Here is an 81,179-nt window from a genome sequence, read left to right as displayed (position 1 = left end):
GGGGTGGCGGCGCATACCGCACTGGAGCAACTGTTTGCGGGGGAGGTGCCAGCCTTCATGCAGCAAGAAGCCCCGACTCAGCCAACCGGTGCTGAATAGTTACGATTGAGAATGCTCGTTTTCGAAAAATAAACATCTGCGTCTTCAAATGTCCATTAGCGAAACGCACGCTGATCGCAACACCACCTTGCAGCGATGGTGGGCATCACGCAACAACAATAACGCACATAAGAGGCTTCTCATGAAAACGCCATCCTGGCCCAAGCGTCCGCTGGCTCTGCTCACTGCGGTCTCGCTTCTCCCCATGGCACTGCTTGCCAGCCATGCCCAGGCCGACTGCGAACGCGGCGCCCTGGACGCACTCTACTGCGACGAGAATGGCGACATGGTCGCCGACCGCCCGGCCGATGAATCGAACTGGGCCAACCCCAGCACGCTGATCTTCGCCTACACGCCGGTGGAGGACCCTGCCATTTACTCCGACATCTGGCAGCCGTTCGTCGACCACCTTTCCGAGGTCACGGGCCGTGACGTGCGCTTCTTTGCAGTGCAGTCCAACGCTGCCCAGGTGGAAGCCATGCGCAGCGGCCGACTGCACATTGCCGGGTTCTCGACCGGCCCGACGCCCTTTGCCGTGAACCTGGCCGGAGCCGTACCCTTCGCCCTGATGGGCTCTGACGATGGCCAGTTCGGCTACACGCTGCAAATGTTCACCCATGTCGACTCGGACATCGAGTCCCTGGAAGACCTGAAGGGCAAACGCGTCGCGCATACCTCCCCCACGTCCAACTCCGGCAACCTGGCACCGCGGGCACTGCTGCCCGAGCTGGGCATCACCCCGGATGAAGATTATGAGGTGGTCTACTCCGGCAGCCATGACCAATCCATGCTGGGCGTGGTGGCCCGCGACTATGACGCCGCGCCGGTGGCCTCCGAAGTGGTCGAGCGCATGGCCGCGCGTGGCCTGTACGACGAAGAGGACGTACGGCTGATCTATGAGTCCGACCGCTTCCCGACCACCTCCTACAACTACGCCCACAACCTGCACCCGGACCTGGTCGAGAAGATCGAAGAGGCGTTCTTTACCTTTGACTTCGTCGGCACCGAGCTGGGCGAGGAGTTCGAAGGGGTCGAGAAATTCATCCCCATCAACTACCAGGAACACTGGCAGGTGATTCGCACCATTCAGGCCGCCAATGACGTGCGCTACACGCGGGAAAACCTGGAGTAGCCTGGTCGCGCCGCCCTGGCGGCGCGCTTTTATCGAGCGAATGGATGTGCACCCATGCTGGAAATTACCAATCTGGTCAAACGTTATGGCCACAGTGAGCCCGTTCTCAAGGGCCTGGACCTCAAGGTAGAAGGCGCCAGCGTCGTGTCGATCGTGGGCGCATCGGGGGCGGGAAAGAGCACCATGCTGCGCTGTATCAACCGTCTGGTGGAGCCCTCGTCCGGCTCCATCAAGCTCAATGGTACGGAGCTGGTGAATATCAGAGGCGCCGAGCTGCGCCGTGCTCGCCGCAAGATCGGCATGGTCTTTCAAGGGTTCAACCTGCTCGATCGGCTGACGGTCATGGAGAACGTGCTGGCGGGCCGCCTCGGCTATGTGAGCCTTTATCAGGCCATTTCGAGGCGCTACCCCCAAGCGGACATCGAACGTGCATTCATGCTGATGGAGCGCGTGGGGATTGCCCATTACGCCAACAAACGCGCCGATGAACTGTCTGGCGGCGAGCGCCAGCGGGTAGGCGTGGTGCGTGCTCTGATGCAGGAGCCCGACCTGCTGCTGGCGGATGAGCCCACCGCTTCGCTGGACCCGAGAACATCCGAGCAGATCATGATGCTGCTGCAGAGCCTGGCCAGCGAGCTGTCGCTGCCGGTGCTCATCAACATCCACAACGTCGCCCAGGCCAAGACCTACACCGAACGCATCGTGGGGCTGCGGCATGGCAAGATGATTTTCGATGGCTTGCCGAGCGACTTCAACAAGGAGGCACTGGACGCCATTTATGGGGGCATCGAGGCGCCGGACGAATCCGTCAGTGAACAGCCCGACCCTGCAGCGCAAGGGGCCTGACATGACGACTCCCCCTACTCCACGCACCTGGAAAAAGCCGCCTTTCATCGCCAACCCCGTCCTGCGTTACGGGCTCATTCTGATCGCCCTGGCGTATCTGGTCTGGGCGTTTGGATCGCTGCCCTTCAACTGGGCCCGGATCTCCGAAGGCCTGCCGCGGGCGGCGCGTATTTTCAGCGGCGGCTTTCCGCCCAGCTTCGAACGTTTCGGGCTGCTGCTGACCGGCTTTAAAGAGAGCTTCCAGATCGCCATTCTGGCCACCTTGCTGGGCGTGCTGCTCTCCATCCCTTTTGCGGTCATGGCCGCCCGCAATATCGCGCCCCTACCGATCTACCTGATCGGTCGCAGCGTCATCATCGTGTCACGCAGCTTTCATCCGGTCATCGTGGCCATCCTGTTCGTTGCTGCGGTGGGCTTTGGCCCGCTGGCGGGTATCCTGACCCTGACCCTTTACTCCATCGGCTTTGTCGGCAAGCTGCTTGCCGAAGAGATCGAGGAGATCGACTGGGGCCAGGTGGAAGCCATGCGTGCCGCTGGCGCCGGGTATCTGGCCACGCTGTTCTATGCGGTGTTTCCGCAAATATTGCCTCGCCAGGTGGGGCTCTCCATGTATCAGCTGGACAGCAATCTGCGCGCGTCGGCCGTGGTGGGCATCGTCGGTGCTGGCGGGATTGGCGGCACGTTGATGAACGCCTTCGGGCGCTATGACTACGACTTTGCGTTCGCCATTCTGCTGATCATCATTGCGGTGATTCTGCTTAGCGAAGGCGTCAGCGGCTGGGTGAGGAAAAAAATATGGTAGATCACGCACAGCAACTCGCCGACCGAGTCTGGCAACGTTACGACCGGAAAGAGCGGCTGATCCGCTATGCCGTCCTGCTGGCCACCTTGATGCTGGTGTTCTGGGCCGTTCGCGATATCGATATTTTCTGGCCCTGGGTGTGGGACGCGCCGAACCAGATCTCGGGGCTGGGCGCACGCATGTGGCCACCCAGCAGCGCCGGGCTGGGCAACATCTTGAATGCCCTGCTGGAAACCGTGCATATCGCTACACTGGCCACGTTCATCACCATCTTTCTGGCGCTGCCGGTGGCCTACATCGCTGCCCAGAACACCACCCCGAACCGGGCCTGCCTGTGGCTGGGGCGCTTCATTCTGGTCTCCAGCCGGTCGGTGAACACCATCATCTGGGCGCTGCTGTTCGTGGCCATTTTCGGCCCTGGCGTTCTGGCCGGTATTCTGGCCATCGTGTTTCGCTCCATCGGCTTCATCGGCAAGCTGATGGGCGAGGCCATCGAAGAGATCGACCGCCGTCCCGTCGAGGCCATGGAAGCCACCGGTGCTTCCAAAGCCAAGGTGGTCGCTTACGCCATCGTCCCTCAGGTGATGCCCGCCTTTTTCGCCATCGTGATTCTGCGATGGGATATCAATATCCGCGAATCGACCGTATTGGGCCTGGTAGGGGCCGGTGGGATTGGCGTGATCCTGCAGGGTGCCATCGATACGTTCGCCTGGCCGACCGTCGCAACCATCCTGATGGCGATCATCGTGCTGGTGCTGATCGGTGAAGCCATCACCAGCGTGCTGCGCCGCAAAGTGCTGTAAGGCCACCAGGCAAGCGTTTGACCTAACCCCAAACGCTTGCCATGGTTAAAGGGCAATCAACGACATGGAGGACGTATGACGATGACCACCTATATCGTGGTAGCCGATGCGGCACGCGCCAGAATCTTTACCCGTGACGCCCTGGAACTCGCCGAGCAGGAAAGCATGGTGCATGCGGCAGGAAGGCTGCATGAAGGCGACCTGATCACCGACCGCCGAGGGGCCGACGTGCATGAGTCCACGTCCACCACGTCACGCTCGTCAGGTGAAGAAGGCGCCGCTTCCCGGCATGAAAACGAGCTGTTTGCCAAGGAAGTCGCCCAACGGCTCTATGCTGCCCGCGTCGATAACAGCATGGAAAAGCTGATCATGGTGGCCCCACCCAAGTTCCTCGGGCTGCTGCGTGAGAAACTCGACAACCCCACCCAGAAGCTGGTGATCCATACCCTATCCAAAGACCTCAGCAAGGCCTCGCTACCGGATATTCAGGCAGCGGTCAGCGATTTGCGCTAGCCCAAGACAAAGGGCTATTAGACTAAAGAAGTGGTCACTCTCGCCGATAGTCGTTACTTACCCTGACGATAAAGAGAGTGACCATGCTCGCCACCCTACGCTTTCGAATACTGTTAGCCGCACTAACTGCCATCGTCCTCGCGTTGGTGATCAACGGCATTGCCAGCTACTCCACTGTGAAACGCCATAATAGTGAAGAGGTAAGTCGCAACCTCAGTGCCGTTGTGAATGGAAACACACAGGCTATCGATGAGTGGTTCAATGCCCGCTACACCATGATGGAAAGCATGGAGCACACTGCTGGCGGCGAAGAGCCACTGTCAGCTTTGCGCCAGTTGGCCGACTCTGGCGACTTCATGACGGCATATCTGGCTTATCCACATACCTCAACCGCCATTTTTTCAGATGGTTGGCAGCCACCCAGTGATTACGACCCTAGAGGACGGCCGTGGTATCAGGCAGCCGTTAGCGCAGCGAACACGGTCGTTACCGCGCCCTATGTCGATGCGCAAACCGGCGGATTGATCATCACGTTCGCCCGCCCCTTTTACCGTAATGGCGAGCTGATGGCCGTCATTGGGGCAGACATTACCATAGCGGACGTCATCGATATCGTGGGCAATATTTCCCCCACGCCTTCCAGTTTCGGCTTTCTGACCACTCAGGATGGCACCCTGGTTGCCCACCCGGACGCCGCCCTGACCCTGGAGCCCTCGACCGCCCTGAGTGCGAACTTGAACCCTCAGGAGCTCACGCGCATTATCCAATCCGACACGCCCCAGCCCATGGCCCTGCAGGAAAGCAGCAAGCTGCTCATGGGCAGCCAGGTGGGCGGCAATAGCGGCTGGCAGCTGGTGGTCGCGCTGGACGAAGCAGAAGCCACGGCCGGGCTGCGCGCCATTGCCACCACGTCCATCATCACCCTGCTGATCGTCGCCGCCATCACCGCCGTGGTGTTCGGCCTGCTGCTCTCGCTGCTGCTGCGTCGCCTGCTGGGTGTGCGTAACGCCATGGATAACATTGCCTCCGGTGAAGGCGACCTGACGCAGCGCTTGCCGGAAGAGGGCAACGACGAGGTCACGCAGATCGCCCGCGCCTTCAACCGCTTCGTGGGCAAAATGGAAGAAGTGCTGATCGAGGTGCGTACCAGCAGCGAAGCCGTGCACCACGCCGCCAACGAGATTGCCGTAGGCGGGCAGGATCTGTCGCGCCGCACCGACAATGCCGCGTCCAGCCTGCAGCAGACGTCTGCATCGGTGGAGCAGATCACCAGCACCGTCGCCCACACCGCCGCATCGGCCCAGGAGGCCAACAAGCTCTCCCACGCTGCCTCTGAAGTAGCGAAAAACGGCGGTCAGGTGGTCTCGAACGTGGTGACGACCATGGAAGACATCTCCCAGGCCTCCAACAAGATTGGCGAGATCGTCACGCTGATGAACAGCATTGCCTTCCAGACCAACCTGCTGGCGCTCAACGCCTCGGTAGAAGCCGCCAGAGCGGGCGAGCATGGCCGCGGCTTTGCCGTGGTGGCCGACGAAGTGCGTAAACTGGCCGGCCGCAGCAGCGACGCTGCCAGCGACATCCAGAAGCTGATCGAAGACTCCCAGGCACGAGTCAACAATGGCACGACTCTGGTGCGTGATGCAGGCAGCACCATGCACGATATCGTCGAGCACATCACCCGCGTCACCGACGTACTCGAAGAGATCAACGCCGCCACCAGCGAACAGAGTGATGGCATCAAGCAGGTCAACATCGCAGTGGCCGAGCTGGACCGGATGACCCAGGAAAACGCTGCCATGGTGGAAGAGTCCACCACCGCCGCCGAGCACCTCAAGGAGCAGGCAAACCACCTGACCGGCACCATCAGCAGCTTCAAGCTATCCGGTGCCAGCGCGCTTGCCCTGGGGTCACCTTCGCTGCGCGATTACTGACACCCAAGACGAACACTCAAGGAATGGGCGGCAGCGGGATGTCGTCGCTGCGCTGGGCACCGGCGGTCATTTCGCGGCAGAGACGCAAGAACTCGCGCACGCCGGTGGTCAGGTATTTGTGGCGATGCCAGATGAAGGTGAACTGACGCTTCAGGTCCAGCTCCGGCGTGGGTAGCGGCACCAGACTACCCCGCCGGAAGGCGTCTCGCAGCGCCAGCCGGGAGACGCAGCCGATCCCCAGGCCTGACTCCACCGCCCGCTTGATCCCTTCGGTATGCTCCAGTTCCAGCAGCGTATTGAAGCGGCTGCGCCGATGGCGCGCCGCATGCTCCAGTGTCATGCGGGTGCCGGAGCCCTCCTCGCGCATGATCCAGTCTTCCCGCAGCAGTTGATCCAACTCCAGGTGAGCACGCCCGGCCAGCGGGTGCCGAGGCGAGCAGAACACGCACAGCTCATCTTCTACCCAGGGCTGGCTGATGATCATATCGTCATCGCACTGCCCTTCGATCAGCCCCAGGTCCAGCGAATGCTGGCGCACCCCCTCGATGATATGCCGCGTATTGCGCACCGCCAGCCGCACGCGACTACCGGGGTAACGCTGCATGAAATCACTGATCAACAGGGTGGCCAGATAGTTGCCGATGGTCAGGGTGGCACCTACGTCCAGAGCCCCGACCCCCTGCTGGCCGCGCAGCAGCTCCTCCACTTCTTCGGCTCGGTCCAGCAGCGCCACGGCCTTGGGGAGCAGCTGGAACCCCAGCGCGTTGAGTTTCAGCCGTTTGCCAATGCGGTCCAATAGCTGGCAGTCGAACTGGCGTTCCAGCTCGGCCAGCGCCGTACTGGTCGCCGACTGAGACATGGCCAGCGCCCTCGCCGCCTGGGAAACGCTTTCGTGCTGGGCAACGGCGACGAAGACTTCCAGCTGGCGCAACGTGTAATGCATGACCAGGCCCCTCCAGAAAAAGTGCTGCTCAACGAATGATATATCGATTTTAAAGATATACGTTATCAAGATAATTTGCTTAACAGATATACCACCCTTTATCTAGAATGAGCGCATCCTATAAAGCTATTTTTTATTCTTTTTTAGAATATGGCGAGCAAGGCTTAGGCCACGCAGCCACAGAGGAGTCAGCATGAGCAAGTTTGCCCTGGAAGAAGTGCTAAGCGTTCACCACTGGAACGACACGCTGTTCAGCTTCCGCACGACACGTGAGCGCAGCCTGCGCTTCAAGAACGGCCAATTCGTGATGATCGGCCTGGAAGTGGCGGGCAAACCCCTGATGCGTGCCTACTCCATCGCCAGCCCCAACTACGAAGATCATCTCGAGTTCTTCAGTATCAAGGTGCCCGATGGCCCGCTGACCTCACGCTTGCAGCACCTGAAGGTGGGCGACCAGATCATGGTCAGCCGCAAGCCGACCGGTACGCTGGTATGCGACGACCTGCTGCCCGGACGCAATCTCTATATGCTCTCCACCGGCACGGGCCTGGCGCCGTTCATGAGCCTGATCCAGGACCCAGAAGTCTACGAGCGTTTCGAGAAGGTCGTGCTCATTCACGGCGTGCGTGAAGTCTCCGAGCTGGCCTACGCCGACTTCATCACCAAGGAGCTGCCCGCCCACGAGTACCTGGGTGAAGAAGTCGCCGAAAAGCTGGTGTACTACCCCACGGTCACCCGTGAAGAGTTCCACACCATGGGCCGCCTGACCGACCACATTCGCAGCGGCAAGCTGTTTGCCGACACTGGCCTGCCGCCCATCGACCCGCGCCAGGACCGCGCCATGATCTGCGGTAGCCCCGCCATGCTGGACGACACCAGCGCGCTGCTGGATGAGCTGGGGCTGAACATCTCCCCGCGCATGGGTGAACCAGGCGACTACGTCATCGAACGTGCTTTCGTGGAGAAGTAAGTCTAGCGGTGAAGGGTGAAGGGTGAAGGGTGAAGAATAGACCGTAGCCTTTGTCACCCCTCATCTTATGCGCAAAGCCCTGCAAAAAGCCCCTGTGGACGTTATCCACAGGGGCTTTTTGCGACTTACGCCTTACACTTCACCATTCACAAAATTAAACCGCGTCTTTGCCGGTTTCGCCGGTACGGATACGAATGACCTGCTCCAACGGCATCACAAAGATCTTGCCATCGCCGATCTTGCCCGTATTGGCCACCTGGGTGATCGCATCGATGACCTGCTCGGCCATATCGTCGTCCACGGCCACTTCCAGCTTCACCTTGGGCAGGAAATCCACCACGTATTCCGCCCCACGATACAGCTCTGTGTGGCCTTTCTGGCGACCAAAGCCTTTCACTTCCGTCACCGTAATACCCTGCACGCCGATATCGGAAAGCGACTCACGTACGTCATCAAGCTTGAACGGCTTGATAATGGCTGAGATTAATTTCATGACCACATCCTCTGGTTATGCAACGGTTGTCTTGACCGGAAACACGGCGGCGCGATGTCGATGTCCCTCACGCCCAATGCACCTAGCATACACCCGCCAGCCCAGAGAATAAAAAGCCCTTGTGCCTGGCACGTACATGCGGGCAAGCCTGACCCGTTCCCTACGGCAAAAGGCCTCCCACGAGGGAGGCCTTGAGTAGCAGTGCCGCTTGCTATGGCACGGCGCTTATTTCTTGACGCCAAACTCGGGGTAGGCTTCCAGGCCACACTCTGCGATATCGACGCCTTCGTACTCTTCTTCTTCGCTGACACGGATACCCATGACCGCTTTCAGCACCAGCCATACCACCAGGCTCGCCAGGAACACCCAGCCGAAGATGCCCACGATACCGATCAGCTGTGCACCGAAGGACGCATCGCCATTGTTCAGCGGCACGGCCAGCACACCCCAGATACCCACGACACCGTGAACCGAGATAGCACCCACAGGGTCATCCAGCTTCAGCTTGTCCAGCGTGACGATGGCAGCGACCACGATCAGGCCACCGATGGCACCAATCAAGGCGGCACCCAGCGCAGAAGGCGACAGCGGGTCTGCGGTAATGGCGACCAGGCCTGCCAGCGCACCGTTCAGCGCCATGGTCAGGTCCGCCTTGCGGAACCACAGTTTGGCCAGCACCAGGGCTGCAATCACGCCACCCGCGGCCGCCGCATTGGTATTCACGAACACTTGAGCAACGTTGTTGGCCGACACGGCATCCGACATTTTCAGCTCGGAACCACCGTTGAAACCGAACCAGCCCATCCACAGGATGAAGGTACCCAGCGTGGCCAGCGGCATGTTGGCGCCCGGAATAGCGTGGATAGAACCGTCCTTGCCATACTTGCCCTTACGGGGGCCCAGTACCAGCACACCCGCCAACGCTGCTGCTGCACCGGCCATGTGGACGATACCCGAGCCCGCATAGTCAGAGTAGCCCACGCCATCCAGCCAGCCACCGCCCCAGGTCCAGTAGCCAGACACCGGGTAGATGAAGGCGGTCATGACCACCGCGAAGGCCAGGAAGGCCCACAGCTTCATACGCTCGGCCACGGCACCCGACACGATCGACATCGCCGTTGCGACGAACACGACCTGGAAGAAGAAGTCCGAACGCATGGAGTAGTAAGGTGCATCTTCACCACCGGCCAGCACCGCATCGACGCTGTTCTCGGTACCGATCAGGAACCCGAGGCTAGGCAGGAAACCGCCTTCGCCGCTGGAGTACATGATGTAGTAGCCCACCAGCAGGTACATGGTGCAGGCAATGGCAAACAGCGCAATGTTCTTGGTCAGAATTTCAGCGGTGTTCTTGGAACGTACCATACCGGCCTCGAGCATCGAGAAGCCGGCGGCCATCCACATGACCAGTACGCCGCAAATCAGGAAGTAAAACGTATCGAGCGCATAGCTCAATTCTGTAAGCTCGTTCATCAGGTGTTCCCCGTGATCCAAGAGAAGTTATACGTAGTGGGTCGTCGTTGTGTGGGCAGGCCTATACCGCGTCGGCGCCGCGCTCTCCGGTACGAATACGAATGACATCTTCCAGCGGCGTCACGAACACTTTGCCGTCACCGATCTTGCCGCTGTTGGCAGCGCTGCAGATGGCATCCAGCACGCTCTCCAGACGCGCATCGTCCACGGCCACTTCCACTTTCACCTTGGGCAGAAAGTCCACTACGTACTCGGCACCGCGATACAGCTCGGTGTGGCCTTTCTGGCGACCAAATCCCTTGACCTCAGTAACCGTAATCCCCTGCACGCCGTTGTCGGCGAGTGCTTCACGAACGTCGTCAAGCTTGAAAGGCTTGATGATAGCGGTGATGAGTTTCATCCCGGATCTCCCCTGCTGGTTCAGTCCCACTCGGTGGAGAGCGGCGTGGCCGCCCGAATTTAGTGCTTGCCCTGCTAATGCTCATACCGTGCCACTGGATTTTTTCTCATTGAAATTCATACCCTTAAGGTTTCAAAAGTGCGCTTTACAGCCACTAGCAAGGCGACTACGCATCCATTCACACCCACCCATGCACTAAAAACGATCACCAATAAAAGCGGCGCGCTCTTTTTTGATGCATGCGCGCATTGCAGGAGAAAACGCACGCGGGGCATGCGGTTTGGCAAAGGGTTGCGTATCCTTACAGGTAAGCAATCCACATTTATGCGCCACCGTTTAAGGAGAGAGCCATGACGCCCCAGGATCGCATCAGCCGTTTAGCCCAGCAGATAGGCGACCGTTTACAGAATGCTTCCCAGGCCCCGGAAGACATTCAGAAAGGCGTGCAGCAAGTGGTACGAGGCGCCTTCGACCGCCTGGAGCTGGTATCACGAGAAGACTTTGATATCTTGATGGATGTGCTTCAGCACACGCGCGCGCGCGTCGAAGCGCTGGAGCGTCAGGTGGCCAGCCTGGAAGCCACGGTGGAAGCGGCCAGCGCCGCGCAGTCCACCCCCATGGAAGCCGAAGTACCGCCAGCCCCCGTAGAGCCTGCCGAGCAAGGCAAGCCCACCCCCGGCAACCCAAGCTGAGGCAACGCTGGGTGGCCTTGGATAGGCACCCAGCGCGCTTATCCGCCTGACCCCTTACGGCTCACTTTGTGACGCATCAAACCCGCGAAGGCATGGCGAAAGCCACCTCATGCACCATGTTGGAGCAGTTACGCCCCTGGGGCGTCTCGCGCTGACGTCTTGTGCGACCTCCGCTGTTTCCATTTGCAATTGATAAACAGAATCGTTTAAATAAAGCGCTTATTGTCAGGTGCCCACTTCATGCGCTGCATCCCCCGACTCCCGACCCTGGCCCGCAGCTGCTTGCTCGCGGCAGCCCTGCTGTTCAGCACCGCCAGCCACGCCCAGTGGGCCACCATCGACTGGACCATCGCCGAAACGCTGCTGGCGATTGGCGCTCCGGTCAGCGGTATCGCGCAACAGCCGGGATATCACGATTGGGTAGGCGAGCCGCGTATCCCGGAGCACGTCAGCGACCTTGGCCTACGCACCCAGCCCAACTTCGAGCTGCTGGCCCAATCGCCCCCTGAGCAAACCCTGCTCTCGCCCATGTTTACCGGGCTGATTCCTCGGTTGGAGCGCATCGCGCCGGTGGGCACTTTCGCTCTTTACTCGCCAGGCACCGATACGTGGCAGGAAATGCAGACACTCACCCGCCAGTTGGGCGAGTTGACCGGACGCAACGCAGAAGCCGACGCGCTGATCGAGAACACCCAGCAGCTGATGCGCGAGCTGCGCTACCCGCCCGGCAACGCATCTCCATTGCTGATGGTGCAGTTCATGGATGCTCGGCATGTGCGGGTTTTTGGCGAGAACAGCCTCTACAACGCCGTATTGGAACAGCTGGCGCTGCCCAACGCCTGGGATGAGCCCACCAACGCCTGGGGCTTCGCCTTGGTCGGTATCGAAGCGCTGGCACGCTACCCCGACGCCACCCTGGTCATCGTTGACCCGCTCCCCGCAGGGGTGGAAGCGCAGTTGGAAAAGAGCGGCCTGTGGCAGCAATTGCCGAGCGTTCAACATGGCCATCTGCTGCGCCTGCCGCCAGTCTGGAGCTTTGGCGCCCTGCCCTCCGCCCAGCGCTTTGCCCGCGAACTGACCAGCGCATTGAACGCCCAGGGGGCACATTAGCGCTTTACTCGCTGGCCACTCAGTAGCGCTCAACGCTTGAAATAAAGTAGGCTTAGCCAACGAGCAGGCTCATTAAACTGAGTGAGCCGATTGAGAGACGTTGCGAGGGAGCGCCATGACATTAGCGATTGTGGCCACGCGGGCGGGCGTGGGGTTGGAAGCACCTGCGGTGCATGTCGAAGTACATCTGGCAAATGGCTTGCCGGGCCTGACACTGGTGGGCCTGCCGGAAACCGCCGTAAAGGAGAGCCGCGAGCGGGTGCGCAGCGCCTTGATCAACGCGGGCTTCGATTTCCCCATAAAAATTTTATTGCCACCAAATCCAAATATTTATTTGTCTCAGCTCTACAATTTATGGCATTGTCGAATCAAATATTTTTTCTTTCAATGTAAATCGCCAAGCATATCAAACCATGATAGAAAATTATTAAAAATTTCTACTCAGTGGTTTTTATAGAACTCTTCAGAAAGTCGAACAGACGCATTGTGAAGCTTTGCTCTTTCTTCCCAATCTCATTTTTATTAAAAAGCCCTTCTAACAACCTTGCATTGAGGTCATTTCTAGAAGTATTTATTTTTTCAAATACCACCTTGGCAAGGTCTTCGTCGGCTTGTAGTTCGGGAGTTGCAAACCTACGCAGCGAGACTTCATTAGCAGTATGTATAATATAGTTGTTTTCTTTCGGTGAATAGGATCCGAATTTGGCACCAAAATTTTCTTCCTCATTAGCTGTGGATGAAAATTTATTTATCATATGCTCGATAAAATCGAGATCGCTACTTAGATTGAAACCTTGACCAGGATCCAACCTCCACCTTATAAACCCTTGATCAATATTTTTTGTACTTAGCGTTTCTCCGGAAAGGATTCTTTCTGCAGTAGCAGTATCCACTTCAGTAAAACTCACGGTTTGCTTTCGACCTTGTGAATCGTATGAGTTTCCATTAAAACTATATCTCATTGAGCCGTCGTCATATTTACGATAAAGGCCTAAATCCTTAGCAAACTGATCTACATATCGAAGGTCTGTACCTTCTTCATTTGCTTGTTCATACATTTTTGAAACAAGTGATCGATCACTTTCTGTTAAAAAATACTGGGAAAGCATGCCATTATGTTCGCCATTCGTGCGAATGCTCGGCAGCACTGGCAGGTCTCCGTTGCCTGATGAGAATAATCGAGAAGCCAAAATAGCCTGACCGCTTAGAGTAACAGTGCTTTTTTCCTGTAAATTATTGCCGCCTTTCACATCAGCTGCTGTGCTTTGAGAGGTGCTGGCATTTTTGCCAGCTTCATTTTTTACAGAAGCCAGTGTGGCACTTGAGTTATAGCTATTACCCACACCATGAATGTCCATTTTCTCACCATTTAACATATGAAATTGAAAGTTACACTAACATTAACAGCATTAGCCATTTGCATAGATAGCACTCCATTAGCGCTGCCTTCCTCATAAAAACCAAACTTTACCTCCGACACCAAAGAGCTAACTACTAAAGGCAATCGTGATGCCTGAATAGTTTGGGTTGACAAGCAAACATCCTATTGCACTAAGAGTATTGGGCCGAAAATAACACAGTTCAACTCTTAGGCCAATGGCATCAGGATACCATGTGGTTTGCCATTCGATATCTGTAAGAGTTTTGCCTGGCGCCGCAGCCCCCACGCATAAATCGGACCTATTAGCATGCAGAAATAATGGTTTAACACCTCCTCCGCCATTAAGAACCTGCATTCCTCTGATTGAGCCTAAGCGCCATTGCCCACGATCAGAAGCAAGCAATCAGTATCGATGGACATTTCCACCTTCTTCACTATTACAGCGCCCATTTGTTAAATTAAGTAATCATAATGTAACTCAATCAGTTTTATGCTAACTCTGATTGATGCTGGCTGAGGATAGATGCTCCCCTGTAAAAATCACAATATTTATTTTAGTTATCTAACTATCCTACATGTTAGTTTTGTTTAGCATGTGGAAGCATTGACGTCAACCAATATTTAGCAGCACCCGAGTTTAGAGCATGCAGTAACCTTATGATTTTTAATACCAATTGCTCGGCTAGGCGAAAGGCGATAATTCTCCCAGACCTTTCTTCGGTCCTTGCTCATTGTTTTCCAGTCACCACGCCTCGATGATGGCTCTCGCGTGATGCAAGTTGGTGAACCAGTGCCCATTTAGACATTTGTCTCTAAACCGCCCATTGAACGATTCGATGTAGGCGTTTTGATTGGTTTTTCTATGTTTGATTAAAAACAGGGCAACACCATGCTGATGAGCCCACGCCAGCATGGCACGTCCGCAGAACTCCTTGCCATTATCTATACGAATGGCGCTGGGTAGGTCACGTTGTATAGATAGACGATCCAGAATCCGTGTTATCGAAAGCCCGTCAGTAGCACTGATCAGGCACGATAGCTCCGGCTGTATGGATGGTGTCATCGATAACGGCGGGGTTCTTGATCTCGCGACATTCCGCCGTACGATCATAAAAAATCCATCGACCAGACCTAGTTGGCGGCGACGCCCCCCCCCCGATAAGTAGCACCCAGAGGTTAAAGTAAAGTAGGCTTAGCCAACGAGCAGGCTCATTAAACTGAATGAACCGATTGAGAGACGTTGCGAGGGAGCTCCATGGCATTAGCGATTGTGGCCACGCGGGCGGGCGTGGGGCTGGAAGCCCCGGCTGATCTGCCCAAACAGATCTAGTGTGATTTAGTTATCGTTGTTATCTGCCGCTAAAAGTAAATGAATTCGTTCCACCTCGCTCATTGAGGCTTTCTGTAAGGCTGTCCAACTATCCGGTGGGTTGCCACTGCTGAGCATTTTCTGAAAGACAGAGTAAGCATCATGCTTACTGCCATAAGCGCGTTTTGTAGCGTCATCATTGACCCATGCATAAATAATGATTTTGCTCGCAGCATCGTAGCGAAAGAACAGCCGGTACTGCTGGTAAAACTTTGCTCGTTGCCAATGAGTGTGCTCTGTGCCAAGCGCGCTCCCTTGGCGGTATTGAGTGCCTGATGGATCCTGCGGAATATCATTCAAGGCTAGCTTCATGATCGCTGCTAGGCGCTTGGTGACCGCCTTGTTGCGATAACCGGCAGGATCTTTCGATTGAAGATGTCTCACCTTCAAGGTGAGTGCTTCGACTTGTTCAAAGAACAACGGATGGGCATAAATCGTCCATCCATTAACCTCCAGAGGCTTCATTCGTCGTCATCATCCTCTTCCAGCGCCTCTTCGAGGTCTACCTCAATACCTGCGGTAAGCCGTTCGGCCTCGGCAAAGCTACTGGCAGTCACCGGGCGAATATTTTCTGGATGCGCCAGAAGATCGCGCTCTAGAAAATTGAGGAAGTTGACCATCACAGGGTCGTGCTTGGCCTCATCACTCGCCTTGGAAAGCACCACTTCACCATCAGGACGAACGGTATAATGAATACGGTCTCGGCGCTTCAGCTTTAGTGCCCGGCGAATCGATGCAGGAACAGTCGTTTGATAGCGATCCGTCAGAGTTGAGTCGTCTTCGATAAGCGTGCTCACTGTCGCTCTCCGCTCGATAGCAATGCAAAGGTAATGCAAAGGTAATGCAAGCGCATTACTTCGTCAAGCTGTCTCTGCTACTTGAACCGGTTGCTTAATCGCTACCAAAGCCTTCTTAATTACGTTAGGTTAAATACTTAAGCTAATGTAGCTTTATCCTACATTGGAGTAAGTGATAACTACAGAGGAAAGGCGATGACGCTAGCCATTGTGGCCACGCGGGCGGGCGTGGGGTTGGAAGCACCGGCGGTGCATGTCGAAGTACATCTGGCGAATGGCTTGCCGGGCCTGACACTGGTGGGCCTGCCGGAAACCGCCGTGAAGGAGAGCCGCGAGCGGGTGCGCAGCGCCTTGATCAACGCGGGCTTCGATTTCCCCAACACCAAGCGCATTACCCTCAACCTCGCCCCGGCGGACCTGCCCAAAGAGGGTGGCCGTTTCGATTTGCCGATTGCGCTGGGCATTCTCGCGGCGTCGGGCCAAATCCCGGTGGATGCGCTGGAAGGCATGGAGTGCGCAGGTGAGCTGGCCCTGGATGGCAAGCTGCGGGCGGTACCCGGCGTGCTGCCCTTTGCACTGGCCACTCGCCGTACCAACAAGGCGTTGATCGTGCCCCGCGCCTGCGCCGATGAAGCTGCCCTGGCGGGCGATCTACCGGTGCTGCCCGCCGACTCTCTCTGGCAAGTCGTCGCCCACCTGCTAGGCCAGGAAAAGATCCCACCCCACCAGCTCTCGGCATCGGCCAAATCGACCACGCCCATGGCCGATCTGGCCGATGTGCGCGGCCAGCACCAGGCCCGCCGGGCGCTGGAAGTGGCCGCCGCCGGGGGCCACAACCTGCTGTTTGCAGGCCCGCCCGGCACCGGCAAGACCATGCTGGCCAGCCGCTTGCCCGGCATTCTGCCGCCGCTTTCCGAGGACGACGCCCTGGAGGTGGCAGCGGTGCGCTCGGTATGCGGCTTGGCGCTGGAAGCCGACTGGGGCCAGCGGCCCTTCCGCCAGCCCCACCACAGCGCCAGCGCTGCCGCGCTGGTTGGCGGCGGCTCGAAGCCCAAGCCGGGGGAAATCTCGCTGGCGCACCACGGCGTGCTGTTTCTGGATGAGCTGCCGGAGTTCTCGCGCCACGTGCTGGAAGTGTTGCGTCAGCCGCTGGAGACCGGCGAAATTCACCTCTCCCGCGCCAGCCATGAGCGCCGCTACCCTGCTCAATTTCAGCTCGTTGCCGCCATGAATCCCTGCCCCTGCGGGCACCTGGGCGACCCGCGAAGCCGCTGCCAGTGCAGCGCCAGCCAAATTCAGCGCTACCAGGCGCGGCTTTCTGGCCCGCTGCTGGACCGTATCGACCTGCAGGTGGAAGTGCCCGCGCTGCCACCGGAGCAGCTCACCGCACAAACCCAGGGCGAGCCCTCCAGCGCGGTGCGCGAACGGGTGATGGCCGCCCGGGAGCGGCAGATGGCAAGAGGTGCGCTCAACAGCCAGCTCAGCGGTAAAGCGCTGGAAGCCGCCTGCGCCCTCAACGATGAAGAGCGCGCCTGGCTGGCAGGCGTACTGGAAAAACTCAAGCTCTCCGCCCGCGCCTACCATCGCGTGCTGCGCGTGGCGCTGACGCTGGCCGACCTGCAGGGCGAGCCCAAGCCCTCTCAGCCCCATTTCATCGAAGCCATCGGCTACCGGCAGCTGGATCGTCTGCTGAAGGGGGCATAAGCCCCCTGTGATCAGTGCGTTGCCGCGAGGGAATCCACCAGGCGCTGGCACAGCGCATCCAGCTTTTGGCCCGTGGCATCATCGCTGAGCGCACCACTGTCGTCGAACGCGCTGCCCGCCTTGGGGAGCGAGAGCGGCTGAGGCAGCACGGTGAGGCTTAAGTTTGCCAATAGCTGCTGGCCCAGCGGCAACGCGCGAATGCCGCCTAAACCACCGGGGGAGGCAGCCACCAGGGCGGCCCATTTACCGGCAAACAGACCCAAGCCGGGGGTATCGCCATAGGGGCGAGACAGCCAGTCCAGAGTGTTCTTCAAAAGTGGCGTGATAAAGCCGTTGTACTCTGGCGAGGCGATCAAAAGCGCCTGGTGCTCTGCCAGAATCTCGCGCAGCTTCTGTACGTTCTCCGGCATGCCCTGGGCTTCGATGTCTTCATCGAACAGCGGGCAGGGGTACTCTTTCAAATCGATGAACGTGGCCTGACCGCCCAGCGCTTCGATGCGCTGGGCAGCCAGTTTGGCGAGCTGTTTATTCAGCGAGCCTTCACGGGCGCTGCCCGCAAAAACCAGTACTTTGGGTGATTGAGTGGCGGTCATGGCTGCTCCTTGGTGGGGGCTTCAGGTACGTTCTCGATAAAGCGATCGAGCGCTTCAAACAGCACTTGGCGAATGGGCTCGGCTTCGTTCACCAAATGGTGACGCGCTTCCGGGTGGCGGTGTATCTCGGCCTTGGGAAACTTCTCCGCCAGAATGGCCAGATTCCACTCCCAATCGACCGTGAGGTCCTGCTCGCCTTGAAGAATCAAGGTGGGTAGCGGGCTGGGCTCCAGCGCCAGCAGCCGGGGCATCCAGCGGCGCATGGCGGTAATCCACGCCACGCTCAGCCGCTCAGGCTGCAACGGATCCTGGTCGCGCAGGAATTCGGTGAACTGCTCATCGGTGGAGTTGGGCCGATACTTGCGCGGCAGCTCCTTGACGAACGGGCTGGCAATCAAGTGAAGCCAGCTGGATTGGCTCCAGCGCCAGGGCCGTACCAGGGGGGCCAGCAGCACGATGCCTGCCCAGCCTGCCTCGTCTTGGCGCGTCAACGCATCCGTGGCCAGAATGGCCGCGCCGGTACTCTGCCCGACGCCCAACCACGGCGTAGGCGCCATGCCATATACCTGCAGCGCCTCTTGCAGGTAAGTCAGGCAGTGCTGGTAGTCGTCGAAGTCTTCGATCTCGGCCCGGGGGCCGCTGGAAAGCCCGTGGCCCGGCAAGTCCCACAGCACCACGCGCCAGCCCTTGGCCAGCAAGCAGCCCAGCAAATGGCGATACAGCCCCAGGTGGTCGAAATAGCCGTGAATCACAAACGCCGTGCCCACCGGTGAGGGCGGGCTCCATACCTGGCACCAGAGCGCAAACCGACCGGTATCGATGAAACCAGCGTGCACCTCATGGGTATCGCTCAGCAAGGCCGCCAAACCGTAATGGCAGAAGTAGTCGTGCATGGCGTCCGTGAGGGCCTCGCCCGGCCTCAAGAGAGAGAGCGGCGAATCGCCTGATGCCTGGCGAAACAGGCCTTCCAAATGCTGGAAATTATGCATCAACGTCTCTCCGTGAACACGACACATCCATGGGCTGCCGAAACAGCGCTTGATCGCAGCGGCAGCGGGGCCACTCTCATCATTTGGTCGAGCATTTTACCGCTTTCGGGTCTACCCTGTTTACATGCCACCGCAGGTGTGGAAGTATTTTCCATAAATCACCTTTCACCCGAACCGTGGCACTAGAACAATCCACGGGCACCTTCACAGGAGATCCCCATGAGCGAGCGTATCACGCGCCACCGTTTACAGGTGGCAGCCGACCTGGACCGTTTCATCAACGAGCAGGCTCTGCCGGGCACCGGCGTCGACGAAAGCGCCTTCTGGGCCGGTGTCGATGCCCTATTCCACGATTTGACCCCAAAAAACCGCCAACTGCTCGAAGAGCGCGACACGCTGCAAGAGAAGCTGGACGCCTGGCACCGGGAAAACCCCGGCCCGGTCAGCGACATGCCCGCCTACCGTCGCTTCCTGAAAGAAGTGGGTTACCTGGTAGAGGCACCGAACAGCGTGAAGGCCACCACCGCCAACGTCGACCGTGAAGTGGCCATTCAAGCGGGCCCACAGCTGGTCGTACCGGTGAGCAACGCTCGCTACGCCCTGAACGCGGCCAACGCCCGCTGGGGCAGCCTGTACGATGCGCTGTACGGCACCGACGCCATCTCTGAAGAAGACGGCGCGGAAAAAGGCACCAGCTTCAACCCGAAGCGCGGCGAAAAAGTCATCGCTTACGCCCGTGGCGTGCTGGACCGTGCCGCCCCGCTGGCCACCGGTTCCCACCGGGATGCAGTGAAATACGTCATTCGCGATGGCCACCTGGTGGTCAGCCTGGAGGGCGGTCGTGAAACCGGCCTGCAAGATGCAGGCAAGCTGATCGGCTTCAACGGCGACGCTTCTGCCCCCGAGTCGATTCTACTGGCCAACAACGGCCTGCACCTGGAAATCCAGATCGACGCCAGCCACCCCATCGGCAAGACCGACCCGGCACACGTCAAGGACGTGGTCGTCGAAGCCGCGCTGACCGCCATCATGGACTGCGAAGACTCCGTGGCAGCGGTAGACTCCGAAGACAAGGTCGGCGTGTACAGCAACTGGCTCGGCCTGATGAAGGGCGACCTGGAAGAGAACATCGAGAAAGGCGGCAAAACCTTCACCCGCAAGCTGCACGCCGACCGCACCTGGCAAACCACCGACGGCAACAGCGTCACGCTACCGGGCCGTTCGCTGATGTTCGTGCGCAACGTAGGCCACCTGATGACCACGCCTGCGGTGCTGGACGAAAACGGCAACGAACTGCCGGAAGGCATCCTGGATGCGGTCGTGACCTCGCTGCTGGCGCTGCACGACCTGAAGAAAGACGCCGACCAGCCGCGCAACTCCCGCGCGGGTTCGGTGTACATCGTCAAGCCGAAGATGCACGGGCCAAAAGAAGTCGCGTTTGCCAACGAACTGTTTGGCCGCGTGGAAGACATTCTGGGCATGAGCCGTGACACCCTGAAAATGGGCATCATGGACGAGGAGCGCCGCACCACGGTCAACCTCAAGGCATGTATCGCCGAAGCCACCTCGCGCGTGGTATTCATCAACACCGGCTTCCTGGACCGCACCGGCGATGAAATGCACACCGCCATGGAAGCCGGCCCGATGGTTCGCAAGGGCGACATGAAGAGCGCCGCCTGGATCACCGCCTACGAGAAGAACAACGTGCAGGTCGGTTTGGCCTGTGGCCTGCGTGGCCGCGCCCAGATCGGTAAAGGCATGTGGGCCATGCCCGACCTGATGCACAGCATGCTGGAGCAGAAGATCGGCCATCCGAAAGCCGGTGCCAACACGGCGTGGGTACCGTCACCCACGGCGGCTGCCCTGCACGCCCTGCACTACCATCAGGTCAATGTCGCCGATATTCAGCGCGACCTGGAAGCCCAGGGCGAGCCGGATCTGCTCGACGACCTGCTCACCGTGCCGGTAGCAGAAAACGCCAACTGGTCGGATGACGAGATTCAGCAGGAGCTGGATAACAACTGCCAGGGCATTCTGGGTTACGTGGTGCGCTGGGTAGAGCACGGCGTAGGCTGCTCGAAGGTGCCGGACATTCACAACGTGGGCCTGATGGAAGACCGCGCCACGCTGCGTATCTCCAGCCAGCACATTGCCAACTGGCTGCACCATGGCATCGTCGATGCGCCACGTGTCGAGGAAACCCTCAAGCGCATGGCGAAAGTGGTCGATGAGCAGAACGCTGGCGACCCGACGTACACCGCCATGAGCGCCGACTTTGAAGGCTCCACAGCGTTCAAAGCCGCCTCCGACCTGATCTTCAAGGGCCGCGTACAGCCCTCTGGCTACACCGAACCGCTGTTGCACGAATGGCGCCAGGTACACAAGGCCAAGTAAGCACCCGCTGAATGGCCTGCCAAGCCCCAAGGCTCGCGCCTTGGGGCTTTTTTATTTATGCTGGCTTACGTTAACGTCAAGGAGAACAACAACAATGACCGTCATGACCGTCGAGCAGATCGAGCATTTTCTGGATGAGGTCTTTCCCCAGCGCATGGGCAAGATAGAGAGCGTGGGAGAGATGTGCGCCACCATGCGTTTAACTATTGGCCATGAGCACTTGCGCCCTGGCCCTCGCGTATCGGGCCCCACCATGATGGGCTTTGCGGATGTGGCGCTCTACGTGGCGATACTGGCCCAGATAGGCCCTGAAGCGATGGCTGTGACCAGCGATCTGAACTGCCACTTTCTACGCGCGGCCTCCGGCGATCACGACATCATCGCCCACGCCAGGCTGATCAAGCTGGGCCGCCGCCTCGCGGTGGGCGAAGTGCAAATCTTTTCGGTCAGCGATGCGTCGCGCCCCGTGGTGCATGTCACTGCCAGCTATGCGCTGCCGGACAGCGCGCGCAACGTTTAATCAAGACCACGATAAATCAGGCGAATTCTTAACAATAGTTATAAAGTAGGCGCTGCCTGCCCTATCGATACGGCGATTCGTCAATGATGCTGCCCAACCTGCTACTCGACCCTCAGGCGCTCGATGCGCTGCAGGGAAAACATGATACCGCGCTGGTGATGCTGTCGTGGCTCATTGCGCTAGCGGCCTCCTATGCCAGTCTCGAGATCATTCGACTGGTGGGCAGCACCGACAACCCCTTATGGCGGCGTTCATGGCTGCTGGCCGGGGCCAGCGTCATGGGAGCAGGCGTCTGGAGCATGCACTTTGTCGGCATGCACGCCTACCAGCTGAGCTTTCCGGTCACCCATGCGCCTCTGCTGACGCTGCTCTCCGTGGTACCTGCAATCGTCGGCAGCCTGGTGGCCATGAACCTGCTCTGCCGCGATACCCTCTCCCATCGCCAGACGCTGCTGGCAGGCACGAGCCTCGGCCTGGGGATTGGCGTGATGCACTATAGCGGCATGGCAGCCATGCGCATGCCAGCAACGCTCTATTATGCACTCGACCTGTTTCTGGCCTCCCTGGTGGTGGCCGTGGGCCTGGGCATCGTCAGTGCCTATGCCTATCGGCTTTGTCGGCGGGACGAGGGCATGCGCCATTACCAGCGCTACGCTTTGTTATCGGCGCTATGCATTTCGGTGGCCGTCAGCGGCATGCACTATGTCGCCATGCAGGCAGCATGGCTAGTGCCAGACTTTCCGTTTGCCGCACACGAACAGGCGACCCTCCACGCCCACGCGTCCCACTGGATCATCTACCTGATCAGCGGAACTGCCGTGACAGCCACCCTGCTGACGCTGATCGCCATTCAGGTGCAGCATCGTTTTCAGGCCAGTCAGCGCCATGGCCACATGACCCAACGGCGTTTGTCGGAGGTCATTGCGGCTTTGCAAGACGGCGTGGTGCTGTTCGACCATTCTGCCCGCATCCGGCTGTGCAACGCCGCATTCGAGCGTCTCACCGGACTCAGCGCAGAGCAGTTGCTCGACACCTCGGTGGCCAAGGTAGTCTATGCCAAAGACCAACACACCCTGAACGGCCAGATTCAAAAGGCGCTGATAGAAGAAGATAAATGGAGCGGCATGATCACCGCGCTGCGCGCCGACGGCGAAGAGTATCCAGCCTGGCTCAGCGTGAGCCGAGTACGCTATGCGGGCCGCCAACAGCAGGATTACGTGGCACTGTTGAGTGACAGGTCCGAAGAGCATCAGGCCCAGCAGCGCGTTCACTACGCAGCCTACCACGACCGTCTGACCGGCTTGCCCAACCGCCTGGCGCTTCAGGAGCACTTGACCGCACGCCTGGAAAGCCAGCTGGAGCAGCGCCATTTTGCCTATCTGGTGCTGATCGACATCAATCGCTTCAAGGTCTTGAACGACAGCCTGGGCCAGGAAGTCGGCGATGAACTGTTGAAACAGTTGGGCAAACGCCTCCATCAGCAGGCGGACCAAAAGGCCTACACGGCACGCCTGGATGGCAATGAGTTCGCGCTTTACGGTGAGCTGGCCGCCTCTTCCCAGGCTGCCGCCGAACGTCACGTACAGCAGCGTGCGACGAGCCTGCTGGCCAGCTTGTCGTCACCCTATCAGTTGCATGGCCACACCTACCCCTGCAAATTGAACGTAGGCCTGCTGGTCTGCTCATTGAGTGATGTTGCCCATATCGGCCAGCTGTTCAAGCGTGCCGGATTGGCGTTACTGGAAGCCAAACGCCAGCGGGACGGCCGACCACAGCGCTTCTGCTCGGCCATGGAGCAAGCGCTGGAAGAGCACCTGACGCTGGAGCGCGAGCTGCGCCTGGCCATTGAAAACGGCGCATTGAGCTTGCACCTTCAGCCACAGGTCGATGCGCAGCACCAGGTCAAGGGGGCCGAGGCGCTGGTGCGCTGGCATCACCCAGAGCAAGGCATGATCTCGCCTGGACGCTTTATCCCCGTGGCCGAACAGACCGGGCTGATCCTGCCGCTGGGCACCTGGGTCTTGCAGGAAGGCTGCCGCCTGCTGGGCCGTTGGCAACACGTGCCGCACCTGCGTGCCATGAAGCTCTCACTCAACGTCAGCGTACGCCAGTTCCAGCAGCCCGACTTCGTCGAGCAGGTGGTGACGGCCCTGAGCAGCACCAAAGCGCCCCCGGAACGTTTGACGCTGGAACTCACCGAATCGCTGCTGCTCAGTGACCCGGAAGGCACCATCGACAAAATGCGTCGGCTGCGCAAGCTGGGCATCCAGTTTGCCCTGGATGATTTTGGCACCGGTTACTCGTCGCTGGCCTATCTGAAATCACTGCCGCTGGACACTCTCAAGATCGACATCGCCTTCGTCAGAGACCTGACGCTGGACATGCAGACGACACCTATCGCCGGCACCATTATCGCGCTGGCCGAAAGCTTGGGCTTGGAGGTCGTCGCCGAAGGCGTGGAAACCGCCGAGCAGCGTACCGTGCTGGAGCAGTTAGGCTGCCATGTCTATCAGGGCTACTACTTCGGCAAGCCAGTGCCCGTGGACGCTTTCATGGAAAGCGCCCCAGTAGCGTAACCGCACCTAGCGTCAGCCACCCGCCGATCAGCAGCACACCGCCGATGGGGGTGACGATACCCACGTTCAGGCCGGCCAGCACCATCAGGTAGAGCGAGCCGCTGAATGCCGCCACCCCCGTGGCCCACAGAGCCAGTACCCAGTGCTGGCCAGGGTGTGGGCATTGGCTACGCCAAGCCAGCAGCACCATCATGGCCAGCGTATGCCACGCCTGATAGCGCACGCCGGTTTCCACCACCTCGACCATGGCCGCGCTGGTGCGTGCAGAAAGCCCGTGGGCCGCGTAAGCGCCCAGCATGACCATCATCGCCCCCGAAAGCGCCGCCACTCCCCACCACCACCGATCTCCTTGCTGCACACCCTGCTCCTTTTACTCAGGTTAGCGGCTTGCCGCCGCACCGTTAATCGTCGAGATATTGCGTGCTGCGCATACCTAGCCGAGGCTGAAACCGCTACAATAAGGCCCGTTTCGCTTCACCCACTGGGACGCTCACTGTTTATGTCTACCCCCAATGAGTCGATACAGCTTACGCTCAATGGCGAAGCCTACGCCATTGCCCCAGGCCTGACCGCCGCTGACCTGGTCGCCCAACTGGGCTTGAGCGGGCGGCGGATCGCCGTCGAGATCAATGAACAGATCGTGCCCAAAAGCCAGCTGGCCACCACTCCGCTCGCCGAAGGCGACCAGATCGAAGTCGTTCACGCCATTGGTGGCGGCTAACGGCCATCGAGCTTTTTCAAGGAATCGCTATGACGCAACTGACCGACACACCGTTCACCATTGCCGGACGTGATTTTACTTCCCGCCTGCTGGTAGGCACCGGCAAGTACAAAGACTTTACCGAAACCGGTGCTGCGATTGCCCAGAGCGGTGCCGAGATCGTCACCTTTGCCGTGCGCCGCACCAACCTTGGCCAGGACGCCGATGCGCCGAACCTGCTCGACGTCATCTCGCCCAAGCAGTACACCCTGCTGCCCAATACCGCGGGCTGCTACAACGCCAAGGATGCGATCCGCACCTGCCGCCTGGCCCGCGAGCTGCTGGATGGCCACAACCTCGTGAAGCTGGAAGTGCTGGGCGATGATCACACGCTCTACCCCAACGTGGTCGAGACGCTAAAAGCCGCAGAAACCCTGCTGGCCGACGGCTTCGACGTCATGGTGTACACCAGTGATGACCCCATCGTGGCACGTGAGCTGGAAGCCATGGGCTGCTGTGCCATCATGCCGCTGGGCTCGCTGATTGGTTCGGGCCACGGCATTCAGAACCCGCACAACGTGCGCCTGATCGTCGAGCAGAGCAAGGTCCCCGTATTGGTAGACGCCGGTATCGGGACGGCCTCGGATGCCGCCATGGCCATGGAGCTGGGATGCGACGGGGTACTGCTGAATACCGCGATTGCCCACGCACGCGACCCGCTGCGCATGGCCAACGCCATGAAGCTGGCCGTGGAAGCTGGCCGCGACGCCTTTTTGGCCGGGCGCATGCCGCGCCGCCAGAGCGCCGACCCCTCTTCGCCATTTGCAGGCCGAATCAACGGCTGATACAGAGACATCATGACCGACACCAACGACACTGTGCCGAACGGCAACACCACTGGCCCGGAGAGCGCCGATGCGCCATTGCATCGTCGCGGCATCAAAAGCTACGTGATCCGTGCCGGGCGCATGACCCAGGCCCAGCAGCGCGGCCTGGAAGAAGTATGGCCACGCCTGGGCTTGACCATTGCCGATGGCCGCCAGGATCTGGATGCCCTGTTTGGCCGCCAAGCCCCCCGCGTGGTGGAAATCGGCTTTGGCATGGGCAATTCGCTGATCGAACAGGCAGAAACCCATCCGGATACCGACTTCATCGGCATCGAAGTACACGCCCCTGGCGTGGGCAAGCTGCTGGACGAGGTCGACAAGCGCGGTTTGACCAACCTGCGGGTGTACCGTGAAGATGCGCTGGCCGTCCTCGAGCAGTGCTTGCCGGAAGCCTCGCTGACGACCCTGCAACTGTTCTTCCCCGACCCATGGCCGAAGAAAAAGCACCACAAGCGGCGCATCGTCCAGCCGGCCTTCGTCGAGCTCATTCGCACACGCCTCATGCCCGGCGGCACCTTCCATATGGCCACCGACTGGGAAGCCTATGCCGAATGGATGGCCGACGTGATGGAGGCCGCCCCTGGCTACGCCAACACCGCCGATCAAGACACGGCCCCCTACGTACCGCGCCCGGAATTCCGCCCGCTCACCAAGTTCGAAGCGCGCGGCGAGAAGCTCGGCCACGGAGTGTGGGATTTGATCTACCGTCGAGAAGCCTGACGTTCGATTGGCAGCGGGCCACCCGCGGCCCTGCATCTGCCGCGACGAACTTGCCAAAAGACCTACCCACCAAAAAAAGAAAGCCGCTCCAAGGGAGCGGCAAAAGACCGTGACTAGCAATGAGAGGGAGAAACCATGACAGGAAACTGGCGGTTTCTGTCTTGGTCTGTGGCGTCTCATCAAACGCCACACCCACAATGTAATAGTTCTCATTTACTACGTCAACACAAATGCGAATACTTTTTATTTATTTTTATCCTCCTACCCATTGCAGCCACATCGGCAGCGTCAGCATCGCCAATAGCGTCTGTCCAGTGATGATCGCCGCCATGAGCTCGGCATCGCCGCCCAACTGTCGCGCCAGGATATAGGCCGATGTGGCCGTGGGCAGCGCCGCAAAGAGCAGCGCCACATCTCGGCTGACGGGGTCCAGTCTCAACGCCCAGGCCAACACCAGCACCAATACAGGCATCAGCACCAGCTTGATGGTATTGGTGGCCAGCACACCGCGGTCGAAGCGCAGCAACGCACGCGGGCGCAGCGCCACCCCGACCGCCACCAGTCCCAGCGGCAAGGCAGCCCCCCCCAGCAGCGAGACGGTGTCTTCGCTCCAGCCGGGCAGGCCGATGCCGCTCATGTTCAAGGCAATCCCCACCAGACAGCCCAGAATCAGCGGATTCTTGATCAGCGCCAGGGCGCTTTTGCCCACGCTGGCGCTGCCTAGGGTGCCCGCTGCCACAAAGCTGGCGACGCACATCACGTTGACGATAGGCACCATCAGCGCCACGGCCACGGCAGCCGTCGTGGCTCCTAGGCTGCCATGCAGCGCGGCGGCACCCGCGACACCCACGTAGGTATTGAAACGGACGGCCCCCTGGAAGACGGACGTGAACGCCGCTGGCTCCAGTGCCAACCAGCCCCGAAAATGCCAGAGCGCCATACCGAACAGGGCCATCGCCCCCAGCAGCACCAGCGCCAGCCGCCCGACAGGAACCTGACTGACGTCCGCGGTAGCCAACGTGCCCACCAGCATGGCGGGGAACAGCACAAAGTAGATCAAGCGCTCCATCTGTACCCAGAACTCACTGCTGGGCCAGCGGCGGTTGCCTAGTAGAACGCCCAGCAGAATCAGTAGAAACAGGGGGCCAAGCGCGCCCGTAATACTCTCCATTTGTTTTCCTTATCAAGTGCGACATCCCAGCACAGCGACATCCGCTGGATAGCTGTTACCATGAATCCAACTTCCCCGCCTCACGGCTTGCGTAGCGACTATTCTGCCATGAAGAAATTGCCTAAACCCGTCGAGCTGACGGGTTTTCCAGCGCTGAAAGTGTTGATACTGGTCACGGGCCTCGCGCTGGCGGCCTGCACCTGGTATGCCTTTGCCAACTGGCTGAAGGGCGACAGCGATGTGGTCTGGTTCTCGCCCAGCGGTGAGTGCAACTTGCATACTAGCCAATGTTCGGCAACGCTGGGAGACAAGGGTCACCTATCCCTCTCCATCGATGCCCATGGGCGTATCCAGGCGCTGGAAGTGCTGCCTCTGGACGTCGAAGTGGACGGCGTCAGCGCCAGTCAGGTGACCGTCGACTTCGTGGGCCGAGACATGGACATGGGCTTGCACCGTTTCACGCTCACCGAAACGGCGCCCGGCCATTTCCATGGCCAGGGTCAGGTGGGCATTTGCACCCAGGACGTCATGCCCTGGCGAGCACGGGTCATTCTCGATACGCCCGAGGGCAAACTGGGTAGCTGGTTCGATTTCGATGTCACAAGGAGCTGAAGGCATGGCCGCAGCAAATAAACGTAAACCGCTGGTGTGGGGATTGGCACTGCTGGGGGTCCTGTTGACGGTCAGCGCCGTCGGGATGTACCAGCTGGCCACCCCGTCGAACGACGGCGAGCCGCAAGGCGGTCCCATCGCCATGCCCTCCACCCATGGCGACTTTACGCTGACCCAACTGGATGACGACGAGATCGCCGTGGTCTCTTTCGGTTACACCTACTGCCCAGACGTCTGCCCCATGAACCAGGCCGTGAAGCGCCAAGTGCTGTCACAGCTGGACGAACAGCAGCGTGAGCGTGTGGTGCCGGTGATGATCACCGTGGACCCGGAACGCGATACGCTGGAGCGCATGAATGAATACATGCAGTTTTTCGGCGAGGAGTTCGTGGGGCTGGTGGGCAGCCAGGAGCAGTTGAGCGATGTTGCCGAGCGCTATGGCGTCATCTGGCGCCGTGTCGAGGCGCCGGATTCGGCCATGGCCTATACCATTGACCATAGTGCGTCACTGTTTCTGGTGAACCGCGAGGGAACCATCCTGCAGCGGGTGCTCTACTCGCCCACCCCCCATGGGTTGAAATCTGCCTTGGAGAGCGAGCTGGGCGGCTAGTCCGCCTCCTGCGCGCTTTCCTCTGCGGGAGCGTCGGGCGCCTCTTGGAGTCGCTCGACCATGGCCATCAGGGCTTTGGCCTGCGTGCCTTCTCGGGTGTCATGCAAAGGGTTGATTTGCCATGTGCTTTCGGCAAACCCCCACCAGTCCCAACAGGCTTGCGGGTTGGCCATGCTGCTTTCGGTCTGGGGGTAGAGGATGATCTGCCCGTGCTCCTCGGCCCAGCGGTTCAGGCCGCTGTAGCGAGCAAAGGTGTCGCCAATCGCTTCGTCATTCATCTGGCAGCCATGCAACGCCACGGTGACGGGGCAGCCTCCCGCGTCACACGCCTCGGGTACGAAGACATAGCCCGTATCGGCCAAGCCCTTGACGGCAAACTCGGACTGATCGAAGCGCCGTAACTCGCCTTCACTCTCCTGCACTGGCCGCTCGGGGTAGAGCCAGTCCAGCATATCGGCGGCCACATTGTCGCCACAGGCCAGTACGTGACTACCACCGCCCAGGTGGCAGTCGCCCAGGGATTGCGGGTCGATGGGAGCATCCTTGGGCATGGCCACCGGCCAGCCGTGCCCGGTGTTTTCACGCTGCACATAGCGCAGCTGCTCGTCGGGCTCTGCCAGCCAACCTTGCCACTGTTTGGCTAACACATCACCCAACGCGGGTGAAACCGTTGCATCGGCATCGCCATGCCACACGTAGGTTCTGAGCTGGCGCAGCGCCTCGCGGCTGCCTACTTGCTCCAGCGCCATATAGCGCTCATGGCGCTGTTCCAGCGTGTCCAGTGAAGGCAAGCCTCGGCGGGTCATCATGCACTGGTTGAGCGCCAGGCTCAGCGCCCCCTGGGCACAGCCCCAAGGGCCTGCGCCCAGCACCCCAACGCCGCTGAAACGCTCCGGCCAGGCAACGGCCAGCTGCGTGGCCATGTAGCCCCCCGACGAAACGCCCACCACTGAAGCAGCCTCGGGCATCGCACCCAACGCAGGCAGGTCAGTTGGCGGCGTTTCCGCCTGAGCATGGGCAGCACTGCCGCCCATGAGCATCAATACGCCCAGCAGGCGATAGGGAGTGGCGGCAGGCATGGGTTACTCGACGCCCAGCAGTTCAACGCGGAAAGTGAGCATCTCGTTCGGACCGATCGGACCTTGACCGCGCTCGCCGTAAGCCAGCTCGGCAGGGATATAGAGCATCCAGCTGTCGCCCACGCTCATCAGTTGCAGCGCTTCCTGCCAACCTTCGATGACCTGATTCACCTGGAAACTGACCGACTGGCCACGCTCGAAGGAGCTATCGAACACGGTGCCATCCAGCAGCATGCCTTCGTAGTTCACTTCCACGGTATCTTCAGGTCCGGGCGTGTCGCCATCGCCAGACTCCAGCACTTCATATTGAAGGCCCGACTCGGTGACTTCCACACCCTCACGCTCGGCGTTCTCTTCCAGGAAGGCCTGGCCTTCTTCCAGGTTCAGCTGGGCAATTTCAGCGGCCTGCTGCTCGCGGGCCTCCATGGAGCTTTCCTGGAAGTTCATCAGCGCTTCCATCATCTCTTCTTCGCTCATCGCCAGCTCATTGCCGTCGAAAACGTCGCGCATGCCATCGGTGAAGGCATCGAGATCCAGATCTTCGATATCCGCCTGCATGCTCTCGCCCAACGTCACCCCCAGGCTGTAAGCCAGGCGTTGCTCGTCGGTCTCGGGGGCTGCGGCGGCGAACGGTGCTACCAGCAACAAACCAGTCAGGGCAGTAGAAGTCACAAGTGCTTTCATGGAAAAACCTTATCCAGCGGCGCAGCGCGCCAACGTGTTGTCGAATCTCTAAAGACTAACACCCGCCGCGTCAGGCTGCATTACCTGACGCGGCGGGTGTTGTTCAGGCGTTCTCTTCAGACAACAGGATGCCGCAGAGGTTTACACCACTAGCGTAGGGCAGTGTGCCGCCCCAGCCACGCGCTGGGACACGCTGCCCAACAGCAGGTTCTTCTCGCCGTTGGTGCCCTGGGCGCCGATCACGATCAAATCGCACTCCCGCTTGCGCGCAAAGCGCACGATGGTACGCGAGGGGCGCCCGCCCTTGACGAAAGCGCGCACGCGCAGGCTATCGGCACCCAGTTCGATGGCATGCGACTTGGCGTGCACCGCAATTTCGGTGGCGTACTCCTTCAAGGCATCGTCCGGCAGGTCGAGCTTGTTGGGTCTCACCATGGAGAGCGACGCTTCCAGCAGGCTGTGATGCTTGAACACGCACAGCAGGTAGAGCTCTGCCCCAGTGAGCATGTGCAGGCCAACGGCCTTCTCCAGCGCCTTGATGGCTCCCTTGGAGCCATCCACAGGAATCAAGATGCGGTTGAACATAAGCGCTCCTGGCGGCTAGCGGAATGCAAGGTCGCGCAGGAACAGCGCAATCTGCGGGAACATGATGATCAGGGCCGCCGCGAGAATCAGCATGAAAATGAAGGGCGGCGTGCCGCGGATCACTTCCAGGTAAGGCCGCTTGAAAATCGCAATGGCGGTAAAGATGTCACACCCAAAGGGCGGCGTTGCCGAGCCAATGGCCACCTGCAGGGTGATCAGTACCCCCACCAGAACCGGGTCCAGCCCCGAAGCCGCAATCGCCGGTGCAAAAATGGGGGTCAGCACTAGAATCACCACGATGGGATCGACGAACATGCAGGCCACGAAGAAGGCGATCGAAATGGCCACCAGCACGCCCACGGGCCCCGCTTCATTGATTCCGAAGGTGCCCAGAATCGTCTGCGGGATCTGGGCAAACGAGATGATCCACGAGAAGCCGTTGCCTGCCGCCACCAGGATAAACACCACGGCGGTGATCAAGCCCGTGGACTTGGCAATGGTGAACATGTCCGGCAGCTTCAGCGAGCGGAAAATCACGAATTCCAGCAGGAAGGCGTACAGCACACAGGCCGCTGCCGCCTCGGTCGGGCTAAATACCCCACCGTAAATACCACCGACGATCAGCACTGGAAAACCTAGTGGCCAAAGCGCCTTTTGCACGGCCACGGCTCGCTCTTTCCAGCTGGCCTTGGGCTCGGTGGGCACCTTGTTGACGATGGCGTAGATGATGCAATAGGCAGAAAACATGGCCAAAATCAGCAGGCCGGGCCCGATACCGGCAATGAACAGCTCGGCAATCGACGTTTGTGATACCACCCCGTAAATGATCATGCCGATACTGGGCGGTATCAAAAAGGCGATGTCGCTGGAGTTGATGATCAGCGCCAGGGTGAAGGGATCTTTGTAGCCTGCCTTCAGCATGCGCGGGCGCAACGGGGAGCCCACGGCCACCACGGTGGCCTGGGTAGACCCGGACACGGCACCAAACAGCGTGCAGGAGACCGCCGTACTGACGGCCAGGCCGCCTTTGATGTGGCCCACGAAGGTCATCACCATGTCGATCAATCGATTGGCCGACTGCCCGCGGGTCATGATGTCGGCTGCCAGAATGAACATGGGCACCGCAATCAGCGCGGTGGGGCTGATGCCGCGCATCATCTGCTGAATGAGCGTTTCCATCTGGCCCAGGCCGCCGAAGCTCATGAAAAATCCCACGAAGGCCGCGGTCATCAAGGGGATCATCATCGGGAAGCCGAGCAGCAGCAGCACGATCATGAGGGTAATTATCGTCGCAGTCATGCGTGTTTCCTCGCTGCCTAGACTTCGGTTTCGGTGTCCTTGTAGCCGTCCACCACATGCGTGGACAGGTACACATCCTTCGAAAGCAGGTTAGTGATCGCCGTCATGACGTACTGAATACCGGTAACGGCAAAGCCCACCGGCACCCAGACGTACATCCACCAGGCAGGAATGCCCGTGGAGGGCAAGCTACGGCCTCGGCTCATGATGGTGTCGATATAACCAATCGAGAAGTAGCACAGCACGAACATCACTAGCGCCGTAAACAGACTGATGAAGACCATCAGCGCGCGGCGACCGCCCGTGGGCAGGGCATCGTAGATCGCCGACATGCGGATATGCCGACCATGCCGAGCGGCATAGCCAATCCCGGCGAAGGTCACCAGCACGATCAGCATGCGGTTGACCTCTTCGGAAAAGTGCAGGCTTTCACCAAACACGAAGCGGCCAATGACGTTGGCCACGGTGTTGATGGCCATCAGAATGACACCCGAGGCCAAGATGAAGGCTTCGGCCTTGCTGATCCACGTATCAACGGTACCCAGCAGCCCAGGCAGCATAGAGCGATACTGTTTTTCAGCAATATCATCTTCGCTCATATCCATTGGAGTTGTTCCTCTCTGTTCCCGTTACACTTGTCGGTCTACCTTGCTACTGTAGCGGCTCGACTCAGCCCACCATTCAACGCTGATTAGCCGCACCCTGCGTCACGCTTGAAGGGTGTTGCTCTTCACGGAGTGGTGAACAAAAAAGGGGCAGCACTTGGCCACCCCTTTTGCTTTCAAGCATTTGCGGGCATTGTGGGCGTCAGCCCTGCCAAGCCCTTGCCATGAATCAGTTGCTGGTCACCGCTTCGAGGTCTTCCTTGAACTGCTCGAGCAGTGCCGCACCGCGCTCGCCAGTCATCTCCACGAAGCGCTCTTCTACCTGGGGCGCACGCTCGCGGAAGGCTTGAATCTGCTCTTCATCGAGACGGGTCACGGTCACGTCATCGGAGGCGGCCTGGATTTTCTCCAGTGACTCGTCAGCCAAGCCCGAGATGTGCTCCATGGTGTGCTCGTAAGCCGCTTCCGTGGCATCACGCACCAGCTGCTGGTCATCTTCCGAGAGACCTTCGAAGAAGTCCTGGTTGGCCATCATGGCGGTGGTGAACCAGCCATGGCCGGTGAACACCAGGTTGGGGGAGACTTCATACAGGCCGCCCGACTCGATCCAGAAGATGGGGTTTTCCTGGCCCTGCAGAATGTTGGTTTGCAGGCCACCATAGACCTCACCCCAAGGCAGCGGCGTGGGGCTGGCACCAAAGGCGCGGTAGGTTTCCGCCAGCAGCGGGTTGGTCATGGTGCGGATGTTCTTGCCACGCAGCTCGTCTGGCGAAGTAAACGGCTCGTCGAGGGTGACGACCATCTCACCCTCTGGGTACATCTTCAGCAGCTCCAGACCCTGCTCTGCGTAGAGCTCCGGGAAGGTTTCATGGATCGCGGTGCTGGAGTTGAAGAACTCGATGACCGTTTCTTCATCGGTGGGCAGCAGGTAAGGCACGAAGAAGATTTGCGCTTCGGGGATCAGCGCCCCCGTGAAACCGGGAGACTGGTTGACGAACTGCAGAATGCCCGCCTGAGTCTGCTCCATGATGTCGTCGGACTCGCCCAACTCACCAAAGCGATACACCTGAACGGTGTGGTCGGAGTTCTCTTCCACGTACTCCTTGAACGCAATGGCAAAGACGTCCTGAACGTCGCCTTCGTACTCTTCATGGGCATAGCGCCAGTTGTCTGCCTGCGCGGCAGCGCTCAGGCCCAGCAGCAGAGCACCTACGCTCGCGGACGTGATGAGTTTCGTGGTGAGTGAACGGGTCGAAACAAACTTGTTTGGCTTCATACAGAGTTCCCTGGCAGTGGTAGCACGCTCTATGAGCGAGCATGAATTTGGTGTTATCTGTCCAGTGCTGTCTGGTCATCCGCTAACCACGCAGAAACGCTTTTGCCGATTGACTCATTGCTGTGGGTTAGCGGGCGATCGCCGCACAATTGGCACGGGTTGCCCAAAAACAGCCTAATTTCAGGCTAGCGTGGTGATTTACAGTGGTCAAGCCGACTTGCCAGGCATTCCAGCGCAGCAGCGATGTCATCGCGCACGCGTAAATCATGCAGTGAAGCGCTGTCAACATCGGCCAAAAAAAGCCTATTTTGCAGCCAAATGCTGCCATCTTGCTGACTAGCAACGACTTCTTCCAAACGCTGCGAGGCATGCTCAGGCGCCTGAGCCCACTGCTGCCAACGTTGAAGATTTACACGCTCGGCCTGCAGCTCGGCGGTCTTGATGGTCTTGCGCAACGCATCGATGGCCTCGTCCTCGGCCGCCTGACGCTTCAATTCACGGCGTAGATGACGTAATGGCTCGGTAAACTGGCCCTGCCAATGCGCTCGCTCACGGCTGATATCGGCAAGCGCCTCGCGCCTGGCCTGAAGGCCGTGGCAATACAGCCATCCATGCAGCAACAGCTCGCAGACATCGACATCGGCGGCGTCCTGCAGCGTCAAGCACGCCTGCTCCACACCGGGCTGAGCATAAAAGGCCAGCGCAAAATCCCATAGCGAACGGTGCTGCAAAGCCTGCTGCAAGTCCTGCAATCGGTTAGAATCCATGAATTTACCCACTGGTTTCGGGAGAAAGCATGATCGCACTGCGCCAAGTCGCCCTGCAACGAGGTACGCAAACGCTCCTGGAAAGCGCCGACCTGACCCTGCACAACGGGGTCAAGGCAGGCATCATCGGGGCCAACGGGGCAGGCAAGTCGAGCCTGTTCAAACTGCTGCTGGGCGAGCTGGGCCCGGACCAGGGCGATGTAGAGATGAGCGGTGGCCAGCGTATCGCACACATGGCTCAGGAAGTGGAAGCGCTGGACCGCCCCATCGTCGAATACGTGCTGGATGGCGATCATGCCCTGCGCCAGGCCGAAGCCGACCTGCTGGCCGCCCAGCAGGCGGGGGATGCCCACCGTGAAGCCGAGCTGCATGGTCTGATCGAGACGCTGGACGGCTACAGCGCCGCCTCCCGCGCCGCCCAGCTGCTGGTGGGGCTGGGCTTCATACAGGCCGACCTGCAGCGCCCGCTTTCCGATTTTTCCGGTGGCTGGCGTATGCGAGTCAATCTGGCCCGCACTCTGTTCATGCCTTCCGACCTGCTGCTGCTCGACGAGCCGACCAACCACCTGGACCTGGATGCACTGCTGTGGCTGGAGCAGTGGCTGGTACGTTACCCAGGCACGCTGCTGCTGATCTCTCACGACCGCGACTTCCTGGATGCCGTGTGCGACCACATCGTCCACATGCATCATCAGACCCTGGAGCTTTACCGGGGCAACTACTCACGCTTCGAGCGTACCCGTGCCGAAAAGCTCGCGCTCCAGCAGGCCGAAGCCGCCAAGCAGCAGGCGCGCCGTGAGGAAATAGAGCGGTTCATCGCCCGCTTCAAGGCCAAGGCGACCAAGGCTCGCCAGGCCCAGAGCCGCATGAAGATGCTCGAGCGCATGGAAGATATCGCCATGGCGCACGTGGACTCGCCCTTCCACTTCACGCTACCCGCCGCCGACAAGACCTCTCACCCCCTGCTGGTGCTGGACCAGGCAACCCTGGGATATCGCAGCGAAGCGGCCGATGTCGCGCAGCTGGAAAAGGTCAATATCACCCTGCTACCCGGTAGCCGCATTGGCTTGCTGGGCCCCAACGGCGCGGGCAAATCCACGCTGATCAAATCGCTGACCGGCGAGCTGGCCCTGCTGGAGGGCAAGCGGGTGCCCGGCGAGCATCTGGCGATTGGTTACTTTGCCCAGCATCAGTTGGAAGGGCTGGACGTGACCACCACCCCGTTTGTCCACGTCCAGCGGCTCTCACCTACTGCCAGCGATCAGGACATTCGCAACTTCCTGGGCGGCTTCGGTTTCAAGGGCGATGACGCCTTCGGCGAGGTGGCGACCTTCTCGGGAGGCGAGAAGGCGCGCCTGGCCCTGGCCCTGGTGGCCTGGCAAAAACCCAACCTGCTGCTGCTGGACGAACCGACCAACCACCTGGACCTGGAAATGCGCGAAGCGCTCACCGAAGCGCTGGCCGCTTTCGAGGGCACGGTCATCCTGGTTTCCCACGATCGTCACCTGCTGCGCGCCACGGTCGATGAGTTCTGGCGTGTGGCCGACCATCGGGTCGAGCCGTTCGATGGCGACCTGGAGGATTACCGCGCCTGGCTGAAAGCACGCCTGGAAGAGAGCCGCCGCGACGCACGCAGCGAGAAGAGCGAACGCCAGGGGCAGCAGCCTACGACCGATCGCAAGGCCGCTCGCAAGGCTGCCGCCGAGCTGCGTGAAAAGCTGCGACCCTTGAAAAAGGTTCGTGATCAGGCCGAAAAACAGATGGAGAAGGCCCAGGCGGCGCTGGAAGAAGTCGAAACCGTGCTGGCCGATGCCACGCTGTATACCGACAGCGCCCGCAAGGCGGAACTGACCCAGGCGCTGGCCCGGCAAGCCGATGCCAAGGTCGAGCTGGAGCGCACCGAGCAGGCCTGGCTGGCCGCCGAAGAGGCGCTGGAAGCCATGGAAGCCGAACTGCTGGCCAGCGAAAACGCCTGAGGTTTTTCCGCTACCCTTCCAGCATGAAGGTCACCGGGCCATCGTTGACCAGCGCCACCTGCATGTCGGCGCCAAACTGCCCGGTGGCCACCGGTGGGCCCGCTTGCTGCGCGCGCGCCACCAGGTAATCGAATAGCCGCTCGCCTTCCTCCGGCGGTGCGGCGCTGGAAAAACCCGGCCGCAGCCCCTTGCGGGTATCGGCGGCCAGCGTGAACTGGGACACCAGCAGCAAGCCCCCTTGGGCCTGCTGCAGGTTATGGTTCATCTTGCCCGCCTCGTCACTGAACACGCGGTAATTCAGCAACTTGTGCAACAGCTTGTCGGCATTGGCCTCGCTGTCGCCTTTTTCGACGCCGATCAGTGCCATGAGCCCGTGATCAATGGCGCCGATGACCTGTCCCTCCACCGTCACGCTGGCGGTGGTAACCCGTTGAATCAAAGCCTTCACGTCACGCTTACCCCTGGGTGATGTCTGCTCTTCAGGGGCAAGAGTCTAGCGCAGTTCAGCTGCGCCCTAACAGGGCATCCCGAAAGCCTTCGCCCAGCGGGCGCTCACCCAGCCAGATACCAAACATGGCCCGAGCAAACTCGGCGCTGTCATCCTCGAAGAGCGTCTCGCCATTGAGGGCCAGGCGCAGATGCTCGCCGTCCCAGCTCAACAGGTAACGGTCGCCAGGCGAGACATCCTGATAGCGCTGGTTGAGCTGCGCCATGCTGTCCTGAATCTGGTTGAATTCGTATAACGTCAGGGAGTCACGCAAGGTTTTTTCGGTGGCATCGGCAAAGTCGCTGGCAGAAATGGCGTGAAAATAAGCCAGTTCCAGGCGGCGCGGCACGTCGCCCAGCGGTTGCGGCTCGTTTTCGCCTTCCAGCTGGTAGTAGGCCCCCGCGTAGGCCGTCCAGATCATGTAGCGGAACACGCCACTGCCTAGCAGGGAATAGCGCTGCCCTTGGTCTTCGACCACACGGTCGAACTGCTCACCACGCTCGGTGACACTGCTGGCCATGGCCGCCGATGCCCACAGCGATGCTGCCAGCAGTAACAGGATAGTGAACGGAGTGGATTGCTTGAGTCGCCGCACGATGTTTTCCTCTTGAAGCAGAAGGAACAGGAACCTCTACGCTATACATACCCATGTTATGCGTAAAGGTTCCGTACAACCAATGGCGCGCGGTGCTACCAGGGCCGACAAATCATCACATCGCAGTGCGGCTCGCTCAGCAGCATCTCGGTAAGCGGGTTGGGTTGCTGGGGTCGGCTGCGGCTTCCCAGCATCACCAGGTCAGGCGAATGGCGCTTGATATAGTCGCCGAGCACATCGCAGGGGTTGCCCGGCTCCAGTACCAGCTGCGTATCAGGCACGCCCTGCAGTTCGTCCATCAGGCTATCGACTTCGTTATCCAGCGCCGTGCGCAGCCGGTTGACCTCATGGTCGCGCCACTGGGCGTAGAAGGCCTGATTACCCAGCTCACGCTCGCCGGGCAGGCTCCAGGCATGCAGCAGGGTAATCTGCGCCTCCGGGAAGCGTATCAGGGCTTCCTTGAGCGTCTGGCGTGCGGTGAGTGAAAAATCGATGGGCACCACGATGTGCCGCCAGGACTGCGTCGGCGGGGTGAACGCGACGACCACAGGGCATGGTGCGCTGCGCAGCACGCGCATCATGGTGGTGCCCTGCAGCAGTTCCTTCTGGCCTCGTTTGCGGTGCATACCCAGCACGATCAGCGATGCCTGACGCTCGTGGGCCTCGCGGACGATTTCCGCGTGGGGCTCGCCCACCACGGTCTGGATCATCAGCGGCGGCATCGCCAGGGCGTAGTCTTCGCGCAAATCCGTCAGCGTGGCGCTGATATCATCACTGACGGCCTGTTCCAGGTCATGCAGGGTGCGGTGCGGCAGATAAGGGTCGAGTACGTGCAGTGCACTCAAGGCCGCCCCTTGCTCATGGGCAAGGCGCAGGGCGCGCGCAAACGCGGCGCGATTTTCCTGGGAAAGATCGGAGGCAAACAGCAGCGAGCGAGACATGGCGTGCTCCTTGGCCGAATAGCGCAGCCGGTTGGATGAAACGGGCACCCTTCAGCATGGTGCCCGTTCGCCTATCTCGCAAGCCGTCTTTTATCGGCGCAGGCCCTGAGTCATTGAGCGCTTCCAGCGACGGCTACCACCAGGCATGAAAGTGGTGAACCGGGCCTCTTCCCTGGCCCACGTTCAGGCGTTCGCTGGCGGCCAGGGCCTCGTGCAACCACTGCTTGGCGGTGGTGATCGCTTCGATGGGGGCCTCGCTGCTTGCCTGCGGGGGCAGCTTGGCCAAGCATGCCGTGATCGCCGATGACAACGCACAGCCGGTGCCGTGCAGGTTGTCGGTGGCAATCCGTTCGGCGGCCAGCCAGCGCTGGCCCTGAGGGGAGGCCAGCAAATCCGGGCAGGTTTCACCCCGCAGGTGCCCACCCTTGAGCACCACGTAAGGCGCGCCCAGCGCCACCAGCTCCGGCAGCAGCGCCTCCATGTCTTCCAGCGATGCGGGCCGCGAGCGGTCCAGCAGCACGGCGGCTTCGGGAAGATTGGGAGTGATCACGTCCGCCAGGGGCACCAGAATATCGCGCACGGCGCGGATGCCGGCATCGTCCACCAGGACGTCACCGCTCTTCGCGACCATGACCGGATCCAGCACGATCCAGCGTGGGCGACGCTGCCGCAGCACGTCGGCAATGGTCTGTGCCACGTCACGGCTGGCCACCATGCCAATTTTTACGGCATCGATATGCACATCGGCCAGCAGGTGCTCTAACTGCTGACGGATGGCCGCCACCGAGACGCCATGTACCCCGGCGACACCACAAGTGTTTTGGGCGGTCAGCGCCGTGATCACGCTGGTGCCGTAGGTGCCCAGCGCGGAGAAGGTTTTCAGATCCGCCTGGATGCCCGCCCCGCCCGAGGGGTCGGAGCCAGCGATGGTCAATACGTTGGCAATCATGACGCTCCTCACCTCTTAGAGAACAGAGGGTAGCCAAGTGGCGATGCCGGGGAAAATCGCCAGCGCCAACAGCATGCCCAACTGAAGAATGATGAACGGGATCACGCCCTTGTAAATGGCCGAGGTCGGCACGCTGGCCGGGGTCACGCCGCGCAGGTAGAACAGCGCAAAACCGAACGGCGGGGTCAAAAACGAGGTTTGCAGGTTGACCGCGATCATGATGCCCAGCCAGATGGGGTCTACGCCCATGGCCAGCAGTACGGGCCCGACGATGGGCACCACCACGAAGGTGATTTCGATGAAGTCGAGAATGAAGCCCAGCAGGAAGATCACCAGCATGACCACCAGCGTGGCCCCGACCACGCCGCCCGGCATGGCTTCGAACAGCTCGGTGACCAGCTCTTCACCACCGTAAGCGCGAAACACCAGTGAAAACAGCGCAGCGCCAATCAGGATCAGGAACACCATGCTGGTGACCTGCGCCGTGGAGTGCAGCGTTTCCTTGAGCATCTTGATACTCAACTGGCGATTGGTCGCCGCCAGTACCAGCGCGCCAAACGCGCCCACCGCCGACGCTTCGGTAGGCGTTGCAAAGCCCCCCAGTATCGAGCCAAGCACCGCCACGATCAGCAGTACCGGAGGCAGCAAGCCTTTCAACAGCAGCGGCCAGATGCTCCCGGTGTGCCCCAGCTCGGCCTTCAGCGCTGCGCGGTCCGCCGCTGGTGCCGCCTCCGGCTTCAACCATGCCACCATCAGCAGATAGAGGATATACACCACGACCAGCAACAGGCCGGGCACCAATGCGCCAATGAACAAGTCCCCAATAGACAGGGTTTTCGGGCTCCACACGCCCATGGAGAGCTGCGCCTGCTGGTAGGCGTTGGAAAGTACGTCGCCCAGCAGCACCAGCGCAATCGAGGGAGGAATGATCTGCCCCAGCGTACCCGTGGCGCAGATCGTGCCCGTGGCCAGCGCGGGCGAGTAGCCGCGCTTCAGCATCGTGGGCAGCGACAGAAGCCCCATGGTGACGACCGTGGCCCCGACGATCCCCGTAGAAGCCGCCAGCAACATGCCGACGATGACCACCGCGATACCCAGGCCGCCGCGCAGCGCGCCGAAGGCCATGGCCATGGCGTCCAGCAGCGTTTCCGCTACCCGAGACTTCTCCAGCAGGACGCCCATGAGCACGAACAGCGGCACCGCCAGCAGCGTGGCATTGGTCATGATGCCGTAAAGCCGGTTGGGCATGGCGTTCATCATGCGCGCTTCGAAGGGTACATCCACGCCCATGGACTGCAGCAGCAGCCCGAACCCGGCAAAGGCCAACGCGGTGCCCGCCAGCGAAAGCGCCACCGGATACCCCAGCATCAGGACGATACAGACCGCAGCAAAGAGTACCAGCGGCATCATGTCTAATAAGGTCGCCAGCACTAGATGATCTCCTCGTGAGCAGGGGGCGTGGTAGGCAGTTTGCCGCGCAATATCAAGGTCTGGCGAATCAACTGTGCCACCGCCTGCAGCAGCAGCAACGCCACCATCACCAGCATGAGCGTCTTCAGCAGGTAGACGCCGGGAATGCCGCCATCCGATGAGCGTTCCATGATGGCCCAGCTGCTGCGTACGTAATGAAAGCTGCTGACGGCGATGAAGATCGACACCGGAATCAGCAGCAGCAGCGTACCCATCAGGTCGATCCAGGCCCGCCCACGGTCGGACAGGCGGCGATAGAAAATATCGACGCGGACATGACCATCGCGCTTGAGGGTCCAGGCGGCGCCCAGCATGAACACTGCGGCGTGCATGTACATCACCGACTCTTGCATGACGATGCTGTTGATGCCCAGCCAGTAGCGCATGATGACAATGGCAAACTGGACCAGCATCATGATGATCACCAGCCAAGCAATGGCTCGGCCAATCCCCTCGGTTACGCAGTCCAGCCAACGCAATAAACGTGGCTCTTGAGCACTCGTCGGCATAGCAGATGTCCCAGCATGAATAAAAACGGCCCAGAATCATCGCTGATTCTGGGCCTGACGTCATCCCCATTCACAGGATTAAACGCTTATCCATACGTCTGGGCGGCACGTCTGGCTATGAACGCCCATGGGTTTGCGCATGCTCGGCCTCTGCCAGCGCACTGACGCAGGCTGCGGGCAAGGGCAGGTCGACCGCGATGGGCAAGTGATCGGAAAACAGATGATCCAGCACGCGCACTTCTGCGGCTTCCAGCGTTTGGGACAGCAGAATATGATCCAGCGCCCGACGGGGCTGCCAGGAGGGGTAGCTGAGCAGCGGTTTCACCGGATGCAGCGGCAACGATGTGCTGAAACGCTCGTGGGCATGCAGTTGATCCGGCGTGCAGTTGAGATCCCCCATCACGACCACATGGCGCAGCGGCTGAATGATGTCGCTGAGGTAGTCCAGTTGGCGTACTCGGCCACGGTGGCTCAAGGCCAAGTGGGCCACGAAGATGTGCAGGGCATCGGGGCCATCGCCATAGCGGGCATGAATCGCGCCTCGCCCTGGCAGCATCCCGGGCAGCCGATGCTCTTCGATACGGCTCGGCACCAGCCGCGACAGCAACCCGTTGCTGTGCTGGGCGAACTTGCCCAAGTTGCGATTCAGCTGCTGAAAATAGTGCGGAAATCTGGCCTGGGCGGCAAGGAACTCTACCTGATTGACACGGCTGGAGCGAAAGCTGCCACCGTCTACTTCCTGCAAGCCCACCACATCGAACTGCTCGAGCACGCTGCCCATCATCGCCAGGCGCTTCAAGCGCTGGGGATGCGGCAAGAAGTGTTGCCAGCTGCGGGTGAGATAATGGTGATAGGCAGAGGTCTGGATACCCACCTGCAGATTGAACGTCAGCAGGCGCAGGTGCCCCCGCTCCAGCAAGGGAGCGGCGGGCGCCTTTGGTGAGCCCGCAGGCTCACCGGTAGTGCCGTGTTCGAGCACGGTTATTGAGCGCGCTCGTTACGCACTTTTTCCACCAGGGCATCGGCAATGCGCGGCATGTTCTCGAGGCTGCCTGCGGTTTGCGGCGATACCACATAGCGACCATCCACCACGATGGCCGGAACCCCCATCAGGCGCATTTCACGCATGCGGCTGTTGGCCTTGTTGACATCGCTGCGTACGCTGAAAGCGGTCAACGCCTGCTTGGCTTCTTCTTCACTGACGCCGTAGTTGGTGAAGAACTCGGCAATGTCGTCAGGGTCGGTCAGAGAGCGGCCATCCTGGTGAATTGCATCGAAGAAGTCGGCATGCAGTTCTTCTTCGATGCCCAGTGACTGAGCGGCGTAGAAGGCCGTGGCGTGAGTATTCCAGTCACCGCCCATGGTGGCCGGCATGTGAATCACACTGACGTCGTCTTCCAGCGTGTCGTACCAGTCGTTGACATGCTCTTGCAACCGATAGCAGTGCGGGCAGCCAAACCAGAACGCTTCGGTCACTTCAATTTGGCCTTCTTCCACCTGCGTGGCGACCGGAGACGCCAGCAGCGTGTAGTGCTGGCCTTCCACCAACTCCTGGGCACTGACCCCAGCGGAAAGACCTAGACCAGCCAGGGCGACCATCAACGTTTTCAACATAGCGAGAACTCTCCAGAATAAGCGAGCCAACAAGGGCGAGGCTAAGACCACCGCTTGCACGGGCAGGTTCCCCATCCTGCCGGTACAACGCAGGATGAGGCACGGCATCGAGCGCTTAGTTCAGGCCCAATACGTAGTTCGCAACCGCTTCCATGTCACGATCGCTCATCTTGGAAGCGATATCGCCCATCAGGTTGTTGGGGCTGTTGGTACGCTCGCCTGATGCGAAGTCCTGCAGGGTGGAGATGGTGTACTCCACGTGCTGACCCGACAGCGCCGGATAGACGGCGCTGCCGATGCCGACACCGGTGGGCGTATGGCATGCGCTGCAGGCAGGAATGCCTTTGCTCATGTCGCCTGCGCGATACAGCTCTTCACCGCGCGCGAGCAGCTCGGCGTCTTCATCGCTGGTTTGACCCAGGTTGGCGTCCTGACCGGCGAAGAAGGCCGCCACGTCCCAGGCATCCTGGTCGGAGAAGTCGTCTACTTGACCTGCCATGGTGGGGACCATGCGGTCGCCGTCACGAATGTCCATGATCTGCTTGGCCAGATAGGACATCTGCTGTCCGGCCAGGTTAGGGAAAGCGCCCGAAGGGCTGATACCCGCTTGGCCGTGACAAGCAGCGCAGGTTTGTGCCATTTCGCGACCAGCGGCCGCATCTGCGTCGGCTTGAAGGTCCGTTTGGGCGTGAGCGGTGCCAACGGCACCCATGGTAATTGCCAGGCTTGCCAGTAACTTTCTCATTGCTATTCCACTATGCCGTTTGATTATTGACTGGTACGCACCCTGGGCGCTGCCCAGGCTCTGCACACTACCAGGGTCAGCTCCGCCGAAACGAACAACATGTTGTTGGTCGCTGCTGGCTAGAGCGCGATGGTACACTAGCGCCCCAGGTCGCAGTTATGAACCTCATGCATTATAACGAATCACCCAAGCGGCGGGAATGCAAGTCCATGTCTGCTTTTGGGGTAATTCGTCGCGGTACCTTGGCGATCCCTGCAGGATGGCTCGATGAGCCCTCTTTCATGTCTGTTTTCAGGAACACCATCATGTCTACCCTTCATGATAGCCCAGTCCCACGACTGAACTACCCTACTGCGCGATTCTTGATCAGCGCCCCCACGCTGGCCCTGTGCCCGGACGACACCGGCGCCGAAGTGGCATTTGCCGGGCGCTCCAATGCGGGCAAGTCCAGCGCCATCAACGCGCTGACCCAGCAGAACGCGCTGGCACGCACCTCGCGCACCCCCGGGCGCACGCAACTGATCAACTTTTTCAGCGTGATGAACGATGAAAGTCGCCGCCTGGTCGACCTGCCCGGCTATGGCTATGCCAAAGTGCCGGAAGCGGTCAAGATCGAGTGGCAGCAGCACCTCTCCGAGTACCTGCGCGGCCGCTTCAGCCTGCGTGGCCTGGTCCTGCTCATGGACGTGCGTCACCCGCTCACCGAATTCGACCAGATGATGCTGGAGTTCGCCGACCAGCGCGGCATGCCGGTGCATATTCTGCTGACCAAGGCCGACAAGCTGAAGAAAGGGCCTGCCAGCGCTGCGCTGCAGAAGGTTCGTTCACGCCTGAAAGAGTGGGAAGACCTGGTCTCGGTACAGCTCTTCTCCTCCCTCAAGCGTCAGGGCGTGGACACGCTTTCCCAGACCCTGGACCGCTGGCTGCATACGCCCGAGGAAACCGAACACTGAGCGTGCGTCAGGTGCGTCTTCAACGGCGCTGCTCCAGCCATGCAATCAGCGTTGGCAACTCCTTCACGTGGGCAATGCGATGCACTCTGGCGGGCAGCGCCTGATCGCCACGTTCGGCCACCCAGGCCGCGTGCATGCCCAACTGCTGCGCGGGCAGCACATCCTCTTGCCATGAATCGCCCACATGCATGGCCCGGGCAGGCACGGTACCGAGCCGTTCGAGCGCGGTCAAAAACGGCTTGGGGTCCGGTTTGGGGGCGAGTAGCTCACCGGCCGCAATCGCTATGGGAAAGTGGGCGGCCAGCGGCTGGCGCTTGAGATGAATGTTGCCGTTGGTGATGGCAGCCAGCCGATAGCGCTGAGCCAGCGCGGCCAGCAAGCCATCCGCCTCCGGGTGAGGCGTGACCTGCACCCGTAGACGGTGAAACTCGTTCATCGCGGCGGCGGCCCACAGCAGCGCCGCGCTGCGCGGTAGCCCGCTGGCCTCCAGCTGCGCTTCCAGCGCCCGTAGCCGCAGCCAGGTGAAGTCGCCGCGACGCTCGGGCACCTGGCTGGCCCACTGCTGGCGGCGCTGCAGATAGTCTGCCACGCCTGCATCGTAGTCCAGTGCCAGCGGCGGCTCCTGGCGGGCCGCTCGCCAGGCCGCCAGCGCCGTCAATAACCAGCGGTAGTGGCCCTCTTCGGTGGTGAGCATGACGCCGTGGTTGTCCCACAGGGTGTCGTCCAGATCAAAGGTGATGGCATCTAACGTGACCATGTTTCGATTCTCGCCTCAACTTTCACTCTCGCGGGAACGCCGTTTGGCGCGTGGGTGGGCAGCATCGTAGCTCTCGGCCAGATGCTGCCAGTCCAGCCGCGTGTAGACTTGGGTAGTCGATAGATTGGCATGCCCCAGCAGCTCCTGTACGGCCCGCAGATCCTGACTGGACTCCAGTAGATGGCTGGCAAACGAGTGGCGCAGACGGTGGGGGTGAAGATGCTCTGGCAGGCCGCGCAGTACCGACAGCTGGGCCAGTCGCTTTTGGATGCCGCGATGCCCTAGACGTCGCCCGCGCAGGCCGACGAACAGTGCCTGCTCTTCACTGGCAGCCAACCCGTCACGGCAGCCCAACCAGGCTTCCAGCGCCTGCCGAGCCCGGGCTCCCACCGGCACCTGACGGGGCTTGCTGCCCTTGCCCATGACCCGCACGTGGTGGCCCGCCAAGTGGGCGACATCCAGCGCAGCCAGCTCGGCCAGACGCAGCCCGCTGGAGTAAAACAGTTCCAGCATGGCCTGATCCCGCAGCGCCAGCGGCGTGCCATCGTGGGGCGTATCCAGAAAGCGAGCCAGCGCATCGACATCCAGTGGCCGGGGCAAGTGGCTGGGCTGCTTGGGAGTGCGCAGCAGCGCCACGGGGTTGTCTGCCCGTACCTGGCGCTCCACCAGCGCATCGGCAAACCGAGAGAGCGCCGCTCGGCGGCGCGCCAGGCTGCGGGGCGCCAGGCCACGGCTGCGCTCGGCCCCCAGGAAGGCCCGCGCCAGCGCCGTGTCCCAGCCATGGGGCTGAGTGACGCCGCGCTGCAGGGCAAACTGGCAGAACGCGTTCAGATCCTGCCGATACGCAGCCACCGTCGCCGGGCTGGCATGGCTGGCCAGATGGGCCAGATAGCCCTCTATCGCCTGCGCCAGCGGAGAGTCACTCTCCATGGGGTACCGAACCCAACGGCCCCAGGCGCAGCAACAGCCGAGCAACGATATCCCCCAGATACTCGGTAAACAGCGTATCCATGCTGGCGCGGTAGCATTCGGGGTCGGGGCTGGCGAGCAGCAGATAGCCCAGGGATTCGCCTGCGGAAAGCCGCGTAATCGCACAAGAGCCCGCCTTGCGCGGGGGCTTGGCATGGGGCAGCAGGCACTTCCAGTCGCTGACGCTGAGCTTGGCGCAGCGGCTGGTGCGACCATCCAGCAACGCCGCCAGGCGGGCACCGGCGTGCTGGTCCAGCACATGCCGGGGCGCTTGCGGCGGCGCGGGCTCTGCGTCACTCAAGGAGGCCGGGCACCACAGCGCCATGGCGGGCGTCTGGAAACGCTCGCTCAATTGGGTCGCCAGCGCTTGCGCCAAGGCATCGCGGTCTTCTGCTTCTACCAGGCTGAGCAGCGTTTCGCGCAGGCGGCGGTACTGGGCCTCGTTATGGCGGGCGGTTTCCAGCAGGTGCTCCAGGCGGCCCTCCGCCGTTTCGGCCCGCTGGCGCAGGTCGATGACCAGCCGTTCGAGCAGCGACACCGCTCCCTCGATATGCGGGTGCGGGACTTTCAGCTGTTGCAGCAGCCCCTCACGACCGATGAAAAAATCGGGATGGCGGGCCAGCCAGAACGCGACCTGGTCCGGGTCCAGCGTTTTACGCGGCTCAGGGGCTTGAGACATCGCCGTTCTCCTCGAATCAGTTGAGTGATACCCGACCGTCGAACACTCGGGTAGCGGGCCCCACCATGACCAGCGAGGCTTCTGGGCCAGGCCACTCGATACTCAGCTGGCCACCCGGCAGGGAGACCTTGACCGGGCTCTTCAGCAGCCCCTGACGAATGCCACTGGCCACCGCCGCACAGGCCCCGGTCCCGCAGGCCAGCGTTTCACCGCTGCCTCGCTCGAAGACCCGCAGGCGAATCTCGTTGGGCGACACGACCTGCATGAAGCCCACGTTGACGCGCTTGGGAAAGCGAGGATGCGACTCCAGCAGCGGACCCAGCCGTTCGACGGGCGCACGCTCGACATCCTCGACCTGGAGCACGGCATGGGGGTTCCCCATGGAAACCACTCCTAGGGAGAGCGTTTCACCGCCTACCTCCACTTCGTGAAGAGGCTGGTCGCCGGTGGCTTCGAAGGGCAGCGTGGCCGGATTGAAGCGCGGCGCGCCCATGTCCACCCGCACCATGCCATCGTGCTGGACGTTGAGTACCAGCGGGCCGCCAGCGGTCTCCACGTGAATTTCGTGCTTGTGGGTCAGGCGCTGGTCACGCACGAAGCGGGCAAAGCAGCGCGCTCCGTTACCGCAGTTTTCCACCTCGCTACCGTCGGCGTTGTAGATACGATAACGAAAGTCCATGTCCGGGTCGCGCGGGGGTTCGACGATCAGCAGTTGATCAAAACCGATACCAAAGCGCCGATCCGCCAACTGGCGGATCTGCTCGTCGCGCAGGCGGGCACGCTGGGTGACCAGATCGATCACCATGAAGTCGTTGCCCAGCCCGTGCATCTTGGTGAAGTGCAGCAGCATCAGCGCGCCCCTTCCGGCAGCAGCGCTTCGCCCGCCCACAGGCTTTCCAGACTTTCCCGCGCACGCACCACGTGGTAGCGGTCACCGTCCACCATCACTTCCGGCGGGCGTGGGCGGCTGTTGTAGTTCGAGGCCATCACGAAACCGTAAGCGCCCGCAGAGCGCACCGCCAGCAGGTCGCCTTCGGCAATCGCCAGCTCCCGCTCCTTGCCCAGGAAGTCGCCGGTTTCACACACCGGGCCGACCACGTCGTAGGTAGCCGGCTCACGGGGCGTGCGGGTATCCACCGGCACGATGGCCTGCCACGCCTGATACAGCGCCGGGCGAATCAGGTCGTTCATGGCCGCATCGACGATGGCAAAGTTCTTGGTTTCACCAGGCTTCAGGAACTCCACCCGAGTGAGCATGAGGCCCGCGTTGGCCGCAATGGAGCGGCCCGGCTCGAACAGCAGCGTCAGGGTCTCGCCGCCTTCCCAGCGGGAGAGGCGCGCCAGCAGCTGGCTGGCGTAGTCGAAGGGCTGGGGCGGCTTCTCGTCGCGGTAAGGCACGCCCAGGCCACCTCCCAGGTCCAGGTGGTCGATCTCGATACCCTGCTCACGCAGGCGCTCCATCAGCAGCAGCAGGCGCTCCAGGGCATCCAGGAACGGGGCGGTTTCGGTCAGCTGTGAGCCGATGTGGCAATCCAGGCCGGTCACGCGCAAATGGGGCAGGCTGGCAGCCAGTTGATACACGTCCAGCGCATCATCGACGGGAATGCCGAACTTGTTGTCCTTCAAGCCGGTAGAGATGTACGGGTGGGTACCCGCATCGACATCCGGATTGACGCGCAGCGAGACCGGGGCGATTTTCCCCAGCTCACCCGCCACGGCGTTCAGGCGCTCCAGCTCCGGGCGCGACTCGACGTTGAAGCACTTGATCCCGACTTCAAGGGCCCGAGCCATTTCATGGGGCTGCTTGGCCACGCCGGAGAACACCACCTTGGCGGGGTCGCCTCCCGCCTTGAGCACCCGCTCCAGCTCACCCACCGAGACGATATCGAACCCGGCACCCAGACGTGCCAGCAGGCCCAGGACCGCCAGGTTGGAATTGGCTTTCACCGCATAGCAGATCAGGTGCGGATGGCCGCCCAGCGCTTCGGTGTAGGCCCGGAAGTGACGCTCCAGGGTGGCTTTGGAGTAGACGTAACAGGGCGTGCCCAGCTCGGCGGCCAGCGTCGTCAGCGGGACGTCTTCGGCATAGAGCACGCCATCGCGATAGTTAAAGTGATCCATTACCCCTCCTGCTCGGCGGCCGAATCGGATGTATCGTCAGGCAAGTAGAGCGGCCCTTTCTGGCCGCAGCCCACCAGCAGCAGCGCCACCAGCAGCAGCGCGCCCAAGGCACTGGCAGCGCGCATCATGAGGCACCCTGGAGCGCTTTCAGCGCGTCACGGGCACGGCTGGCAGCTGCACGCACCTGGTCCGGTGCCGTGCCACCAATGTGATTACGCGCCGCCACCGAGCCCTCCAGTGTCAGCACCTCGAAAACGTCCTGCTCGATGATCGCGGAGAACTGCTGCAGCTCTTCCAGCGTCATTTCCGAGAGGTCTTTCTTGCTCTTCAGGCCGTAGGCCACGGAGAGGCCGACGATTTCGTGAGCATCACGGAAAGCCACGCCCTTGCGTACCAGGTAGTCGGCCAGGTCGGTAGCGGTCGAGAATCCACGCCGCGCCGCCTCGTACATGCTGTCTTTCTTCGGCTCGATGGCGGGCACCATGTCGGCAAAGGCTTTCAGGCAGTCGCGCACGGTATCGACGGCATCGAACAGCGGCTCCTTGTCTTCCTGGTTATCCTTGTTGTAGGCCAGCGGCTGGGACTTCATCAGCGTCAACAGCGCCATCAGGTGGCCATACACGCGGCCCGTCTTGCCACGCACCAGCTCGGGCACGTCGGGGTTTTTCTTCTGCGGCATGATCGAGGAGCCGGTGCAGAAGCGGTCAGGCAGATCGATGAAATTGAACTGCGCGCTGGTCCACAGCACCAGCTCTTCGCTCATGCGCGAGAGGTGCATCAGCAGGATACTGGCGAAGCTGGTGAATTCGATGGCAAAGTCGCGATCCGACACGGCATCCAGCGAGTTTTCCGATGGGCGCTCGAAGCCCAGCAGCTCGGCGGTCACGTGGCGATCGATGGGGTACGTGGTGCCCGCCAGCGCTGCCGAACCCAGCGGCATCACGTTGACCCGCTTGCGGCAATCCAGCAGGCGCTCGTGATCGCGGGCCAGCATTTCCTGCCAGGCCAGCAGGTGGTGGCCGAAAGTGACCGGCTGTGCCGTCTGCAGGTGGGTGAAGCCGGGCATGATGGTATCGGCTTCCCGTTCGGCCAGCGTGATCATGCCATCGCGCAGCCGTGTCAGTTCGGCCTCGATCATATCGATTTCATCACGCATGAACAGGCGAATATCGGTGGCCACCTGGTCGTTGCGCGAACGGCCAGTGTGCAGTTTCTTGCCGGTGATGCCGATCTTGTCGGTCAGCCGCGCTTCGATGTTCATGTGCACGTCTTCCAACGGCACCGACCACTGGAACTCGCCGCGCTCGATCTCGCCCTGAATCTCGGTCAGGCCATTGATGATGGCGTCACGCTCGTCCTCGGTGAGTACCCCCACCCGCGCCAGCATGGTGGCGTGGGCAATCGAGCCCTGGATATCCTGGCGCGCCAAGCGCTGGTCGAAATTCACAGACGCGGTGAAGCGTGCGACAAAGGCATCGGTAGGCTCGCTGAAGCGGCCGCCCCAGGACTGATTCGTAGCTTGGCTCATCGGTGATATATCCTGCTGACAAAACTAAAGGAGTCGTTACCGGAAAGTGTACCAGAGTCACCCTGCCGAGCGGCACGCCGTTTTAGCACTCTGCTCAGTGTGCTCGGCAGCCCTCACCTTCACGGCCGTTCGGCAGGGGCATCCAGGGAGGCCAAGGGCGTGCGCAGGAAGTCTTTCAGCGCCGTCAGGCTCATCGGGCGCGCGAAGTAGTAGCCCTGAAAATGGTCGCACTGGAGCTGGCGGAGGTAGGCAAACTGCTCGGCCGTTTCCACGCCCTCGATCAGCACTTCCAGGCCAAGCTTGTCGGCCATGGTCACCACCCCCTCGACGATGGCGGCATCGCGAGTATCGTTGGCAACGTCGCGTACGAAGGAGCGATCCACCTTCAGCTTGTTGATAGGCAGGCGTTTGAGGTAGCTGAGGCTGGAGAACCCGGTGCCAAAATCATCCAGCGCAATGTGTACGCCCAGCCGCCGAATGGCACTCAATGCCTGGATGGTGGTTTCGGCGCTATCCATCAACACCCCTTCGGTCAGCTCAAGCTCCAGCAGCGCGGGTGCCAGACCACTGTCGGCCAGCACCTGCTCCAGCGAGGTGAGAAAACCCGGGCGCTGAAACTGCATGGGCGAGACGTTGATGGCCACGGTGATTGGGGTGTCGTTCAGCGCATTGAGTTCCAGCGCATCGCGGCATGCGGTGGCCAGCACCCACTCGCTGATCGGAATGATCTGGCCCGTGTCTTCGGCCAGGCTGATGAACTGGGTAGGCGGGATATTGCCGCGCACCGGGTGATGCCAGCGAATCAGCGCTTCGACCCCCGCCACTCGCCCACGGTGATCGATTTGCGGCTGGTAATGGAGTTCGAACTGGTGCTGCTCGATGGCTTGCTGCAAGGCATGACGCAGGTTGACGCGCTCGGTCACCTTGCGGTTCAGCTCGTCAGTGTACCACTGGAAGGTGTTGCGTCCCCGTCGCTTCGCCTTGTACATGGCCAGATCCGCCTGCTGCACCAGCTGACGCGGCTCCTTGATGGTGCCGTCGTCGGTGGCAATACCGATGCTGGCGGTCATGCGCAGCTCGCTGCCGCGATACCAATAAGGAGCCGATACTCGGGCCAGCAGCCGCTCGACCACCTGCAGCACATCGTGCTCATGGGCAAGGTCCGGCAACAGCACGATGAATTCGTCGCCGCCAAAACGCGCCACGGTATCCCAGGGCCGCAGCTCCTCCTCCAGGCGCTTGGCCACCTCCAGGAGCATGAAGTCGCCCACTTCGTGGCCCAGGGTATCGTTGATGGGCTTGAAGTCATCGAGGTCGATGAACAGCACGGCCAGGTAACGGTGGTAGCGTTTGGCCAGCAGGCACCCTTGGGCCAGCCGCTGATCCAGCAGCAGCCGGTTGGGCAGCCCCGTCAGCGCGTCGTGATTGGCGTTGTGGCTCAACTGGGCCTGATATTCACGCTGAGCGGTAATGTCGTTCTGAGCGCCGATGAAATGAGTCACCACGCCGTCGTCGTCACGCACGGGGGAAATGTACAGATCGTTCCAGAATGGCGCGCCGTTGCGGCGATAGTTGCGGATCACCACGTGCACGTCCCGCTGTGCCTGAATGCCCTTGCGTAACAGCGCCAGCGTTGTCGAGTCCGTCTCTTCGCCCTGCAGGAAGCGACAGTTGCGCCCCAGGGCCGCATCCCTGGAGTAACCGGTGATGCGCTCGAAGGCGGCATTCACGTAGACCATCGGCAGGTCCGGCTGCTGCGCATCGACGATCACCACGCCGTTGGTGCTGGACTCCACACTGCGCTCCAGCAGGGTCAGTTGACGCTCGGTGGCCTTGCGCTGGGTAATGTCCTGAGTGGACCCCTGCACCTGGATGATCTGCCCCAGCTCATCGCGCACGGCGCGCCCAATCACCCTGACCCAGCGGCGCTGATGGTGTTGGGTGACGATCTCGAGCTCTTCGTCGAAGCTCACGCCCTGTTCGCAGCAAGCCGTAAACGCCGCCCGGATGCGCTCCTGGGAACGCGCCTCGTAAAAACCCAGGGCTTCGACCAGGGTCGGCTGATAGCCCACGGGCATGCCGTGGAGGCGACACACCTCTTCTGACCAGATCGGCACCCCAGCGGCAATGTCCATGTACCAACCGCCGATATGGGCCGTTTCCCCAGCAATCCTGAATAGGCGCTGATTGCGCCGCAGCTGCTTCTCTACCGCCTTGCGCTGGGTGATATCTCGCGCAATCACATAGATCACCTGGTCACCGGTAGAGGCGGTCACCTCGATCCATACGCGACGACCATCGGCGGTCAATGCGCAGACCGCAAACGCCTCGATCTTCTCGCCACGACATAGCCGCGCCAGGGCATCTTCGATGGCCGGGTGGTCTCGGGGCTCCACTACGACACCACAGGGCCTGCCCAGTAGCGCGGCAGCGTCATACCCCAGCAAGGTCTCGAAGCGCGGGTTGACGCTGAGCAGCTTGCCCGCAAAGTCGATGCAGCAGAACAAGTCCTGGGAAAGCAGGAAGAACTGGTCTAGCTTGCCTTGCGGTTCATCGACTGACATTAGGATTCCTGGCAGGGTTGGGCGCATCGCGCGCGGGTCTTAAATGGACCGGTTATTTTTACTGTGTGGCCGGGTGCTTTATGATGAGAATTATCACAGTTCGACGCGCCGTGTCAGCGGCAAAGGGAGAATAACGTGTTACCCATCACGAAATTGCGCATTGCCACGCGAAAAAGCCAGTTGGCCATGTGGCAAGCCGAGTATGTTCGCGACCGCCTCATGGCGGCCCACGAAGGCCTGGAGGTCGAGCTTGTTCCGCTGTCCACCAAGGGCGACAAGATCCTCGACACACCGCTTTCCAAGATTGGCGGCAAAGGGCTGTTCGTCAAGGAACTCGAGGATGCCATGCTGGATGGCCGCGCCGATATCGCCGTGCACTCCATGAAGGACGTGCCGATGCACTTCCCTGAGGGGCTGGGGCTGTCGGTCATTCTTGAAGGTGCCGACCCGACCGACGCTTTTGTTTCGAACCATTACGCCAGCGTCGAAGCGCTGCCGGAAGGCGCTCGCATTGGTACCGCCAGCCTGCGCCGGGGCCTGCAGCTTCGTGAAGCGCGCCCCGACCTGCAGATTCTCAACCTGCGCGGTAACGTGCAGACCCGGCTGGCCAAGCTGGACGACGGCGAGTTCGAGGCCATCATCCTGGCGACCTCAGGTTTGCAGCGCCTGGGGCTGGACGCCCGGATCGCCCAAGCGCTGCCGCCGGAAGTATGCTTGCCTGCCTGCGGCCAGGGGGCGCTGGGCATCGAATGCCGCCTGCACGACCCCGACCTGATCGCGCTCCTGGCTCCGCTGGACGATCCGGACACTGCCACCCGCGTGCGCGCCGAGCGCGCCATGAATACCCGCCTGGAAGGTGGCTGCCAAGTGCCCATCGCGGGCCATGCCGTACTGGACAAGGCCAATGACACGCTCTGGCTACGTGGCCTGGTGGGCAACCCGGAGGGCACCGAAGTACTGCGCGCCGAGGGGCGAGGCTCCATCCACGAACCGGAGGCACTGGGCATTCGTATCGCCGAGGAGCTGCTGGACCAAGGGGCTGGTGACATCCTGGCCGAGGTATACGGCAGCGACGTATGACGCTACCGGTGCTGATTTGTCGCCCCGGTGACCGCGGCGACGCCCTGGCCCAGGCGCTGGGCGAGCAGGGGTGGGAGGTACTGCCCCTGGACGTCATGCGTCTGGAAGCACTGGCGGAAGATGCCGCGCAGCGTCAAATCTGGCTGGATATCGATCAGTACCATAAGATAGTAGTCGTCAGCCCCTTTGCCGCTTACTGTTTGAGTGAAGCGCTGGATCGCTACTGGCCGCAGTTGCCGACTGGCATCGATTACTACAGCGTCGGCCGCAGCACTGCCAGCGCGCTGCATGACCAGCTTGGCGTACGGGTGCGTGTTCCCTCGCCTCAGCGAGGAGAAGACACCAGCGAAGCACTCCTGTCGCTGGCCTCGCTGGCCCGACTGGACCATCAGCGGGTGCTGCTGGTCGCTGGAGAAGGGGGCCGTACCCTGCTCGCGGATACGCTGGCCGAGCGGGGCGCCTGCGTCACTCGGCTGGCCGTCTATCGTCGGCTATACCAGCCGCCCTCGGCGGCCATGCAGCAGTGTCTGGCAAACGGCCATTACCGAGCGTTAATCGTCACCAGCGGCGAACTACTTGAATATCTGGCAAAATGGTGTGGTCCAGCTGCGTTGAACCAACCGCTAATCGTTTCCAGTCACCGTTTAGCTACACTGGCCGGTAGACTGGGTTTTTGTGACCTCAAGGTGGCGTCGGGAGCAACGCCGGCTGCGCTGGTGGCCGCGTTGGATCGGTCCTGCAACCCCTAGGGTGCCGATGTCGATCAAGGAACTTAATAAGGGCTAGCGACAGATGAGCAAACAACCAACTGATCAGGAAGGCGTCAACCACGCGTCTACCGATGCATCCAAGGGCGGCACTCCTGCTGGTGACGCCTCAGCGACCGCGCCCCAAGACACGGGCCCCAACGGCTCTTCGTCTTATGCCGCCAAGAACAGCCGTTCACGGCGTCGGCATAAAAACACCAGCAACACGACAGCGGCCCCTGCGGCAAGCGCTGCGGTCGACCCCGGCAAAGAGAACGTTGCCGGCACCAAACCCACCGCCAAGCCGGCAGATGAGAAGCCTGCCAAGCATAGCGGGCCTGCTCCAGCAGGCGGCGGCGCGAAGCCCACGCCGCCGCCCACCGTCAACGGTGGCGGAAACGGCAAGGGTGGCGGCATTGCCATTGCGCTGGTGGTTATCCTGGCACTCGCCCTGGGTATCGTTGCCTGGCAAGGCTGGCAGCGCCTGGATAGCCAGCAGCAGCGCATCGACGAGCTGGCCCAACAGGCCCAGGACAGCGCCACACAAGCCTCGGTCAGCGACCTGGAAGCACGCTTCGAGTCTGGTGAAGCCGAACGCAGTCAGGCGCTGGACAGCACCATGAACGAACTGCGCAGCGAGCTGGACAGCTATCGCAACGACGTCAACAGCACGCTGGATGAGGTGCTAGCCCAACTGTCACAAGAGCAGGAAACCGACGAGCGCGACTGGCTACACGCCGAAGCCGCCTACCTGCTGCGCCTGGCGAACCAACGTCTGCAGCTCGAAGGCGATGTGGATGGTGCCGCAGCCCTGCTGCGCACTGCCGATGCTCGCCTGGTCGATGCCGACAACCCGGCACTCACCTCGGTGCGCCGTGAAATCGCCAGCGAGCTGGCCGCACTGGATGCCGTGCCTCGCGTCGACCGTACCGGCATCTATCTGGCGCTCAACGCGCAGCAGGAACGCATTTCAGGCCTGCGGCTCTCCCAGGAGATCGAAGAGCGTGCCGTGAACTCAGGGATCGAACAGCCGCCGACCGGTACCTTCCAGCGCCAGCTGGCCCGCTTCGGTGAAGAGCTGAAAGACCTCGTGGTCATTCGTCATCACGATGAAGCCCTCGAAACGCTGATCACACCGGAACAAGAGTCCTATCTGCGTCAAAGCCTGCGTCTGGTGCTGGAGCAATCGCAGCTGGCCCTGCTGCAAGAAGAGCAGGAGCTTTATGAAGCCAGCCTCGACAAGGCGCTGGAACTGCTGAATGGCTACTACGCCACCGAGCGCGAAGAGACCCAGAGCGTCATCGCGCGTCTGCAGGAACTCAAGCAAGTTCAGGTCAAGCCCGAGCTGCCGGACATCAGTGCTTCCCAGCAGGCACTGGCCAGCTTCATCGACAACCGCTTCGAGTCGCGCCGCCAGGGCGGAGGTGATGCATGAGAAAACTTATCCTGCTGATCGTTGCAGGCTTGGCGGTTGGCGCACTGTTCGGGCACCTGATGATGTCGGTGCCCGGCTACTGGCTGATTCGAGTGGGCGATACCTCGGTCCAGACGTCGTTCTGGTTCGGCCTGGTACTTTTGCTGGCAGCCTTCATCGTGCTGCACTTCGTGCTGCGCCTGCTGACCGGCATCATTCGTCCCGTGGGGCGCTTTCGCACCTGGAATAGCCGCGCCCGCAACCGCCGCGCCATGAAGCGCACCGTGCACGGGCTGGTGGCGCTCACCGAAGGCCGCTGGAAAAAAGCCGAGAAGACCTTGGTACGCGCCGCCGATGACTCCAGCACCCCGCTGGTGAACTACCTGGCAGCCGCCCTGGCAGCTCACTATCAGGGCTACCATGAGAAATCTCAGGAGCACTTGAATCAGGCGCAGCTCACCACCGACGGCGCCGACACCGCCATTGGCCTGATGCAGGCCCAGCTGATGATCGACCGCCAACAGCCCGAAGAAGCGCTGGCGATCCTCAACCGACTGGACAAGCAGCTCTCCAACCACCCTCAGGTGCTGAAACTGCTCAAGCAGGTGCATTTGAGCGTCAACGACTGGGAAGGGCTGCGTCGCCTCATTCCACGCCTGGCCGCGCAGAAGCTGATTACCCAGCAAGAGCGCGAGCAGCTGGAGTTCAAGGCCTACCGGGAGCTGATTCTGTTCGAAGCCAAGAACCCGTCCAATATCGAGCGTGTTCGCGGGCTATGGGCCGACATGCCCGACTATCTGCGGGCCAACACCGAGCTGATCGTGCTCTACACCGAAGCCCTGCTGCAATCCAACGAAGAACCGATTGCCGAGCGGCTGCTCAATCACTCCCTGGATCATCACTGGGATGCACGCCTGGTCAAGCGCTATGGCCTGCTGAACGTCGACGCCGCGCGCCAGCTGGCCAAGGCGCAGAAATGGCTGCAAGAGCGCCCCAACGACCCGGAACTGCTGCTGGCCTGTGGCCGCCTGTCGCTGCGGGTTGGCCAGTGGGAAAAGGCGCTTGAGTATTTCGAGGCCAGCCAGCGCCAGCGTCCGAACGGTGAGGTCTGTGCCGAGCTTGCACGCCTGTACGCCAGCCTGGGCGAGCACAACAAGAGCCAGCTCTACTACCGGCACAGCGTGGACATGCTGGCCAAGTCGCTGCCTTCACTGCCACAGCCCAGCGATGCCCATGACAGCAAGCAAGGTGGCCAGAAAGCAACGCCGCGCAAGGCATGACCCTCGCAGAGTAAGTCGCTTGAACGCAACAGGGTGCCCCAAGGGGCACCCTGTTGCGTTATGGGCAGGGCAAGTAACCATTCACGCGGCAATGGCTACCGCGGTATGCGTCGTCCAGGCTGCGGGAAAAACGGCTAAACGGTTACACTGATGTTTCGATGGCATGACGAAGGCCCCCTGTTGACATGATCGGCGCAACCCCCGCCCTCCCCCTCTATCTTGGCCTGCCCATGTGGGCCAATCAGGATTGGCAAGGCAGCCTCTATCCTCGCCAGGCCAAAACCGAGCTGCTCAGCGACTATGCGGCGGTGTTTTCCAGCGTGGAGGGCAACACGACGTTTTACAGTGGCACGCCCAAATCGGATATCATCGCCGCCTGGGCGCGCCAGGCGCCGCCGCATTTTCGCTTCTGCTTCAAGCTGCCAGGCCACATTACCCACGACCAGCGCCTGACCCGACCTGGGGATGCCTGGGCGTTTCTGGACGCGCTGACGCCCCTGCACGACCGGCTAGGCCCTACCATGGTGCAGCTACCCAGAGACTTTGGCCCTGCCGAACTCCCCAAACTGGAAGCCCTGCTCGCCCAGTGGCCAGCGCACCTGCCCTGTGCGGTAGAGGTTCGCCACCCTGTTTTTTTCCACAAAGGTGAGGCAGAGAGGGCCTTGAACCGCCTGTTGATAACTTATTCGGCCAACCGAGTCATGCTGGATGTGCGCCCGGTCTTCTCTACGCCGCATGAAGGACACGCTGGGCTGGCCCACGCCCAGCAGGAGAAGCCGAAACTCCCGCTACACGTGCTTTCCACTGGCCAACAACCCATCATTCGCTTCATTGGACATATTGACAAAGCGATCAACACACGCTACTTCGCCCCTTGGATAGAACAGCTCAGCCTGTGGATAAAACAGGGGAAAACCCCTTTTTTATTTGTGCATACCGCAGACAACCGTGAGTCACCCCAGATGGCTCGCCACCTCTATCGCCTGGTGCAGGCCAAGGCCGCTTTGGCGAACCTGGCACCTTTCGCCGATGAAAAGCAGAGCCAGCTGTTTTAGGCCGCCTTTTTAGGCTGGCTCACTGGCAAGCCTACCCTTGATCGGATAAATTGCGCGTTCTTTCGGAAAAGCACGCTGGCAATCTCTTTTTTCCGAACATCGGCGCAATCTGCCGATATCGACCCATTACAATCGAACTGAAACAGGTGATTTATGGCAAAACTTGCGCATGCACAGTGGTCATCTCGCATGGGCTTTGTGCTGGCCGCGGCGGGCTCCGCCGTTGGCCTGGGCAATATCTGGCGTTTCTCGTACATGGTGGGCGACAGCGGTGGCGCCGCCTTCGTTCTGGTCTATTTGGCCTGTGTGGCACTGGTCGGCCTGCCCATTCTGGTCGCCGAGTGGATGATTGGCCGTCGCGGCCAGAAGAACCCCATCAACACCATGGCCGAACTGGCCGCCAACCACGGCCGCTCGAAAGCGTGGGCGCTGGTGGGGGTCAGCGGCGTCTTGGCTGCCTTTCTGATTCTCTCGTTCTACAGCGTCATCGGCGGCTGGTCGCTGAACTATACGCTGGGCTCGGTGCTCGGTAGCTTCAACGGTCTGGATGCCGACAGCATTGGCGACATCTTCAGCGGCATGCTGGGCAGCCCCTCGGCCCTTCTGCTGTGGCATACGGCGTTCATGGTATTGGTCGTCGGTATCGTGGCACGCGGGGTCACCAAAGGCCTGGAAAGCGCAGCGCGCACCATGATGCCTGCTCTGGTGGTGTTGATGCTGGTGCTGGTGGGATACGGCATGGCCAGCGGCTACTTTGGTGAAGCCCTGAGCTTCATGTTCAGCCCTGACTGGGATGCTCTCGATGGCGGTGTCGTACTGGCGGCCATGGGCCAGGCATTCTTCACGCTGTCGCTGGGCATGGGGATCATGATGGCCTACGGGTCGTATCTGGGCGAAGACGTCAACCTGATCAGCACCGCACGGACGGTCATCCTGCTGGATACCGCCATCGCCCTGCTGGCGGGCCTGGCCATCTTCCCCATCGTCTTTGCCAACGGCCTGAGTGCCGGCGAAGGCCCCGGCCTGATCTTTGTCACCCTGCCCCTGGCGTTTGGCAACATGACCGGCGGCACCATTCTGGGCCTGATGTTCTTCCTGCTGCTGACCTTTGCCGCCCTGACGTCGGCCATTTCACTGCTGGAACCGGTGGTGGAAACTCTCGAAGAGCGCACGTCGATGTCACGTATCGTGGCCACACTGGTCAGCGGCGTGGCGGTATGGGCACTGGGTGTCGCGGCGCTGCTGTCGTTCAACGTATGGGCAGACGTGCTGTTCTTTGGGCTGAACATCTTCGACCTGCTGGATACCTTCACCAGCAAGATCCTGCTGCCATTGACCGGCCTGGGTGCGATTGTGTTCTTCGCCTTCTGCCTGGATAAAGAAGAAGCGCGCAAGGAGCTGAGGCTGGATGTCTACGACTACAGCCTGTGGAACCTGCTGGCCAAATACGTCGCCCCCATCGGGGTCACGGTGGTTTTCCTGGCAGGCCTGTTCTAACTCGCCGCTGGGTCGGCAAGCTTATCCAATAGAGAAGGCGTTACCGTGGCGTAACGCTTTCTCGCCTTCCTTCACCAGCCTCTTCTTCGGCTGGCTAGTGCAGTTCGCTCTCTTGCGGGTCGTCATCGTCTGGCAAGGGAGCGATATCCCGTGACAGCTTCTGGAATTCCCGGTGCAGCTCGATGCCCCGACGCGCTCTCAGGCTACGTTGGGCGGCGCTGCGCCGACGTTGGGCATGCTCATCGACCTCCATACTCATGAATATGTCGAGCAATTCGCTTTTTACCGAGGTCATTCGTTCGACGTTTCTCATAATCGACGCTCCTCCAGGTGAGTTGCCTACGTCCACCTGCATCCGTGACGACTGATTTTTAAATGATGCAGTGCGGCACGTCACTTCTTACTATAACCTACTTGACAAAATGATGACGATTCTTGAAGAAATGGGTTAACGCCTTTTAAACGGCAGTACTCTCGTGAAGGACGCTGCCCCCGATGCAACACTCAGGCATACTGTGGCCTCTTTATGGCCGCACAAGCACGATCAAGAATTTAAGGAGCTGAACGTGAGCCGCGCCCTGTTCGATGAAATGAGACGCCGCATGGAGCATTTCCGTCGCTCCGAACAAAAGGTCGCGCGGTTCGTGCTGCGCAACCCCGATGAAGTCATTCACATGCGCATCGTGGACCTGGCCACCGAAGCAAAGGTGAGCGAGCCCACGGTAGTGCGCTTCTGCCGTGCGCTGGGCTGCAACGGCTTTCAGGATTTCAAGCTGCAGCTGGCCCAGATGCTGGCCAGCGGAAGCCAGTTCGCGCAGTTCTCGATGAACGACAGCGACTCGGTGGCCGAATTCTCCCACAGCATTTTCGACTCCACCGTGGGCACGCTGCTGTCGGTGCGCGACCGGCTCGATAACGATGCGCTGGGCAAGGCCGTCAATGCACTGGCCATGGCCAATCGCGTCGAGTTCTACGGCTTTGGCGCCTCCGGCGCGGTGGCCTTCGATGCCCAGCACAAGTTTTTCCGCCTGCAGATCTCGACCTCTGCCTACGCCGACCCGCACATGCAGAACATGTCAGCGGTGACCCTGCAAGAGGGCGACGTGGTGGTCGCCATCTCGCAGACAGGCCGTACCCGGGCGCTGGTGGCCAGCGTTCGCCTGGCCCGCGAAGCAGGCGCTACGGTGATCGGCCTTTGTCCCAGCGAATCGCCGCTGGCCCAGGAGGTGAGCCTGCCGCTGTTCATCGACGTGCACGAAGACACCGAGATCTACACCCCGCTCAGCTCGCGTATTGCCCACCTGGTGCTGATCGACGTGCTGGCGGTGGGCGTGGCCAAGACCCGGGGCCCCAAACTGGCCGAGCAGCTGAAAGCGGTGAAGAAGAGCCTGACCACGCTGCGTTACCCGGAAGAGTCATGAGCAACGGTTCTGAGAAAGAGTCCTGAGCCAACGTCCTGAAGACACGCTGTATGCACAGCCAGTGTGCTGGCTGTGCTAGACTGGTCGCCCCTTTTTTGAACCGGCAGCGGCTTATATGGACGACGTCACGGCGATACTCGATCATCTCAACCCGGCCCAGCGGGAAGCCGTCAGCGCGCCCCAGGGCAACCTTCTGGTACTGGCCGGCGCCGGTTCCGGCAAAACGCGTGTGCTGGTACACCGCATTGCCTGGCTGATGCAGGCAGAAGGGCTTTCCCCTTATGCCCTGCTGGCCGTCACGTTTACCAACAAGGCCGCCCGCGAGATGCGCACGCGTCTGGAAGCCTTGCTGGGCATCTCCATGCGCCATGTCTGGGTGGGTACCTTTCACTCGATCTCGCACCGGCTGCTGCGCACCCATTGGCAGGATGCCCGCCTGCCCCAGCACTTTCAGATCATCGACTCCGATGACCAGCTGCGGCTGATCAAGCGGCTGCTGAAAGACTACTCGATTGACGATGAGCGCTTCCCGCCACGCCAGGTGCAGGGGTTCATTTCTGGTTGCAAGGAAGAGGGCCTGCGACCCCATCAGGTGAACGTCAATGGCGATGCGTACCTCGCTCAGATGGTCGAGCTCTACGAGCGCTACCAGTTCACCTGCGAGCGAGGCGGGCTGGTGGATTTCGGTGAGCTGCTGCTGCGCAGCCTGGAGCTGTTGCGCGACAACCCGCCGCTGCTGAACCACTATCGCGAGCGCTTTGGCCATGTGCTGGTGGACGAGTTTCAGGATACCAACACCCTGCAGTACGCCTGGCTCAAACTGCTCACCGGCCAGCAAACCCCGATGACCGCCGTGGGCGATGACGACCAGTCCATTTACGGCTGGCGGGGCGCCAAGGTCGAGAACATTCGCCGCTTCGAAGAAGAGTTTCCCAACACCCATACCGTGCGCCTGGAGCAGAACTACCGCTCCACCAGCGCGATTCTGGAAGCGGCCAATACGCTGATCAGCCACAACAGCGAGCGTCTCGGCAAGAACCTCTGGACCGATGGCGCCGAAGGCGAGCCTATCTCGGTGTATGCGGGGTTCAACGACCTCGAGGAAGCCCGCTATATCGTCGATACCATCAAGGAGAAGGTCAACGACGGCTTCAACCGCCGGGACGTGGCCATCCTCTACCGCTCCAACGCCCAGTCGCGCCTGCTGGAAGAGACACTGATTCGCCAAGGCATGCCCTATCGTATCTACGGCGGCCACCGCTTTTATGAGCGGCTGGAAATCAAGAACGCCCTGGCCTACCTGCGCTTGCTGCTCAACCGTGATGACGATGCCTCCTTGGAGCGCGTCATCAACGTGCCCACCCGTGGCATCGGCACGCGCACCGTGGAAATCGTCCGCCATCACGCCCGTGAGCAGAGCGTGTCGCTGTGGCAAGCGCTGCACGATGCGATCCAGGACGGCACCTTGAAAGGCCGCGCAGGCAACGCCGTGCAGGCCTTTACCAACCTGATCGAGCAGCTGGACAACGACACCTCCGGGCTGCCGCTCCACGAGATCATCGACCACGTCACGGCACGCACCGGGCTGATCGAACACCATCAAAGCGAGCGCGGTGAAAAAGGCCAGGCTCGGGTCGAGAACCTGGAAGAGCTGGTCAACGCGGCCCGGGCCTTTACCCATGGCGATGCCTTCGAGACCCCGGAAGCCGGAGAAGGCATGGCCGCGCTGGAAGCCTTCCTTTCGGAAGCCGCCCTCAACGCAGGCGACCATGAAGCCGAGGAGTTCGAAGACAGCGTGCAGCTGATGACCCTGCACTCGGCCAAGGGGCTGGAGTTCCCGGTGGTGTTCATTGCCGGGGTGGAAGAGGGGCTGTTTCCCCACAAGATGTCCGTGGAGGAGCCAGGCCGCCTGGAGGAGGAGCGCCGCCTGTGCTACGTGGGCGTGACGCGCGCCATGCAGAAGCTCTACCTGACCCACGCCGAGACTCGCCGCCTGCACGGCAAAGAGGTGTTTCCCCGCCCGTCCCGGTTTCTCCGTGAGCTACCGCCTCATCTGCTGGAAGAAGTGCGTCTGCGCGGCCATGTCTCGCGCCCCGTGACCGCGTCACGGCCCAGCTTTGCCCAATCCAGCATCGAAAGCGACGGCGACCTGCCTGCCCTGCATGTCGGCCAGCGGGTGGGCCACCCGGTGTTCGGCGAAGGCATCATTCTGAACGCCGAAGGCGAAGGCGCTCGGGCGCGGGTTCAGGTGAGCTTTGACGGCGAAGGCGTGAAGTGGCTGGTACTCGGGTTTGCCAAGCTCACTCCCATGTAACCCGTTGACCCGCCAGCAGGACTGGGTACTTGCCCAATAAAACCTGCTTGGCGCATACTGGCAGGCGGACACTGCGCTCACTGCGCTTATAAAAAACATCCAATAATTTCGGAGTCATGCCCGCCATGCAACGCCGTCAATTCCTGAAAACCGCCGGCCTGGGTGCCGCCGGTGTCGCTGCTGCACCGTTCGTATCGACTGCCAGCGCCAATGAAACCTATACCTGGGACATGGTGACTTCATGGCCCAAGAATTTCCCGGCTCTGGGCACCGGCGCCAATGACTTTGCTCGCCGTGTGGAAGAGCTTTCCAACGGCCGTATGCGTATTCGGGTCCATGGCGCGGGCGAGCTGGTGCCTGCGCTGGAAGTCTTCGATGCCGTCGCCGCCGGCACCGCCGAGATGGGCCACTCCGCCTCTTACTACTGGCGTGGCAAAGTGGCCGCCGCCCAGTTCTTCACGGCGGTGCCGTTTGGCATGAACACCACCGAAATGAATGCCTGGTTGTACCATGGCGGTGGCCAGGAGCTGTGGGACGAGATCTACGCCAACCACAACCTGAAGCCCTTTGCCGTGGGTAATACAGGCACTCAGATGGCGGGCTGGTTCAAGAAAGAGATCAATTCGCTGGCCGACATGCAGGGCATTCGCCTGCGCCTGCCAGGCCTGGCTGGTGAAGCCATGAACGGTATCGGTGTCACCACCGTGAACATGCCGGGCTCCGAAATCTTCACTTCGCTGCAAACCGGTGTTCTGGATGCCGCCGACTGGGTAGGCCCCTACAACGACATGGCCTTCGGCCTGCATCAGGTGGCCGACTACTACTACACGTCGGTATGGAACGAGCCCACGGCGGTGCTGGAAGGCACCGTCAACCTGGACGCCTGGAATGCCCTGCCGGAAGACCTGCAGGACGTGATTCGCGAAGCGGCTCGTGCGTCCAACCTGGCCATGATCAGCGAGTTCGCCTACCGCAACGCCCAGGCGCTCGAGACGCTGGTCGACGAGCACGGCGTGCAGCTGCGCACCTTCCCGGATGACGTCATGGCCGCGCTGTACGAGTCCTCCAAAGAAGCCATTCAGCGCCAGGTCGATGGCGATGAAGAGTCGCGTCGCGTGTGGGAATCCTACTCGGCCTTCCAGAGCGTGCTGCGCCCCTTCAGTGACGTAGGCGAGTATGCCTACCTGAAGAGCCGCGACAGCGTGGGTGCCTGATCACCTTCGACTCAAAAGGGCGCCTCGGCGCCCTTTTTGTTATGACGACTTTGTTATGACGACGGTGTCATGGCCACATCAGCTGTGAACCGCTCTGATCCGACCATTGTCATCCAGCGCCACCATGACGAAACGCGCTTCGGTGACCTTCTGGCGCTCTTCGATGTGTCGGCCATGGGGAGGACGCACCCAGACCTCCACGTCGATACGGATCGAGCTATGGCCAATATCCTGTACCTGGGTGTATACACTGACCATGGAGCCCACACGCACCGGGCTTAGAAAATCCATGGCTTCGATAGCGACCGTGGCAGTGCGCCCACCCGCCTCTCGGCCAGCGGCCAGTTCGGCGGCCTGGTCCATATGATTCACTAGCCAGCCGCCGGGAATGTCCCCGTAGAGGTTGGTATCCTGACGAGAAGCCAGTAATTTTAACGTGAGCTGCCCTTTGGGGGCGGGAGCATCGTCCACATCGGAATCCAGTGGTGTCATGAGGTCGTCGCTTTGCAAGGTTATTGTTGTGGTCGGGCCTAGCGCCTGTTGCTGCACTGCAATAACAGGCTAGCACCAGTTAATCACAAGAGGAACGGCGTTTGAAGAGCGACAGTGTACAGCGATGGAGACCTTACCGCCTACTGCTGGCAAGCTGGCTATGCTGCTGCAGCGCCTTTGCCTGGGCGCAGCCAGCGCCCATCAGCGGCACGCTGGGCACCGTGGGCTCGGACACCATGGCTGGGCTGATGCTGCGCTGGGGTGAAGCCTTGAATGCGCGCTACCCCGATATCACTCTGCAATTTCAGGCGGGGGGGTCGGCCAGCGCCCCCACGGCCCTGGTGGCAGGCACCACCCGCATCGGGCCCATGTCACGGGCCATGACCGAACGCGAGCGCCAGCAGTTCATCCAGCGTTATGGCTACCCGCCGCTGCAACTCAGCGTCGCCCGCGATGCCCTGGTCCTGGTGGTACATCGTCATAACCCGCTGGAAGCCCTGTCACTGGCGCAGGTAGATGCCATCTTCTCTACCACCCTCGCCTGCGGTGCCGATGCGCCCCTGCAGCGGTGGGAAGCGCTGTTGCCCGCCACGGATTGGCCTTACGGGCACATTGCCCTGCATGGCAGAACCCTGGCCTCCGGCACCCAAGGGCTGTTCCAGCAGCGCGCCTTGTGCGGCGGGCAGTTTCGCCGCGATATCAGCGAACATCCCGGTGCGGCAGCGGTGATTGCCGCCGTGGGGGAGTCGCCCAACGCCATGGGCTATGCCGGATACAACCACCTGACCCCCATGGTACGCGCCGTGGCGCTGGCCGATGAGCAAGGCAACCCGGTAGAGCCCAGCGTGGCGAACATTCAAAAGGCCACTTATCCACTCTCCAGAACGCTGTATCTCTACGTCAACTTGCCCCCCGGCGAAGCGCTCCCGGCGGCCGAGCAAGCCTTTCTGGAGCTGGTCTTTTCAGCCGAAGGGCAGCAGATCGTGCAGGCGGCAGGCTTCGTGGCGCTTCCCGACCACCTGCGCAGCAGCCAAGCGTTGGATGAATAAACTGTCATCCAATTGTCACAAACAGGGCGTAGGGTAAGCTATTCTGGCCACAAACCCTTATTTTCATCACGGCACCTGCCTCGTATGATGTCGACATGACTCCTCCTCGGCTACCTGCTTCGCGTCAGCCGCTACGTTTGCTTCACGACCGTATTGCCACCGGACTGATTACGGCTGGCGGCATTGCTGTTTTGCTGGCGATCCTCGCCATTGGCGTCTTTCTGGTATGGGAAGCGCTGCCGCTGCTTGGTTTTGGCGAAGCGCTCTCCCTGGCCACGCTGTCGCCGCTCGCCTGGGGCACCCTCAAAGCTGCCCTGGCGGCCATGCTGTTTGCCACGCCCATTGCGCTAGGGGCCGCCATGTATTCGGCGCTGTTCATGTCGTCACGCCTGCGCAGCCGCATCAAGCCCATAATGGAGTTGATGGAAGCAATACCCGGCGTGGTGATTGGCTTCATTGCTGGACTGCTGCTGGCCCCGTGGGTAGAGCGTCATTTGGCCAGCACCCTGCTCGTACTGGCCTGGCTGCCGCTGAGCGCAGCGCTGGCAGGTGCCCTTTGGCATATGGCCGGCAGCCGTTGGCGCCAGCGGCTGCCGCTGTCGTCGGCGGCACTGTGGCTGATACCGTGGCTCGCCTGCATGACCGCCCTGGCCCTGTGGGCGGCACCGCTCGCCGAAACCCACTGGCTGGGGGCCGACTTGCGTCTGTGGCTGGAGCAGCGCCACGGCATCGACTACGCCACTCGCAACGCCCTGATCGTCGGCATCGCCATGGGCTTTGCGATTATTCCCAGCATTTACTCGCTGGCCGATGACGCCCTGGCCGACGTGCCATCCACCTTGATGGAAGGCGCCCAGGCGTTGGGCGCCAGCCGCTGGCAAGCGCTGTGGAAAGTCGCCCTGCCCACCGCAGGCCCTGGCGTGTTTTCGGCGGTGATGATTGGCGCAGGCCGCGCCGTGGGCGAAACCATGATCGTGCTGATGGCCAGCGGCAACACCGCACTGTTCAGCGCCAGCCCCTTTGAGGGGCTACGTTCACTGTCGGCGTCGATTGCCATCGAGCTGCCGGAGGCCTCCCCCGGCGGCATGACCTATCACCTGCTGATTCTGGCGGCGCTGGCGCTGTTCATCTTCACCTTCTCGGTCAATACGCTGGCCGAAGTCGTGCGCCAGCGCCTGCGTCGGCGTTACCAGCGGCTGGGAGGTGCACGCTGATGGGCTGGCGAGCGCTGAGCTTTCGCCTGAACACGGCGGGCAACCGGCTGTGGCCCTGGCTATGTGCGGGTAGCGTGGCCCTTTCGCTGCTCATGCTCGGCGCTTTGCTGGTACTGCTGACCACCAAAGGGTTAGGTCACTTCTGGCCCGCCGAGCTGGAGGAGGTCACCCTGCACAGCGGCGAAACGGTGATCGGCCAGCCGGTGCGCGAGGTGCCGCTACCCCATGCCCAGGGCATGGAGCGGCTCTACTTTACCGGCAACCGCGACCTCACGGGTGCCAGCTGGCGCTGGCTGGCCGTCGATCAAATCGCCCAGGTCACCACACCCGCTGAGCTGATACGCCTGGAGCGTACCCCGTGGGGCGACTTTCTTGGCCGCCTGGATGCCGTCGAAAACGAAGGCCAGCGGCTTGAAGGGCAGGCGGCCATAGAGTTCGTGCGCCAAGCCCTGATGCTGCCGCCAAACCAGCGCCCCGACGCCCAGCTGTTGCTGGAAGCCAATGGCAGGGTACAGCCTCAGCCGTTGGCGGGGATCACCCACCTGCAAACTCCCAACGCCATGGCCTGGCACCAAAAGGTGGCAGCCTGGGGCGGGCGCGTGTGGCAGTTCCTCAGTGAGGGGCCGCGTGCGGCCAATACCGGGGGCGGCGTATGGCCGGCCATTTTCGGTACGCTGCTGATGGTGATTCTCATGTCCGTGATCGTCACCCCCTTTGGCGTGCTGGCAGCCATTTACCTCAACGAAATTGCCCACCAGAACCGCCTGACCCATCTGGTGCGTATCGGGGTCCGTAACCTCGCTGGCGTGCCCTCCATCGTATATGGCGTGTTTGGGCTGGGGGTGTTCGTGTACGGCATCGGCGGTTCCATCGACAGCTGGTTCTTCGAAGACGAACTGCCATCACCGACCTTTGGTACCGGCGGGCTGCTGTGGGCATCGCTGACCCTGGCACTGCTGACCCTGCCAGTGGTGATCGTGGCCACGGAAGAGGGCCTGGCACGCATTCCCGATGCCCAACGTGAAGGGGCCGTGGCGCTGGGGGCGACCCGCCTGGAGATGCTCACGCGCATCGTGCTGCCCATGGCCATGCCCGCCATGCTGACCGGGGTGATTCTGGCCGTGGCGCGGGCCGCTGGCGAAGTGGCCCCGTTGATGCTGGTGGGCGTCGCCAAGCTGGCTCCGCAAATGCCCCTGGACGGCGAGTTTCCCTACCTGCACCTCGAACGCAAGTTCATGCACCTCGGCTATCATCTATTTGATACGGCCTTCCACGGTGAAGACGTACAGGCCGCGATCCCCCTGGTGTTTGCCACCGCGCTCCTGCTGGTACTGATTGTGCTGGTGCTTAATCTAACTGCCATATTTCTGCGTCATTATCTGAGGCGTCAACGAGGAAACGAATGCTAGCGTTATCGTCCGCCAACACTGCTCAACCGCCGGTGACACGCTTCTCAGCCGACGCCCGGTGCCTGAGCATCCACCAGTTCAACCTCGCTTATGCGGGGAAACCGGCGTTGCGTAACCTGACGCTCGACGTACCTCGTCACCGGGTGACCGCGTTCATCGGCCCCTCGGGCTGCGGAAAGTCCACGCTGCTACGGGCAATCAATCGGCTTCACGACTTGAACGAATCCGTGACCCACGATGGCCATATCTACCTGGAAGAGCAGGACATTCATGCGCCACGCATGAACGTGACCGAACTCAGACGGCGGGTAGGGATGGTGTTTCAGACGCCCAACCCGTTCCCGATGTCGATCTACGAAAACGTGGCCTTTGGCCTGCGCCTGCAAGGGCGCCTGCCCAAACGCAAACGCGACGACATCATCGAGTGGGCGCTGACATCGGCCGCTCTGTGGGATGAGGTCAAGGACCGCCTGCACCGTTCGGCCTGGCAGCTCTCCGGCGGGCAACAGCAGCGCCTGGTGATTGCCCGGACGCTGGCCGTTCAGCCGGATGTCCTGCTGCTGGACGAGCCCGCCTCGGCCCTCGACCCTATTTCGACCCTCAAGATCGAGGAGTTGATACGCAACCTGAAGTCCCAGCTCACCCTGGTGCTGGTGACTCACAATATGCAGCAGGCCGCGCGGGTTTCCGACTACACGGCCTTTTTGCAAAACGGTGAACTGATCGAATATGGGCCCACGGATCAAGTGTTCACCAACCCGCGTCTACAACGCACCGAAAACTACATTACCGGCCGCATGACCTAGGCCCCATCGACGATACGTCAGGAGTGCTCAATGGATATCACGAGCGAGACACACAGCCAACACATCTCTCGCCAGTTCAACCAGGAGCTGGAAGAGCTGAAGACCCACCTGATGGCCATGGGCGGTCTGGTGGAAAAGCAGGTGCAGGATGCGGTGCACGCCCTGCTGGAGGGCGACAGCCGCCTGGCGGAAAAAGTGCGCGACAACGACCGTCAGGTCAACGACCTGCAGCTGCAAATCGACGACGAATGCACCCGGGTGCTGGCTCGCCGTCAGCCGGCGGCATCGGACCTGCGGCTGGTGCTCGCGGTCATCCGTGCCACATCGGACCTGGAGCGAATCGGCGACGAAGCCAGCAAGATTGCCCGCAACGCGCTGTTGTTAAGTGAAAATAGCGGTGGCATTCGCGGTCTGGTAGAAGTTCGCCATATCAGCGAGCACGTGCGCAAGATGCTGCGTGACGCCTTGACCGCCTTCGCCCGCTTCGATACCGAGCTGGCCATGCAGGTCGTTCGCGAAGACGAATCGGTAGACGACGAGTACGGCAGCGCCATGCGCTCGCTGATGACCTTCATGATGGAAGACTCGCGCTCCATCAGTTCGGTGCTGAGCATCATGTGGGTACTGCGCGCCCTGGAACGGGTGGGCGACCACGCCAACAACCTGGCGGAATACGTGGTGTACCTGGTGAAAGGCCTGGATATTCGCCACAGCGATCCCAGTACCCTGGAACAGAAGGTCATGAAAAAATCTTGACCTGCCCGCCAAACCCTCCTGCAATACGCCCAGATAATCATCTGGGCGTTTTTTTAGGGAGTAATGTCGCGTGAATGCACTCAACGCGTTGGGTCAAGGCACCCGCCTGGTGTATCAGCCCGGGCTAAGGCGCTATGTCTTTCTACCCATTCTGGTCAATCTGCTCGTGTATACGGGTATGGTTTACGTGGTCTTCACACGCTTTTCGGGCTGGCTGGAGAGCAGCATGGCCATGGTGCCTGGCTGGCTGGAGTGGTTGTCGTGGCTCATCTGGCCGCTATTCTTCATCAGCTTGCTGGTGGTGATCTTTTTTAGCTTCACCCTGGTGACTCACCTGATCGCAGCGCCTTTCTATGGGTTTCTGGCGGCTCAGGTAGAGCGCCAGGCCACCGGGCGTGAGCCTCTGGATGACCGAGGGCTGGCCAAAACGGCGCTGGACGCCGTGGGACGAGAGCTGGTCAAGCTGAGCTATATCCTGCCGCGCATGGCCGTATTGTTCCTGTTCAGCTGGATTCCCGGCTTGAACGTCTTCGCGCCTCCCTTATGGGCGCTCTTTTCTGCCTGGGTCATGGCCATTACCTATCTGGATTACCCGATGGATAACAACAAAGTGTCGTTCAAGGACATGCGCAGCAGGCTTTCACGGCGCTGGTGGCCGAGCATGACATATGGCGGGCTGGTCATGCTCATCACCTGGATCCCCTTGGCCAACCTGTTCCTGATTCCAGGCGCTGTCGCAGGCGCAGTCCTCATGTGGGACCGCCACTATCGTGGCACACCGGACACGCGGGATAAGGCGGCAGGATCGACGCTCTGAATCAGAGCCACTCATCAAAGGGCCGCCCATATAGCAGGCACAAAAAATTAGACCCCGCTAGGCGGGGTCTCGACCACTCTTACTTGTGAACGATACTGACTGCTGGCTTCCTATCCGTTTGCGGGACTCCAACCTTGGAATTTACCCTGACCAGTGTCTTGACCGTTTTCTGATTCATCCGTGAATCGATGAGCATCCTTGCTATGGGACATCCTTGCCCCTTATTTGCTCAATCCTAAGCGTAAGAGTTTTTTTCAGCTTTGCAAAGAATTGTTACTTAGCTACCGCTGTTTTCTTCAACTACGTCTTCTGGGGTGTACTCGGCACCACCACTCATGTTGGTGGAGTCCGGCTCATCCACGACGTCGGGGCCTTGTGTGCCGTGATCCGTCGTCAGGTCTTCGGTGTCATAGCTGCCGGGCTCGGCCGTGCCAGACTGTGTGTTCATGGGCTCATCTTCGACGGTTACATCCTGATTCTGGTCGATGGATGAGTGATCCGTGGTGTCTGCAAAAGCCAGTGGGCTTGCCATCAGGCCGAAAGAAACACCTAAAATACCAGCTTTCTTGAGTAGTTCCTTGGACATCATATTCCGCCTCCTCGATCGCTGTTGATACCGCATAGTTAAGGAAGAGTGACTTCATGTCTTACCAGTTCCTGCGGTAATCTTCCTTGCCTAGAATATTGCATATGTTGTGCCATGCATGCCAAAAAATAAAAAAATTATTTATTATCAACAATTTAAAAAATAAGAATGATATAAAGCATGGGCTCAGGGGGGGCATGACCACCCCTTTGAAGTGGTTAAAAATGACACATGAGTGATGTGTGACCAGAGTTCTATGCCAATATGGCACACTTATACAGGGGTTGTGCAGAAAAGGGGTAAGGAGGAACGCAAAGCGTCATCGAGCCCTCAAGCCGGGCCGCTGACTCGCTTGGCAGGGAAGACACAGCGAAAGGATGCCCCCTCGCCAGGATGTGACTCTACATTGAGCTGTGCCTCGTGGCGCAGCAGCACGTGCTTCACGATGGCCAGGCCCAGCCCCGTCCCTCCTGTTGCCGTACTGCGCCCTTTATCCACTCGGTAGAAGCGCTCGGTCAGGCGGGGGATATGCACCGGATCAATGCCATCGCCATCGTCCTCGACCTCGATACACCCGCTGCCATTGGCGGTCACCGACCAGCGCAGAGTGATCTGGCTGCCTTCCGGGGTATAGCGCACGGCATTGAAGGCCAGATTGGAAATGGCGCTGCGCAGCTCCTGCTCGCTGCCGATCAACCCAGCGTCGCTCTCCAGAATAACCTGCACACTGTGCTGCTGCCTGGAGAGCGCCAGAGCGTCTCGGCGAATGCTGTCGAGCATGGGGCCTACGGCCAGCGTCTGGTGATCATCGCCTCCCTGGTCGATTTCCAGCCGTGACAGCAGCAGCAGGTCGTTGACCAGATTCTGCATCCGTCGCGTCTGCTCCTCCATCTGTACGATCCCTTTGCCCAGGCGGGGAGGCAACAGCTCCTTGAGGTCGCCGTAGGTTTCCAGATAGCCCGACAGCACGGTCAGCGGAGTGCGCAACTCATGGGAGACGTTGGCGACGAAGTCACGCCGCATCTGCTCCAGGCGATGCAAGCGCGTGATATCACGGGCCATGACCAGGCGCTCGTCATCACCGTACAGAGTGATCTGATACTGGAGGATACGCCGCTCGTCGATCGGCGAGGTCAGCGTCAGCGGCTCACTGTAATCGCGGGCATTGAAGTAGCTGATGAAGCGAGGATCGCGCAGCAGGTTGGTGATGTGCTGGCCACGGTCGTGGGCGGTTTGCAGCCCCAGCATGTCGGTGGCCGCGCTGTTCCACCACTCCAGGTCGCCGTGTCGGTCCAGCATCACCACGCTATCGCGCATGGCTTCGGAGGACTCCTGAATTCTCGCCAGCGTCGCCCGCAAACGACTTTGGGTAATGCGCTGGCTTTTCTGGTAGCGATAGAGGCGGTCGAACAGCTCCCCCCACATGCCCTTGGCCGCCGGGGGCTCATCGTGGGGGTGAAGGGTCAGCCAAAGGAAAAGCGCCCGAAACTGGCGCAGATGATAGACCAGACAAAACAGCAGCCCCGCCGCCAGCCCGGCGCCAGGGTAATCCACCAGCCATCCCAGGCAGAGGCCCAACAGGGCCAGCCAGATGATGCGCCAGATCTCACGGCTCCACAGGCGCACGCTTACACTCGCGCAGAGAACCGGTACCCAGTACCGCGCACCGTTTGAATCAGATTTTGATGAGGCTCGCCCAGCGCTTTGCGAAGACGACGAATATGCACGTCCACCGTGCGCTCTTCCACGTAGACGTTGCCACCCCATACCTGGTCAAGCAATTGGCTGCGCGTGTAGGCGCGCTCCTGATGGGTCATGAAAAACTGCAGCAGACGATACTCGGTAGGCCCCATTTCCAGCGCCTTGCCATGGGCGCTGACCCGGTGGCTCACAGGGTCCAACAGCAGGCCATTGATTTCGATGGGGTCTTCCACGCCACGCGGCGTGGCCCGGCGCAGCACGGCCTTCAGGCGGGCCACCAGCTCACGGGGGGAAAAGGGCTTGGTGATATAGTCGTCGGCACCCGCTTCCAGGCCCTGGATCTTGTTGTCCTCTTCGCCCTTGGCCGTCAGCATGATGATCGGCAGCTCGGCAGTGGCTTCTTCGCGCTTCAACCGACGGGCCAGCTCGATGCCGCTGGTGCCCGGCATCATCCAGTCCAGCAGCAGCAGGTCAGGCTGGTGGTCGACGACCATGGCGTGGGCATCCTGGGCGTTGTCCGCTTCAAGCACGCGATAGTCAGCCATTTCCAGCGCCACGGCGATCATTTCGCGGATAGGCGCCTCATCATCGACGATCAGTACGGTCTTGGCGGTCATTCCAGGGCCTCACGGTGCTCTATACAGGAAAGTTCAATGACATGTGTGTGACGATAACACCATGACTTGATGACAGTTCCATGACACACAATCAATTTAGCCCGCCATCGGCCACCAGCTCAAGGCAATACCTGCAAAGACCAGCAGACCCGACCAGTGGTTGTTCAGGAAGGCCTGAAAACAGCGGTCACGATCGCGCCCGACGATCAGCCACTGCTGGTACACGAACGTCGCCGCCATGCCCAGCAACCCCAGCCAGAAAAAGCCCCCCAGCCCGACGCGCAGCGCGACCCAGCTCAGCAGGGCCAGCACGCTTGCCTGCAGCAGCCCGATGATCAAGCGGTCAGCACGGCCAAACAGCACGGCGGTCGACTTGATGCCGATTTTCAGATCATCGTCACGGTCGACCATGGCGTACTGGGTGTCATAGGCAACGGTCCACAGCAGGTTGGCACTGAACAGCAGCCAGGCTTCCAGAGGCACGTTGCCCAATACCGCGCCAAACGCCATGGGAATGGCCCAGGAAAAGGCCGCGCCCAGCACCACCTGCGGGAAGTGGGTGTAGCGCTTCATGAACGGATACACGAAAGCCAGCAGCACGCCGCCCACCGACAGCAGCACGGTGAACCAGTTGGTCAGCAGCACCAGAATGAAGGCAGCGGCGACCAGCGCCACGAACAGCAGCTGGGCTTCGGTTTCGCTGATGCGTCCCGTGGCCATGGGGCGCTGGCGAGTACGCTTGACGTGGCCATCCACATGGCGGTCGGCATAGTCGTTCACCACGCAGCCCGCAGCCCGCATCACGTAGACACCGGCAATGAAGATGATCAGCACGGAGCGGCCCGGCACCCCTTCTGCAGCCACCCACAGCGCCCAGAGCGTCGGCCACATGAGCAGCCAGGTACCAATGGGCCGATCCAGGCGCATCAGCTGAAGAAAGTCTGCCAGCCGGGCCCAACCCGTTGGCCGCAACAGAGAACGGTCCATGCTCATGCTTACCTCGTGAAAGAAACTCCAGGATAGCCTAGCGCGAGGGCAGGCTCAGCGCATCGGCCATGGTCGATAAAAAATACTCCTGAACCAGCAGCGACAGCCCCGCGTGCTGAAAGACCGAGCGACGCCCCCACGGGCTACGCCCCTTGTCGGGTGTACCATACGCCGTGAAGCGCGGGAGCGACGCCGTGGCCTGTAACGGCCCGCGCACCAGGTCCGGCTGCTGAAACAACCAGCTGCCCAGCGAACGCTCGCCCAAGGCCCCCAGGCCTTTGCCCTGCAGCTGCTCCAGCGGTGCCACCGATCGCGCCACCACCCAGGGCGTGCCGTCGATGCACAGCGCCACCTCGCGTAGCCAGGCGTGGCGACGTGGAGCGATGCCCAGCGCCATGGCTTCGTCCTGGAACGGCAGGCCAATGGTCTGGCGCAGCAGGCGTACGCGGAACTGGCCCGGCGCTCCGGCCGCCATCAGGCGCGCCGTCAGGGAGTCGGTCGAGGCCACCCACTGCCACCAGGCCGCACTCATGGCAGGCCGCGCAGCGGCAACCGGCCGCCAGTGGGGGGGTAGCGAAAACGCAGGGCGTGGCAACTCAACGAGCGTCACCTGAGCCTCCAGAGCAGTCAATTGGAAAGAAGGCTAGTGTAACATGATGGCTTGGCAGGCTTTTGTTCCTTACCCCCGGATAACGATATGCCCGATTCACACTTGAGCGAATCCCCACATGCCGAGCTGGTCATTGTCGGCACTGGCATGGCCGGTATTGGCCTGGCGCGAGCGCTGCGCCGCCAGGGAGATTCTCGCACCATCGCGCTGGTCAGCGCCGACCGTGGCGAAGAGTACAGCAAACCGCTGCTGTCCACGGGCTTCGCCAAGCGGTTGAGCCCCGAAAAGCTGGCGCAGCGCAGCGCAGAAGCGCTCGCCGACGAACTGAATGCCCAGGTCATGGCCCACACGCAAGTCGTCGAACTGGTGGTGGAACACCAGATGCTGCGCCTGGGCAACGGCACCCTGCTCCGCTACGAGAACCTGGTGCTCGCCACCGGCGCGGCCCCGCGCACGCCGTTCCAGATACCCGATGCGCTGGAAGGGCGCTGCTTCACGGTCAACGACCTGGACGACTACCGCCGACTGCATGCAGCGCTCGCCCAGCCAAGCCGAGTGGCGATCATTGGCGCGGGCCTGGTGGGCTGCGAATTCGCCAACGACCTCCATGCGGGCGGCCACCATGTCACCCTGGTGGCACCAGAGAGCACCCTGCTGCCGCGCCTGCTGCCCGAGCCGCTGGGCCACGCCCTGGCCGAAACCTTTCGAACGGCGGACATGCAACTGGCGCTTGGACGCACGCTGGACAGTCTATCCCTGAATGCCGACCGCGACCTGGTACTGCAGCTCGACGGCGGTGAGCGCCATACGGTGGACATCGTCCTGCTGGCCACGGGCCTTGCGCCCCGCACGGCGCTGGCCGAGGCCGCCGGACTCGAGGTCAGCGCCCGCGGTATCGAGGTGGACCGGCTGCTTCGCACCCGCCAGCCGAACGTGTACGCATTGGGCGACGTGGCCTGCATCGACGGCGTGAACGCCATGTACGTCCAGCCGCTGCAAGTCAGTGCCAAAGCGCTGGCGGCCACGCTGGGCGGCTCACCCACCCCGGTGAGCTTCGGCGCCTGGCCGATCATCGTCAAAACGCCCCTGCTCCCGGTGGTGGCCTACCCACCAGTGAGCACACCGCAGCACTGGCGAGTGGAGGGTCATGGGCAGGATTTGACGGCGCTGGCGGAAGATAAAGACGGTCGTTTGATTGGTTTTGCGTTGACAGGGGGCTGCGTGAGAAGGAAAGTGGAGCTTTCCAGAGCTGTACCTGCCCTGCTAGGCTGATTTTCGCCGCATTCACGACTAGGCTGAATAAGCCCTGCCGGGGTGGGTTACCAACAACATTGACGTTTGTTTTTCACAAGGGAGATTCCTTCATGCGCAAACCTGAACTCGCCGCTGCCATCGCCGAGAGTGCTGACCTGTCCAAGGACAAGGCAGGCCAGGTCCTGAATGTCATTCTGGACGAAATCACCAACAGCGTGGCCAAAGGCGAAGACGTCACACTGATTGGCTTTGGCACCTTCACCGTACGTGAACGCGCCGCCCGTACCGGCAAGAACCCGCAGACCGGCGCACCGCTGCAGATTCCGGCCAGCAAGAACGTGGCGTTCAAGCCAGGCAAAGCGCTCAAGGACGCCGTTTCCTAATGAAGCTTTCGCTGACGCTGTGGCTCTTGAGCTTCATGCTCAAGCGCGCCCTGCGCCGCAAGCCGCGCTTTCGTGAGCAGTTGGAACGCATGCGCGGCCTGGACTGGGGCATTGCCACAGAAGATTTGAGCACGGCACGCCACTACCGGATGACCCCCAAACGCATCACGTCCGGTAAAGGCCTGCCCGTCGACCTGGACCTGGAGCTGCGCTTTCGCGACCAGGAAGCCGCCCTGCGCATCCTCAGAAAGCCGACGCAACAGGCATTTCTGGATGGCATGGTGGCGGGTGACGTGCGCCTCGTCGGCGACTCTGCCGACATGAACAAGCTGCAAAAGCTGCTCAGATACTTGTAGCCCTTCAAGCTGGGCGCATTTTCGTCACGCGAGGTAGTACCAGGCGATGGATATCCCTCATCAGCGATTGGCCTACTTTCGCGTGACGCTTGAATCAGGCTCGGTGCGCCGAGCTGCGTCGCGGCTCAACATTGCCCCTTCCGCCGTCAGCCGACAGATTGCCCTGCTGGAAGAAGCGCTGGGGGCAACGCTGATGGAACGCCAGCGCGGCGGCATACGCCCCACGCCCGTCGGCGAGATGCTGCTGGAGTACTGCGAGCGGCGCAGCGCCCTCGACGAAAGCTTCATCACGTCCCTCGAAGCCTACCAGCGCCTGGAAACCGGAACGATTTCCCTCACCGTGGGCGAAGGCTTCGTCAGCGACCTGGTGGCTTCTCCCCTGCATGAATTCACCCAGCGCTATGCGGGCATCCAGCTGGATATCCATATCGCGGGCACGTCCGGCATCATCGATGCGATTGTCGAGGATCAAAGCCATATCGGGCTGATGTTCCACGAGCGTACCCATCCGCAGCTGCGCTTCTGGGCCTCCAGCCCGCAGCCGTTGATGGCCATTCTGTCGCCGCATCACCCCTTGGCCGAGCAGCCCCACCCGCTCACCCTGGCTCAGCTCAGCACCCAGCCCATGGCCATGTGGGACACCACCCATGGCGTGCGCCAGATGGTCGACCAGGCGTTTCAACAGGCCCGCCTTGCTCCGCGCATGACCATGAACACCAACTCGATGGTGATCCTGGCGCAATACGTGCGCAGCGGCATGGGGGTGACGCTGCTACCGGCGTTTGCGGTCGCCCACGACCTGGACATCGGCAGCCTTGTCGCACGCCCGGTCGACGACCCGCTGTTTCAGCGCTCCCAGGCCCACATGGTCACCCGGGTGGGCCGCCAGCAGCCCAAGGCCAGCATCCTGCTGCTGCGCCACCTGCAGCGCTGGATGCAGGCCTTTCGGGACCCGGCGNTGTATTCGCGCAGGCCGTCCAGACCGCTGGAGCGGCCAAAGCCGCTGTCGCCAAAGCCCCCGAACGGCGACATCACGCTGATCGCCTTGTAGCTATTGATCCATACCGTGCCCGCCCGCAGCTGCCCCGCCACGCGATGCGCTCGGGCCACGTCCTGGCTCCACACGGCACCGGCCAACCCAAACCGGGTATCGTTGGCAAGCCGAACGGCCTGGGCCTCGTCATCGAACGCCATGGCGATCAGTACCGGGCCAAACACCTCCTGCTGGGCAATCTCCATGTCGGGGGTGACATTCACCAGCACCGTGGGGGTGATTCATCTAGATCCAAACCGAGGCTCAAAATCAAGCACCTATCCATGCCGTACCTCTTACCATTACTGAGGCTCTATCGGAGGGGGAGTACACTAATCACAATGAGCATGAAACTTCTCTATTTAATCTAAATTAGCCGCATAGAATATTAAAGCGACATGAATATAAAACAGTTATAAATCAATCGTACTTTGCAAGTATGTAAGAAATAACTTACATGCTTTAAGAAATAACTTACATTTTTTTAAGAAATAACTTACATCACAGCTCAGCTAGCGCACCTATTCTCAGTTCGTAGCCCCCTTCAAAGCGGTAACGCCACATAGCACACATTATTATAACTATCCAATCTAATTAACACCTGAATCCGTGAAGCCGGCGCCGACACTTTCCCTATCACCGCCAGCGAGCACTTTTTGATCATTCGCCCCGTGCAAGTTGGCTTTCGCAAGCCCGTTATTGC

At 61.0% G+C, this 81,179-nt stretch carries 81 protein-coding genes and 3 pseudogenes; 40 read left to right on the top strand and 44 right to left on the bottom strand.

The annotated features are described in order from the left end of the window. The first annotated feature begins 241 nt into the window (after positions 1–241). The 6 genes from phnD to IE091_RS13300 all read left to right on the top strand — a co-directional run bounded on the left by phnD (position 242) and on the right by IE091_RS13300 (position 6,129). On the top strand, positions 242–1,231 hold the full coding sequence (gene phnD / locus IE091_RS13325) for a phosphate/phosphite/phosphonate ABC transporter substrate-binding protein (RefSeq protein ID WP_144981374.1): 990 nt from the start codon (positions 242–244) through the stop codon (positions 1,229–1,231). A gap of 54 nt (positions 1,232–1,285) precedes the next feature. Then, a complete protein-coding gene (gene phnC / locus IE091_RS13320) occupies positions 1,286–2,077 on the top strand; it encodes a phosphonate ABC transporter ATP-binding protein (protein ID WP_016915410.1) in 792 nt (263 codons plus the stop codon). A 1-nt stretch (position 2,078) separates the two neighbouring features. Next, the gene (phnE, locus tag IE091_RS13315) at positions 2,079–2,879 is read left to right on the top strand and encodes a phosphonate ABC transporter, permease protein PhnE (RefSeq protein ID WP_039178704.1); all 801 of its coding nucleotides are present in this window, start codon (positions 2,079–2,081) and stop codon (positions 2,877–2,879) included. Further along, entirely contained in the window at positions 2,873–3,682 is an 810-nt protein-coding gene (gene phnE / locus IE091_RS13310) for a phosphonate ABC transporter, permease protein PhnE (RefSeq protein ID WP_039178707.1), read from the top strand. The genes phnE (IE091_RS13315) and phnE (IE091_RS13310) overlap by 7 nt, the downstream gene beginning before the upstream one ends. Positions 3,683–3,763: 81 nt before the next feature. Next, positions 3,764–4,195: a host attachment protein gene (locus IE091_RS13305; protein ID WP_039179255.1), complete on the top strand. Its 432-nt coding sequence runs from the start codon at positions 3,764–3,766 to the stop codon at positions 4,193–4,195. 83 nt (positions 4,196–4,278) lie between these two features. Further along, positions 4,279–6,129, top strand: a complete 1,851-nt coding sequence (locus tag IE091_RS13300) for a methyl-accepting chemotaxis protein (RefSeq protein WP_189463849.1) — start codon at positions 4,279–4,281, stop codon at positions 6,127–6,129. Positions 6,130–6,145: 16 nt separating this feature from the next. Here the strand turns inward: IE091_RS13300 and IE091_RS13295 are convergent, their stop codons facing one another. Beyond that, positions 6,146–7,072 carry a LysR family transcriptional regulator gene (locus tag IE091_RS13295; RefSeq protein ID WP_039178714.1) on the bottom strand — a complete coding sequence of 309 codons (927 nt, stop codon included), beginning with the start codon at positions 7,070–7,072 and terminating at the stop codon, positions 6,146–6,148. Between the two features lie 193 nt (positions 7,073–7,265). Between IE091_RS13295 and IE091_RS13290 the strand changes: the two genes are divergently transcribed. Further along, the gene (locus IE091_RS13290; RefSeq protein WP_016915417.1) at positions 7,266–8,042 is read left to right on the top strand and encodes a ferredoxin--NADP reductase; all 777 of its coding nucleotides are present in this window, start codon (positions 7,266–7,268) and stop codon (positions 8,040–8,042) included. A 154-nt stretch (positions 8,043–8,196) separates the two neighbouring features. Here the strand turns inward: IE091_RS13290 and glnK are convergent, their stop codons facing one another. The 3 genes from glnK to IE091_RS13275 all read right to left on the bottom strand — a co-directional run bounded on the left by glnK (position 8,197) and on the right by IE091_RS13275 (position 10,408). Continuing rightward, complete coding sequence (glnK, locus tag IE091_RS13285) at positions 8,197–8,535, bottom strand: P-II family nitrogen regulator (RefSeq protein ID WP_009098335.1); 339 nt, start codon at positions 8,533–8,535, stop codon at positions 8,197–8,199. A gap of 225 nt (positions 8,536–8,760) precedes the next feature. Further along, a complete protein-coding gene (locus tag IE091_RS13280; RefSeq protein ID WP_039178722.1) occupies positions 8,761–10,008 on the bottom strand; it encodes an ammonium transporter in 1,248 nt (415 codons plus the stop codon). A 61-nt stretch (positions 10,009–10,069) separates the two neighbouring features. Beyond that, positions 10,070–10,408 carry a P-II family nitrogen regulator gene (locus tag IE091_RS13275; protein ID WP_007112359.1) on the bottom strand — a complete coding sequence of 113 codons (339 nt, stop codon included), beginning with the start codon at positions 10,406–10,408 and terminating at the stop codon, positions 10,070–10,072. A 350-nt stretch (positions 10,409–10,758) separates the two neighbouring features. On the opposite strand from IE091_RS13275, the gene IE091_RS13270 reads away from it, so the two are divergent. The 3 genes and pseudogenes from IE091_RS13270 to IE091_RS13260 all read left to right on the top strand — a co-directional run. Further along, entirely contained in the window at positions 10,759–11,100 is a 342-nt protein-coding gene (locus tag IE091_RS13270; RefSeq protein WP_189463848.1) for an accessory factor UbiK family protein, read from the top strand. A 240-nt stretch (positions 11,101–11,340) separates the two neighbouring features. Beyond that, complete coding sequence (locus IE091_RS13265; protein ID WP_039178734.1) at positions 11,341–12,210, top strand: ABC transporter substrate-binding protein; 870 nt, start codon at positions 11,341–11,343, stop codon at positions 12,208–12,210. Positions 12,211–12,325: 115 nt separating this feature from the next. After that, positions 12,326–12,508: pseudogene (locus IE091_RS13260) on the top strand (magnesium chelatase domain-containing protein); the annotation flags it as partial. 139 nt (positions 12,509–12,647) lie between these two features. Here the strand turns inward: IE091_RS13260 and IE091_RS13255 are convergent. The 4 genes and pseudogenes from IE091_RS13255 to IE091_RS13240 form a co-directional block, all read right to left on the bottom strand. Further along, positions 12,648–13,568: a hypothetical protein gene (locus IE091_RS13255; RefSeq protein ID WP_189463847.1), complete on the bottom strand. Its 921-nt coding sequence runs from the start codon at positions 13,566–13,568 to the stop codon at positions 12,648–12,650. Positions 13,569–14,336: 768 nt separating this feature from the next. Beyond that, positions 14,337–14,722 (bottom strand): annotated as a pseudogene (locus tag IE091_RS13250) (integrase core domain-containing protein); the annotation flags it as partial. Positions 14,723–14,927: 205 nt separating this feature from the next. Continuing rightward, complete coding sequence (locus IE091_RS13245) at positions 14,928–15,425, bottom strand: type II toxin-antitoxin system YhaV family toxin (protein ID WP_189463845.1); 498 nt, start codon at positions 15,423–15,425, stop codon at positions 14,928–14,930. Next, positions 15,422–15,757 (bottom strand): type II toxin-antitoxin system PrlF family antitoxin, encoded by a 336-nt coding sequence (locus tag IE091_RS13240; protein ID WP_189463844.1) that lies wholly within the window; start codon positions 15,755–15,757, stop codon positions 15,422–15,424. The genes IE091_RS13245 and IE091_RS13240 overlap by 4 nt, the downstream gene beginning before the upstream one ends. A 195-nt stretch (positions 15,758–15,952) precedes the next feature. On the opposite strand from IE091_RS13240, the gene IE091_RS13235 reads away from it, so the two are divergent. Continuing rightward, a complete protein-coding gene (locus IE091_RS13235; protein ID WP_039178737.1) occupies positions 15,953–17,461 on the top strand; it encodes a YifB family Mg chelatase-like AAA ATPase in 1,509 nt (502 codons plus the stop codon). A gap of 11 nt (positions 17,462–17,472) precedes the next feature. On the opposite strand, the gene IE091_RS13230 is transcribed toward IE091_RS13235, so the two are convergent. Both IE091_RS13230 and IE091_RS13225 read right to left on the bottom strand, forming a co-directional pair. Further along, the gene (locus IE091_RS13230) at positions 17,473–18,054 is read right to left on the bottom strand and encodes an NADPH-dependent FMN reductase (RefSeq protein WP_039178740.1); all 582 of its coding nucleotides are present in this window, start codon (positions 18,052–18,054) and stop codon (positions 17,473–17,475) included. Continuing rightward, entirely contained in the window at positions 18,051–19,043 is a 993-nt protein-coding gene (locus IE091_RS13225) for an alpha/beta hydrolase (RefSeq protein WP_189463843.1), read from the bottom strand. Before IE091_RS13225 ends, IE091_RS13230 begins: the two co-directional genes overlap by 4 nt. Before the next feature lie 219 nt (positions 19,044–19,262). On the opposite strand from IE091_RS13225, the gene IE091_RS13220 reads away from it, so the two are divergent. The 3 genes from IE091_RS13220 (at position 19,263) to IE091_RS13210 (ending at position 24,533) form a co-directional block, all read left to right on the top strand. Beyond that, the gene (locus IE091_RS13220) at positions 19,263–21,437 is read left to right on the top strand and encodes a malate synthase G (protein WP_189463842.1); all 2,175 of its coding nucleotides are present in this window, start codon (positions 19,263–19,265) and stop codon (positions 21,435–21,437) included. A 94-nt stretch (positions 21,438–21,531) separates the two neighbouring features. Next, positions 21,532–21,957: a PaaI family thioesterase gene (locus IE091_RS13215; RefSeq protein WP_189463841.1), complete on the top strand. Its 426-nt coding sequence runs from the start codon at positions 21,532–21,534 to the stop codon at positions 21,955–21,957. A gap of 83 nt (positions 21,958–22,040) precedes the next feature. After that, on the top strand, positions 22,041–24,533 hold the full coding sequence (locus tag IE091_RS13210) for an EAL domain-containing protein (RefSeq protein WP_189463840.1): 2,493 nt from the start codon (positions 22,041–22,043) through the stop codon (positions 24,531–24,533). Here the strand turns inward: IE091_RS13210 and IE091_RS13205 are convergent. Continuing rightward, the gene (locus IE091_RS13205) at positions 24,508–24,891 is read right to left on the bottom strand and encodes a DUF423 domain-containing protein (protein WP_096921816.1); all 384 of its coding nucleotides are present in this window, start codon (positions 24,889–24,891) and stop codon (positions 24,508–24,510) included. The two genes, IE091_RS13210 and IE091_RS13205, sit on opposite strands and share 26 nt — an antisense overlap. Positions 24,892–25,032: 141 nt before the next feature. Between IE091_RS13205 and thiS the strand changes: the two genes are divergently transcribed. Genes thiS through trmB form a run of 3 tightly spaced genes read left to right on the top strand, consistent with a single transcriptional unit; the run spans position 25,033 to position 26,840 of the window. Continuing rightward, positions 25,033–25,254, top strand: a complete 222-nt coding sequence (thiS, locus tag IE091_RS13200; protein ID WP_189463839.1) for a sulfur carrier protein ThiS — start codon at positions 25,033–25,035, stop codon at positions 25,252–25,254. Positions 25,255–25,283: 29 nt separating this feature from the next. After that, positions 25,284–26,078: a thiazole synthase gene (locus IE091_RS13195; protein WP_096921814.1), complete on the top strand. Its 795-nt coding sequence runs from the start codon at positions 25,284–25,286 to the stop codon at positions 26,076–26,078. A gap of 12 nt (positions 26,079–26,090) precedes the next feature. After that, positions 26,091–26,840 (top strand): tRNA (guanosine(46)-N7)-methyltransferase TrmB, encoded by a 750-nt coding sequence (gene trmB, locus IE091_RS13190; protein WP_096921813.1) that lies wholly within the window; start codon positions 26,091–26,093, stop codon positions 26,838–26,840. Between the two features lie 253 nt (positions 26,841–27,093). On the opposite strand, the gene IE091_RS13185 is transcribed toward trmB, so the two are convergent. After that, positions 27,094–28,011: an AEC family transporter gene (locus IE091_RS13185; RefSeq protein WP_189463838.1), complete on the bottom strand. Its 918-nt coding sequence runs from the start codon at positions 28,009–28,011 to the stop codon at positions 27,094–27,096. Positions 28,012–28,071: 60 nt separating this feature from the next. Between IE091_RS13185 and IE091_RS13180 the strand changes: the two genes are divergently transcribed. Together IE091_RS13180 and IE091_RS13175 are read left to right on the top strand one after the other, a co-directional pair. After that, entirely contained in the window at positions 28,072–28,623 is a 552-nt protein-coding gene (locus IE091_RS13180) for a hypothetical protein (protein WP_229800838.1), read from the top strand. Positions 28,624–28,627: 4 nt separating this feature from the next. Then, positions 28,628–29,233: an SCO family protein gene (locus IE091_RS13175; RefSeq protein WP_016915439.1), complete on the top strand. Its 606-nt coding sequence runs from the start codon at positions 28,628–28,630 to the stop codon at positions 29,231–29,233. Here the strand turns inward: IE091_RS13175 and IE091_RS13170 are convergent. From IE091_RS13170 to IE091_RS13140, 7 genes are all read right to left on the bottom strand, one after another. After that, the gene (locus tag IE091_RS13170; RefSeq protein WP_096921811.1) at positions 29,230–30,312 is read right to left on the bottom strand and encodes an alpha/beta hydrolase family protein; all 1,083 of its coding nucleotides are present in this window, start codon (positions 30,310–30,312) and stop codon (positions 29,230–29,232) included. The two genes, IE091_RS13175 and IE091_RS13170, sit on opposite strands and share 4 nt — an antisense overlap. 3 nt (positions 30,313–30,315) lie before the next feature. Next, positions 30,316–30,996, bottom strand: coding sequence for a BamJ family beta-barrel-assembly machinery protein (locus IE091_RS13165; protein ID WP_189463837.1), 681 nt, complete (start codon positions 30,994–30,996; stop codon positions 30,316–30,318). 141 nt (positions 30,997–31,137) lie between these two features. Next, on the bottom strand, positions 31,138–31,581 hold the full coding sequence (locus IE091_RS13160) for a universal stress protein (protein WP_016915442.1): 444 nt from the start codon (positions 31,579–31,581) through the stop codon (positions 31,138–31,140). A gap of 15 nt (positions 31,582–31,596) precedes the next feature. Next, positions 31,597–32,880: a TRAP transporter large permease gene (locus IE091_RS13155; protein ID WP_039178791.1), complete on the bottom strand. Its 1,284-nt coding sequence runs from the start codon at positions 32,878–32,880 to the stop codon at positions 31,597–31,599. A 17-nt stretch (positions 32,881–32,897) separates the two neighbouring features. Next, positions 32,898–33,485, bottom strand: a complete 588-nt coding sequence (locus IE091_RS13150; protein WP_096921809.1) for a TRAP transporter small permease — start codon at positions 33,483–33,485, stop codon at positions 32,898–32,900. Between the two features lie 229 nt (positions 33,486–33,714). Beyond that, positions 33,715–34,761 carry a TRAP transporter substrate-binding protein gene (locus IE091_RS13145; protein WP_096921808.1) on the bottom strand — a complete coding sequence of 349 codons (1,047 nt, stop codon included), beginning with the start codon at positions 34,759–34,761 and terminating at the stop codon, positions 33,715–33,717. Positions 34,762–34,946: 185 nt separating this feature from the next. Then, positions 34,947–35,528, bottom strand: a complete 582-nt coding sequence (locus tag IE091_RS13140; RefSeq protein WP_229800837.1) for a TIGR02444 family protein — start codon at positions 35,526–35,528, stop codon at positions 34,947–34,949. A gap of 29 nt (positions 35,529–35,557) precedes the next feature. Between IE091_RS13140 and IE091_RS13135 the strand changes: the two genes are divergently transcribed. Then, positions 35,558–37,504, top strand: coding sequence for an ABC-F family ATP-binding cassette domain-containing protein (locus tag IE091_RS13135; RefSeq protein ID WP_189463836.1), 1,947 nt, complete (start codon positions 35,558–35,560; stop codon positions 37,502–37,504). Between the two features lie 10 nt (positions 37,505–37,514). On the opposite strand, the gene dtd is transcribed toward IE091_RS13135, so the two are convergent. From dtd to IE091_RS13090, 9 genes are all read right to left on the bottom strand, one after another. After that, complete coding sequence (gene dtd, locus IE091_RS13130) at positions 37,515–37,952, bottom strand: D-aminoacyl-tRNA deacylase (RefSeq protein ID WP_096921805.1); 438 nt, start codon at positions 37,950–37,952, stop codon at positions 37,515–37,517. 55 nt (positions 37,953–38,007) lie between these two features. Next, positions 38,008–38,586, bottom strand: coding sequence for a chalcone isomerase family protein (locus tag IE091_RS13125; protein ID WP_229800836.1), 579 nt, complete (start codon positions 38,584–38,586; stop codon positions 38,008–38,010). 95 nt (positions 38,587–38,681) lie between these two features. Beyond that, positions 38,682–39,527: a universal stress protein gene (locus tag IE091_RS13120; RefSeq protein ID WP_189463835.1), complete on the bottom strand. Its 846-nt coding sequence runs from the start codon at positions 39,525–39,527 to the stop codon at positions 38,682–38,684. Between the two features lie 133 nt (positions 39,528–39,660). Then, positions 39,661–40,476, bottom strand: a complete 816-nt coding sequence (gene thiD, locus IE091_RS13115) for a bifunctional hydroxymethylpyrimidine kinase/phosphomethylpyrimidine kinase (RefSeq protein ID WP_039178815.1) — start codon at positions 40,474–40,476, stop codon at positions 39,661–39,663. 15 nt (positions 40,477–40,491) lie between these two features. After that, positions 40,492–41,907, bottom strand: coding sequence for a TRAP transporter large permease (locus IE091_RS13110; protein ID WP_039178817.1), 1,416 nt, complete (start codon positions 41,905–41,907; stop codon positions 40,492–40,494). Beyond that, positions 41,907–42,455 (bottom strand): TRAP transporter small permease subunit, encoded by a 549-nt coding sequence (locus IE091_RS13105; RefSeq protein ID WP_039178819.1) that lies wholly within the window; start codon positions 42,453–42,455, stop codon positions 41,907–41,909. The genes IE091_RS13110 and IE091_RS13105 overlap by 1 nt, the downstream gene beginning before the upstream one ends. A gap of 115 nt (positions 42,456–42,570) precedes the next feature. Beyond that, positions 42,571–43,434 carry an endonuclease/exonuclease/phosphatase family protein gene (locus IE091_RS13100; RefSeq protein ID WP_189463834.1) on the bottom strand — a complete coding sequence of 288 codons (864 nt, stop codon included), beginning with the start codon at positions 43,432–43,434 and terminating at the stop codon, positions 42,571–42,573. Positions 43,435–43,436: 2 nt separating this feature from the next. Continuing rightward, positions 43,437–44,069 (bottom strand): thiol:disulfide interchange protein DsbA/DsbL, encoded by a 633-nt coding sequence (locus IE091_RS13095; RefSeq protein ID WP_189463833.1) that lies wholly within the window; start codon positions 44,067–44,069, stop codon positions 43,437–43,439. Between the two features lie 115 nt (positions 44,070–44,184). Beyond that, complete coding sequence (locus IE091_RS13090; protein WP_039178828.1) at positions 44,185–44,814, bottom strand: c-type cytochrome; 630 nt, start codon at positions 44,812–44,814, stop codon at positions 44,185–44,187. Positions 44,815–45,119: 305 nt separating this feature from the next. Between IE091_RS13090 and yihA the strand changes: the two genes are divergently transcribed. Then, the gene (yihA, locus tag IE091_RS13085; protein ID WP_016915456.1) at positions 45,120–45,767 is read left to right on the top strand and encodes a ribosome biogenesis GTP-binding protein YihA/YsxC; all 648 of its coding nucleotides are present in this window, start codon (positions 45,120–45,122) and stop codon (positions 45,765–45,767) included. Between the two features lie 19 nt (positions 45,768–45,786). Here yihA and IE091_RS13080 read toward each other — a convergent pair whose 3' ends face one another. The 8 genes from IE091_RS13080 to IE091_RS13045 all read right to left on the bottom strand — a co-directional run bounded on the left by IE091_RS13080 (position 45,787) and on the right by IE091_RS13045 (position 54,385). Beyond that, a complete protein-coding gene (locus IE091_RS13080) occupies positions 45,787–46,524 on the bottom strand; it encodes an HAD family hydrolase (RefSeq protein ID WP_189463832.1) in 738 nt (245 codons plus the stop codon). 15 nt (positions 46,525–46,539) lie between these two features. Next, positions 46,540–47,454, bottom strand: a complete 915-nt coding sequence (locus tag IE091_RS13075) for a tyrosine recombinase XerC (protein ID WP_016915458.1) — start codon at positions 47,452–47,454, stop codon at positions 46,540–46,542. Continuing rightward, positions 47,444–48,172, bottom strand: coding sequence for a DUF484 family protein (locus IE091_RS13070; protein ID WP_016915459.1), 729 nt, complete (start codon positions 48,170–48,172; stop codon positions 47,444–47,446). The genes IE091_RS13075 and IE091_RS13070 overlap by 11 nt, the downstream gene beginning before the upstream one ends. 16 nt (positions 48,173–48,188) lie before the next feature. Then, positions 48,189–49,022: a diaminopimelate epimerase gene (dapF, locus tag IE091_RS13065; RefSeq protein ID WP_189463831.1), complete on the bottom strand. Its 834-nt coding sequence runs from the start codon at positions 49,020–49,022 to the stop codon at positions 48,189–48,191. Beyond that, on the bottom strand, positions 49,022–50,293 hold the full coding sequence (gene lysA, locus IE091_RS13060; RefSeq protein WP_016915461.1) for a diaminopimelate decarboxylase: 1,272 nt from the start codon (positions 50,291–50,293) through the stop codon (positions 49,022–49,024). Before lysA ends, dapF begins: the two co-directional genes overlap by 1 nt. Then, positions 50,293–50,418, bottom strand: coding sequence for an LPS translocon maturation chaperone LptM (gene lptM / locus IE091_RS13055; RefSeq protein WP_084123777.1), 126 nt, complete (start codon positions 50,416–50,418; stop codon positions 50,293–50,295). The genes lysA and lptM overlap by 1 nt, the downstream gene beginning before the upstream one ends. Then, positions 50,418–51,821 (bottom strand): argininosuccinate lyase, encoded by a 1,404-nt coding sequence (gene argH, locus IE091_RS13050; protein WP_189463830.1) that lies wholly within the window; start codon positions 51,819–51,821, stop codon positions 50,418–50,420. Before argH ends, lptM begins: the two co-directional genes overlap by 1 nt. Positions 51,822–51,940: 119 nt before the next feature. After that, a complete protein-coding gene (locus tag IE091_RS13045; RefSeq protein WP_189463829.1) occupies positions 51,941–54,385 on the bottom strand; it encodes a sensor domain-containing protein in 2,445 nt (814 codons plus the stop codon). Between the two features lie 135 nt (positions 54,386–54,520). Between IE091_RS13045 and hemC the strand changes: the two genes are divergently transcribed. From hemC to IE091_RS13015, 6 genes are all read left to right on the top strand, one after another. Continuing rightward, positions 54,521–55,465: a hydroxymethylbilane synthase gene (gene hemC, locus IE091_RS13040; protein WP_039178844.1), complete on the top strand. Its 945-nt coding sequence runs from the start codon at positions 54,521–54,523 to the stop codon at positions 55,463–55,465. Then, a complete protein-coding gene (locus tag IE091_RS13035) occupies positions 55,462–56,214 on the top strand; it encodes a uroporphyrinogen-III synthase (RefSeq protein WP_039178847.1) in 753 nt (250 codons plus the stop codon). Before hemC ends, IE091_RS13035 begins: the two co-directional genes overlap by 4 nt. Before the next feature lie 43 nt (positions 56,215–56,257). Beyond that, positions 56,258–57,646, top strand: coding sequence for a uroporphyrinogen-III C-methyltransferase (locus IE091_RS13030; RefSeq protein WP_229800835.1), 1,389 nt, complete (start codon positions 56,258–56,260; stop codon positions 57,644–57,646). Beyond that, complete coding sequence (locus IE091_RS13025; RefSeq protein ID WP_016915468.1) at positions 57,643–58,905, top strand: heme biosynthesis HemY N-terminal domain-containing protein; 1,263 nt, start codon at positions 57,643–57,645, stop codon at positions 58,903–58,905. Before IE091_RS13030 ends, IE091_RS13025 begins: the two co-directional genes overlap by 4 nt. Before the next feature lie 185 nt (positions 58,906–59,090). Then, positions 59,091–59,960 (top strand): DUF72 domain-containing protein, encoded by an 870-nt coding sequence (locus IE091_RS13020; RefSeq protein WP_189463828.1) that lies wholly within the window; start codon positions 59,091–59,093, stop codon positions 59,958–59,960. Positions 59,961–60,113: 153 nt separating this feature from the next. Continuing rightward, a complete protein-coding gene (locus IE091_RS13015; RefSeq protein WP_039178859.1) occupies positions 60,114–61,457 on the top strand; it encodes a sodium-dependent transporter in 1,344 nt (447 codons plus the stop codon). Positions 61,458–61,551: 94 nt separating this feature from the next. On the opposite strand, the gene IE091_RS13010 is transcribed toward IE091_RS13015, so the two are convergent. Next, positions 61,552–61,770, bottom strand: coding sequence for a PA3496 family putative envelope integrity protein (locus tag IE091_RS13010; RefSeq protein WP_016915471.1), 219 nt, complete (start codon positions 61,768–61,770; stop codon positions 61,552–61,554). Between the two features lie 253 nt (positions 61,771–62,023). On the opposite strand from IE091_RS13010, the gene hexR reads away from it, so the two are divergent. From hexR to IE091_RS12995, 3 genes are all read left to right on the top strand, one after another. Further along, positions 62,024–62,878: a transcriptional regulator HexR gene (gene hexR, locus IE091_RS13005; RefSeq protein WP_016915472.1), complete on the top strand. Its 855-nt coding sequence runs from the start codon at positions 62,024–62,026 to the stop codon at positions 62,876–62,878. 115 nt (positions 62,879–62,993) lie between these two features. Then, positions 62,994–65,192, top strand: a complete 2,199-nt coding sequence (uvrD, locus tag IE091_RS13000; protein WP_189463827.1) for a DNA helicase II — start codon at positions 62,994–62,996, stop codon at positions 65,190–65,192. 125 nt (positions 65,193–65,317) lie between these two features. Next, complete coding sequence (locus tag IE091_RS12995; RefSeq protein WP_039178865.1) at positions 65,318–66,406, top strand: TRAP transporter substrate-binding protein; 1,089 nt, start codon at positions 65,318–65,320, stop codon at positions 66,404–66,406. Positions 66,407–66,484: 78 nt separating this feature from the next. On the opposite strand, the gene IE091_RS12990 is transcribed toward IE091_RS12995, so the two are convergent. Continuing rightward, positions 66,485–66,898, bottom strand: a complete 414-nt coding sequence (locus tag IE091_RS12990; RefSeq protein ID WP_039178866.1) for an acyl-CoA thioesterase — start codon at positions 66,896–66,898, stop codon at positions 66,485–66,487. A gap of 101 nt (positions 66,899–66,999) precedes the next feature. Here IE091_RS12990 and IE091_RS12985 point away from each other — a divergent pair, with 101 nt between their 5' ends. From IE091_RS12985 to cysZ, 6 genes are all read left to right on the top strand, one after another. Then, positions 67,000–67,947, top strand: coding sequence for a PstS family phosphate ABC transporter substrate-binding protein (locus IE091_RS12985; protein WP_189463826.1), 948 nt, complete (start codon positions 67,000–67,002; stop codon positions 67,945–67,947). 95 nt (positions 67,948–68,042) lie between these two features. Then, the gene (locus IE091_RS12980) at positions 68,043–69,161 is read left to right on the top strand and encodes an ABC transporter permease subunit (RefSeq protein WP_189463825.1); all 1,119 of its coding nucleotides are present in this window, start codon (positions 68,043–68,045) and stop codon (positions 69,159–69,161) included. Continuing rightward, the gene (pstA, locus tag IE091_RS12975; protein ID WP_189463824.1) at positions 69,161–70,570 is read left to right on the top strand and encodes a phosphate ABC transporter permease PstA; all 1,410 of its coding nucleotides are present in this window, start codon (positions 69,161–69,163) and stop codon (positions 70,568–70,570) included. Before IE091_RS12980 ends, pstA begins: the two co-directional genes overlap by 1 nt. Beyond that, positions 70,564–71,376 (top strand): phosphate ABC transporter ATP-binding protein PstB, encoded by an 813-nt coding sequence (pstB, locus tag IE091_RS12970; RefSeq protein ID WP_096921791.1) that lies wholly within the window; start codon positions 70,564–70,566, stop codon positions 71,374–71,376. The genes pstA and pstB overlap by 7 nt, the downstream gene beginning before the upstream one ends. A 30-nt stretch (positions 71,377–71,406) precedes the next feature. Next, positions 71,407–72,132: a phosphate signaling complex protein PhoU gene (phoU, locus tag IE091_RS12965; protein ID WP_039178877.1), complete on the top strand. Its 726-nt coding sequence runs from the start codon at positions 71,407–71,409 to the stop codon at positions 72,130–72,132. A 70-nt stretch (positions 72,133–72,202) separates the two neighbouring features. Next, complete coding sequence (gene cysZ, locus IE091_RS12960) at positions 72,203–72,949, top strand: sulfate transporter CysZ (RefSeq protein ID WP_039178880.1); 747 nt, start codon at positions 72,203–72,205, stop codon at positions 72,947–72,949. Between the two features lie 277 nt (positions 72,950–73,226). Here cysZ and IE091_RS12955 read toward each other — a convergent pair whose 3' ends face one another. The 5 genes from IE091_RS12955 to IE091_RS12935 all read right to left on the bottom strand — a co-directional run bounded on the left by IE091_RS12955 (position 73,227) and on the right by IE091_RS12935 (position 77,450). Then, complete coding sequence (locus IE091_RS12955; RefSeq protein ID WP_229800834.1) at positions 73,227–73,535, bottom strand: hypothetical protein; 309 nt, start codon at positions 73,533–73,535, stop codon at positions 73,227–73,229. Positions 73,536–73,865: 330 nt separating this feature from the next. Further along, complete coding sequence (phoR, locus tag IE091_RS12950) at positions 73,866–75,161, bottom strand: phosphate regulon sensor histidine kinase PhoR (protein ID WP_189463823.1); 1,296 nt, start codon at positions 75,159–75,161, stop codon at positions 73,866–73,868. A 2-nt stretch (positions 75,162–75,163) separates the two neighbouring features. Continuing rightward, positions 75,164–75,853 carry a phosphate regulon transcriptional regulator PhoB gene (gene phoB / locus IE091_RS12945; protein WP_016915484.1) on the bottom strand — a complete coding sequence of 230 codons (690 nt, stop codon included), beginning with the start codon at positions 75,851–75,853 and terminating at the stop codon, positions 75,164–75,166. A 96-nt stretch (positions 75,854–75,949) separates the two neighbouring features. Continuing rightward, positions 75,950–76,840: a 4-hydroxybenzoate octaprenyltransferase gene (gene ubiA, locus IE091_RS12940; protein ID WP_189463850.1), complete on the bottom strand. Its 891-nt coding sequence runs from the start codon at positions 76,838–76,840 to the stop codon at positions 75,950–75,952. A 37-nt stretch (positions 76,841–76,877) separates the two neighbouring features. Further along, positions 76,878–77,450: a chorismate--pyruvate lyase family protein gene (locus tag IE091_RS12935; protein ID WP_189463822.1), complete on the bottom strand. Its 573-nt coding sequence runs from the start codon at positions 77,448–77,450 to the stop codon at positions 76,878–76,880. An 87-nt stretch (positions 77,451–77,537) separates the two neighbouring features. On the opposite strand from IE091_RS12935, the gene IE091_RS12930 reads away from it, so the two are divergent. From IE091_RS12930 to IE091_RS12915, 4 genes are all read left to right on the top strand, one after another. Continuing rightward, complete coding sequence (locus tag IE091_RS12930; RefSeq protein WP_189463821.1) at positions 77,538–78,722, top strand: NAD(P)/FAD-dependent oxidoreductase; 1,185 nt, start codon at positions 77,538–77,540, stop codon at positions 78,720–78,722. A gap of 92 nt (positions 78,723–78,814) precedes the next feature. After that, on the top strand, positions 78,815–79,087 hold the full coding sequence (locus IE091_RS12925; protein ID WP_016915488.1) for an HU family DNA-binding protein: 273 nt from the start codon (positions 78,815–78,817) through the stop codon (positions 79,085–79,087). Then, positions 79,087–79,443 carry a hypothetical protein gene (locus tag IE091_RS12920; RefSeq protein ID WP_058577674.1) on the top strand — a complete coding sequence of 119 codons (357 nt, stop codon included), beginning with the start codon at positions 79,087–79,089 and terminating at the stop codon, positions 79,441–79,443. Before IE091_RS12925 ends, IE091_RS12920 begins: the two co-directional genes overlap by 1 nt. A gap of 46 nt (positions 79,444–79,489) precedes the next feature. Beyond that, on the top strand, positions 79,490–80,494 hold the full coding sequence (locus IE091_RS12915; RefSeq protein ID WP_229800833.1) for a LysR family transcriptional regulator: 1,005 nt from the start codon (positions 79,490–79,492) through the stop codon (positions 80,492–80,494). Here the strand turns inward: IE091_RS12915 and IE091_RS12910 are convergent. Next, positions 80,404–80,718, bottom strand: a pseudogene (locus IE091_RS12910) (aldehyde dehydrogenase family protein); the annotation flags it as partial. The gene IE091_RS12915 and the pseudogene IE091_RS12910 overlap by 91 nt on opposite strands. Positions 80,719–81,179 lie beyond the last annotated feature (461 nt).

Origin of the sequence: Vreelandella hamiltonii, from assembly GCF_014651775.1 — a bacterium.
In the GTDB taxonomy this organism is placed as follows: domain Bacteria; phylum Pseudomonadota; class Gammaproteobacteria; order Pseudomonadales; family Halomonadaceae; genus Vreelandella; species Vreelandella hamiltonii.
Note: the sequence above shows the minus strand (reverse complement) of the source record. Positions and strands in the feature narration are given on the sequence as shown.

Excerpts from the sequence above, each read along its gene's own strand:
- IE091_RS13295 (WP_039178714.1), bottom strand. The coding sequence starts at position 7,072 with ATGCATTACACGTTGCGCCAGCTGGAAGTCTTCGTCGCCGTTGCCCAG.
- IE091_RS13150 (WP_096921809.1), bottom strand. The coding sequence starts at position 33,485 with ATGGATATGAGCGAAGATGATATTGCTGAAAAACAGTATCGCTCTATG.
- pstB (WP_096921791.1), top strand. The coding sequence starts at position 70,564 with ATGCTAGCGTTATCGTCCGCCAACACTGCTCAACCGCCGGTGACACGC.
- IE091_RS13220 (WP_189463842.1), top strand. The coding sequence starts at position 19,263 with ATGAGCGAGCGTATCACGCGCCACCGTTTACAGGTGGCAGCCGACCTG.
- IE091_RS13155 (WP_039178791.1), bottom strand. The coding sequence starts at position 32,880 with ATGACTGCGACGATAATTACCCTCATGATCGTGCTGCTGCTGCTCGGC.
- IE091_RS13020 (WP_189463828.1), top strand. The coding sequence starts at position 59,091 with ATGATCGGCGCAACCCCCGCCCTCCCCCTCTATCTTGGCCTGCCCATG.
- IE091_RS13120 (WP_189463835.1), bottom strand. The coding sequence starts at position 39,527 with ATGTCTCGCTCGCTGCTGTTTGCCTCCGATCTTTCCCAGGAAAATCGC.
- lysA (WP_016915461.1), bottom strand. The coding sequence starts at position 50,293 with ATGGATCACTTTAACTATCGCGATGGCGTGCTCTATGCCGAAGACGTC.
- IE091_RS13025 (WP_016915468.1), top strand. The coding sequence starts at position 57,643 with ATGAGAAAACTTATCCTGCTGATCGTTGCAGGCTTGGCGGTTGGCGCA.
- IE091_RS13135 (WP_189463836.1), top strand. The coding sequence starts at position 35,558 with ATGATCGCACTGCGCCAAGTCGCCCTGCAACGAGGTACGCAAACGCTC.
- IE091_RS12990 (WP_039178866.1), bottom strand. The coding sequence starts at position 66,898 with ATGACACCACTGGATTCCGATGTGGACGATGCTCCCGCCCCCAAAGGG.
- IE091_RS13160 (WP_016915442.1), bottom strand. The coding sequence starts at position 31,581 with ATGTTCAACCGCATCTTGATTCCTGTGGATGGCTCCAAGGGAGCCATC.
- IE091_RS12925 (WP_016915488.1), top strand. The coding sequence starts at position 78,815 with ATGCGCAAACCTGAACTCGCCGCTGCCATCGCCGAGAGTGCTGACCTG.
- phoB (WP_016915484.1), bottom strand. The coding sequence starts at position 75,853 with ATGACCGCCAAGACCGTACTGATCGTCGATGATGAGGCGCCTATCCGC.
- IE091_RS13090 (WP_039178828.1), bottom strand. The coding sequence starts at position 44,814 with ATGAGAAAGTTACTGGCAAGCCTGGCAATTACCATGGGTGCCGTTGGC.
- phnE (WP_039178707.1), top strand. The coding sequence starts at position 2,873 with ATGGTAGATCACGCACAGCAACTCGCCGACCGAGTCTGGCAACGTTAC.
- IE091_RS13195 (WP_096921814.1), top strand. The coding sequence starts at position 25,284 with ATGACGCAACTGACCGACACACCGTTCACCATTGCCGGACGTGATTTT.
- IE091_RS13245 (WP_189463845.1), bottom strand. The coding sequence starts at position 15,425 with ATGAAGCCTCTGGAGGTTAATGGATGGACGATTTATGCCCATCCGTTG.
- IE091_RS13305 (WP_039179255.1), top strand. The coding sequence starts at position 3,764 with ATGACCACCTATATCGTGGTAGCCGATGCGGCACGCGCCAGAATCTTT.
- pstA (WP_189463824.1), top strand. The coding sequence starts at position 69,161 with ATGGGCTGGCGAGCGCTGAGCTTTCGCCTGAACACGGCGGGCAACCGG.
- IE091_RS13170 (WP_096921811.1), bottom strand. The coding sequence starts at position 30,312 with ATGCCTGCCGCCACTCCCTATCGCCTGCTGGGCGTATTGATGCTCATG.
- IE091_RS13145 (WP_096921808.1), bottom strand. The coding sequence starts at position 34,761 with ATGAAGCCAAACAAGTTTGTTTCGACCCGTTCACTCACCACGAAACTC.
- IE091_RS13255 (WP_189463847.1), bottom strand. The coding sequence starts at position 13,568 with ATGGACATTCATGGTGTGGGTAATAGCTATAACTCAAGTGCCACACTG.
- argH (WP_189463830.1), bottom strand. The coding sequence starts at position 51,821 with ATGAGCCAAGCTACGAATCAGTCCTGGGGCGGCCGCTTCAGCGAGCCT.
- IE091_RS13175 (WP_016915439.1), top strand. The coding sequence starts at position 28,628 with ATGGCCGCAGCAAATAAACGTAAACCGCTGGTGTGGGGATTGGCACTG.
- IE091_RS13275 (WP_007112359.1), bottom strand. The coding sequence starts at position 10,408 with ATGAAACTCATCACCGCTATCATCAAGCCTTTCAAGCTTGACGACGTT.
- yihA (WP_016915456.1), top strand. The coding sequence starts at position 45,120 with ATGTCTACCCTTCATGATAGCCCAGTCCCACGACTGAACTACCCTACT.
- phnD (WP_144981374.1), top strand. The coding sequence starts at position 242 with ATGAAAACGCCATCCTGGCCCAAGCGTCCGCTGGCTCTGCTCACTGCG.
- IE091_RS13015 (WP_039178859.1), top strand. The coding sequence starts at position 60,114 with ATGGCAAAACTTGCGCATGCACAGTGGTCATCTCGCATGGGCTTTGTG.
- IE091_RS13210 (WP_189463840.1), top strand. The coding sequence starts at position 22,041 with ATGATGCTGCCCAACCTGCTACTCGACCCTCAGGCGCTCGATGCGCTG.
- IE091_RS13095 (WP_189463833.1), bottom strand. The coding sequence starts at position 44,069 with ATGTTGAAAACGTTGATGGTCGCCCTGGCTGGTCTAGGTCTTTCCGCT.
- IE091_RS13265 (WP_039178734.1), top strand. The coding sequence starts at position 11,341 with ATGCGCTGCATCCCCCGACTCCCGACCCTGGCCCGCAGCTGCTTGCTC.
- IE091_RS13165 (WP_189463837.1), bottom strand. The coding sequence starts at position 30,996 with ATGAAAGCACTTGTGACTTCTACTGCCCTGACTGGTTTGTTGCTGGTA.
- trmB (WP_096921813.1), top strand. The coding sequence starts at position 26,091 with ATGACCGACACCAACGACACTGTGCCGAACGGCAACACCACTGGCCCG.
- IE091_RS12995 (WP_039178865.1), top strand. The coding sequence starts at position 65,318 with ATGCAACGCCGTCAATTCCTGAAAACCGCCGGCCTGGGTGCCGCCGGT.
- phnE (WP_039178704.1), top strand. The coding sequence starts at position 2,079 with ATGACGACTCCCCCTACTCCACGCACCTGGAAAAAGCCGCCTTTCATC.
- IE091_RS13030 (WP_229800835.1), top strand. The coding sequence starts at position 56,258 with ATGAGCAAACAACCAACTGATCAGGAAGGCGTCAACCACGCGTCTACC.
- dapF (WP_189463831.1), bottom strand. The coding sequence starts at position 49,022 with ATGCTGCTGCACTTCACCAAGATGCACGGGCTGGGCAACGACTTCATG.
- IE091_RS13215 (WP_189463841.1), top strand. The coding sequence starts at position 21,532 with ATGACCGTCATGACCGTCGAGCAGATCGAGCATTTTCTGGATGAGGTC.
- IE091_RS13300 (WP_189463849.1), top strand. The coding sequence starts at position 4,279 with ATGCTCGCCACCCTACGCTTTCGAATACTGTTAGCCGCACTAACTGCC.
- IE091_RS12955 (WP_229800834.1), bottom strand. The coding sequence starts at position 73,535 with ATGTCCAAGGAACTACTCAAGAAAGCTGGTATTTTAGGTGTTTCTTTC.
- IE091_RS13010 (WP_016915471.1), bottom strand. The coding sequence starts at position 61,770 with ATGAGAAACGTCGAACGAATGACCTCGGTAAAAAGCGAATTGCTCGAC.
- thiD (WP_039178815.1), bottom strand. The coding sequence starts at position 40,476 with ATGATTGCCAACGTATTGACCATCGCTGGCTCCGACCCCTCGGGCGGG.
- IE091_RS12980 (WP_189463825.1), top strand. The coding sequence starts at position 68,043 with ATGACTCCTCCTCGGCTACCTGCTTCGCGTCAGCCGCTACGTTTGCTT.
- IE091_RS13280 (WP_039178722.1), bottom strand. The coding sequence starts at position 10,008 with ATGAACGAGCTTACAGAATTGAGCTATGCGCTCGATACGTTTTACTTC.
- lptM (WP_084123777.1), bottom strand. The coding sequence starts at position 50,418 with ATGCGCGCTGCCAGTGCCTTGGGCGCGCTGCTGCTGGTGGCGCTGCTG.
- IE091_RS13045 (WP_189463829.1), bottom strand. The coding sequence starts at position 54,385 with ATGTCAGTCGATGAACCGCAAGGCAAGCTAGACCAGTTCTTCCTGCTT.
- IE091_RS13225 (WP_189463843.1), bottom strand. The coding sequence starts at position 19,043 with ATGCATAATTTCCAGCATTTGGAAGGCCTGTTTCGCCAGGCATCAGGC.
- uvrD (WP_189463827.1), top strand. The coding sequence starts at position 62,994 with ATGGACGACGTCACGGCGATACTCGATCATCTCAACCCGGCCCAGCGG.
- IE091_RS13290 (WP_016915417.1), top strand. The coding sequence starts at position 7,266 with ATGAGCAAGTTTGCCCTGGAAGAAGTGCTAAGCGTTCACCACTGGAAC.
- IE091_RS13180 (WP_229800838.1), top strand. The coding sequence starts at position 28,072 with ATGAATCCAACTTCCCCGCCTCACGGCTTGCGTAGCGACTATTCTGCC.
- IE091_RS13185 (WP_189463838.1), bottom strand. The coding sequence starts at position 28,011 with ATGGAGAGTATTACGGGCGCGCTTGGCCCCCTGTTTCTACTGATTCTG.
- IE091_RS13035 (WP_039178847.1), top strand. The coding sequence starts at position 55,462 with ATGACGCTACCGGTGCTGATTTGTCGCCCCGGTGACCGCGGCGACGCC.
- IE091_RS12920 (WP_058577674.1), top strand. The coding sequence starts at position 79,087 with ATGAAGCTTTCGCTGACGCTGTGGCTCTTGAGCTTCATGCTCAAGCGC.
- thiS (WP_189463839.1), top strand. The coding sequence starts at position 25,033 with ATGTCTACCCCCAATGAGTCGATACAGCTTACGCTCAATGGCGAAGCC.
- phoU (WP_039178877.1), top strand. The coding sequence starts at position 71,407 with ATGGATATCACGAGCGAGACACACAGCCAACACATCTCTCGCCAGTTC.
- IE091_RS13235 (WP_039178737.1), top strand. The coding sequence starts at position 15,953 with ATGACGCTAGCCATTGTGGCCACGCGGGCGGGCGTGGGGTTGGAAGCA.
- ubiA (WP_189463850.1), bottom strand. The coding sequence starts at position 76,840 with ATGGACCGTTCTCTGTTGCGGCCAACGGGTTGGGCCCGGCTGGCAGAC.
- IE091_RS13270 (WP_189463848.1), top strand. The coding sequence starts at position 10,759 with ATGACGCCCCAGGATCGCATCAGCCGTTTAGCCCAGCAGATAGGCGAC.
- IE091_RS13080 (WP_189463832.1), bottom strand. The coding sequence starts at position 46,524 with ATGGTCACGTTAGATGCCATCACCTTTGATCTGGACGACACCCTGTGG.
- IE091_RS13070 (WP_016915459.1), bottom strand. The coding sequence starts at position 48,172 with ATGTCTCAAGCCCCTGAGCCGCGTAAAACGCTGGACCCGGACCAGGTC.
- IE091_RS13105 (WP_039178819.1), bottom strand. The coding sequence starts at position 42,455 with ATGCCGACGAGTGCTCAAGAGCCACGTTTATTGCGTTGGCTGGACTGC.
- IE091_RS13140 (WP_229800837.1), bottom strand. The coding sequence starts at position 35,528 with ATGGATTCTAACCGATTGCAGGACTTGCAGCAGGCTTTGCAGCACCGT.
- IE091_RS13230 (WP_039178740.1), bottom strand. The coding sequence starts at position 18,054 with ATGACCGCCACTCAATCACCCAAAGTACTGGTTTTTGCGGGCAGCGCC.
- IE091_RS12930 (WP_189463821.1), top strand. The coding sequence starts at position 77,538 with ATGCCCGATTCACACTTGAGCGAATCCCCACATGCCGAGCTGGTCATT.
- IE091_RS13075 (WP_016915458.1), bottom strand. The coding sequence starts at position 47,454 with ATGGAGAGTGACTCTCCGCTGGCGCAGGCGATAGAGGGCTATCTGGCC.
- phnC (WP_016915410.1), top strand. The coding sequence starts at position 1,286 with ATGCTGGAAATTACCAATCTGGTCAAACGTTATGGCCACAGTGAGCCC.
- glnK (WP_009098335.1), bottom strand. The coding sequence starts at position 8,535 with ATGAAATTAATCTCAGCCATTATCAAGCCGTTCAAGCTTGATGACGTA.